This is a genomic window from Brevibacterium epidermidis NBRC 14811, assembly GCF_001570805.1.
Taxonomy (GTDB): Bacteria; Actinomycetota; Actinomycetes; order Actinomycetales; family Brevibacteriaceae; genus Brevibacterium; species Brevibacterium epidermidis.
Genome location: NZ_BCSJ01000013.1, coordinates 171,841 through 287,183, shown reverse-complemented (window position 1 = coordinate 287,183; position 115,343 = coordinate 171,841). Strand labels below are relative to the sequence as shown.

99 protein-coding genes and 5 tRNA genes are annotated in these 115,343 nt (G+C 65.4%); 90 read left to right on the top strand and 14 right to left on the bottom strand.

Features of this window, described 5'->3' with window-relative positions; all coding sequences use genetic code 11:
• Positions 1–57: 57 nt before the first annotated feature.
• Positions 58–693 (top strand): DedA family protein, encoded by a 636-nt coding sequence (locus BEP01S_RS10430; RefSeq protein WP_083532658.1) that lies wholly within the window; start codon positions 58–60, stop codon positions 691–693.
• A 23-nt stretch (positions 694–716) separates the two neighbouring features.
• On the opposite strand, the gene BEP01S_RS10425 is transcribed toward BEP01S_RS10430, so the two are convergent.
• On the bottom strand, positions 717–1,760 hold the full coding sequence (locus tag BEP01S_RS10425; RefSeq protein ID WP_062242875.1) for a glutathione S-transferase C-terminal domain-containing protein: 1,044 nt from the start codon (positions 1,758–1,760) through the stop codon (positions 717–719).
• 234 nt (positions 1,761–1,994) lie between these two features.
• Positions 1,995–3,803 carry an AMP-dependent synthetase/ligase gene (locus BEP01S_RS10420; protein ID WP_152609626.1) on the bottom strand — a complete coding sequence of 603 codons (1,809 nt, stop codon included), beginning with the start codon at positions 3,801–3,803 and terminating at the stop codon, positions 1,995–1,997.
• Positions 3,804–3,992: 189 nt separating this feature from the next.
• On the opposite strand from BEP01S_RS10420, the gene leuS reads away from it, so the two are divergent.
• Both leuS and nadE read left to right on the top strand, forming a co-directional pair.
• Positions 3,993–6,908: a leucine--tRNA ligase gene (leuS, locus tag BEP01S_RS10415; RefSeq protein WP_062242872.1), complete on the top strand. Its 2,916-nt coding sequence runs from the start codon at positions 3,993–3,995 to the stop codon at positions 6,906–6,908.
• Between the two features lie 101 nt (positions 6,909–7,009).
• Positions 7,010–7,843 carry an NAD(+) synthase gene (nadE, locus tag BEP01S_RS10410; RefSeq protein WP_062242869.1) on the top strand — a complete coding sequence of 278 codons (834 nt, stop codon included), beginning with the start codon at positions 7,010–7,012 and terminating at the stop codon, positions 7,841–7,843.
• A 115-nt stretch (positions 7,844–7,958) separates the two neighbouring features.
• Here nadE and BEP01S_RS10405 read toward each other — a convergent pair whose 3' ends face one another.
• Positions 7,959–8,675 (bottom strand): hypothetical protein, encoded by a 717-nt coding sequence (locus tag BEP01S_RS10405; RefSeq protein ID WP_039208939.1) that lies wholly within the window; start codon positions 8,673–8,675, stop codon positions 7,959–7,961.
• Between the two features lie 95 nt (positions 8,676–8,770).
• On the opposite strand from BEP01S_RS10405, the gene BEP01S_RS10400 reads away from it, so the two are divergent.
• The 5 genes from BEP01S_RS10400 to holA all read left to right on the top strand — a co-directional run bounded on the left by BEP01S_RS10400 (position 8,771) and on the right by holA (position 15,311).
• A complete protein-coding gene (locus BEP01S_RS10400) occupies positions 8,771–10,078 on the top strand; it encodes a UDP-glucose dehydrogenase family protein (RefSeq protein ID WP_062242866.1) in 1,308 nt (435 codons plus the stop codon).
• The gene (locus tag BEP01S_RS10395; RefSeq protein ID WP_062242863.1) at positions 10,075–10,950 is read left to right on the top strand and encodes a DegV family protein; all 876 of its coding nucleotides are present in this window, start codon (positions 10,075–10,077) and stop codon (positions 10,948–10,950) included. The genes BEP01S_RS10400 and BEP01S_RS10395 overlap by 4 nt, the downstream gene beginning before the upstream one ends.
• A gap of 127 nt (positions 10,951–11,077) precedes the next feature.
• Positions 11,078–12,007, top strand: coding sequence for a ComEA family DNA-binding protein (locus BEP01S_RS10390; protein WP_062242860.1), 930 nt, complete (start codon positions 11,078–11,080; stop codon positions 12,005–12,007).
• A 247-nt stretch (positions 12,008–12,254) separates the two neighbouring features.
• Entirely contained in the window at positions 12,255–14,330 is a 2,076-nt protein-coding gene (locus tag BEP01S_RS10385) for a ComEC/Rec2 family competence protein (protein WP_244882186.1), read from the top strand.
• A gap of 69 nt (positions 14,331–14,399) precedes the next feature.
• Positions 14,400–15,311 (top strand): DNA polymerase III subunit delta, encoded by a 912-nt coding sequence (gene holA, locus BEP01S_RS10380; RefSeq protein ID WP_244882185.1) that lies wholly within the window; start codon positions 14,400–14,402, stop codon positions 15,309–15,311.
• 71 nt (positions 15,312–15,382) lie between these two features.
• Here holA and rpsT read toward each other — a convergent pair whose 3' ends face one another.
• From rpsT to BEP01S_RS10365, 3 genes are all read right to left on the bottom strand, one after another.
• Positions 15,383–15,643 carry a 30S ribosomal protein S20 gene (gene rpsT / locus BEP01S_RS10375; protein WP_039207353.1) on the bottom strand — a complete coding sequence of 87 codons (261 nt, stop codon included), beginning with the start codon at positions 15,641–15,643 and terminating at the stop codon, positions 15,383–15,385.
• A gap of 257 nt (positions 15,644–15,900) precedes the next feature.
• Entirely contained in the window at positions 15,901–16,530 is a 630-nt protein-coding gene (locus BEP01S_RS10370; protein WP_062242854.1) for a type II toxin-antitoxin system PemK/MazF family toxin, read from the bottom strand.
• Positions 16,531–16,630: 100 nt separating this feature from the next.
• Positions 16,631–17,395, bottom strand: a complete 765-nt coding sequence (locus tag BEP01S_RS10365; protein ID WP_062243045.1) for an endonuclease/exonuclease/phosphatase family protein — start codon at positions 17,393–17,395, stop codon at positions 16,631–16,633.
• 174 nt (positions 17,396–17,569) lie between these two features.
• On the opposite strand from BEP01S_RS10365, the gene lepA reads away from it, so the two are divergent.
• The 3 genes from lepA (at position 17,570) to BEP01S_RS10350 (ending at position 21,432) form a co-directional block, all read left to right on the top strand.
• On the top strand, positions 17,570–19,438 hold the full coding sequence (gene lepA, locus BEP01S_RS10360; RefSeq protein WP_062242851.1) for a translation elongation factor 4: 1,869 nt from the start codon (positions 17,570–17,572) through the stop codon (positions 19,436–19,438).
• Complete coding sequence (hemW, locus tag BEP01S_RS10355) at positions 19,439–20,668, top strand: radical SAM family heme chaperone HemW (protein ID WP_062242848.1); 1,230 nt, start codon at positions 19,439–19,441, stop codon at positions 20,666–20,668.
• A 314-nt stretch (positions 20,669–20,982) separates the two neighbouring features.
• A complete protein-coding gene (locus BEP01S_RS10350; RefSeq protein WP_167348271.1) occupies positions 20,983–21,432 on the top strand; it encodes a hypothetical protein in 450 nt (149 codons plus the stop codon).
• A 46-nt stretch (positions 21,433–21,478) separates the two neighbouring features.
• Here the strand turns inward: BEP01S_RS10350 and BEP01S_RS10345 are convergent, their stop codons facing one another.
• The 3 genes from BEP01S_RS10345 to BEP01S_RS10335 form a co-directional block, all read right to left on the bottom strand.
• Positions 21,479–22,252 (bottom strand): DUF4870 domain-containing protein, encoded by a 774-nt coding sequence (locus tag BEP01S_RS10345; RefSeq protein WP_062242842.1) that lies wholly within the window; start codon positions 22,250–22,252, stop codon positions 21,479–21,481.
• Positions 22,253–22,319: 67 nt separating this feature from the next.
• A complete protein-coding gene (locus BEP01S_RS10340; RefSeq protein ID WP_062242840.1) occupies positions 22,320–23,018 on the bottom strand; it encodes a magnetosome magnetite crystal formation protein family in 699 nt (232 codons plus the stop codon).
• A 124-nt stretch (positions 23,019–23,142) separates the two neighbouring features.
• Positions 23,143–24,006 carry a DUF3097 family protein gene (locus BEP01S_RS10335; protein WP_083532653.1) on the bottom strand — a complete coding sequence of 288 codons (864 nt, stop codon included), beginning with the start codon at positions 24,004–24,006 and terminating at the stop codon, positions 23,143–23,145.
• 180 nt (positions 24,007–24,186) lie between these two features.
• Here BEP01S_RS10335 and hrcA point away from each other — a divergent pair, with 180 nt between their 5' ends.
• The 8 genes from hrcA to zapE all read left to right on the top strand — a co-directional run bounded on the left by hrcA (position 24,187) and on the right by zapE (position 32,210).
• Positions 24,187–25,227: a heat-inducible transcriptional repressor HrcA gene (hrcA, locus tag BEP01S_RS10330; protein ID WP_062242833.1), complete on the top strand. Its 1,041-nt coding sequence runs from the start codon at positions 24,187–24,189 to the stop codon at positions 25,225–25,227.
• A gap of 126 nt (positions 25,228–25,353) precedes the next feature.
• Positions 25,354–26,469 (top strand): molecular chaperone DnaJ, encoded by a 1,116-nt coding sequence (gene dnaJ / locus BEP01S_RS10325; protein WP_062242830.1) that lies wholly within the window; start codon positions 25,354–25,356, stop codon positions 26,467–26,469.
• Positions 26,466–27,227, top strand: coding sequence for a 16S rRNA (uracil(1498)-N(3))-methyltransferase (locus BEP01S_RS10320; RefSeq protein ID WP_062242827.1), 762 nt, complete (start codon positions 26,466–26,468; stop codon positions 27,225–27,227). The genes dnaJ and BEP01S_RS10320 overlap by 4 nt, the downstream gene beginning before the upstream one ends.
• Before the next feature lie 100 nt (positions 27,228–27,327).
• Positions 27,328–28,362 carry a PhoH family protein gene (locus tag BEP01S_RS10315; protein ID WP_083532652.1) on the top strand — a complete coding sequence of 345 codons (1,035 nt, stop codon included), beginning with the start codon at positions 27,328–27,330 and terminating at the stop codon, positions 28,360–28,362.
• Positions 28,359–28,847, top strand: a complete 489-nt coding sequence (gene ybeY, locus BEP01S_RS10310) for an rRNA maturation RNase YbeY (RefSeq protein WP_062242825.1) — start codon at positions 28,359–28,361, stop codon at positions 28,845–28,847. Before BEP01S_RS10315 ends, ybeY begins: the two co-directional genes overlap by 4 nt.
• Before the next feature lie 8 nt (positions 28,848–28,855).
• Entirely contained in the window at positions 28,856–30,163 is a 1,308-nt protein-coding gene (locus tag BEP01S_RS10305) for a hemolysin family protein (RefSeq protein ID WP_082018814.1), read from the top strand.
• Position 30,164: 1 nt separating this feature from the next.
• Entirely contained in the window at positions 30,165–31,103 is a 939-nt protein-coding gene (gene era / locus BEP01S_RS10300) for a GTPase Era (protein ID WP_062242820.1), read from the top strand.
• A gap of 99 nt (positions 31,104–31,202) precedes the next feature.
• The gene (zapE, locus tag BEP01S_RS10295) at positions 31,203–32,210 is read left to right on the top strand and encodes a cell division protein ZapE (RefSeq protein ID WP_062242818.1); all 1,008 of its coding nucleotides are present in this window, start codon (positions 31,203–31,205) and stop codon (positions 32,208–32,210) included.
• 131 nt (positions 32,211–32,341) lie between these two features.
• On the opposite strand, the gene BEP01S_RS10290 is transcribed toward zapE, so the two are convergent.
• On the bottom strand, positions 32,342–32,818 hold the full coding sequence (locus tag BEP01S_RS10290; protein WP_244882184.1) for a TIGR02611 family protein: 477 nt from the start codon (positions 32,816–32,818) through the stop codon (positions 32,342–32,344).
• A gap of 136 nt (positions 32,819–32,954) precedes the next feature.
• Here BEP01S_RS10290 and BEP01S_RS10285 point away from each other — a divergent pair.
• The 17 genes from BEP01S_RS10285 to BEP01S_RS10205 all read left to right on the top strand — a co-directional run bounded on the left by BEP01S_RS10285 (position 32,955) and on the right by BEP01S_RS10205 (position 49,753).
• Positions 32,955–33,027, top strand: a tRNA-Gly gene (locus tag BEP01S_RS10285).
• A 26-nt stretch (positions 33,028–33,053) separates the two neighbouring features.
• A tRNA-Cys gene (locus tag BEP01S_RS10280) sits at positions 33,054–33,124 on the top strand.
• Positions 33,125–33,154: 30 nt separating this feature from the next.
• A tRNA-Val gene (locus BEP01S_RS10275) sits at positions 33,155–33,226 on the top strand.
• A gap of 37 nt (positions 33,227–33,263) precedes the next feature.
• A tRNA-Val gene (locus BEP01S_RS10270) sits at positions 33,264–33,335 on the top strand.
• Positions 33,336–33,621: 286 nt separating this feature from the next.
• On the top strand, positions 33,622–34,938 hold the full coding sequence (locus BEP01S_RS10265; protein ID WP_062242813.1) for a DUF4352 domain-containing protein: 1,317 nt from the start codon (positions 33,622–33,624) through the stop codon (positions 34,936–34,938).
• Between the two features lie 195 nt (positions 34,939–35,133).
• Positions 35,134–37,140: a threonine--tRNA ligase gene (thrS, locus tag BEP01S_RS10260; protein ID WP_062242810.1), complete on the top strand. Its 2,007-nt coding sequence runs from the start codon at positions 35,134–35,136 to the stop codon at positions 37,138–37,140.
• Positions 37,137–37,742 (top strand): HIT family protein, encoded by a 606-nt coding sequence (locus BEP01S_RS10255; RefSeq protein WP_062242807.1) that lies wholly within the window; start codon positions 37,137–37,139, stop codon positions 37,740–37,742. Before thrS ends, BEP01S_RS10255 begins: the two co-directional genes overlap by 4 nt.
• Positions 37,739–39,781 carry an alpha/beta hydrolase family protein gene (locus BEP01S_RS10250; protein WP_083532651.1) on the top strand — a complete coding sequence of 681 codons (2,043 nt, stop codon included), beginning with the start codon at positions 37,739–37,741 and terminating at the stop codon, positions 39,779–39,781. The genes BEP01S_RS10255 and BEP01S_RS10250 overlap by 4 nt, the downstream gene beginning before the upstream one ends.
• Positions 39,782–39,911: 130 nt before the next feature.
• The gene (locus BEP01S_RS10245) at positions 39,912–40,391 is read left to right on the top strand and encodes an NUDIX hydrolase (RefSeq protein ID WP_062242804.1); all 480 of its coding nucleotides are present in this window, start codon (positions 39,912–39,914) and stop codon (positions 40,389–40,391) included.
• A gap of 113 nt (positions 40,392–40,504) precedes the next feature.
• Positions 40,505–41,257: a YebC/PmpR family DNA-binding transcriptional regulator gene (locus BEP01S_RS10240; RefSeq protein WP_062242801.1), complete on the top strand. Its 753-nt coding sequence runs from the start codon at positions 40,505–40,507 to the stop codon at positions 41,255–41,257.
• Positions 41,257–41,853 (top strand): crossover junction endodeoxyribonuclease RuvC, encoded by a 597-nt coding sequence (gene ruvC, locus BEP01S_RS10235; RefSeq protein ID WP_062242799.1) that lies wholly within the window; start codon positions 41,257–41,259, stop codon positions 41,851–41,853. The genes BEP01S_RS10240 and ruvC overlap by 1 nt, the downstream gene beginning before the upstream one ends.
• A 65-nt stretch (positions 41,854–41,918) precedes the next feature.
• Positions 41,919–42,515 (top strand): Holliday junction branch migration protein RuvA, encoded by a 597-nt coding sequence (ruvA, locus tag BEP01S_RS10230; RefSeq protein WP_062242797.1) that lies wholly within the window; start codon positions 41,919–41,921, stop codon positions 42,513–42,515.
• Positions 42,512–43,609: a Holliday junction branch migration DNA helicase RuvB gene (gene ruvB, locus BEP01S_RS10225; protein WP_083532650.1), complete on the top strand. Its 1,098-nt coding sequence runs from the start codon at positions 42,512–42,514 to the stop codon at positions 43,607–43,609. Before ruvA ends, ruvB begins: the two co-directional genes overlap by 4 nt.
• Before the next feature lie 81 nt (positions 43,610–43,690).
• Positions 43,691–44,239: a preprotein translocase subunit YajC gene (gene yajC, locus BEP01S_RS10220; RefSeq protein ID WP_244882183.1), complete on the top strand. Its 549-nt coding sequence runs from the start codon at positions 43,691–43,693 to the stop codon at positions 44,237–44,239.
• A gap of 38 nt (positions 44,240–44,277) precedes the next feature.
• Positions 44,278–46,422 carry a protein translocase subunit SecD gene (gene secD / locus BEP01S_RS10215; protein WP_244882182.1) on the top strand — a complete coding sequence of 715 codons (2,145 nt, stop codon included), beginning with the start codon at positions 44,278–44,280 and terminating at the stop codon, positions 46,420–46,422.
• Positions 46,419–47,435, top strand: coding sequence for a protein translocase subunit SecF (gene secF, locus BEP01S_RS10210; RefSeq protein ID WP_062242792.1), 1,017 nt, complete (start codon positions 46,419–46,421; stop codon positions 47,433–47,435). The genes secD and secF overlap by 4 nt, the downstream gene beginning before the upstream one ends.
• A gap of 20 nt (positions 47,436–47,455) precedes the next feature.
• Entirely contained in the window at positions 47,456–49,753 is a 2,298-nt protein-coding gene (locus BEP01S_RS10205; RefSeq protein WP_062242789.1) for a RelA/SpoT family protein, read from the top strand.
• Here the strand turns inward: BEP01S_RS10205 and BEP01S_RS10200 are convergent.
• Together BEP01S_RS10200 and BEP01S_RS10195 are read right to left on the bottom strand one after the other, a co-directional pair.
• Positions 49,732–50,286 (bottom strand): hypothetical protein, encoded by a 555-nt coding sequence (locus tag BEP01S_RS10200; RefSeq protein ID WP_062242786.1) that lies wholly within the window; start codon positions 50,284–50,286, stop codon positions 49,732–49,734. The genes BEP01S_RS10205 and BEP01S_RS10200 overlap by 22 nt on opposite strands.
• A gap of 103 nt (positions 50,287–50,389) precedes the next feature.
• Positions 50,390–51,742 (bottom strand): DUF349 domain-containing protein, encoded by a 1,353-nt coding sequence (locus tag BEP01S_RS10195; RefSeq protein ID WP_062243032.1) that lies wholly within the window; start codon positions 51,740–51,742, stop codon positions 50,390–50,392.
• Positions 51,743–51,861: 119 nt separating this feature from the next.
• Between BEP01S_RS10195 and BEP01S_RS10190 the strand changes: the two genes are divergently transcribed.
• The 52 genes from BEP01S_RS10190 (at position 51,862) to BEP01S_RS09935 (ending at position 110,971) form a co-directional block, all read left to right on the top strand.
• The gene (locus BEP01S_RS10190) at positions 51,862–52,506 is read left to right on the top strand and encodes an MBL fold metallo-hydrolase (RefSeq protein ID WP_062242783.1); all 645 of its coding nucleotides are present in this window, start codon (positions 51,862–51,864) and stop codon (positions 52,504–52,506) included.
• A 136-nt stretch (positions 52,507–52,642) separates the two neighbouring features.
• Positions 52,643–53,977, top strand: coding sequence for a histidine--tRNA ligase (hisS, locus tag BEP01S_RS10185; protein WP_062242780.1), 1,335 nt, complete (start codon positions 52,643–52,645; stop codon positions 53,975–53,977).
• A 58-nt stretch (positions 53,978–54,035) separates the two neighbouring features.
• Positions 54,036–55,820 (top strand): aspartate--tRNA ligase, encoded by a 1,785-nt coding sequence (gene aspS / locus BEP01S_RS10180; RefSeq protein WP_062242777.1) that lies wholly within the window; start codon positions 54,036–54,038, stop codon positions 55,818–55,820.
• Positions 55,820–57,223 carry a replication-associated recombination protein A gene (locus BEP01S_RS10175; RefSeq protein ID WP_062242774.1) on the top strand — a complete coding sequence of 468 codons (1,404 nt, stop codon included), beginning with the start codon at positions 55,820–55,822 and terminating at the stop codon, positions 57,221–57,223. The genes aspS and BEP01S_RS10175 overlap by 1 nt, the downstream gene beginning before the upstream one ends.
• A 66-nt stretch (positions 57,224–57,289) precedes the next feature.
• Positions 57,290–58,879 (top strand): cation:proton antiporter domain-containing protein, encoded by a 1,590-nt coding sequence (locus tag BEP01S_RS10170; protein WP_083532649.1) that lies wholly within the window; start codon positions 57,290–57,292, stop codon positions 58,877–58,879.
• Positions 58,880–59,133: 254 nt separating this feature from the next.
• Entirely contained in the window at positions 59,134–59,775 is a 642-nt protein-coding gene (gene rpsD, locus BEP01S_RS10165; protein ID WP_052239785.1) for a 30S ribosomal protein S4, read from the top strand.
• Between the two features lie 206 nt (positions 59,776–59,981).
• Positions 59,982–62,636, top strand: a complete 2,655-nt coding sequence (gene alaS, locus BEP01S_RS10160) for an alanine--tRNA ligase (RefSeq protein WP_062242772.1) — start codon at positions 59,982–59,984, stop codon at positions 62,634–62,636.
• Positions 62,633–63,109, top strand: coding sequence for a Holliday junction resolvase RuvX (ruvX, locus tag BEP01S_RS10155; protein ID WP_062242769.1), 477 nt, complete (start codon positions 62,633–62,635; stop codon positions 63,107–63,109). The genes alaS and ruvX overlap by 4 nt, the downstream gene beginning before the upstream one ends.
• Positions 63,106–64,242, top strand: a complete 1,137-nt coding sequence (gene mltG / locus BEP01S_RS10150) for an endolytic transglycosylase MltG (protein ID WP_062242767.1) — start codon at positions 63,106–63,108, stop codon at positions 64,240–64,242. The genes ruvX and mltG overlap by 4 nt, the downstream gene beginning before the upstream one ends.
• 3 nt (positions 64,243–64,245) lie before the next feature.
• Entirely contained in the window at positions 64,246–65,148 is a 903-nt protein-coding gene (locus BEP01S_RS10145; RefSeq protein ID WP_062242764.1) for a shikimate dehydrogenase family protein, read from the top strand.
• Positions 65,149–65,161: 13 nt separating this feature from the next.
• A complete protein-coding gene (locus tag BEP01S_RS10140; protein ID WP_062242761.1) occupies positions 65,162–65,941 on the top strand; it encodes a prepilin peptidase in 780 nt (259 codons plus the stop codon).
• A gap of 10 nt (positions 65,942–65,951) precedes the next feature.
• Positions 65,952–67,151, top strand: coding sequence for a chorismate synthase (gene aroC, locus BEP01S_RS10135; protein WP_062242758.1), 1,200 nt, complete (start codon positions 65,952–65,954; stop codon positions 67,149–67,151).
• On the top strand, positions 67,148–67,786 hold the full coding sequence (locus BEP01S_RS10130; protein ID WP_062242755.1) for a shikimate kinase: 639 nt from the start codon (positions 67,148–67,150) through the stop codon (positions 67,784–67,786). The genes aroC and BEP01S_RS10130 overlap by 4 nt, the downstream gene beginning before the upstream one ends.
• A gap of 198 nt (positions 67,787–67,984) precedes the next feature.
• Positions 67,985–69,106, top strand: coding sequence for a 3-dehydroquinate synthase (gene aroB, locus BEP01S_RS10125; protein ID WP_039207741.1), 1,122 nt, complete (start codon positions 67,985–67,987; stop codon positions 69,104–69,106).
• A 147-nt stretch (positions 69,107–69,253) separates the two neighbouring features.
• Positions 69,254–69,814 carry an elongation factor P gene (gene efp / locus BEP01S_RS10120; RefSeq protein WP_062243029.1) on the top strand — a complete coding sequence of 187 codons (561 nt, stop codon included), beginning with the start codon at positions 69,254–69,256 and terminating at the stop codon, positions 69,812–69,814.
• Positions 69,815–70,225 carry a transcription antitermination factor NusB gene (gene nusB, locus BEP01S_RS10115; protein ID WP_062242751.1) on the top strand — a complete coding sequence of 137 codons (411 nt, stop codon included), beginning with the start codon at positions 69,815–69,817 and terminating at the stop codon, positions 70,223–70,225.
• A 110-nt stretch (positions 70,226–70,335) separates the two neighbouring features.
• Complete coding sequence (gene pyrR / locus BEP01S_RS10110) at positions 70,336–70,887, top strand: bifunctional pyr operon transcriptional regulator/uracil phosphoribosyltransferase PyrR (RefSeq protein ID WP_039207419.1); 552 nt, start codon at positions 70,336–70,338, stop codon at positions 70,885–70,887.
• Positions 70,884–71,864, top strand: a complete 981-nt coding sequence (locus BEP01S_RS10105; RefSeq protein ID WP_062242749.1) for an aspartate carbamoyltransferase catalytic subunit — start codon at positions 70,884–70,886, stop codon at positions 71,862–71,864. Before pyrR ends, BEP01S_RS10105 begins: the two co-directional genes overlap by 4 nt.
• Positions 71,857–73,170 (top strand): dihydroorotase, encoded by a 1,314-nt coding sequence (locus BEP01S_RS10100; RefSeq protein ID WP_062242746.1) that lies wholly within the window; start codon positions 71,857–71,859, stop codon positions 73,168–73,170. Before BEP01S_RS10105 ends, BEP01S_RS10100 begins: the two co-directional genes overlap by 8 nt.
• Positions 73,155–73,649, top strand: a complete 495-nt coding sequence (locus BEP01S_RS10095) for a PH-like domain-containing protein (protein ID WP_062242743.1) — start codon at positions 73,155–73,157, stop codon at positions 73,647–73,649. Before BEP01S_RS10100 ends, BEP01S_RS10095 begins: the two co-directional genes overlap by 16 nt.
• Positions 73,646–74,806: a glutamine-hydrolyzing carbamoyl-phosphate synthase small subunit gene (gene carA, locus BEP01S_RS10090; RefSeq protein ID WP_062242740.1), complete on the top strand. Its 1,161-nt coding sequence runs from the start codon at positions 73,646–73,648 to the stop codon at positions 74,804–74,806. The genes BEP01S_RS10095 and carA overlap by 4 nt, the downstream gene beginning before the upstream one ends.
• A gap of 12 nt (positions 74,807–74,818) precedes the next feature.
• Positions 74,819–78,094, top strand: a complete 3,276-nt coding sequence (gene carB / locus BEP01S_RS10085; RefSeq protein ID WP_062242737.1) for a carbamoyl-phosphate synthase large subunit — start codon at positions 74,819–74,821, stop codon at positions 78,092–78,094.
• Positions 78,094–78,939, top strand: coding sequence for an orotidine-5'-phosphate decarboxylase (gene pyrF / locus BEP01S_RS10080; RefSeq protein ID WP_062242735.1), 846 nt, complete (start codon positions 78,094–78,096; stop codon positions 78,937–78,939). The genes carB and pyrF overlap by 1 nt, the downstream gene beginning before the upstream one ends.
• A 173-nt stretch (positions 78,940–79,112) precedes the next feature.
• Complete coding sequence (mihF, locus tag BEP01S_RS10075) at positions 79,113–79,424, top strand: integration host factor, actinobacterial type (RefSeq protein WP_039207429.1); 312 nt, start codon at positions 79,113–79,115, stop codon at positions 79,422–79,424.
• A 19-nt stretch (positions 79,425–79,443) separates the two neighbouring features.
• The gene (gmk, locus tag BEP01S_RS10070) at positions 79,444–80,007 is read left to right on the top strand and encodes a guanylate kinase (protein WP_062242732.1); all 564 of its coding nucleotides are present in this window, start codon (positions 79,444–79,446) and stop codon (positions 80,005–80,007) included.
• Positions 80,008–80,355, top strand: coding sequence for a DNA-directed RNA polymerase subunit omega (gene rpoZ / locus BEP01S_RS10065; RefSeq protein ID WP_025777823.1), 348 nt, complete (start codon positions 80,008–80,010; stop codon positions 80,353–80,355).
• Positions 80,352–81,632, top strand: a complete 1,281-nt coding sequence (gene coaBC, locus BEP01S_RS10060; protein ID WP_062242729.1) for a bifunctional phosphopantothenoylcysteine decarboxylase/phosphopantothenate--cysteine ligase CoaBC — start codon at positions 80,352–80,354, stop codon at positions 81,630–81,632. The genes rpoZ and coaBC overlap by 4 nt, the downstream gene beginning before the upstream one ends.
• Complete coding sequence (gene metK / locus BEP01S_RS10055) at positions 81,629–82,834, top strand: methionine adenosyltransferase (protein WP_062242725.1); 1,206 nt, start codon at positions 81,629–81,631, stop codon at positions 82,832–82,834. The genes coaBC and metK overlap by 4 nt, the downstream gene beginning before the upstream one ends.
• Before the next feature lie 12 nt (positions 82,835–82,846).
• A complete protein-coding gene (locus BEP01S_RS10050) occupies positions 82,847–84,901 on the top strand; it encodes a primosomal protein N' family DNA-binding protein (RefSeq protein ID WP_062242722.1) in 2,055 nt (684 codons plus the stop codon).
• Between the two features lie 29 nt (positions 84,902–84,930).
• Complete coding sequence (gene fmt, locus BEP01S_RS10045) at positions 84,931–85,863, top strand: methionyl-tRNA formyltransferase (protein ID WP_062242719.1); 933 nt, start codon at positions 84,931–84,933, stop codon at positions 85,861–85,863.
• A 5-nt stretch (positions 85,864–85,868) separates the two neighbouring features.
• On the top strand, positions 85,869–87,383 hold the full coding sequence (locus BEP01S_RS10040) for an RsmB/NOP family class I SAM-dependent RNA methyltransferase (RefSeq protein WP_083532648.1): 1,515 nt from the start codon (positions 85,869–85,871) through the stop codon (positions 87,381–87,383).
• A 3-nt stretch (positions 87,384–87,386) separates the two neighbouring features.
• Positions 87,387–88,049, top strand: a complete 663-nt coding sequence (gene rpe / locus BEP01S_RS10035) for a ribulose-phosphate 3-epimerase (RefSeq protein ID WP_039207440.1) — start codon at positions 87,387–87,389, stop codon at positions 88,047–88,049.
• Positions 88,050–88,099: 50 nt separating this feature from the next.
• Positions 88,100–88,765: a nicotinamide mononucleotide transporter family protein gene (locus BEP01S_RS10030; protein ID WP_062242716.1), complete on the top strand. Its 666-nt coding sequence runs from the start codon at positions 88,100–88,102 to the stop codon at positions 88,763–88,765.
• 121 nt (positions 88,766–88,886) lie between these two features.
• On the top strand, positions 88,887–89,150 hold the full coding sequence (locus BEP01S_RS10025) for a phosphoribosyl-ATP diphosphatase (RefSeq protein ID WP_039207444.1): 264 nt from the start codon (positions 88,887–88,889) through the stop codon (positions 89,148–89,150).
• Between the two features lie 53 nt (positions 89,151–89,203).
• A complete protein-coding gene (hisG, locus tag BEP01S_RS10020; protein WP_039207446.1) occupies positions 89,204–90,043 on the top strand; it encodes an ATP phosphoribosyltransferase in 840 nt (279 codons plus the stop codon).
• A 25-nt stretch (positions 90,044–90,068) separates the two neighbouring features.
• Positions 90,069–90,485, top strand: coding sequence for a PH domain-containing protein (locus BEP01S_RS10015; RefSeq protein ID WP_235354931.1), 417 nt, complete (start codon positions 90,069–90,071; stop codon positions 90,483–90,485).
• Between the two features lie 2 nt (positions 90,486–90,487).
• Complete coding sequence (locus BEP01S_RS10010; RefSeq protein WP_062242712.1) at positions 90,488–91,693, top strand: CaiB/BaiF CoA transferase family protein; 1,206 nt, start codon at positions 90,488–90,490, stop codon at positions 91,691–91,693.
• 11 nt (positions 91,694–91,704) lie between these two features.
• The gene (locus BEP01S_RS10005) at positions 91,705–93,207 is read left to right on the top strand and encodes a carboxyl transferase domain-containing protein (RefSeq protein WP_039207745.1); all 1,503 of its coding nucleotides are present in this window, start codon (positions 91,705–91,707) and stop codon (positions 93,205–93,207) included.
• A gap of 9 nt (positions 93,208–93,216) precedes the next feature.
• Positions 93,217–93,981 (top strand): imidazole glycerol phosphate synthase subunit HisF, encoded by a 765-nt coding sequence (gene hisF / locus BEP01S_RS10000; protein WP_039207450.1) that lies wholly within the window; start codon positions 93,217–93,219, stop codon positions 93,979–93,981.
• Complete coding sequence (hisI, locus tag BEP01S_RS09995) at positions 93,978–94,334, top strand: phosphoribosyl-AMP cyclohydrolase (RefSeq protein WP_052239788.1); 357 nt, start codon at positions 93,978–93,980, stop codon at positions 94,332–94,334. Before hisF ends, hisI begins: the two co-directional genes overlap by 4 nt.
• Complete coding sequence (trpE, locus tag BEP01S_RS09990) at positions 94,324–95,877, top strand: anthranilate synthase component I (RefSeq protein ID WP_235354932.1); 1,554 nt, start codon at positions 94,324–94,326, stop codon at positions 95,875–95,877. The genes hisI and trpE overlap by 11 nt, the downstream gene beginning before the upstream one ends.
• Before the next feature lie 4 nt (positions 95,878–95,881).
• Positions 95,882–96,430 (top strand): Trp biosynthesis-associated membrane protein, encoded by a 549-nt coding sequence (locus BEP01S_RS09985; protein WP_039207451.1) that lies wholly within the window; start codon positions 95,882–95,884, stop codon positions 96,428–96,430.
• A gap of 96 nt (positions 96,431–96,526) precedes the next feature.
• Positions 96,527–96,796 carry an HGxxPAAW family protein gene (locus BEP01S_RS09980; RefSeq protein ID WP_052239789.1) on the top strand — a complete coding sequence of 90 codons (270 nt, stop codon included), beginning with the start codon at positions 96,527–96,529 and terminating at the stop codon, positions 96,794–96,796.
• Entirely contained in the window at positions 96,793–97,590 is a 798-nt protein-coding gene (trpC, locus tag BEP01S_RS09975; RefSeq protein ID WP_039207452.1) for an indole-3-glycerol phosphate synthase TrpC, read from the top strand. The genes BEP01S_RS09980 and trpC overlap by 4 nt, the downstream gene beginning before the upstream one ends.
• A 127-nt stretch (positions 97,591–97,717) precedes the next feature.
• On the top strand, positions 97,718–98,932 hold the full coding sequence (gene trpB, locus BEP01S_RS09970) for a tryptophan synthase subunit beta (RefSeq protein WP_062242708.1): 1,215 nt from the start codon (positions 97,718–97,720) through the stop codon (positions 98,930–98,932).
• Positions 98,929–99,720 (top strand): tryptophan synthase subunit alpha, encoded by a 792-nt coding sequence (trpA, locus tag BEP01S_RS09965; RefSeq protein WP_062242706.1) that lies wholly within the window; start codon positions 98,929–98,931, stop codon positions 99,718–99,720. The genes trpB and trpA overlap by 4 nt, the downstream gene beginning before the upstream one ends.
• Entirely contained in the window at positions 99,717–100,826 is a 1,110-nt protein-coding gene (locus BEP01S_RS09960; protein ID WP_062242703.1) for a prolipoprotein diacylglyceryl transferase, read from the top strand. The genes trpA and BEP01S_RS09960 overlap by 4 nt, the downstream gene beginning before the upstream one ends.
• Positions 100,827–101,011: 185 nt before the next feature.
• Complete coding sequence (gltB, locus tag BEP01S_RS09955) at positions 101,012–105,706, top strand: glutamate synthase large subunit (protein WP_062242700.1); 4,695 nt, start codon at positions 101,012–101,014, stop codon at positions 105,704–105,706.
• A complete protein-coding gene (locus BEP01S_RS09950) occupies positions 105,699–107,156 on the top strand; it encodes a glutamate synthase subunit beta (protein ID WP_062242698.1) in 1,458 nt (485 codons plus the stop codon). The genes gltB and BEP01S_RS09950 overlap by 8 nt, the downstream gene beginning before the upstream one ends.
• Before the next feature lie 126 nt (positions 107,157–107,282).
• Positions 107,283–108,830, top strand: coding sequence for a pyruvate kinase (pyk, locus tag BEP01S_RS09945; RefSeq protein WP_062242695.1), 1,548 nt, complete (start codon positions 107,283–107,285; stop codon positions 108,828–108,830).
• Positions 108,831–109,086: 256 nt separating this feature from the next.
• Positions 109,087–110,460, top strand: a complete 1,374-nt coding sequence (locus tag BEP01S_RS09940) for a dicarboxylate/amino acid:cation symporter (RefSeq protein WP_062242692.1) — start codon at positions 109,087–109,089, stop codon at positions 110,458–110,460.
• On the top strand, positions 110,441–110,971 hold the full coding sequence (locus tag BEP01S_RS09935) for a GNAT family N-acetyltransferase (RefSeq protein WP_082819357.1): 531 nt from the start codon (positions 110,441–110,443) through the stop codon (positions 110,969–110,971). The genes BEP01S_RS09940 and BEP01S_RS09935 overlap by 20 nt, the downstream gene beginning before the upstream one ends.
• 165 nt (positions 110,972–111,136) lie before the next feature.
• Here the strand turns inward: BEP01S_RS09935 and BEP01S_RS09930 are convergent.
• Positions 111,137–111,218, bottom strand: a tRNA-Leu gene (locus tag BEP01S_RS09930).
• 178 nt (positions 111,219–111,396) lie between these two features.
• Here BEP01S_RS09930 and BEP01S_RS09925 point away from each other — a divergent pair.
• Complete coding sequence (locus tag BEP01S_RS09925) at positions 111,397–112,017, top strand: ANTAR domain-containing response regulator (RefSeq protein ID WP_035320143.1); 621 nt, start codon at positions 111,397–111,399, stop codon at positions 112,015–112,017.
• 120 nt (positions 112,018–112,137) lie between these two features.
• Here the strand turns inward: BEP01S_RS09925 and BEP01S_RS09920 are convergent, their stop codons facing one another.
• Entirely contained in the window at positions 112,138–112,599 is a 462-nt protein-coding gene (locus BEP01S_RS09920) for a PaaI family thioesterase (protein WP_062242686.1), read from the bottom strand.
• A gap of 42 nt (positions 112,600–112,641) precedes the next feature.
• Between BEP01S_RS09920 and polA the strand changes: the two genes are divergently transcribed.
• A complete protein-coding gene (polA, locus tag BEP01S_RS09915; RefSeq protein ID WP_062242681.1) occupies positions 112,642–115,305 on the top strand; it encodes a DNA polymerase I in 2,664 nt (887 codons plus the stop codon).
• Positions 115,306–115,343 lie beyond the last annotated feature (38 nt).

The following is a 115,343-nucleotide window of genomic DNA, read 5'->3' as shown; positions in this document are numbered from 1 at the left end:
GCCGGCGGCAGTGCGGCTGACAGCCTCAGCGGATTCTCGGCCTGGACCGTGACGATCATGGAGACCCTGGGGCCGGCCGGTGTCGGATTCATGGTCTTCCTCGACAACATCTTCCCGCCGATCCCCAGCGAACTCGTCCTGCCACTGGCCGGATTCACCTCGAGCCAAGGGCAGATGAACATCGTGGTTGCGATCGTCTTCGCCACGATCGGATCAGTCGTCGGCGCAGTCCTGCTGTGGGCTCTGGGCAAGTGGATCGGCATCGAACGCATCGCCCGCATCGCGGTGAAGATGCCGCTGGTCGACGTCGATGATGTGCACAATACCGTCGCCTGGTTCGACAAGCACGGGGACAAAGCCGTGTTCTTCGGGCGGATGATCCCGATTTTCCGGTCCCTCATCTCCATCCCCGCGGGCATGCGGGATATGCGACTGGTCAAATTCCTGCTGCTGACGACGTCCGGCAGCGCGATCTGGAACACGATCCTCATCGTCGCGGGCTTCACCCTCGGTGAGAACTGGTCGGTCGTCGAGACGTACGCCGGTTACTTCCAGAACCTCGTCATCGTCGCCGTGGTCATCTTCGTCATCGTGTGGATCGTTCTCAAGGTCCGCAAACAGCGACGGAAGAAAGCCGCCGGGCTCGACACGACCGAAGACGATCACATCAAGCCCGGACAGTTCGACTCCTGACGCTGAGGCGGCTCAGCCTCGCATCAGCTCACCCAAGCGGATGCCGTGTGGGCGGGTGCGACCTCTTCGCCGGGCTTGACCGGTCCGGGTGCCGTCCCGTCGCCGAAAGGCGATCCGCCGAACTTGCTGTCGCGACCGTGATCGCTCAGCCAGCCCGATAGATCCGGGCCCTTGGGCACGATCTGCGTCGGGTTCACGTCCTGGTGGACGATGTAGTAGTGCTGTTTGATCTGCTCGAAGTCGACCGTGTCTCCGAAACCCGGCGTCTGGTACAGGTCGCGGGCGTAGCCCCACAGGTTCTCGAAGGCCGTGAGCGGCTGACGGTTGCACTTGAAGTGGCCGAAGTAGACAGGATCGAACCGAACGAGGGTCGTGAACAGTCTCACATCCGCCTCGGTGATGGTCTCACCCATGAGGAAGCGCGAATGGCTGAGCCGGTCCTCGATGATGTCGAGTGCGTTGAAGAGGCGGTCGAAGGCCTTTTCGTAGGAGTCCTGGGAGCCGGCGAAACCACAGCGGTAGACCCCGTTGTTGATCTCGGTGTAGATATGGCGCATTACCTTCTCCATCTCCTCCCGTGATTCCTCGGGCCAGAGATTCGGGGCACCCTCACGGTGGAATTCGGTCCACTGGGTGGAGAAGTCCTCGGTGATCTGTGGGAAGTCGTTGGTCACTACGACGCCGGTGGGCACGTCGACGACGGCCGGCACGGTGATTCCGCGCGGATAGTCCGGGTACCGGGCGAAGAATGCCTGCTGCAGCCGTTCGATGCCGAGCACCGGATCCACTCCGCCCGGGTCGAGATCGAATGTCCACGACCGCGCATCATGGGTGGGACCGGGCAGACCGATGGAGATGACGTCCTCGAGTCCGAGGAGGCGACGGACGATGATCGTCCGGTTCGCCCACGGGCAGGCGCGGGCGGCGACGAGGCGATACCTGCCCGGTTCGACGGGCCACTGCGCGTTCGGATCGTTGAGGATGCGATCGTCGATGTAGTTCGTATCGCGGTTGAATTCCGCACCTTCGGTCACGTAGCTGGGCGTGTGATCAGTGGACTCGGACATGACGCTGCCTCCAATGAGATCGGTGAGTGCGACTACTGTCCTCAGCTTACGACGCTGAGGCAAGCCCTCACCGAGGCGGGACGACGTCACCGACGCACCGTCCTCCTCGGTGACAGAAGTCCACCGTCGCCGAGGCGGGACGACGACGGCCCGGGACGGACCGTTCGAGTCCGTGCCCGGGCCGTGCCCGCGAGCTGTGACCGGCGGCTGTCCGTCGCCGACAGCGGCTGTGCCTCAGCTGGCGTAGAGCGCGTCGATATCGGCGGCGAAATCCTTGTTGATGAGGTGACGCTTGACCGACTGCTTGGCCGAGAGGTAGCCGTTCTCCTCGGTGAGTTCGATCGGCAGGATCTTGAACTTCTTGACCCCTTCGGCGCGCGAGACGGTCTTATTCATCTGCTCGACGGCCTTGGCCACTTCGGCCTGGATCGCATCATCGTCGGCGGCTTCGCGCAGATCCATCTGCGGCAGATCATGGTTCTTCAGCCAGCCCGGCAGCATCTCCGAATCGAGGAAGATCAGAGCGGAGACGAACTTGCGGTTCTCACCGACGAGAACCGGCTGACCGATGATCGGGTGACGACGCAGGACATCCTCGAGCGGAGCCGGGGCGATGTTCTTGCCGCTGGAGGTCACGATGATCTCCTTCTTGCGGCCGTTGATCGTCAGGTAACCGTCCTCGTCGAGGGAGCCGAGGTCGCCGGTGCCGAACCAACCGTCGTGGAACTCCTTGGCCGTGGCCTCCGGGTTGTTCCAGTACTCGCGGAAGACCGGCACACCCTTGGCCAGGATCTCACCGTCGGGAGCGATCGCCACGGAGACTCCGGGCAGAGGCACGCCGACGGTTCCGATCTTCGACTTCTCAGGCACATTGACGGTGATCGGGGCCGTGGTCTCGGTGAGTCCGTAGCCTTCGAGGACGATGATGCCCAGTCCGCGGAAGAAATGACCGAGGTGAGCGCCGAGTGCGCCACCGCCGGAGACCGCGTGGGTGACCTTGTTGCCCATGACCGCACGCAGCTTCGAATAGACGAGCTTGTCGAACAGGGCGTGCTGGAGCTTGAGGCTGGTCGGCACCTTGCCGGCGTCCAAAGCCTTTGAATACGCGACGGCGACCTGCTCGGCGCGGCGGAAGATCTTCTCCTTGCCACCTGACTGAGCATTGGCCAGTGCGGCGTTGAAGACCTTCTCGAAGACGCGCGGAACACCGAGGATGAACGTCGGGCGGAAGCTGCCCATGGCGTCGGTGAGCTTCGTCAGATCCGACTGATGGGCGAGCAGCGCGCCGTTGCTGATGGCCAGGACCTCGATGAACCGGGCGAAGACGTGAGCCTGCGGCAGGAACAGCAGGCAGCGCATCTCCGTACCCAGAACACTGGGGATCTGCTGGCGGGCGGCCTGGGCGGTCTGGACGAAGTTCGCGTGTGTGAGTACGCAACCCTTGGGCTTGCCGGTGGTGCCGGAGGTGTAGATGATCGTGGCCACGGATTCGGAACCGACCTGTGAGCGGACTGCTTCGAGCTCCTCATCGCTGATGTCCTTGCCGGCTTCGGCGAGATCGGCGAAGGCGCCTTCATCCCAGACCCGAAGGGCCGGCTCTTCGCGTCCGGCGGCCTTAGCCGCTGCCCGCACCCGGTCGGCATGCTCGGCGCTGGCGACGAGCCCACGCGTGACATCGGCGTCGGTGAGCATCCAGTTGAGCTGGCTCTCCGAGGAGGTGTCGTAGAAGGGAACGGAGATTCCGCCGGCGTACCAGACGGCGTAGTCGCTGAGCGTCCACTCATACGAGGTGGGTCCGAAGATCGCGATCCGGTCGCCGACTCCGACACCCAAGGCGATGAGTCCCTTTGCGGCCGCCTTGACCTCTGCGAGGAATTCGGCCGCGGTCAAGTCCAACCAGCCGTCTCCGTCCGGCTTGGCGACCAGAGGGCGGCTGGGGTCCTCGGCTACTGTGCCGAGGAAGATGTCGGTCGTCGACGAGGTGGTATCGACCTCGAAACCTACGACGGGTGTTGACGACTGCGGCATGGTCGTTGGGCTCATGAGTCTCCTTCGAGGACGTAAGTTACTGCTCGGTTATCTTACAGTTCGGCCGGGTCTCAGTGAAATCGATCACGTTTGCCGTGATAACCGGCGTCCGCTGCCCTGCGAGCAGTCTATCCAAGTCGAATCAAGGGACGTTCAGAGTACGATGGTCGGAACCCGCTCACGTCTGTTCAGCGAAGGAAGGTAATGACGACGAACCCTGAGGAGACCGGTTTCCGCTATGACGCGGCGCTGGCCGAAAAGATCGAGAAGTCTTGGCAGCGCACTTGGGAGGAATCGGGCACGTTCCACACCCCGAACCCCACCGGAGACCTCGGCGAGCTTGACTCCCAGGATGTCTCGTCGCCCTACGCTCCGCCGGCCGACCTGAGCCAGCGCGAGTCCCTGTACATCATGGACATGTTCCCGTACCCCTCCGGCGTGGGACTGCACGTCGGCCACCCGCTGGGCTACCTCGGTACCGACGTCTACGGCCGTTACCAGCGCATGCGCGGACACAATGTCATGCACGCTCTGTCCTATGACGCCTTCGGACTGCCCGCCGATCTCTACGCGGTGCAGACCGGTCAGCACCCGCGCATCACCACCGATGCCAATATCGCGAACATGACCGAGCAGCTGCGTCGCCTGGGCCTGGCCCACGACGTGCGCCGCCGCTTCGCCACGACCGACGACGAATTTGTCAAATGGACGCAGTGGATCTTCCTGCAGATCTTCAACTCCTGGTACGACCCCGAGGCGACCACCCCCGACGGTGAGGCCAAGGGTGCGGCTCGTCCGATCGACACGCTCATCGAGCAGTTCGCCTCCGGCGCACGCCCCACCCCCGACGGTCGCGCCTGGTCGGATCTGAACCCGGCCGAGCGGGAGAACGTCCTGCAGGACTTCCGTCTGGCCTACGTCTCCGAATCCCCGGTCAACTGGTGCCCCGGACTGGGCACCGTGCTGGCCAATGAGGAGGTCACCGCCGAAGGTCTGTCCGAACGCGGAAACTACCCGGTCTTCACCCGCCGTCTGCGTCAGTGGAACATGCGCATCACCGCCTACGCCGACCGCCTCATCGACGACCTCGACGGTCTGGACTGGCCGCATGCGATCCACGCGATGCAGGTCAACTGGATCGGCCGGTCGAAGGGCGCCCTGCTGCGCCTGCCCGTCGCCGGTGACGAGACCTCTGAAATCGAGGTCTACACCACCCGCCCGGATACCCTGTTCGGCGCCACCTACCTGGTCCTCAGCCCCGAACACCCGCAGGTCGCCTCACTGACAGCGCAGACCTGGGATGCGTCCACGCCCGAGTCCTGGCGTGGGGGAGAGGCCACCCCCGCCGAGGCGATCGCCGCCTACCAGCGCGCCGCCGCGGCCAAGACCGACGCCGACCGGCAGCAGAGCCGGGAGAAGACCGGCATCTTCACCGGCTCGTATGCGCTCAACCCGGCCACCGGGGTGCAGGTTCCGATCTTCATCGCCGACTACGTCCTCATGGGCTACGGCACCGGAGCGATCATGGCTGTGCCCGCCGAAGACGCGCGTGACTGGGACTTCGCGAAGGCCTTCGGACTGCCCTATATCCGCACCGTGCAGCCTCCGGCCGACCACGATGAGGACGCTCCGTTCACCGGCACCGGTGTGATGATCAACTCTGCCAACGCCGAGATCGACATCAACGGTCTCGAAATCGATGCAGCGAAGGCCAAGGTCACCGAATGGCTGGCCGGCAAGGGCCTGGCCACCGAATCCACTCAGTACCGTCTGCGCGACTGGCTGTTCTCCCGCCAGCGCTACTGGGGCGAACCGTTCCCGATCGTCTACGACGAGAACGGCACTCCCATCGCTCTGCCCGATGAGATGCTGCCCGTCCAGCTGCCCGAGGTCGACGACTTCGCACCGCGCACCTATGCGCCCGACGATGCCGACAGTCGTCCCGAGCCGGCGCTGAGCCGGAACCAGGAATGGACGAGCGTCGAACTCGACCTCGGTGACGGCCCGAAGATCTACCAGCGTGAGACGAACACGATGCCCAACTGGGCGGGATCGTCGTGGTACCAGCTGCGCTACGCGGACCCGCACAACGCCGACCGCCTCGTCGACCCCGCCAACGAGAAGTACTGGCTGGGACCGCGGCCTTCGAAGCCGCGCGGCGGCGCCGACCTCTACGTCGGCGGGCAGGAGCACGCTGTGCTCCACCTGCTCTACGCCCGGTTCTGGCACAAGATCCTCTTCGACCTCGGACATATCTCCTCGTCCGAGCCGTTCCACCGTCTGGTCAACCAGGGGTACATCCAGGCTTACGCATACACCGATTCCCGTGGTGTCTACGTCCCCGCCGCTGAGGTGGAGGAGAAGACCGAATCGAACGGTGAGCTGACCTTCTGGTTCAACGGCGAGCAGGTCAACCGTGAGTACGGAAAGATCGGCAAGTCGCTGAAGAACTCCGTCATGCCCGACGAGATGTACGACGCTTTCGGTGCCGACACCTTCCGCGTCTACGAGATGTCGATGGGTCCTCTGGAACAGGACCGTCCCTGGGACACTCGCGCGGTCGTCGGTGCCCAACGTTTCCTGCAGCGCGTGTGGCGACTCTTCGTCGACGAGACCACCGGCGAGTCCGTGGTCGCCGACGGTGAGGCCGACGCCGAATCGCTCAAGGTCCTCCACCAGGTCATCGACGGCGTGCGTGAGGACATGGACAATCTGCGGTTCAACACCGCGATCTCGAAGCTCATCGTGCTCACCAACCACGCCACCAAGCAGGGCGGCGCGACCCGGGAGGTCCTCGAACCGCTGACGATCATGCTCGCGCCCTTTGCCCCGCACCTGGCCGAAGAGCTGTGGTCGCGCCTCGGACACAAGTCGACGGTCACCTATGCGGCGTTCCCCGAGGCGGATCCGAACCACCTCGTCGCCGAGACCGTGACCTGCGTGGTCCAGGTCAAGGGCAAGGTGCGTGCACGGCTCGAGGTCGCTCCGGACATCTCCGCCGACGAGCTGGAGAAGCTGGCTCTCGAATCGCCGAACGCCGTCAAGGCCCTCGGCGGAGCCGGAGTGCGCAAGGTGATCGTGCGCGCGCCGAAGCTCGTCAACATCGTTCCCGACGCCTGAGGACACGGCGATACATCGCCGTAACACAGCTTCTGGGAGACTGCATGGGTACGGGCGCCGGACAGCGGCGCATCGCCCCCTCGACTACGACTGGTGAGTGCATGACGAACGACAGAGTTCAGGACGAGATCCGACACGCCCTCGGCGTGCGGCCACAGATCGACCCCGCCACCGAGGTGGTCCGACGGGTCGAATTCCTCGTCGACTATGTGCTCACCACCGGTGTCAAAGGCCTCGTGCTCGGCATCAGCGGCGGACAGGACTCCACTCTGGCCGGCAGGCTCTGCCAGCTGGCCGTTGAGGATCTGCGCCGCCGCGGTGCCGAGGCCGAGTTCTGGGCCGTGCGCCTGCCCCATCATGTGCAGACCGATGAGTCGGACGCCCAGGACGCGCTGTCCTTCATCGGCGCCGATCATGAGCTGGCGATCAACATCGGTGCCGCCACGGATGCGGCGGCCGACGAGTACGAGAAGGCCGCTGGAAGCCCGATCACCGACTTCGGCAAGGGCAACGTCAAGGCCCGGATGCGGATGATCGCCCAGTTCGAACTCGCGGGGGAGAAGAAAGCTCTCGTCGTCGGCACCGATCATGCCGCCGAGGCGGTCACCGGGTTCTTCACGAAGTTCGGTGACGGTGCGGCCGACGTCGTTCCCCTGGCGGGTCTGAACAAAAGGCAGGGACGGGAACTGCTGCGCCACCTCGGTGCTCCCGAACATCTCATCGTCAAGGTTCCGACCGCGGACCTGCTCGATGACGAACCCGGCCAGACGGACGAATCGTCGCTGGGTCTGACCTACGACCAGATCGATGACTTCCTCGAGGGGAAGGAGATCGAGCCCGCAGCCGCCTCGGCGCTCATCGAGAAGTACCGCCGGTCGGAACACAAACGTCGCACCCCTGTGGCTCCGACGGACACCTGGTGGATCCGGCACTGACCAGGATCCTGTCCTCCCCGCACAGGGACTGTCATTTCGGGTTCAGCCGCTGATGAAGAAGCGCCCCGGTCGTCGAACGACCGGGGCGCTTCTTGAATTCTCAGGGTGATTCGACTCAGTCGTTGAACGGCGGGGTGCCCGTGACGAGTCCGAGTTCGAGTGCCGTCTGATTGAACTCCCACCGGGAGGAGACGAAGTCGTCGCTGAGGCGTTCGCCGCGGCTCTGGGCTTCGGTGTAGCCGCGCCAGCCGTCCTTGCGGGCATCGCCGGGACGGATTTCACGGACACCGGAATCGTCGGGGGAGGTCCGAGTCTCCTCCTTCACCCAGATCGACAGTCCCTCAGCGGCCCGATAGAGGTTCATGAACGCCGTGTGCGAGCGCGGGTTGTCGAAGCTGGCCTTCTTGAACTCGGCACAGAAGGTGGTGAGCGGTTCGAGCTCGTCGACGGCGACGGTGGCGAAGGTAGCGTCGAGACGCAGCGACTGGATGAGGCCCGACGAGTCCGGGATGAGTTCGAGGATGCGGCGGGCGCGACGCTCATCGGGAAGCAGCTCGACCGTGTCCTCCACCGGGGTGAGTCCGACAGTGTCCATCCGGCCGCGTTCGACGCTGAGCTGCTGTCGCAGTGCGTCGATCTGCTGCTGGGCACGTCGCCATTCGCCGTGGAACATCAGCAGTGCGGCGATCACGCCGAGGCACAGCACGAGCCCGATGATCCAGGCTGCGGAGTGCAGCCCGGGGATGGCGAAGGCCACGATGCCGAGCACGGTGAGCACGGCAAACGTCACGGCGGCCGGTGAGTTGGTGAGGAAATCAAGGAAACGCTTCACAATTCCAAGCCTACTGTTTCAACCTCCACATATCGTGCAACCGGGTGGCATATAGTGTGGTCGAAAACGCATGCCTATTCCCAGGAGAGCTCGGTTTGAAGATTTCAGTCATCGGTTGCGGATATCTGGGCGCGGTTCATGCGGCGGCCATGGCGTCACTGGGCCATGAGGTCACGGGAGTAGACGTCGATACCGAGAAGGTCGAGGCACTGACTTCGGGCCGACCGCCCTTCTTCGAACCGGGACTGAGTGAACTCCTCGTGAAGGCTCAGGAGCGCGGAAAGCTCGAATTCACCACCGACGTCTCCCGCGCCGCTGACGCCACAGTGCACTTCGTGTGCGTGGGCACTCCGCAGAAGCCCGGGGAGTTCGCCGCCGATGTCACCTATGTCGATGCGGCCGTGGAATCGCTGCACCCGCACCTGACTGCGGCGTCAGTGGTTGTGGGAAAGTCGACCGTTCCGGTGGGCACCGCCGAGCGTCTGGCCGGAGTCATCGCCGACACCGGGGCCGCAATGATGTGGAACCCGGAGTTCCTGCGTGAAGGCCATGCGGTCGAAGACACTCTCCACCCGAATCGTCTGGTCTACGGTGTCGCCGATGGCGAACCCGGGCAGGCGGCGGCTGCGACCCTCGACGAGGTGTACGCCTCGATCCTCGCCGAAGACACTCCGCGGATGATCACGGACTTCGCGACTGCCGAGCTGGTCAAGACGGCGGCGAATTCGTTCCTGGCCACGAAGATCTCGTTCATCAATGCCATGGCCGAACTCTGCGAGGCCTCGGGCGCCGATGTCACCCAGCTCGCCGATGCCATCGGCATGGATGACCGGATCGGCCGCAAATTCCTCAACGCCGGACTCGGCTTCGGCGGCGGCTGCCTGCCCAAGGACATCCGTGCGTTCATGGCCCGGGCCGGAGAGCTCGGCGCCGATCAGGCAGTGGCCTTCCTCAAGGAGATCGACTCGATCAACATGCGTCGGCGAGTGCGCATGGTCGACATCGCGCGCGACGCCCTGGGCGGATCGTTCATCGGCAAGAAGATCACCGTCCTCGGTGCCGCATTCAAACCCGACAGCGACGACGTCCGTGACTCCCCGGCTCTGGCCGTGGCTCGGCTCATCGCCACGCAGGGCGGTCTGGTCACCGTCACCGATCCGCAGGCGATCGACAACGCAAAGAAGTCGTTCCCCGAGCTCAACTACGTCGCCGACACCGCCGAGGCGATCAGCGGGGCCGAAGCCGTGCTGCTGCTGACAGAATGGCGCGAATACCGCGATCTCGACCCGGCAGCCACCGCTGAACTCGTGCGCGGGAAGGTGCTCGTCGACGGCCGCAATGTGCTCACTCCCGAATTGTGGCGGGCAGCGGGCTGGACCTACCGAGCTCTGGGCCGTCCATGAGAATCGGGCTGGTCACCGACTCCACGGCACAGCTCTCCGCTGACGAACGCGAAGAGCTGAAAGGGGCCACCGGCGGCCTCTTCGCTGTGGTGCCGCTGACAGTGCTCATCGGCGGAGTCGCCTTCGCCGACGGTGAAGTCGATGCCGAGCACCTGTGCGCGAAGATGACCGACGGCACCGAGGTTACCACTTCTATGGCCACCCCGGCCCAGTTCTCCGAAGCCTATGCCAGGTTGCGCGAGGACGGAGCCGAAGCCATCATCGTCGTGACGATGTCCGGCGAACTCTCCGGCACCCGCGATTCCGCGGTCACCGCTGCCGAAGCCGAGGACATCCTCGTCGATGTCGTCGACTCGAGGACCACCTCGGCGGGATTGGCCGGGGCACTGTCTGTGGCCGTGGCCGGGATCCAGCAGGGACTCGACACCGAATCGATCGCCGGAACCATCGCTGACTGGTGCGCGGCAGAGACCCGTTCCGTATTCGCCCCGGGAAGCCTCGAATACCTGCGCCGAGGCGGCCGGATCGGTGCCGCATCATCGTTGCTGGGCCGGGCCCTGCAGATCGTTCCCGTGCTCGGCCTCAACGCCGGAATCGTCGTTCCGCTCGCCCGGGTGCGCACCCGGACCAAAGCGTTGGAGAAGATCGTCACTCTTGTCACTCAGGCCGCCGCCGAGGTGGCCGAGCCCGAGGACACCGTGCACGTCGAGCTGCAGAACGCCGAAGGGGAGATGGACACAGCCGATGCCGAACTGCTGAGCACACGGCTGCGCGAACTCGGATATGAGCCCTCATTCAGGACGCTGTCGACGATCATCACCGCCCATGTGGGTCCCGGCACGGTCGGTGTGACCGTGCAGACGAAACCCTGACTCACCCACTCCAGCCTGGGGACACTCAAGTGACTTGAGCTCCTCAGCCCTGTGGACGCAGACGTCCTTTCCACAGGCCCAGTCTCTGCTCTGGCAGCCAACTGTTTGCGGTGCCTAACGTCGGACCATGGCTGTGTCTCCGGATGATCGATTCGCCGGCCTCCTGGGCGCCAGTGCCGAGCGCGGCGGTTGGGTGCCCGGCGATGTCTATACCGCCGATACCGCCGGTGACGAGGAACCCGTCGAGCCCCGTCGTGTGCGGCTGCCCGTTCTGGTAGCTGTCGGCATCGCCACGGTCGGAATCCTCGTGCTCGCCTTCTTCCTCTTCCGACCCGCGCCGCAGCAATCACCGGACGGCGGCGATCCCGTGGCCGAGCAGGGCGCAGGCGCCGGTCAGTCGCCGGCTGGGACTGAAAGCGGGGCAGAAACGGGCGACGGCGCGGCGGGAACAGCCGACGGAAAGGAGGGAGCCGCCTCGGCGAAGGCAGCGAATTCGAACGGGACAGTGATCGTCCACATCACCGGAGCTGTGAAAGAACCCTCCGTGGTCACACTGAAAGCGGGCGCGCGGGTCCAAGACGCCGTCGAAGCCGCAGGCGGACTGAGCGCGGGAGCTGACAGCGAGGCCGTGAATCTGGCGCGTGTGCTCGCCGATGGTGAGCAGATCCACATCCCGAAGGAGGGAGAAGAACCAGCAGGAGATGTCGCTGGAGCTGGGACGGACGGGACCGGTCAGAACGGGACCGGGTCTGATGGTTCTGGGGCGGGCGGAGCTGGGGGAGCAGCGGCAGGAGGGGCCGGTGGCAGTTCTGCGGGAACCGCCGACGCATCAGCCGGGGCAAACGGTGCGGAACCCGGGTCGGCCGGAAAAGTCGATCTCAACACCGCCGATGCCACCACCTTGGAGACCCTGCCCGGAGTCGGACCTGTCACCGCCGAGGCGATCATCAGCCACCGCAGCCAACAGCCGTTCGCCAGCGTCGAAGATCTGCTGCTCGTCAAAGGCATCGGACCGAAGACCTTCGAAAGCCTCAAAGACCTTGTCACCGTCGGCTGACCCGGACCGCTCATCACCGCACTCGCGGTCGCGAAAGCGACGGTCCGCGCAGCAGTCGTGGGAGCAGAGGGGCACCGTCCTGCGACGGAAGTGCAGTTCCGCGGTCGTTTGGGTGCGGGAACGGGCGGCGCTGTGGCCGGGCTCCGTGCGTCTCCTGTGCTGTGCGGCAGGCCTTTGGACAAGTGCACTCCTGTCACCGGAGCCGTGGACGCTGTTCGGCATTCCCGTACTCGGACTCGTCGGGATCGTGGTCCTGAGACGGCACCACCACCTCGGTGTCGGTGTCCTCGTCTTCACCTGTCTGCTGACGATCCAGATCACCGCCCTCGCCGCCGCCCACGGACCGGAGGCAGAAGCCGAAACCACAGGGCTCGTCGTCGGCCACAGCGAACCCGGAGCGTCCGGCTGGACGCGACTGACGCTGCTCACACCAACCGGGTTCATCCACGTGCTCAGCCCCGAAACCGTTGCGGACGGAACGAAAGTGCGGATGCGCACGAAGCGCCTCGACGACATCCGCTCCACCAAGGCAGAACCCGACGTGCTCGAACAGCCGAACGGACTGTGGCAGTGGCGAGAGACGCTGCGCACCGAACTGCGCGTTGACTCACTCGCTGCCGGCAATGACGGCGGCCGACTTCTGCCCGGTCTCGTCGTCGGCGACACCTCACCACAGGATGACCGGATGGTCGACGACATGCGAGTCGTCTCCCTCACACACGTCTCGGCCGTGTCGGGCAGCAACGTCACGATCGTCAGCCTCGGAGCCGGACTGCTCGCCGGTGCCTGCCGAGCCGGACCACGACTGCGCGTGAGCATCGGCGTGCTCACCTGCCTCGGCTACGTCTTCATCGTCGGATTCGAACCCAGCGCCATCCGAGCCGCCGGAATGGCGATCGCAGCGGCAATCGTGTTCCTGCGCGGCGGCGGAATCTCTCCGGTCGCGGTCATGTGCTCGACGGCGAGCCTGCTTCTCGCGTTCGTGCCAGTGCTGGCCACCTCGGTGGGGTTCGTCCTGTCCGTGGTTTCCACGGCCGCGATCATGTTCGTCGTCCCGATCCTTCTGCGCCGTCTCGCCGTGCACCTGCCGCTGGCGCCCACGGTACTCGTCACCGCACTCATCGTGCCCTTCGTCGCCCAACTCGCGTGTACTCCGGTGCTTGTGGCGATCGATCCGCGGATCGGCTTGTGGTCGGTGGCGGCCAACGCCTTGGCCGCACCTGCCGTCATGCCGGCGACGGTGGCAGGCTTCCTCAGCCTCGTGTTCACCGGCATCGCGACGACCGGACTGCCCGGAGCCGACTTCGCCTCGGCCCTGCTGTCCTGGTGCGGGTCGTTCCCGGCTTGGTGGATCGTCATCGTCGCCCGAGTCTGCGCCGCACTGCCCGGGGCGGCCCTCGACTGGCCGGTGCCGCCGGTCGGAACGCTGCTGGCACTCGGGCTTCTCTTACTGGCCGTGGTCGGAACATGGATGCTCGTGCGTCGGCGGCTCTGGGGTCTGCCTGTCCTTGTCCTGTGCTGTCTGCTCACTGCCGCCGTCATCGTCACGGTCAGGGCGAAGCCGCCGGCCGCGGACTGGCTCGTACTCGTCTGCGATGTCGGTCAGGGGTCGGGCGCAGTGATCAACCTCGGTGACGGTCGGGGTCTCGTCGTCGATACGGGACGTGAGCCGAAACCCATCGACACCTGCCTCGACGAATCCGGGATCGAGGAATTCGACCTGTTCATCTCGCATTTCGACGCCGACCACTTCGCCGGATATGCGGGCACCACGTGGGGGCGGAAGATCGACCGTCTGTTCGTCTCCGCGAATGTCGCGGACTCGCCGGAAGCACGGCGCGTGATCGCTGATACCGGCGTCGAGGCGGTCCCCACCCACCGCGGGCAGACGCTCAACTTCGAGTCGGCCAGCGTGGAGGTGCTGTGGCCGCCGCTGCGTTCGGTCCTTGCCGCCGAGGACGAAGAACTGCGCAACGAAGACTCCCTTGTGGCGCGGGTCGACCAGAAGGGGTTGAGCACTCTGCTGCCTGGCGACGTCGGAGCCGAGGAGCAGTATCTGCTCGCACAGCAGGTGCAACCGGTCGATGTCCTCGTCGCACCGCACCACGGTTCCTCAGACCTGGCTCCCGAGTTCTTCGCCGCCGCGGCGCCTGGCCTCGGCGTCATCTCGGTGGGGGAGAACAACTACGGGCATCCGAGTGAGAAATCGCTGCGGTCCTTCGGCCCAGTGCCCGTGCTGCGCACCGACCACTGCGGTTCGGTCGCGCTCTACGCGGGCAACCGCTTCAGCACCGGCCACAGCTGTCCCGAAGACAAAGGGTGAACTCGCAGGTGCCGAGCGGCAGTGCCGGCCGTGACTGTCGTGTCGGGCGTCCACGATAAGCTGGGGTCCATGGCAGTGAAGAAGACCCTGATCCCGTGGAGCTCGGCGAAACCCGCCCCTGTCGTCATGATCTCCGGTGGTGAATCGGTGCTCGTGCGCATGGCCAAGGACCGCATCGTCTCGGCCGCACGGAAGCAGGACCCCGAAGAGATCGAATTCGACGCTGCCGGATACCAGGGCGGTGAACTGGCCATGGCGGCTTCACCGTCCCTGTTCTCCTCATCAAAGCTCATCGTCGTCGACGCCGTCGAAAAATGCTCGGAGGACTTCCTCAACGACGCTCTTGCCTACCTGGACGCACCGAACGATGACGCCGTGGTGGTGCTGCTGCACGCCGGAGGCAATCGGGGAGCGAAGCTCATCAAGAAGCTCGACGCCGCCGGCTTCCCGCGCATCGATGCGGCGGTGCTGAAGAACGAAAGCGATCGGGCGAAGTTCGCACAAACTCGCTTCAAGACCGCGAAGCGGCGGATCGACGAAGCGGGAATGGCCGCACTCATGTCGGCGCTGGGCTCGGACCTCGCGGAACTCAATGCCGGGGTCGACCAACTCATCGAAGACACCGAAGGCACGATCACCGCCGAGGTCGTCGACCAGTACTACGGCGGCCGGGTCGAGGCCACCGGCTTCAAGGTCGCCGATGCGGCAGTGGCCGGAGACGCGAAGAACGCGCTCAGTCTGCTCAGGCATGCGCTGTCGACCGGATCCGATCCGGTCCCGCTCGTGGCGGCAGTGGCGATGAAGCTGCGCGGAATGGCGAAGGTGCAGGGCTTCTCCGGCACCAGCGGTGAGCTCGCCTCTGAGCTGAAGATGGCACCGTGGCAGGTCGACCGAGCCCGCCGGGAAGTGCGGCGGTGGAACGAGGTGGCGTTGGGCCAGTCACTCATCGCCGCGGCTGAAGCCGACGCCGCCGTCAGGTAGCAATAAGGGAAAAGTACGGGGCCCGATCCTTTCGGATCGAGCCCCGTGAAGCTATAGCCTCAGTCGTCTGCTCAGAGAGCGTTGATCTGCGTGGCCAGGCGCGACTTGCGGTTCGCAGCGTTGTTCTTGTGCAGAACACCCTTCGAAACAGCCTTGTCGAGCTTGCGGGCGGCCACAGCATAAGCCTGCTGTGCCTCGTCCTTGTTGCCGGCAGCAATGTTCTCGCGAACGACGCGGACGTAGGACCGAACCTCGGACCGGACAGCCTTGTTGCGCTGACGAGCCTTCTCGTTGGTCTTGTTCCGCTTGATCTGGGACTTGATATTAGCCAATTTCAACACTCTTTCGTGTTAGTGGTACATGGTCGTGAGGGCGCATCGAACCGACATGATCATCTCCGCGGGGAAACACATCGACGACATCGAATCCGACGGCATCTTCACCCGACCTCGGCGAGACACACGCCTTGATGAAGACACAATCACCTATGATACAGCCTCGAGTCACGGGCTGGAAATCCCTGCGCGGCCCTGTGACGCAGTGCGCACAAGGGCTCGGCCCGGCCGGTCAGGGGAGAACCAGTAACGTCTCAGCCGGAGATGTGCTTCGCCACTCGATCGAACACGTCACGCGGCATGATCGCACCTTCCCTGCGGATCGAATCGGGATCGAGGCGAATGATCCGATCGAGGCGGAGCTCAGACGGTCGTCCTTGCGAATCCCAGTCCCCGCTGCCGATGTTCATCCACTTGGCGTGCCGGTCCTCCCGGACCTCGCCGACGCCGCCGGGAATGTGATCCTTGCTGGTGAGCATGAGCGCGAGCACCCACTTGCCGTCACGGCCGACGACGAGGGACGGCCGGTCCTTGCCCTGCGAGTAGTCCTCCTCGAACGGCACCCATCCCCAGACGACTTCGCCGGGATCGGCATCACCGTCGAGATCGGGGGAGTAGCTGACCTTGAGCGACCCCGTGAAATCACCGGGATACAACCCCGATCCGCTCTGACTGCCTGAGCCGCCCTGGCCGCCTGTGGCACGATCAGCAGAACCCGCCGAGGCGGTGCCCCCACCGCCCGACCGTGCAGAATCCTGCCGGCGGGCATCCGTGGGCTGCGATGAGCCCCCGGAGTTCTTCTTCGACTGCGACTGACGCAGGTAGCGCAGCCCCTCACGGACTCCGATTCTCGCGGCCCGATTGACCAGTGATTTCCAATTCATACGTCCAGCCTAAACGAGTCGACCGCCACAGACCGCGAAGAACAGCGCACCGTTCGCACAGTGCACCCGATGGGCCGCTGCCGATGTCGAACCGACACGGTCAGGTGAAGTCGAGGACCGCCTCGATGGGGAAATGGTCGGACGGGTACTTTCCGTCGACCTCGAACGTGTCGATGCGGGTAGACACCGTGCGCAGGCCCGGGGTGGTGAGGATCCAGTCGATCCGCGGCTCACCCTCCTTCGGTCCTTTGTACCGGTGGAAAGTGCCGATGTTCTCTCCGGGAACTTCGGCTCCGGTGTCGGTGAGTCCGAGCTCGGTGCAGAAGAAGTCGTAGACCGGGGATCCGGTGGCGACATTGAAATCACCGGTGACTACGCAGGGATGGGCCGCCTCGGCGATGGTGTCTGCCATGATCTGACCCGATTCGAGACGAGCACGCTCGGATTTGTGATCGAGGTGGGTGTTGAGCACGCGCAACTGTCGATCGGAGGTGAGGTCGCGGACATCGACCGTCGTCAGGGTGCGTGCGTGGGAGACTCCCCACGATTCCGAGGCCACGGTGTCGGGCTGTTCGGACAGCCAACTGATGTCCACGGCTTCGACCTCGAAGCGCGTCGAATCGAGGATCACGGCAGTGAACTCGCCCGAATTGCCGCCGGAGTGCCCCTCGCCGAGCCAGATGTACTCCTCGGGCAGCAGACTGATGAGCGTCTCGAGCTGGTCGAGCTCGCCCTCCTGGGTGCCGATGAGGTGGGGATGGGCACGCCGGATGAGCTCGGCGGCGATCGGCAGCCGCTCGGCCACCGGGTGACCGTCCATGGCGGGATAGCGGAGGTTGAAGCTCATGACCCGGAATTCGCTCATGACTCCATCTTCTCCGATATCTTCCCCGATTCGCACGGTTCGGCGCGGACGAATCGCGACGGACACACAGGATCGAGGCGCCCACGCCCGTGGATTCCAAGTCCGCGCGCAAGTCATGAAACAATGGGAGATCCGGTCTGTCTGGGGACCTGGTCTGTCAAAGGAAGGGCGTTCATGTCACCTCAGGTGAATAAGGAAGCTGCAAAGCGGATCTCACCGTCTGCCACCTCACCCGAGCTGATTCGCAATTTCTGCATCATCGCTCATATCGACCACGGCAAATCGACCCTTGCCGACCGCATGCTCCAGATGACCGGCGTCGTCGAGAACCGCGATATGCGGGCCCAGTACCTCGACCGGATGGACATCGAACGCGAACGCGGAATCACCATCAAATCCCAGGCCGTGCGCATGCCATGGGAACACGAAGAGACGCCGTACGCGCTCAACATGATCGATACCCCGGGCCACGTCGACTTCAGCTATGAGGTCTCGCGGTCGCTGGCCGCCTGTGAGGGCGCTCTGCTGCTCGTCGACTCCGCTCAGGGCATCGAAGCCCAGACGCTCGCCAACTTGTACCTGGCCATGGAGAACGATCTGACGATCATTCCCGTGCTCAACAAGATCGACCTGCCGGCCGCACAGCCGGAGAAGTACGCGGAAGAGCTCGCGAACCTCATCGGCTGCGAACCCGAGGATTGCCTGCTCGTGTCCGGCAAGACCGGAGAAGGCGTCGAAGAGGTCCTTGACCGGATCATCACCGATATCCCCGCACCCGTCGGCGACGCCGACGCACCGGCACGCGCGATGATCTTCGACTCCGTCTACGACACCTACCGCGGTGTGGTCACCTATGTCCGCGTCATCGACGGTTCGCTCTCGCCGCGCGAGAAGATCGAGATGATGTCGACCGGCACCACTCATGAGCTGCTGGAGATCGGCGCCTCAATGCCCGAACCCAAGGCGACGAAGGGCCTGGGCGTCGGCGAGGTCGGCTACCTCATCACCGGTGTCAAGGATGTGCGCCTGTCGAAGGTCGGCGACACCGTCACTGCCGCAGCCAAACCGGCCGACGAGGCACTCGGCGGCTACCGCGAACCGAAACCGATGGTCTTCTCCGGGCTATTCCCGATCGACGGCTCCGACTACCCGGTGCTGCGCGACGCCCTCGACAAACTCAAACTCAACGACGCCTCCCTGGCCTACGAACCGGAGACCTCGACGGCTCTGGGCTTCGGCTTCCGCTGCGGATTCCTCGGACTCCTCCACCTCGAGGTCCTGCGCGACCGGTTAGAACGCGAATTCGACCTCCACCTCATCTCCACCGCTCCGTCCGTGATCTACGACGTGACCATGGAAGACGGTTCGGAGTCCGTGGTGACGAACCCGAGCGAGTACCCGACGGGCAAGATCAAGGAAGTCCGCGAACCGATGGTTCAGGCGACCATCCTCACACCGAGCGATTACATCGGTGCGGTCATGGAACTGTGCCAGGATCGCCGCGGCAAACTCCAGGGCATGGATTACCTGTCCTCGGACCGTGTGGAGATCCGTTACCGACTCCCGCTGGCCGAGATCGTCTTCGACTTCTTCGACCAGCTGAAGTCCCGGACCAAGGGCTACGCCTCCCTCGACTACTCCGATGACGGCCAGGACGCCTCCGACCTCGTCAAGGTCGACATCCTGCTGCACGGCGACCAGGTCGATGCGTTCTCCGCGATCGTCCACCGCGACAACGCCTACTCCTATGGTGTGGCCATGGCCGGGAAGCTGCGCAAGCTCATCCCACGCCAGCAGTTCGAGGTGCCCATCCAGGCGGCCATCGGCTCGCGCATCATCGCCCGTGAGACCATCCGCGCCATCCGCAAGGACGTCCTGTCGAAGTGCTACGGCGGCGACATCAGCCGTAAGCGCAAACTGCTCGAGAAGCAGAAGGAAGGCAAGAAGCGGATGAAGATGGTCGGCAGCGTCGAAGTTCCGCAGGAAGCGTTCATCGCGGCCCTGTCCTCCGACGAGCCGGAGTCGAAGGACAGCAAGAAGTAAGTGCCCGCACAACCGACCGGCGAGGTCCCTCCACGCGACGGTTCCCTGCCGACATCGGCAGGAATCGGCGCCGCCGAGCGGGGGCTGAGCCTTTACGTCCACGTCCCGTACTGCCGGGTCCGCTGCGGCTACTGCGACTTCAACACCTACACCGCCGACGACCTCGGCCCGGGCGCGTCCCGCGAGGACTACCGCGGCAATCTCGCTCGTGAGCTCGATCTGTCCGTGTCCACCCTCGCCGAGGCGGGAGCGGGCGATCGTGAGGTCTCGACGATCTTCTTCGGCGGAGGAACCCCGACACTGCTTGCCGCGGACGTGCTTGCCGGGGTGATGGACGATATCCGTGCACGATTCCCTTTGGCCGAGAACGTCGAAGTCACCACCGAAGCCAACCCCGACACCTTGGACCCTGAGTACATCGCGACTCTCGCCGGTGCCGGTTTCAACCGCATCTCCATGGGCATGCAGTCGGCTGTGCCGCATGTGCTGGCGACCTTGGATCGCACCCACGATCCGGAGAAGATCCCCGAGGTGGCTCGCTGGGTTAAGGACGCCGGCCTCGAGCTCAGCCTCGACCTCATCTATGGCACCCCGGGTGAGTCGATCGACGACTGGCGACGTTCCCTCGACGTGGCCCTGTCCAACGAGGTCGACCATATCTCGGCGTATTCCCTCATCGTCGAGCCGGGAACGAAGATGGGCGCCATGGTTCGCCGCGGCGAACTGCCGATGCCCGATGAGGACGACCTGGCTGACAAGTACGAGATCGCCGATGCAGCGATCTCCGCTGCGGGAATGCACTGGTACGAAGTGAGCAACTGGTCGACCAGCCCCGAAACGCGTTGTGAGCACAATATGGCCTATTGGCGCAATGCCGACTGGTGGGGCTTCGGACCCGGCGCCCATTCTCACGTCGGGGGAGTGCGTTTCTGGAACGCCAAACACCCGCGCGCCTGGGCCGACCGTCTGCTGGCAGGGGAGTCCCCGTCGATCGGCCGCGAGGTCCTCGACGACCAGACCCGGGAGATCGAACGGATCATGCTCGCGGCCAGGATCGACAGGGAGCTGCGTCTGGACTCTCTGGCTCCGGGCAGCCAGCAGGCGATCAAGACGTTCATCAAGCAGGGACTGCTCGACGCCGATGGTGCGGAGGCCGGCTGGTTCCAGCCGACCCTGCCGGGACGCCTTATGGCCGACTATATGGTGCGCATCCTCACCGAATTCGTCTGAGCAGACTTTCAGCACGGGTCTTCCCCACGCGGCACCACACCGATAGTGTCAAGGTGAGTGGTGCTGTTGGTGCAGATGCGGAAGGGGCGACGTCGATGACTTCCCCAGATCGTGATGGGTACCGAGAGCACTGGCAACAAGTCTCACGGTATGGATCTCAGCCGGGTTATCGTGCGCCGAATGAGCAGAGATTCGCTGCCGCGGCCGCTGCACGTGAGGCGATGATCGCCGGGAGAGCACCAGTGCTGCCCGCCGCTGAACCGTCTGTTTCGCGTCGTCCGTGGAAAGTCGTCGTAGCGGCTGTTCTCGGCGCCGTGGCGCCGCTCTTCGTTCTGCTCGCTCTCACCATTGCGGCATTCACCGGTGGACGTGTCCTGCGGGTGCTCGGAAGGGCCCTGCACGGGATCGGCGACTCGACCGAGGCAGCAGGTGTCTCGGCTGCCGGCGACGTCACCGCGTTCCTCGCAAATGTCATCCTCTTCGTCGGTGTGGTGGCCGGAGTGGTCGTGATGATCGGTTTTTCCACATATGCCTGGAGGATGCTCGTCGGCACGGGGCGCGCACGGTGGGTGGCGCTCGTGTGTCTGGCACTGGGATTCCTCGTCATCACACCGCTGAGCCCGCTGCTCATCGGCGGATTCCTCCTGCTGGGCACTCTGAGCGTGGTGTTCGCGTTCCTCCCAGACTCTTCGGCATGGTTCGCACAGCAGAGACGAAACCGGGCCGCTCCCGAAATGCGGGAGCGGCCCGGCGGCGCTGACTGATTCTGAGGTGGTGACACCGGCCGCAGCCGAGATCACTCCTGCCGAATCACTTGATGAACTGGATGCTCATGGGAACCTTGTACACCTCGCCCTTATTGGCAGCGACTGCGGCCATGATCATGAACACGAGAGCAACGACCCAGATGACCAAGAAGAGGATGCCGCCGATGCCGAAGGTGATGAGAGCGAGGATGTCGGCGACGATATAGGCGATGATGAGGGTGAGCTGGAAGTTCAGCGACTGACGAGCCTGTTCGCGGACGAAGGGCGACTCATCCTTCTTCACAAGGAAGATGATGAGCGGAACGATCCACGCGGTGAAGATCGCACCGACCTGTGTCCACGTCGAAGTGGAGCGATCTGACGGCGACGGCTGCCAGAACCCGGCCGAACCGGGACCATAAGCCTGAGGAGGCAGTGCCTGGGAATTGAATGATCCGGGATTACCGGACGAATTCATTCCATATCCCTGCGGACCGCCGTAAGGCTGCTGAGAACCATAACCGGGCTGACTTCCATAGGCCTGCTGCGAGCCATGTCCGGGCTGGGAACCATGCTGAGGGTTCTGCTGTTGAGACCCGTAGGCTGGATTCTGCTGCTGCGAACCATAGCCGGGCTGTTGCTGAGAGCCGTATCCCGGCTGCGAACCCTGCTGAGGGTTCTGCGGCTGAGAGCCGTACTGGGGCTGGCTGCCCTGCTGGGGCTGTGAACCCTGCGGAGGCTGCTGAGTGTACGGCTGCTGTGAGCCCGACTGCGGTGAATAGTTCGGGGGCATCGGCTGCGACTGTCCGTTGTTCGGCTGCTGCGGGTTGTCCGACATGAGAGTCCCTTCAGAGTTTGCGATCACTCCACACTAACTCAGAGTGCGCGGGGGTGACGGGGAAAGTTCACTTCACGAAGTTGATGGTGAGCGGGAATTTGTAGCCCTCGCCCCTGTTGGCTGCGACGGCCGCGATGATGTAGATGACGACGTAGACGAGCGGGACGATCAGAGCGGCATACATGAGGAACATGCCGAGGCCGAAGGTCACCAATGCCAGCATGAAACCGAGGATGCCGAAGACGAAGAAGGCCGCAAACGTGACGATCGTGTTCGTGATCATCGCATTGAGCCCCTGACGGGAATGCTCGCGGACGAAGGGCGACTCGTCCTTCTTCACAAGGAACATGATGAGAGGCATGAAGCCGAAGATGATCGCGCCGAGGTGGGTCCACAGGGCCGTGGTCCGGTCTGGTTCGTGCGCCATCCAGAACTGCTCGGAGCCGGGTCCGTAGGCGTGCTCGGGCAGGGACTGGGAGTCGAACATCGCAGGGTTGTGCATCTGCGGCATACCGAAACCTGGCTGACCGCCAAATCCCGGCTGACCACCAAAGCCGGGCTGCCCGCCGTAACCGGAGTTCGGCTGGGCGCCATAGGCCTGCTGAGAGCCGTACCCCGGCTGGGCACCGTACCCGGGCTGACCGGTATGCGTCTGCGGCTGAGAGTACTGCTGATTCTGTGGCGCGTAGGGCTGTTGCGAGCCGGAGGCCTGAGAATAGTTCGGCGGCATCGGTCGACTGCCGGGCTGTTCGGGGTTGAACGACATGGGGATCCTTTCGAATACTCTTGCCATTCACCCTAGCCGAGCGACGTGTCCCGGCGATGTCGGGAAAGCCTCACTCCTGTGACAGTTTCGGCACACGCGGGCCGCTCATATCCATCGGAGGACCTCAGCCGACGGTGACGAAGTCGATGAGCTCCTCGACCCGACCCGACAGCGTCGGTTCGACATCGGCGATGGTGCTGACCTTCCCGAGGATGCGCACCCACCCGCGAGCGACATCCCGATGGTCGGCATGCGGCCACCCGATGCGACGGAGGATTCCCGTCTTCCAGTCCTCACCGCGGGGGACGACCGGCCACTCGCGGATGCCGACGACGTGGGGTTTCACGGCCTGCCAGATATCGACGTAGGGGTGACCGATGATGTGGACAACGTCGCGGTAGCGCGGATCGGCGCGGACCGCCTCGGCGATCTTCGATTCCTTCGTCCCATTCACCAGATGGTCGGCGAGGACACCGACTCGATGCTCCCGATCCGGACCGAAGGCCTCGAGCTTGTCGGCGACATCATCGAGACCGCCCAGGGGTTCGACGACGACGCCTTCGATGCGCAGATCATCGCCCCAGATCTTCTCGACGAGTTCGGCATCGTGTTTGCCCTCGACCCAGATCCGCGACCCGCGCGCCACCCGGGCTTTCGCACCGACCACGGCGCGAGAGCCCGAAGCCGTCCGTCCGGGCTGCTGAGGCTTCTTCTTCGGCAGCTGCACATCGACGGGCTGTCCCTCGAGGAGGAAACCCGGCCCCAGTGGAAAGACGCGCACCTTGCCGACGCGGTCCTCGAGCTTGACGACGACACCGGCCGTGGTCTTCTCCGCGCCGACGACGGCACCGACATAGCCGCTCATCGCATCCTCGAGAACCATGCCCAGGCCGAGCTCGACCTGGCGGGACTTCTTCGGACGGTGCGACGACGGTGAGGAACCGGAGAGCACATCGGGGCCATAACGATCAAAAGCATTCACGGGCACCCACCATAATCAAGGACTGACCCACAAACGCGCAGACCCGCAGACCACCCCAGAAATGAATTCCGGGATCGAGAAGCGTAGAATTGGCACTCAGACTCAAAGAGTGCCAAACGCAGGCACGGTGACCACGGCCGGACCAGCGAGACGGACCGGCCCCGGCAGACGGAGAGGAGACCCGCGATGAACGACAGCAGACGAGCACAGGTGCTGCGCGCCATCGTCGAGGACTTCGTCGCCACCAACGAACCCGTGGGATCGAAGGCGATCGTCCAGCGCCACACCCTCGGAGTCTCTCCGGCCACGATCCGCAACGATATGGCCCAGCTGGAACAAGAGGGCTACATCGCCCAACCCCACACCTCGGCCGGCCGGATCCCCACCGACCTCGGCTACCGGATGTTCGTCGACCGCATCGACGAGTTCAAACCGCTGACCACCGCCGAGCGACGCGCGATCTTCCAACTCATCGACGGCGGCGTCGAACTCGACGAGATGCTCGACCGCACCGTCCGCGTCCTCTCCGGCCTCACCCGGCAGGTCGCACTCATCCAGTACCCGACGGTGTCCCGAGCGCGCATCAAACACATCGAGGTTGTCGGCCTCGGCCCCGGCCGGATCCTCGTCGTCCTCATCACAGACGCCGGTCAGGTCGAACAGAAGTCCGTCATCACCCCGACCCCGCTCGACGAGGACTCCGTCCGCGGACTGCGCGACCAGATCAACGCCGAATTCGCAGGGCGCACCCTCGCACAGATCTTCGGATCGAGTCCCACCACCGAGGCGGCCGCCACCGAACCCAGCGAGCCGGCGGTGCGTGACGACTCCGGTCTGACACAGGTGAGAGCCGCCGTCGTCGACCTCGTCGCCGCCACACGCGAAGAGCGCATCATCATGGCCGGGACCGCGAACCTCGCCCGCTCCGGCAGCGAATTCGGAGAGAAGATGGCCCCGATCCTCGAAGCCTTCGAGGAACAGGTGGTTCTGCTCAAGCTGCTCACCTCGATGGCCGAAGACCATGAGGGGATCAGCGTGCGCATCGGGCGTGAGAATACTCACGAATCATTCAGTTCGACTTCCGTCGTCGCCGCCGAATATGGTCATGACACGGGTTCGTCGGCCAGACTGGCAGTGCTCGGCCCGACCCGCATGGACTATCCGACGACGATTTCGGCAGTCCGCGCCGTCGCCAAATACGTGTCCTCGATCCTCGACCGAGGGTAGGGCGGCTCAGTGAAGACGACCGGGGCCACCCGCAACCGGACACTGCACCACCGGTGAACACCGCGCAGCAGCGCAGCTACCACCACGAACAGAGAAGACCACTACGTCAGGGAGAGAGAAGTTTCTGTGGCCGATCACTATGAAACACTCGGAGTGTCCAAAGATGCTTCCGCGGCTGAGATCAAGTCGTCGTACCGGAAGCTGGCACGCAAGTACCACCCGGACGTCAATCCCGGTCACGAAGACGAATTCAAAGCCATCTCACTGGCCTACGATGTGCTCTCCGATCCGGAGAAACGCCGCAACTACGACATGGGCGGCGGCGAGAACGGCCAGGGCTTCCCGGCCGGCGGCGGCTTCGGCGGATTCGGCGACATCTTCGAGACCTTCTTCGGCGGTGGCGGCGGCCAGGCCGGCGGCCCGATCCCGCGCACACAGCGCGGCAAGGACGCCCTCGTCGGCGTCAACATCGACCTGAAGACCGCTGCCTTCGGCGGCACCGTCGACCTCGACGTGACCACGGCGGTCGTCTGCGACACCTGCTCCGGTGCAGGTACGCAGGAGGGCACCAAGATCGAGACCTGCTCGCTGTGCCACGGAGCCGGCAGCGTCCAGCGCATGACACGGACCCTGCTGGGCCAGATGGTCACGAACCAGACCTGCAACTCCTGCCACGGCTTCGGCACCGTCATCCCGAACCCCTGCCTCAACTGCCAGGGCGACGGACGCGTGCGCAAACAGCGGACCATGAAGATCCGCATCCCCGCCGGTGTCTCCGACGGCACTCGCATCCAGCTGAGCAGCCAGGGTGAGGTCGGCCCCGGTGGCGGACCCGCCGGTGACCTCTTCGTCGAGGTCATGGTCGCCCGCCACGAAGTCTTCCAGCGCGACGGCGACAACCTCCGAGCAGCGGTCTCCGTGCCGATGACCGCCGCAACCCTGGGCGCGACTATCCCGTTCGAGACCTTCGACGGCACCCAGGACCTCAACATCGCCGCCGGCACCCAGTCCGGCACCGTGGTCAAGCTCTCCGGACTCGGCGCCACCCGCCTGCGCTCGGAGACCCGCGGCGACCTGCTCATCACCGTCGACGTCCTCACCCCGGACAAACTCGACGACGAGCAGCGCGAACTGCTCGAGAAGCTCGCCGAACTGCGCGGAGAAGAGACACCGCGCGCCCAGATCTCGACCGAGAACCGCGGAATGTTCTCCCGCATGCGTGAGAGGTTCGCCGGTCGGTGAGTCTTCCCGTCTTCCGCTCCGCCACCGCCGCCGAGGCGGTCGTCGGGTCCGCCCTCACCCTCGGTGAGGACGTGGCCGGGCACGCGGTGCGGGTGCGTCGGATCGGGCCCGGTGAGGAGATCGAGATCGTCGACGGCGACGGCACGCGTGTGCGCGGAACCGTCACGGCCGCCTCGGCGACCGAACTGACGATCGACGTCACTGCGGTGACGAACGAGGAGCACACAGGCCCACGCCTTGTGCTCGTCCAAGCCCTTGCCAAGGGCGACCGGGACCTGCAGGCCATCGAAACGGCCACGGAGATCGGCGTCGACGAAGTCATTCCCTGGGCCGCCGAACGCTCGATCGCCGACTGGCCGGCGAAGAAGCGGGAGAAGATGGCTGCGAAATGGGAGAACCTCCTCGGTGCGGCCTCCCTCCAAGCCCGGCGCTCACGGGTTCCGGTGCTGCATGAACTCGTCCGCGGGGTTGCTTTAGCCAAATCATTCGACGAGACGGATGCGGTCTTCGTCCTCCACGAGACCGCCGAGCGCAGACTTTCCGAAGCACTGGCCGACCTGACCGCGGACGGATCCTCGCGGCTTCCGGAACGCATCGTCTTCGTCGTCGGACCCGAAGGCGGCATCAGCGACGGCGAACTCGACGCGCTGACCGGCCGCGGGGCGACTCCCGTGCTGCTGGGACCGACGATCCTGCGCTCGTCATCGGCCGGATCGGCAGGCCTCGTCATGGCCCAGAATTCATTGGGCCGTTGGTGAGGCATCGGACTAGGATGGAAGCACACTCAGGCGCTGCCGGAGACGGTGCGCTCACTTGCAAAGGAACATTCTGGACATCACCCCACCGAACACGAACCCCATGAACCCCACAGACTCGGACACCGCCGCAGCCGGTGACGGTGCCGCAGGCAACGATGCCGTGACGGACCCGCGCGGTGCCGAACGCGACACCGTGCGACTGGTCATCCCCGACTCCATCGACCTCGTCGCCTTCTTCGGCCCCGGAGAGTCGAACCTGCGCGCTCTGGAGAAGACCTTCGACGACCTCGACATCCACGTCCGGGCGAACCAGGTCCAGGTCACCGGCGATCCCAAGCGCGTTGAATCGTTCGTCAGCGTCATCGGGGAACTCAAGAAGCTCCACACGGCCGGCCATCGGATCAACGAAGAGACGATCGACCGGGTCACGACGTTCTCCTCCGAAGGAGCGGCCGCCTCGGCGGTGCTGGGTACGAACATCCTCTCCACCAGGGGAAAGTCGATCCGTCCGAAGACGATGGGCCAGCACGACTACGTCAAGGCCATCCGCAACCACACGATCACCTTCGGCATCGGCCCGGCCGGAACCGGCAAGACGTACCTGGCGATGGCCATGGCCGTCAATGCGCTGCAGCACAAAGAGGTCTCGCGGATCATCCTCACCCGGCCGGCCGTCGAAGCCGGAGAATCCCTGGGCTACCTGCCGGGCACGCTGAACGACAAGATCGACCCGTATGTGCGCCCGCTGTACGACGCGCTTCACGATATGGTCGACCCCGAGTCGATCCCGCTGCTCATCGAGACCGGCACGATCGAGGTCGCTCCGTTGGCGTATATGCGCGGGCGGACCCTCAACGATGCCTTCATCATCCTCGACGAAGCCCAGAACACGACTGCCGAGCAGATGAAGATGTTCCTCACCCGCCTCGGCTTCGGATCGCGCATGGTCGTCACGGGCGACATCTCCCAGGTCGACCTGCCGGGCAAGACCCGCAGCGGGCTCAAGGTCGTCCGCGACATCCTCGACGGAATCGATGACCTGCAGTTCTGCGAACTGGGCAGCAAGGACGTCGTCCGGCATTCGCTGGTGACGAAGATCGTCGAAGCCTACGACCTGTGGGGGAGTGCCGAATGAACACTGAGATCCTCAACGAGACCGACGCCGAGGTGGACCTCGACGAAGTCGTGGCCCTGACCGAATACTTAGGCGAAGCCCTCCATATGCACCCCGGTGCGGAGCTGGCCGTGACCATGGTCGATTCAGCGGCCATGTCCGAACTCCACGTCACCTGGATGGACCTCGAAGGTCCGACCGACGTCATGTCCTTTCCCATGGATCAGCTCCACCAAGGGGAGCCGGACAGCCCGACCGAAGGCCAGATGGGCGATATCATCATCTGCCCCGAAGTCGCCGAAGCCCAGGCCGGAGCGGCCGGCCATTCGACGATGGACGAGATCCTGCTGCTCACCGTCCACGGATTCCTCCACCTGCTCGGCTACGACCACGGTGAGCCCGAAGAGCGCGAAGAGATGTTCGCCCTCCAACGGCACCTGCTGCTGACCTTCTTCGCGGCCCGCTACGACGGTCGCACCGACATTCCCACACCCACCGAGGACTGATCGTGTTCATGTTCTTCCTCGGTGCGGCACTGTGCCTCATCATCGCGGCCACTCTCTCTGCTGTGGATGCCGCGCTGCTCAACGTCTCCCACCATGCGGTCGAGGAGGCGAAGGAGGACGGCAAGCGGGCGGCAGTGCGCGTGGAGAGGATCCTCGCGGACCTGCCGACGAACATCAACGTCATCATCTTCGTCCGCAACTTCCTCGAAGCACTCGCCACGGTCTTCATCGCCCTGGCCTACGACTCCTACTACTCCGTGGGCCCGCTCATGGTGTTCCTCACGGTGCTCACCGCCTCGGTGGCGGTATTCATCATCGCCGGCGTCTCCCCGCGCACGATCGGCAAACGCCGTTCCCTGGCCGTGAGCCTCAACCTCAGCTGGGTCGTGCGCATCGTGCTCGTCGCGCTCAAACCGCTGACGCGCATCCTCGTCGTGCTCGGCAATCTGCTCACGCCGGACAAGGTGTACAAGGATGGTCCGTTCGTGACCTCCGAGCAGCTGCGCGACCTCGTCGAACGCGCCAGCGAATCCGACATCATCGAAGACGGCGAACGCGAGATGATCCAGTCGGTGTTCAACCTCTCGGACACCTCGGCGAACGAAGTCATGGTGCCGCGCACCGACCTCGTGACCGTCGACGCGGAGGTCAGCCTGCAGAAGGCGATGAGCCTGTTCTTCCGTTCCGGCTTCTCCCGCATCCCCGTCTGCGGGGAGGATCTCGACGACGTCCGCGGCGTTGCTTACCTCAAGGACGTCGCACGCCGCCTCTACCTCCACCCCGAGGAGGGCGACCGCCCCGTCGGCAACCTGGCCCGTTCCGTCCTGTTCGTCCCGGAGACGAAGCCGGCCGACGATCTGCTGCGGCAGATGCAGCTGGACTCGACGCATCTGGCGATCCTCGTCGACGAATACGGAGGCACCGCCGGGCTTGTGACCATCGAGGACATCGTCGAAGAGATCGTCGGCGAGATCGAAGACGAATACGACAACGGCGATGACGAACTCGTCGCCGCCGACGACGGATCGTTCATCATCAGCACCCGCATGTCGATCTCCGACTTCGCCGAATACTTCGATGTCAGAATCGACGAAGACGACGTCAACAGCGTCGGCGGACTGCTCTCGAAACTCATCGATCGGGTGCCCATCGACGGTTCGCACGCTGAGATCGAAGGCCTCGAGATCGAAGCCATGGAGGGGCAGGGCCGCCGCCACAGGATCACCCACGTGCGGGTCACCCGCACCCACGAGGACAACAGAGACGAAGCGCAGACCGTCGCAGCCGATGGCTCGGGGACGAAGGAAGAGGACTGAGATGGAATTTCGCACAGACTACCCCGAGGACTATCGGGCCGGCTTCGCCTGCTTCGTAGGTCGACCCAATACGGGCAAATCGACGCTGACGAACGCCCTCGTGGGGGAGAAGGTCGCGATCACCTCGGCCAAGCCACAGACGACGCGGCACACGATCCGCGGAATCGTCCACAAGGACGACCACCAGCTCATCCTCATCGACACCCCCGGGCTGCACAAACCGCGCACCCTGCTCGGGTCACGGCTCAACGATCTAGTGGCCTCCACCCTCGGGGAAGTCGACGTCATCGGCTTCTGCCTGCCCGCCGATGAGCCGATCGGCCCTGGAGACAGGTACATCGCCTCCCAGCTGTCGCTGCTGGACGGACGCACCCCGATCGTGGCTCTCGTGACGAAGGTCGACCGAGTACCCAAGGCTAAAGTCGCCGAAGCGCTGATGGCCGTCGGCGAACTCGCCGACTTCGCCGATGTCGTCCCTGTCTCCGCAGTCGAGGACTTCCAAGTCGACACCGTCGATTCCGTACTTGCGGCGCATCTGCCGAAATCACCCCCGCTCTACCCCGACGGCGACCTCACGGATGAGCCGGAAGAGAAGATGATCGCCGAGCTCGTCCGTGAAGCCGCCCTCGAAGGAGTGCGAGACGAACTGCCCCACTCGCTGGCCGTGCAGGTCGAGGAGATGTACCCGCGTGAAGGACGCAGCGAGGACAACCCGCTGTGGAACGTCCACGTCAATCTCTACGTCGAACGTCCCAGCCAGAAGGCCATCATCATCGGCAAGGGCGGCAGCCGCCTCAAGGCCATCGGCTCGGAATCCCGGCAGGGCATCGAACGACTCCTCGGCACGAAGGTTTACCTCGACCTGCACGTGAAGGTGGCCAAGGACTGGCAGCGCGATCCGAAGCAGCTCGGCCGCCTCGGCTTCGATTTCAACAACTGAGCGTCAGCGTTCTGCGCCCCTGCTGGCGCTGCGTGACCGGTATCACCCTGCGGGGCTCGAGTTGAACCCGGCACTCGAGCCTGCCTTAGACTAGGCCGAGTGAATGCCGAGCAGACTCTGGTCGCACTGAGCGACCGATCCCCACAGGTTGCCCCCGAAGAGCTCATCGAAGGTCTCGTGCCGCCGCCGCAGTTCGAGGACGTGTCCTTCGACAGCTACCGCACCGACCCTGCCGAACCCTCGCAGGAAGAGGCACGGAACAAGCTGCGGGAATTCACCCAACGCTCCACGAGCCAAGGATTCCTCGGCAAGCTGTTCTCGAAGGGCAAGTCCAGCGCCAAAGGCGTCTACCTCGACGGCGGGTACGGTGTCGGCAAGACCCACCTGCTGGCCTCAGCCTGGCATGCCAATGAGAAGCCGGCGACCTTCGGCACCTTCGTCGAATACACGAACCTCGTCGGAGCCCTGGGTTTCGCTCGAGCGCGGGATGACCTGTCGAAGATGAAGCTCGTCTGCGTCGACGAGTTCGAACTCGACGATCCCGGCGACACCGTGCTCATGTCCCGGCTGATGCGTGAACTCACCGATGCCGGAGTGAAGATCATCGCGACGTCGAACACTCTGCCCGGGTCTCTGGGGGAGGGGCGTTTCGCCGCACAGGACTTCCTGCGCGAGATTCAGGCACTGGCCGACCAGTTCGAGGTCTACCGCATCGACGGCAAGGACTACCGTGCCCGTGAGATCACAGCTCCGGCGGATCCGCTGCCGGAATCCGAACTCGACGCCGCCGCGAGTCAGCTCGAGGGGGTCGTCGCCCGTGACGACTTCTCCGAGCTGCTGCACCATCTGTCCACCGTCCACCCCTCACGCTATGGGCGGATGGTCGACGGCGTCGATGCGGCAGTGTGGGAGAACGTGCGCACCATCGACAACGAGAGTGTGGCACTGCGATTCGTCGCTCTCGTCGACCGGCTCTACGACCGCAACGTGCATATCATCAACTCCGGCGCGGCCCTCGACAAGGTCTTCACGGAGGAGTCCCTGGCCGGCGGTTACAAGAAGAAGTACATGCGTTGCCTGTCACGCCTGACCGCTCTGTCGTCCTGAACCGGGTCGGGGTTCGGCAGAATCCCGCCTGCAGTGTCTGGACACCGTCGGCACTCCACGTGTAGCCGGCTGAACTCTTCATGACGACGCCCGTTGCACTTCCGATCGAAGTGCAACGGGCGTCGGTCGTCTCAGCGCAGACCGATCAGGTCGAGGACGCGCAGATCCGGAACCCAGTCCGGCAGACCGGTGAGCCTGAGGGTGCACCAGACGACGATGCCGACGAAGGCCGCAGTAGCCGCTCCGACGGTCCACCGGACCCATAGGCGCTGCGCCATGATCCAATGCGTCCAGCGTTCGACATTCACCCGCACGAAGTGCAGAAGGCGCTGGGCCCAGCGGAACTCGCTGGAGATGATGAACAGGCCGATGATGACGATGAGCCATCCGGGTCCGGGCAGCGGAACGAGGGCGAGGCCGACGAGCACGATGATCGTGCCGAGGCCGCCGACGATGCTGCGATAGATGGCTGCCGTGTGCGCATTGGCCAGCACTGTGCGTCGCCACCGGAGGAAGCCCAGACGCAGCTTCCGCCACGGTCGGGGACCTTGTCGGTGGTGGCGTGACAACCAGCCTTTGGGGCGGGTCTGCGGGCTCTCTGCGTTCACCCAACCACTATAAGATGGTGACCCTGAAAGCTTGATCGGTACGTGTGACCACGATCACCCGATTCTGATTTTGCGTATGCCGCCACCTGCGTATAGAGTTATATCTCGTTGCCAGGGAAACCGGGCAGCGAGAAATGCGGATGTGGCTCAGTTGGTAGAGCATCACCTTGCCAAGGTGAGGGTCGCGGGTTCGAGTCCCGTCATCCGCTCGGAGGCGTCATGGCACTGCCTTGGCGGTGGCGTGGCCGAGAGGCGAGGCAGCGGCCTGCAAAGCCGTATACACGGGTTCGAATCCCGTCGCCACCTCGGATGACCGGCAGAAATGTCGGTTGACCAGCGCGATTGGCGCAGCGGTAGCGCGCTTCCTTCACACGGAAGAGGTCACTGGTTCGATCCCAGTATCGCGCACAGGGACCCTTGGGTTCCGGTGCAACAAATGAATAGAGCGCGATTGGCGCAGCGGTAGCGCGCTTCCCTGACACGGAAGAGGTCACTGGTTCGATCCCAGTATCGCGCACAGAAGAAGCCCCGAGTGATCCACTCGGGGCTTCGTGCATTCACATTCGAGCGGACACGCTCAGTGCCCGGTCTTTCACGGCGGCCCACTTTTGGGTGAATAGCCCCTGTTTGAAACAGGGCTGCTCGCCTCAAACTGGGCTGAACCCGAGCCGCTTGGTGCTGAAGTGGATTGAGTACATTTCGTTCACCATGTTGCAGGTCTGAAACGCGGTCAACATGCGGTATCACACAGGTTTGCTAGTACGCTAGGTGTTGTACAGAACGACGATGACTTCGGAGCACCTATGTCTACTCCTCAGAACCCGTACGGATCGGGTGACGGTTCGCCCAACAACCCCAACGGGCAGAACTCGAACAACCAGCCGCCGAACGCCCCCAACTACGGCAACGATCAGAACGCCGGTCAGCAGCCTGGCCAGTACGGTTCGGAGCAGTCCGGTCAGCAGTACGGCTCCTCGGGCAACCAGCCCTACGGTTCGCAGCCGAACTACGGCCAGGGCGGCAACGACGGTTCGCAGCAGTACGGGCAGCAGGCTCCCCAGTACGGTTCGCAGCCGAACTACAGTGCTTCGAACGACCAGAACCAGTATGGCCAGAATCAGTACGGTCAGGACCCGAACAATCAGAACCAGTACGGTCAGGGTCAGCCTGACCAGAATCAGTACGGGGACAACCAGTACGGGCAGAACCCCTACGACGCCAACGCGCAGGGATACGACGCCAACCAGTATGGTCAGCAGCCGGCCTACGCAGGTGCGGACGGATCCTCCGACCAGTTCATCCCGGCCAACCCGAACGCCTCCTACGGCCAGTACCCCTCGGGCAGCGGCGGCAACACCTCGAAGAACATCTGGGGCATCCTCGCCCTTATCGGCGGCATCGTCGGTGTTCTCGGTGCCTTCGTGTTCGGCGGCGGCGCACTCTTCGGCATCGCTGCGGTGATCTTCGGCTTCATCGGACTTTCCGCCGTCAAGAAGGGGCTCGCCAGCAACAAGGGCCTCAACATCACCGGCATTATCCTCGGTTTCTTGTCGGTCCTCATCTCGATCGCCGTCGTGATCTTCACCATCCTCGGGATCGGGATGCTCGGCAAAGCAATCGACGAAGCCGCCAGCTCCTCCGCTCCTGCAGACCCCAGCCAGGGTGCGGGCCAGGATCCCAGCCAGGACTCCGGCGGCTCTGACGGCGGAGACGCCGCACCTGCTCAGGCCGGCGAGGTCGAGATCGGCACCGACGTCACCGCGGCGATCAACGTCCGCCCGGGCACTGCATCATCAACAGCGTCCGGCGCCGCGTCGACGAATGGTGAGATCGCCATCGTGACGATGACCGTCAAGAACAACTCGAGCTCCGAAGTGACGATGACTCTCACGGATCTGACTGCCAACAATGGCGGCAGCACAGAGTACGACGATGTCTTCGACTCCGGAAACGGCTATAAGGGTTCGCTGAGCTTCACCGATCCGGTTCCTGCCGGTGGCGAGACGACCTACAAGCTCGCCTACGCAGTTCCCAACGCCGAAATCGATGGGATGCACCTCAAGCTCGAACTCCCCGACGACCTCGGCAAGGGCCAGGACTTCGAGTTCTACAAGCAGTGATGACCTGAAGCCCGTGGTCACAGTGCTCTAAGGAGCCTGACACCGCGAGCAAAAGGCTCGACAACCACAGTTGGGTGGCAGTCTTCGGACTGCCACCCAACTTATCTGTCACAAGCGAATTGGTACTAGAATCGTCTGGTGGGCAGACCACTGGACGGACTGCTCAGCAGAAGACGCAACGAATGGAGAAGATCAGTGGCAGACAGCATTGACTGCGCGGGCGAAAGCATCCCTTTCACAGAGGGGCTGACCGGAACGGAGATCTTCTCCACCGACCGCACGGTCGTTGCCATGTGGCTGAACGGCGAACCCGCTGACCTCAGTCGCGTACTGCAGGCAGGGGACCGGATCGCACCGATCACCATCGACTCCGATGCCGGCCTCGATATTCTGCGCCACTCCACCGGCCACGTCACCGCACAGGCCGTCCAGGAGCTCTTCCCCGGAACCAAACTCGGCATCGGGCCCTACATCACCGACGGTTACTACTTCGACTTCGACGTCGCCGAACCCTTCACCCCTGAGGACCTCAAGGCGATTCAGAAGAAGGCCGCCCAGATCGTCAAGTCCGGTCAGACCTTCAACCGCGTCGTCGTCACCGAGGACGAAGCCCGCGCCCGGATGGCGAACGAGCCCTATAAGCTCGAACTCATCGACGACAAGGGCAAGGGCGGCGACGAAGAGACCTCCGTCGAGGTCGGCGGCGGCGAACTCACCGTCTACGAGAACGTCGACCGCAAGGGCGAAGTCGTGTGGCAGGACCTGTGCCGCGGCCCCCACCTGCCCAACACCAAACTCATCGGCAACGGCTTCGCCATCACCCGATCCTCGGCCGCCTACTGGCGCGGCGACCAGGCGAATGCGAGTCTGCAGCGCGTCTACGGAACCGCCTGGGCCTCGAAGGACGACCTCAAGGCCTACCAGGACCGCATCGCCGAGGCCGAACGTCGCGATCACCGCAAGCTCGGCGCCGAAATGGACCTGTTCTCCTTCCCCGAGGAGCTCGGCTCCGGTCTGCCCGTATTCCACCCCAAGGGCGGCGTCATCAAACGGGAGATGGAGGACTACGTCCGCGCCCGTCACATCGACGAGGGCTTCGAGTACGTCGGTACCCCGCACATCTCGAAAGAGACCCTGTACTACACCTCGGGACACCTGCCCTACTACGGCGAGAACATGTTCCCCTCGATCGCCGTGGACGAGGTCCGCAACGAGTCCGGCGAGGTAGTCAAGGAGGGCACTCCCTACCGGCTCAAGGCCATGAATTGCCCGATGCACAACCTCATCTACCGCTCCCGTGGCCGTTCCTACCGCGATCTGCCGCTGCGCCTGTTCGAGTTCGGTACCGTCTACCGTGACGAAGCCTCGGGAGTCATCCACGGCCTCACCCGCGTCCGCGCACTGACCCAGGACGACTCGCACTCCTATGTCGCCCAGGAAGACGCCGCGGCAGAGATCCGGCACCTGCTGAACTTCGTGCTCAGCCTGCTGCGCGACTTCGGCCTCGACGACTTCTACCTCGAACTCTCCACCCGTGACGAGGACGGGAAGAAGGCCGACAAATTCATCGGCTCCGACGAGCAGTGGGCCGAAGCGACCAGCGTGCTCGAGGAAGTCGCCCAGGAGACCGGACTCGAACTCGTCCCCGACCCGGGCGGTGCGGCCTTCTACGGTCCGAAGATCTCCGTCCAGGCCCGCGACGCCATCGGCCGCACCTGGCAGATGTCGACAGTCCAGCTCGACTTCAACCAGCCCGAGCGCTTCGGACTCGAATACGTCGCCGCCGACGGCTCCCGCAAACAGCCGGTGATGATCCACTCCGCGAAGTTCGGCTCCATCGAACGCTTCCTCGGCGTGCTCACCGAGCATTACGCCGGCGCGTTCCCCGTGTGGCTGGCACCCGTGCAGGTGACCTGCATCCCCGTGGCCGACGAGTTCAACGACTACCTCGCCGAGGTGGCCGACCAGCTGCGCAAGGCCGGAGTCCGCGTCGAGATCGACGACAGCGACGATCGGTTCCCGAAGAAGATCCGCAATGCGTCGAAGTCGAAGGTGCCCTTCACCCTCATCGCCGGAGGCGAGGACCGCGACGCCGGAGCCGTGTCCTTCCGCTTCCGCAGCGGCGAACAGGAGAACGGCGTTCCCGTCGCCGAGGCGGTGCGACGGATCCTCGACTCGATCGAAACCAAGGCTCAGGTATGAGCGGAGGCGACGACGACCGATCCGCTCAGGAGAACCCGGACGGCCGCCTCGGCGAGGGGATTCCCCACCCCGAGGCTGCCGCTGGGTTCCCCGGGGAACCCGACGGATTCCAACGTCTGTGGACCCCGCACCGGATGGTCTACATCGACGGTCAGGACAAACCGAAGGACGATCGAGCCGAGGAGTGCCCGTTCTGCACGGCACCGTCGAAGACGGATGAGGACGGACTCATCGTCGCTCGCGGCGAGACCGTGTACGCGGTGCTCAACCTCTACCCGTACAACCCGGGCCACCTGCTCATCTGCCCCTATCGCCACGTCGCCGACTACACGGATCTGACGGGGGACGAGACCGTCGAACTCGCCGAGTTCACGCAGAAGGCGATGCGCGTCATCCGGGCAGTGTCCGGACCCCACGGATTCAACCTGGGCATGAACCAGGGACCGGTGGCCGGCGCAGGAATCGCCGCTCACCTGCACCAGCACGTTGTCCCGCGCTGGGGCGGAGACGCGAACTTCCTGCCAGTGATCGCCCAGACCAAGGCCCTGCCGCAAGTGCACGCCGATGTGCAGGCACGCCTGTCAAAGGAATGGAACAGATGAATCCTGAAGACCTCGGCACCCTTGCCGAGTACTCCTCACCCGTGCTGCGCGGACATGACACCGTCATCACGATCCGACGACCCGACCTCGAATCCAACTGCTACCTCTCACAGCTGTTCTCGCTGACCGAGGACAGCTCCAGACGGCTGACCCATTCGTGGTCGGACTCGACCCCGCAGTGCGGCCCGAACTGGTCGGGATACCTCAGCGGAGAGAAGAAGGCCGCACCGCAGCTCTTCGTCGGTGACAGTCTGGAGACGGCACATCAGATCACGGACAACCACCTCGGCGTGGCCGAATTCGCCCTCGACGACTCCCGCTCCAGGGCCCTCTACGTCGCCCGCGTCGCCGAACCCGGACGCTACGGACTCGACGACTCCATCCCGGCGGCTGAAGAGGCCCCACGCCGGATCACCACAGCGTCCTACCTGGCCAACGGCCTCGGTTATACGAATGACCGACCGGCACGGGCCTTCCTCGTCGACCTCGCCGAACCCGGTCTCGGCACCGTGGGCCTGCGCGGGGCCTCCGAAGTGCCGCTGTCGACCCTGCTGACCACGCCGGACACCGACGTCCACGACCCGCAGTTCTCACCGAACGGCACGCGCGTGTCCGTGATCTCCGCCCTTCACCCCGACCGGGGACAACCCGATCTGCGCTCGACGGTCTGGCTGCTCGGGGGCGATGACCCGACACCGCTCGACCTGCCCTCCATGGACGTCGGCCTGCATTGGTGGCTCGACGAGGACACCGTTCTGCTGGTCGGCAATGCCCTGACCCGAGACGAACTCGACTTCGTCGGGCAGATGCCCGGACTCTTCATCCACGACGTCACCACCGGCTCTACGAGGCGGCTGACCGATCCCGAGACCGTGGCCCTGGCGGGGGTCCCACCACGGATCCATGGGGGAGCGGTCGTGGCTGCCGTCGACGCCGACGGAGCCACCCGGATCGTCCGCGTCGCCCTCGACGCCGCTGAGATCAGCTTCGACGAACTCGAATTCCTCACCGACGACACCACCGTCGTCAACGGCTTCGACATCGACGACGACACCCTCGTCTTCACCGGATCGACTCCGCAGTCTCCGGCCGTCCTCGGCCGCATCGCCCTTCGCGGTCGCGCGGAGTCCGGGACCGCCTCGGCGATGGGTGCCTCTGTCATCGTCAAGGAGCATCCGGCACCGGCGAACTCCGTCGTGCCCGAGGTGCTGCGTGTGCCAGGCGTTTCCGGGACGATCACCGGCTGGCTGGCCAAACCGCAGGGGGACGGGCCGTTCCCCGTCATCCTCAACATCCACGGTGGACCCTTCGCCCAGTACACGCATTCGTGGTTCGACGAGACCCAGGTGCTCACCTCCGCAGGCTACGCCGTCGTGTTCTCGAACCCGCGCGGCTCCGGCGGACGCACCCGCAGCTGGGGGACCGCCGTCCAGGGCGATATGGCGGCACCGGCGATGGCCGATGTGCTCGCCGTCCTCGACCATGCCCTCGACACCGACCCCTCGCTGGACCGCAGCCGTCTGGGCATCCAGGGCGGATCGTACGGGGGATATCTCACAGCCATGACGATCGCCGCGGACCATCGCTTCCGCGCAGCCATCGTCGAACGCGGCTACCTCGATCCCGACAGCTTCGTCGGAACCTCCGATATCGGCCGCTTCTTCACCGAGGAGTACACGAGCCGCAGCCGTGAGGCGATCGTGCGCCAGTCACCCCTGGCCCATGCCCCACAGGTCGGCACACCGACCCTCGTGATGCACTCGGAACTCGACCTTCGCTGCCCGCTGGAACAGGCCCAGCAGTACTACGCGGCCCTGCAGAGAGCCGGAGTCGACACCGAGATGCTCATCTTCCCCGGCGAGAACCACGAACTCTCCCGGGCCGGGCAGCCCCGCCACCGCAGGCAGCGCTTCGAAGCCATCCTCGACTGGTGGGACCGCCGCCTGAGCGGCGGGAATCGGACACAGTCGGAAGGCGAGCGACACCTTCCGGACGCGGCCGATCCCGAGGCCGCCTCTGCCTCCGACTCCGCGTCATGAGCGTCGAGTTGGTCGGTAATGCGCAGACCCGATATCGTTCTCTGGACCGCTGTCGCGCTCTTGCCGAAATCCCCCAGCGTCATTATTCTGCAAACACTTGCCTCCCTTCGCCGCCGACCACTGGAGAAACATGAAACCTCGTAAAGCCTCACGGGTCGTTTTACTCAATGAGCGCGACGAGGTTCTCCTGATCCGAGCCCAAGATCTGCTGACCCCCAGCCACCAATGGTGGATGACCTGCGGTGGCGGTTCCGAACTCGGTGAGTCGGCCGCGCAGACGGCAGCGCGGGAACTGGCAGAGGAGACCGGGATCGAATGCGAACCGCATGAGCTCATCGGCCCCTTGGCCACTCGTGACGAGGTCTTCGAATTCACGGAGAAGTCGCTGCGTCAGGTCGAAACCTACTTCGCGTTCCGCACCAGCGAGGACATCGAACTCGAAGACGCGGTCTGGACGGACATCGAGAAGCGCAGCCTGCTCGAATTCCGCTGGTGGACCCGGGAGGAGCTCCTGGCCACGACGGAGACGATCTATCCGAAGAATCTGCTCGGCCTCATCGACCTGGCCACCGCCGGGTCCGTTCCCGACGTGCCGCTGGTCATCGACTGAACTCGCGATTGCGGTTCAGCGGGAGTATGCACGGAATCGCGAACGGACGTCTGCACGAGTCCGGACGGTCAGCGTATAGACTTGAGGGGCTGTAACTACAGGAAGGAACACCAGTGGCAGGTCATTCCAAATGGGCAACGACTAAACACAAGAAGGCGGCCATCGATGCCAAGCGCGGCAAGCTCTTCGCCAAGCTGATCAAGAACATCGAGGTTGCTGCTCGCAACGGTGGACCTGACCCCGATGGCAATCCGACGCTCTTCGATGCGATCCAGAAGGCAAAGAAGAACTCGGTTCCCGCCGACAACATCACCCGTGCGGTCAAGCGCGGCGGCGGCCTCGACGGCGCCGGAGTCAACTACGAGACGATCATGTACGAAGGCTACGCCGACGGCGGAGTGGCACTGCTCATCGAGTGCCTCACTGACAACCGCAATCGTGCAGCCTCCGAGGTGCGCGTGGCCGTGACCCGCAACGGCGGATCGATGGCCGACCCCGGATCGGTGACGTACAACTTCAATCGCAAGGGCGTCATCATCGTCAACGCTGCGGAGACCGACGAAGAGGCCATCCTGCTGGCGACCATGGACGCCGGTGCCGAAGAGGTCAAGGATGAGGGCGAGAAGTTCGAGATCATCTGCGAGGCCACCGACCTCGTGGATGTGCGTACCGCACTCGTCGACGCCGGCATCGACTACGATTCGGCCGAGGCCTCCTTCGTGCCCGAGCTCGAGGTCAGCCTCGACGCGGAGACCGCGCAGAAGGTCTTCACCCTCATCGACGCGCTCGAAGACTGCGACGACGTGCAGAACGTGTACTCGAACGCCGATGTCAGCGATGAGGTCCTCGCCGAACTCGATGCCTGATGCGCATCCTCGGCGTTGATCCCGGACTGACCCGGTGCGGGCTCGGTGTCATCGACACCCTGCCCGCCCGGAAGGCGAAGATGGTCGCCGTCGACGTCCTGCGGACTCCCTCCGCCGACTCCGTCGACCTGCGCCTCGGTGCCATCGCCGAGGCGTTCGACACATGGTTGGACACGTACCGACCCGATGTCGTGGCCATCGAACGCGTCTTCGCCCGCAATGACGTGTCCACGATCATGGGCACCGCCCAGGCCTCGGGGCTGACCATGGGGCTGGCGGCCCGCCGCGGACTGCCCGTGGCCATGCACACTCCGTCCGAGGTCAAGGCCGCGATCACCGGTTCGGGCCGTGCGGACAAGAAGCAGGTCACCTCGATGGTGACGCGGATCCTCGGTCTCGACGCACCGCCGAAGCCCGCTGATGCCGCCGACGCCCTGGCGATCGCGATCTGCCATTCCTGGCGTGGTGCGCTGTCGGCCCAATCGACGCCGGGGAAGAACAAAGACCTCACCGAACGCAAGGCCGGCGGCCGGCAGGGCAGCGGACTGACGAAGGCCCAACAGCAGTGGGCCGAGGCCATGCGGCGCGCCAAATGAGCATGGGGGAGTGGGCGCCTGCTAACCTGGATTCGTACACGTGTTCCCCTTAAGAAAGGCTGCTCGTGATCAGTTTCCTCAGCGGTACGGTGCATCGGATCGCAGCTGACCACCTCGTCGTCCTCACCTACGGTGTCGGCCGGAAGGTCCATGTCACCCCCGACACCTTGGCCGGAACTCGGCACGGAGCCGAGATCGAACTGGTCACCAGCCTCGTGGTGCGCGAAGACTCGATGACTCTCTACGGCTTCGGCACCGAGGACGAGAACCACACCTTCGAGGTGCTGCTGTCGATCTCCGGGATCGGTCCGCGCCTGGCGATGGCGGTCCTGTCGGTGATGGGACCCGACGAGCTCGCCGCAGCGATCACGAATCAGGACGCCAATGCGCTCACCCGTGTCCCCGGAATCGGGAAGAAGGGCGCCTCGCGCATCATCCTCGAACTCGAGAACAAGCTGCCGAAGCTCACCGCTGCCGCTCCCGGACCGACCCTGTCCTTCGGCGGCGGCAACCAACAGGTCGTCGACGCACTCGTGGGACTCGGATGGAAGGAAGCGCAGGCTGAGGACGTCGTCGCCGAGGTCGTCAAGGAGACCGGTGCTGGTGCCGGCACCTCCGTGGTCCTCAAGGCCGCGCTGAAGGTCCTGGGTGCGAAGAAATGACCGAATCGTTCGAACCTGGAACGGGCAGAGACGGGGTCGACTCCTATGAGCTGGAGTTCGGCGATCAGACGATGACCGGTGCCGAACGCGAACGGCTCGTCTCCGGCCGGGCCGAAACGGCCGAACGCGACGACGAGGCGGCCCTGCGCCCGAAAGGGCTTGCCGACTTCATCGGTCAGCCGAAAGTGCGCGAACAGCTTTCGCTCGTGCTCGATGCCGCGAAGGCCAGACAGAAGGCTCCCGACCATGTGCTGCTCTCCGGCCCTCCCGGGCTCGGCAAGACAACTCTGGCGATGATCGTCGCCCATGAGATGAACTCGAGCCTGCGGGTGACCTCCGGTCCGGCCGTTCAGCATGCCGGTGACCTCGCCGCGATCCTGTCCTCGTTGGAAGAAGGCGAAGTCCTCTTCATTGACGAGATCCACCGGATGGCCCGGGCCGCTGAAGAGATGCTGTACGTGGCGATGGAGGACTTCCGAGTCGACGTGATCGTCGGCAAGGGGCCCGGCGCCACGGCCATTCCGCTCGATCTGCCGCAGTTCACCCTCGTCGGAGCGACCACCCGGTCCGGTCTGCTGCCGGCACCGCTGCGCGACCGCTTCGGCTTCACCGCTCTGCTTGACTTCTACTCGAGTGCCGACCTGCTCACGGTGCTGCAGCGCTCGGCCCGGATGCTCGGCATCGACTCCGAACTCGCCGGACTCGAAGAAATCTCCACGCGGTCCCGGGGGACCCCGCGAATCGCGAACCGCCTGCTGCGCCGCGTCCGCGACTGGGCACAGGTGCGGGGGAGCGGAATCATCGACGAGGAGGCCGCCACCAATGCCCTGCGCGTCTACGAAGTCGACGAACTCGGACTCGATCGTCTCGACAGGTCTGTTCTGCAGGTGCTGTGCAAGCGCTTCGGCGGGGGACCGGTCGGTCTGGGAACCCTCGCCGTCTCCGTCGGCGAAGAAGCCGATACGGTCGAAACCGTGTCCGAACCCTACCTCGTGCGAGAGGGACTGATCAGCCGCACCCCACGTGGACGTGTGGCCACGACGGCGGCCTGGAATCACCTGAAAATGCAGATCCCAGCAAATTATGAGTTCTGAACCCCGCATTTGAGTTCGCTATGGGAGGTGAGGACGAACTAAGCTGGTTCACTGATTCATTCATATGAAAGGCTGATACCTGTGGATTTGCTGATCCCTCTTGCGCTTGCCGCGCTGCTGATCTTTTTCCTGTTCAATTCTCGGCGTAAGCAGAAGGCGCGTGCGGAGGAGATCAAGTCGGGTCTCGTGCCCGGTGCAAAGGTGATGACTACCTTCGGTGTCTTCGGAACCGTTCTCTCCATCGACGAAGAGAACAACCAGGTGACCATCGAGTCGGGCCCCGGAACGGTCCTGCGCGTCCACCGTCAGGCCATCGGCCAGATCGAGAACAACCAGGCCGCAGCGCCCGTCGACGCCCCTGGCGCCGCCGCTCCTGCCGCTGAGGCCGACGTCGATGCCGCCGCCGACGACGAGAAGCCGGCCATCACCGATGCCGAGCTTGACGCCATGAACGAGCGCAAGCGCGCCGAGAAGGACACCGCGGACGAGGACGCAGCCGGGGACGTCGTCGCTGACGAGTCGGCTGCGAAGACCGAGGACGTCGACGCCGAGGATGCCGCTGAGACCGATGCCGACTCCGCCACTGCGGACGAGGACTCCACGGACTCGGATACTGACAAGAAGAACTGATCCGTTCTCGCACTCTGCTCCCGACTGAAAGCTGAAACGTGTCCGATATCGAAGAAAAACCACGCCCTGGTTTGCGCTTCCTGTGGCTGACCATCATCACTGTGGTCCTCGCCGCAATCATCGCCGGAGGAGTCATCTGGTCCAACGCCACGACGACTCCGAAACTCGCTCTCGACCTTGAGGGCGGAACGTCGATCATTCTGGAACCGCAGGTGTCCGAGGGCACGGACATCAGCAAGGAGCAGCTCGATCAGGCCGTGGCGATCATCCGCCAGCGCGTCGACTCGACCGGTGTCTCCGAAGCCGAGATCACGACGCAGGGTGACCGCAACATCGTCGTGAACCTCCCGGGCAACCCCGACGAGGAGACGCGGAACCTCGTGCGTTCGTCGGCTCAGCTCGTGTTCCGTCGCGTGGCGCTGGTCGGTGACCCGCGTTCACAGGAGCAGATCCAGAAGGAGCAGGAGAAGAGCGGCGGCGAGGAGTCGGGCGGCGACGACGGGCTGAGCGACGAAGAGCGCAAACGCCTCGAGGACCTCACCGGCGCCGACTCGCAGGGCGACGCCCAGGGCGAGTCGCAGGCTCCCTCCGGCGGCGGCGATGTCGTCAAGGCCGGCGGAACGGCTGAGAAGAAGACCGATGAGTCGTCTGCGAAGACGAAGTCCTCGGAATCGGAGAGCAAGGACGCGGAGAAGTCCGGGAAGGGCAGCGGCTCGAGCGAGGGTTCGAAGGTCACCGACTCGACACCGCGGCCCCTCTTCGATCCCGAGAAGGATGCCGCCGAGTGGCAGACCGACAAGATCATCAAGGAATACTCGGAGCTCGACTGCACGAACAAGAAGAACCGGACGGGCGGCCAGCAGAAGCCCTCGGACGAACCGGTCGTCTCGTGCTCCGAAGACGGCCAGGCGAAGTACATCCTCGGGCCCGTCGAACTCTCCGGTGATCACCTCGCCGATGCCAACGCGGGCTATGCCGCGGGAGCCAACGGCGTGCAGACGAACAACCCTGCCGTCAACCTCTCCTTCGATGCGACCGGACGTGAGATCTTCAAGCAGATCACCTCGGACATCACCGGCAAGCAGCAGCCGTACAACCAGTTCGCGATCGAGCTCGACGGCCTCGTGCTCTCGGCTCCGTCATCGAACGCTGTCATCACCGACGGCAACGCCCAGATCACCGGCGACTTCTCCCTCGACGAGGCGCAGACTCTGGCCAATCAGCTCAAGAACGGTTCGCTGCCTCTGAGCTTCCAGGTCCAGAGCGAGGACCAGATCTCGCCGACCCTGGGATCGAACTACCTCAAGATCGGTCTGCTCACCGGACTCGTCGGGCTCCTCCTCGTCGTCGTCTACTCGCTGCTCCAGTATCGAGTCCTCGGCCTCGTCACCGTCTCGAGCCTCGTCGTCGCCGGTGTGCTCACGTATCTGCTGCTGTTGCTGGCATCGTGGAGATACGGCTACCGACTGTCCCTGGCAGGTGTCGCCGGTATCATCATCGGCATCGGCATGGCGGCGGACTCGTTCATCGTCTACTTCGAACGTGTGAGGGACGAACTGCGCAGCGGGCGCAATCTGCTCTCCGCCGTCGAGGTCGGCTGGGATCGAGCCAAGCGCACGATCTACGCCTCGAAGGCCGTGAACATGCTCGCCGCCGTCATCCTCTACATCCTGGCCGTCGGCTCGGTGCGAGGTTTCGCCTTCACCCTGGGTCTGACCGTGATCATCGACGTGCTCATCGTCTTCCTGTTCACCCACCCGATGCTGCAGCTCCTGTCCCGGACGAAGTTCTTCGGCGAAGGCCACCCGATGTCGGGCATGGATCCGCGCTTGCTCGGGGTCAAGCCCGCCGCCTATCGCGGAGCCCTCAACCTGTCCATCGATGACGAGGACAAGTCACCCGAGGCGAAGCGCCGTGAGAAGGCGCGGATGCGCAAGGCCGGAATGACACCCGAGGACGGCTCCGAGACGCCCAACGCGGCAACGACCGGATCCGAATCGGACGAGACCTCGACGACGAAGAAGACCAAGGCCGCGAAGTCGAAGAGCGCGAAAGCGGCGAAGACCGCGACTGCGGCGGGCGGAATGACCATCGCAGAGCGGAAGGCCGCCGCTCGGCGAGCCGAGGACGATGATGCCGCCGACGACTCGGCGACTGACGATGGCAAGGAGGCTGACAAGTGAAACGGTTCTTTGCCTGGGGCAACCGCCTGCACAGCGGCGAATCATCGATCCCCTTCGTCGGCAAGGCGAAGCTGTGGCTGGCCATCTCCGGAGTCCTCGTCCTCCTGTCCCTGCTCGTCCCGCTCATCTTCGGCTTCAACTTCGGCATCGCCTTCAAGGGCGGTTCGCAGTTCCAGGTCGACCACGTCACCGACACCTCGGCGGCGAAGGGCGAGGGCATCGTCAACGAGGTGGTCTCCGGTTCTGAGCCGCGCCTGACGCCGACCAGCGACACGGCCGTCCAGATCGAGACGAACCAGCTCACCGACCCGCAGATGCAGGACGTCCGCGACGCTCTCGTCTCCGGCTACGACGTGAAGGTCGAAGACGTCACCTCGACGTTCGTCGGACCCGAATGGGGTCAGGACGTGACGTCGAAGATGATCCGTGCGCTCGTCATCTTCGTGGCCATCGCCCTCGTCGTCATGGCGCTGTACTTCCGAACCTGGAAGATGTCGTTGGCAGCGATCGTCGGACTCTTCGTCGTGATGATCGTGACCATGGGCATCTACTCGGCCACCGGTTTCGAAGTCACTCCGGAGGCCATCATCGGCTTCCTCACCGTGCTCAGCTTCTCGCTCTATGACACGGTGGTGGTCTTCGACAAGATCCGAGAGAACACGACCAGGTTCGAGGAGAAGCGGAACCTCAAGTTCTCCGAACTCGTCAACCTGGGTGTGAATCAGACGACCGTGCGTTCGATCAACACCTCGGTGGTGTCCGTGCTCCCGATCGCCTCGATCCTCTTCATCGGTGTGTTCCTGCTCGGCGCGGGAACGCTCGTCGATATCTCGCTGTCTCTGTTCATCGGTACTATAGTGGCAGCCGCTTCGACGCTGTTCGTCGCGAGCCCCCTCTATGCTCTCCTCCGGGCGAATGAACCGGCGGTCAAGGCACAGGAGGAGGCCGTGCGTGAACTACGCTTGAAGAACGGGGGAGCAGACGTCCCACCGGTGACACACGCCGAAGTCTGATTCCCGAGAGAGGAGATGTTGTGGCTTCGTCCGCTGAATCGCGCCGTCCGCGAGGCATCTCCCGCTTAGCCTGGTGGGCGGCCAGGGCGCAGAACAACCCTGGCTACCCGCGAGTGCTCGGCCCGATGATCCGGGCCCTGCAGTCGAACCATCCGAAGGCGGACATAGACCTCGTCGTCCGGGCCTACAAGGTTGCCGAGGAGGCCCACCGAGGGCAGACCCGGAAATCCGGTGACGCCTATATCACCCATCCGATCGCAGTCGCGACGATCCTCGCCGAGATCGGCATGCTGCCGGTCACGCTCGCCGCCGCACTGCTGCACGACACCGTCGAAGACACCTCGTACTCACTCGAGGAGCTCACCGAGGAATTCGGATCCGAAGTCGCCGCGATGGTCGACGGGGTCACGAAGCTCGACAAGCTCACCTACGGGCAGGCCGCGCAGTCCGAGACCGTGCGCAAGATGATCGTGGCGATGGCCAAGGACATCCGCGTCCTCGTCATCAAGCTCGCCGACCGTCTCCACAACGCGCGCACCTGGCGATTCGTCCCGGCCTCGTCGAGTACGAAGAAGGCCCGCGAGACCCTCGACATCTTCGCCCCGCTGGCACACCGGCTGGGCATGAACACGATCAAATGGGAACTCGAAGACCTGTCCTTCCAGGTCCTCCATCCCAAGGTCTATGACGAAGTCGTCCGACTCGTCGCGGATCGGGCTCCCGAACGCGAGAAGTACCTGGCCACCGTCTCCGAAGAGCTCCAGGGCGAGCTCAAGGAATCCGGGATCGAAGCCTCCATCACCGGTCGCCCCAAGCACTACTACTCGATTTATCAGAAGATGGTCGTGCGCGGACACGAGTTCGCTGACATCTACGATCTCGTCGGAGTCCGCGTCCTCGTCGAATCCGTGCGCGAATGCTATGCCACCCTCGGCATCGTCCACGCCCGCTGGAACCCGGTTCCCGGACGGTTCAAGGACTATATCGCGATGCCGAAGTACAACATGTACCAGAGCCTGCACACCACGGTGATCGGGCCGGCCGGCAAACCCGTCGAGATCCAGATCCGGACCCACGAGATGGATCGGCGCGCAGAATTCGGCGTCGCCGCCCACTGGAAGTACAAGGACCTGGGCAAGTCCTCGAAGGCCGTGACCTCGAACACCGCACGGTCGGTCAAGGTCTCCGATGCCGGAGAAGTCGACGACGCCGCCTGGCTGCGTCAGCTGCTCGACTGGCAGCGTGAGGTCTCCGATCCCGACGAATTCCTCGACAGCCTCCGCTATGAGGTGAATTCGAAGGAGGTGTACGTCTTCACTCCCAAGGGCGAGGTGATGAGCCTGCCCTCCGGTGCCACCCCCATCGACTTCGCCTATGCCGTGCATACCGAGGTCGGACACAAGACCATGGGCGCCCGGGTCAACGGTCGTCTGGTCGCCTTGGACACGGAGCTGAAGAACGGCGATTCCGTCGAGGTCTTCACTTCGAAGGACGAGAACGCCGGACCAAGCCGCGACTGGCTCGGCTTCGTCAAGAGCCCGCGTGCGCGCAGCAAGATCCGCCAGTGGTTCTCGAAGGAGCGCCGCGAAGAGGCGATCGAGAACGGCCGCGAACAGCTCGCCCGAGCAATGCGCCGCCACTCGATCTCCGCGGCCTCACTGATGAGCCAGGAGGCTCTCCAAGTCGTCGCCACGGAGATGCGGCTGCCCGATGTCAGCGCCCTCTATGCCGCGATCGGCAACGGAGTGTCCTCGGCCCAGCACGTCGTCGACCTGCTGGCCAAGGAAGTCGGGGAGGACGACGATTCGGTCGTGCTGCCGCCGGAGCCGCGCAACCGCACCGGCCAGTCCTCGGGACACCATTCCTCGTCCGAAGGCGTCATCGTCAAAGGCGTCGACGATGTGCTCGTCAAGCTCGCCCGCTGCTGCACGCCGGTGCCGGGCGACGAGATCCTCGGCTTCGTCACCCGCGGCTCAGGTGTCTCCGTGCATCGAGTTGACTGCCCGAACGTGACCTCCCTCAAACGCGAACCCGAACGCATGGTCGAGGTGTCCTGGGGCGAGAAGACGAGCGGCATCTACCTCGTCCAGATCCAGGTCGAGGCTCTCGACCGGGCCGGTCTGCTCTCCGACATCACGAAGGTGCTCACCGAGACCCATGTGAACATCCTGTCCGCGTCGGTCGGCACCTCGCGGGCTCGTGTGGCGCAATCGAAGTTCGTCTTCGAGATGAGCGACGCCAGCCATCTGGACACGGTGCTCTCCGCCGTGCGCAAGGTCGAAGGGGTCTTCGACGTCTACCGCATCTCCGGCGGCTGATCCTCCCTGTCCAACACCGCACGCATCTGGGCGACGAACGGCCGTCGGGCCACCTCGGTGAGGTAGTCCCGGAGGCGATGGCGCAGACCGGTGGGGATCTCCGCGATGATTCCCCGCAGCGCGCGCGGCGACTCTGCGTTCCGGAAACGGAAGTGCGGGAAGAGCAGATCGTAGAGCGTGCGCTCCTCCGTGGTGATGGGCAGCCCGTCGATGAGGCACCAATCGTCGTCGGCCAGAGTCGTCTCATGGACGTCGAAACCGTCATCGGCGATCCATCGTCGTCGGGGCAGAGTGATGAAGTTCAGCGGAGCCGGAGCCCGGCCGAGACCGCGATGCACCCACCAGGCGCTGTCGTGCGAGAGTGCGAGGCCGGGCGGGATGAGCGAATGCAGGGCGGCCATGCGTTCCGCAGGGGAGAGGATCGCGCCTTTGCGCACCCAGGTCGATTCGGTCAGTCGGATGAGCAGGCCGTCGAGGGTGAGCTCGGTGAGCTGCTCGTACCCGAAGTCCCGCAGGTGAAACAACGCCTCCATACTCGAACTATCGTCGGGTACGGAGGCGTTGACAAGACTCCGGTGAGCGCCTGTGGACAGGCGCTGACTCGAACGTCAGAAGCTGTGGATGAGGACCGCGGCCTCAGTCGAGCTCTGCGGCGGTCTGTGCGAGCTGATCCCTCCAGGCGCGGCGGGCGTCAAGAGCCTCCTGCGCCTCGGCGACGGCTTTCTCATCGCCGCCGGACTTCGCGGTCTCGAGCTTCTTCTCGAGTTCGACGATCGATTCGTCGAGCTGGCTGAGAGCACCCGAGGTGCGGGCTTTCGTCTCCGGGTTGCTGCGCTGCCACGCGGCTTCCTCGGCATCGGCAAGTGCACGTTCGACATCGCGCAGTCCGTTCTCCATCCGGGACACATCGGCACGAGGAACCTTTCCGGCTTCCTCCCACTGGTCCTGGATGGTGCGCAGCTCGCGCTTTGCCGCCACCGGATCGGTGATCGGCAGCAGCGCCTGAGCCTTCTTCAGCAGCTCTTCCTTGACGACGAGGTTGCCCTTGAACTCCTCGTCCAAGGCGGCGTTCTCCGCGTCACGGGCGGAGAAGAACACGTCCTGTGCCGCACGGAACCGTGCCCACAGTGCGTCATCGTCCTTGCGGGACGCACGCGGGGCTCGCTTCCACTGGCTCATCAGGTCCTTGTACTTCTGGGACACGGTGCGGAAATCGGTCGAGGCCGACAGCGACTCCGCCTCGGCGACGATCTTCTCCTTGATCCGCTTGCCTTCGGCATTGACCTTGTCGAGCTCTGCGAAGAACTCCTTTCGCTTGTGCTCGAAGGTGTTCCGAGCCTGTGAGAACCGGCCCCACAGCTCCTGGTCGACGGCACGAGGCAGACGCGGACCGCTGCGCTGCATGTCCTTCCACTGGGCGAAGAGCTCACGCAGGCGCGCACCCGACTGCTTCCACTGGATCTTCGACGGGTCCTGCTTTGCCAGGGTCTCGGCTTCCACGACGAGAGTTTCACGGTCCTCCGCAGCGGCCAGCTTCGCGGCTTGAGCGCGAGCAGCCTGTCGGGACTCAGTGGCCTCGGCATCGGAGATGAGGGTGTCGAGCGTGGCGCTCAGACCCTTGAGATCGCCGACGACGTTGGCTTCCGGCAGCGTCTCCTGCAGCGACTTCGCCGCTGAGACGACCTCACGGCCGGGAGCGCCGGCGGACAGCCGGTTGCGCAGCAGGACCGCGCTCTCGGCGAGTTCGACGTACTTCTTCGCGAAGTACTCGAGAGCTTCCTCGGGAGTGGCGTCCGGGTACTGACCGACGGCTCGCTCACCGTCGGCGGTGGTGACGAACACATTGCCGTCCGCATCGGCACGACCATGCGTCACCGCGCGAGCCACCTCGGCCTCGTGGTCGATATGGCTGGCATTGACCACCTGTGCGGCCTGCGGACGCGGCAGCGACGACGGACGGGGGGTCGGCTTCGGTGTCGGGGTCGACATGGTTCTCACCTTGTTTCCATCGGTCGAACCGGCGGGGCATTCCACCCGCCGATCACTCGATTGTGGGATAGACGTTATCCCAGCATAACCATCGGCGCGCGTGTAGATAGACTTTGCACATGGATGTGTTCTCGACCAACGCCGAATTCCTCGACGTCAACTGCTACGCGGTACGCGCTGCAGGACGCAGCGACTGCATTCTCATCGACTCCGGATACGACTGTGCCCCGGGGCTTGAGAAGCTGCTGAGCGAGGAGGGACTGGAGCCGCGGGCGATCTTCCTCACCCACGGTCACCCCGACCATATTCTGGGCCTGACCAATGTGCTCGCACGTTGGAATGTGCCCGTGTACCTCGGCGCTCCCGACCGCTACCGTCTGGACTCGCCGGCGACGACGCTCAACCCGCAGTTCGCGGCGATGCTCGCTCCGCTCGTTCAGGACTGGAACGCTCCCGAAGCCGATGACGTCACCGACGGGCAGAGCTTCGAAATCGCCGGGCTGACCATCACCGCGGTCGCCGCACCCGGCCACACCGAAGGCTCCATCCTGCTGCGCGTCGTCGACGGCGAAGAAGAGGTCATCTTCACCGGCGACGTCGTCTTCGCCGGAGCCATCGGCCGCGTCGACCTGCCCGGGGGAGACCCGCAGGCGATGCAGGAGTCACTGCGGGCATTCGCCACGCTCCCGGACGTGCCGATCTATCCTGGACACGGCCCGGCCTCCCGCGTGAGCACGGAACTCGCAACGAATCCGTTCTTCTGAAGCCTCCGCCACCGAAAAGCCGGACCCACGCGTCCGGGCTCGTCCGCTGAGCTTCACCCGACACCACCCGAAACAGACACCACACGAACCAGCGGTGCCGCATGGCATCGCACCAGCACCGAAAGCAAGGAGCACCATGGCGAAGTCAGCCCGTCTGTCCGGATTCCCGGAACGACTCCCGGCCGAACGCGTGATCGAGAAGGCCATCATCGACACGCTCGAACACACCTTCGCCCTGCACGGGTTCTCCGCCCTCAACCACCGCGCCGTCGAGCCGATCAGCCAACTGGCCAAGGACGGAGAGATCGACAAGGAGATCTTCGCGGTCTCCCGACTCCACTCCGAAGGCGCCGAACGCAATCCGCTCGGCCTCCACTTCGACCTCACGGTGCCGCTGGCCCGTTATATCGCCGACAACGCGAACGACCTGAGCTTCCCGTTCAAGGCAGCCCGCGTCCAGCCCGTCTGGCGCGGCGAACGCCCACAGGCCGGCCGCTACCGTGAGTTCATCCAGGCCGATATCGACGTCATCGCCGATGGTGAGCTGCCCGGACACTTCGAGGTCGAGATCCCCCTGGCCGTGGCCGATGCGTTCTCCCGGCTCGCCCCGCTCGGCGTGCCCGGTATCAAGATCGTCGTCAACGACCGCAGGCTTCTGGAAGGCTTCGCACGGGGAATCGGACTGACGAACATCCAGGCCGTGCTGCGCTGCCTCGACAAGTACGACAAGATCGGTCCCGAAGAGGTCGGCAAGCTGCTTGCCTCCGAAGCCGGAGCCGATGAGGAGCAGCAGCAGCTGTGCCTCAAGCTCGCCGCCATCGAATCGGACTCTCCGGACTTCGCCGACGAGGTGCGTGCCCTCGGGGTCGAGCACCCGCTGCTCGACGCGGGACTCGAATCGCTGACGACCCTGCTGCGAGCCGCGGCCGAACGCGCTCCGGGCGTCGTCGTCGCCCAGCTCAAGATCGCCCGTGGTCTCGACTACTACACGGGAGCGGTCTATGAGACCCAGCTGATCGGCCACGAAGAGCTCGGCTCCGTGTCCTCCGGCGGTCGCTACGACTCGCTGGTGACCGTGGGGAAGAAGAACTATCCCGGGGTGGGCATGTCCATCGGCGTCTCCCGCCTCATGGCGTTCATCCTCGGCGAGGAATCACAGGTCCGCGCCACCCGCGGCACCCCCTCGGCGGTCGTCATCGCCGTCACCGAGGAGGCCCGACGCAGCGAGGCCGACGCCGTGGCCGCGACGCTCCGGTCCAGGGACATCCCCTGCGAGGTCTCGCCGAACGCGGCGAAATTCGGCAAGCAGATCCGCTACGCCGAACGCCGTGACATTCCGTTCGTCTGGTTCACCGACGGTGAATCCGGTCACGAGGTCAAGGACATCCGCTCGGGAGAGCAGACCACGGCTGATCCGGACACGTGGACTCCGGCAGAGGACGACCTCTGGCCCCGCGTGTACCGGAGCTGAGCGCAGGGCGACTATCATTGTTCACGCGCTAGACCACAACATCACAAAGGAGCCCTAGGTGCTGCGAAGCCACGAAGCCGGAAGCCTGCGAGCCGCGAACGCAGGAGAAACCGTCACCCTCACCGGGTGGGTCGATCGTCGTCGCGATCATGGAGGTGTCGCCTTCATCGATCTGCGTGACGCTTCGGGAATCGTGCAGGTCGTCGTCCGTGAGGACGATGCCCACCAGCTGCGCAACGAAACCGTTGTCAAGGCCACGGGCACCGTGTCGGTCCGCCCCGAGGGCAACACGAACGCGAACCTGCCCACCGGCGAGATCGAAGTCATCGACACCACTGTCGAGGTGCTCTCCGAGGCTGCGGCTCTGCCGTTCCAGGTCTCCGACCACGCCGAGGACTCCGGAGCCGTGGGCGAGGAGACCCGCCTGCGCTACCGGTACCTCGACCTGCGCCGTTCGGGCCCGGCTAAAACGATCCGTCTGCGCTCCGACGTCAACAAGGCCGCACGCTCCGTCCTCGACGCGCACAGCTTCGTCGAGGTCGAGACCCCGACCCTGACGAAGTCCACACCGGAAGGCGCCCGCGACTTCCTCGTCCCGGCTCGCCTCAAGCCGGGCTCCTGGTACGCCCTGCCGCAGTCGCCGCAGCTGTTCAAGCAGCTGCTCCAGGTTGCCGGCATGGAACGCTACTACCAGATCGCGCGCTGCTACCGCGATGAGGACTTCCGCGCCGACCGTCAGCCCGAGTTCACCCAGCTCGACATCGAAGCCTCCTTCGTCGAGCAGGAGGACATCATCGCTCTGGCCGAGGAGATCCTCACCGCGCTGTGGAAGCTCATCGGCTACGACATCACCACGCCGATCCCGCACATCACCTACCACGAGGCGATGGAGAAGTACGGTTCTGACAAGCCGGACCTGCGCTTCGGCCTCGAACTGCACAACCTCACCGAGTTCTTCCAGGACACCCCGTTCCGCGTATTCCAGTCGCCCTACGTCGGCTCCGTCGTCTACCCCGGCGGCGGATCGCTGCCGCGCCGTCAGCTCGACGGCTGGCAGGACTGGGCCAAGCAGCGCGGCGCCAAGGGACTGGCCTACGTGCTCATCGGCGAAGACGGAACCCTGGCCGGCCCTGTGGCCAAGAACATCTCCGATGAGGAGAAGGCAGGACTCGCCGAGGCGGCCGGTGCGCAGCCGGGCGACGCGATCTTCTTCGCCGCCGGTGAGGCGAACTCCTCCCGCGCCCTCCTCGGCGCCGCCCGCAACGAGATCGCTGAGCGCACCGGCCTGATCAAGGACGGCGACTGGGCATTCGTGTGGGTCGTCGACGCGCCCCTGTTCGAATCGGCCGCCGAAGCTCAGGCAGCCGGAGACGTCGCGGTCGGCGGCGGCCAGTGGACGGCCGTCCACCACGCCTTCACCGCACCGAAGCCCGAATTCCTCGACACCCTCGAACAGGACCCGGGTGCGGCTCTGGCCTACGCCTACGACATCGTGTGCAACGGCAACGAGATCGGCGGCGGTTCCATCCGCATCCACCGCAAGGATGTGCAGGAACGCGTCTTCAAGATCATGGGCATCTCCGCCGAAGAGGCCGAAGAGAAGTTCGGCTTCCTCCTCGAAGCCTTCAAGTTCGGTGCGCCCCCGCACGGCGGCATCGCCTTCGGCTGGGACCGCATCGTGTCCCTGCTGGCCGGGGTCGACTCGATCCGTGAGGTCATCGCCTTCCCGAAGTCCGGCGGCGGCTATGATCCGCTGACGCAGGCACCGGCCCCGATCACCGACGCCCAGCGCGCCGAGGCCGGAGTCGACTTCGAACCGGAAGACGACGACGCCGAGGCCTGATGAGCCAAGAACCCAATCTGTTCTCCGACGGCCCGGACCAGGATTCCCCTGGTCCGGGCTTCGCCGGTTCCTCCGGGTCCTCCTCGGGGCGCGCCCTTGACCCGCTCGCTGTGCGGATGCGTCCGCGGACCCTCGACGAGGTCGTCGGTCAGGAACACCTGACCTTCCCTGGATCCCCGCTCAACCAACTCGTCGAAGCCAGCGGGGGAGACCGGGCGGGAGCCTCCTCGGTGATCCTGTGGGGCCCGCCCGGAGTCGGAAAGACCACGCTGGCCCATGTCATCTCCCACGCCCCGGGCCGCACCTTCGTCGAACTCTCCGCCATCACCGCCGGCGTCAAGGACGTACGGCAGGTCATCGAGAACGCCCGCCGCGAACGGGAGATGTACGGCCGCACGACGGTGCTGTTCCTCGACGAGATCCACCGCTTCTCCAAGGCCCAGCAGGACGCCCTGCTGCCCGCAGTGGAGAACCGGCTCGTCGTGCTCGTGGCCGCGACCACGGAGAACCCGTCGTTCTCCGTCATCTCGCCCCTGCTGTCGCGGTCGCTCATGCTCACCCTGCGTCCGCTCGACGACGAGGCGGTCGGCAATCTGCTCGACCGTGCCGTCGAATCCGATCGCGGGCTGGCCGGGCAGTTCACCCTCACCGAGGATGCCCGGAACTTCATCGTCCGCATCGCCGGTGCCGACGCCCGCCGGTCGCTGACCGTCCTCGAAGCCGCCGCCGGAATCGCGGCCGCCCAAGCGGAGGAGACGGGCGACGAACCGATCTCGATCACCGAATCCGCATGCGCGGAAGCGAGCAGCGAGACCGTTCTGCGCTATGACCGCAACGGCGACCAGCACTACGACGTGGTCTCCGCGTTCATCAAATCCATTCGCGGCTCCGATGTCGACGCGGCCCTGCACTATCTGGCGCGGATGATCGTCGCGGGTGAGGACCCGCGCTTCATCGCCCGCCGCGTCGTCATCTCCGCGGCCGAGGACATCGGCATGGCCGACCCGCAGGCGCTGCCCATCGCGGTGGCCGCCTCGACGGCAGTGCAGAATATCGGCATGCCCGAAGGACGGATTCCGCTGGCCGAAGCGGTCACCTACTTGGCCCTGGCACCGAAGTCGAATGCGAGCTACCGAGCGCTCGACGCCGCGATCGCGGACGTGAAGAACGGACTCGCCGGACAGGTGCCCATGCATCTGCGCGACGCCCACTACCCGGGCGCGAAAGAGCTCGGACACGGTGAGGGGTACAAATACTCGCACGACTATCCGCACGGAGTCGCCGACCAGGAGTATCTGCCCGAGTCCCTGCGCGGAAAGAGCTATTACACGCCGAGCACGAACGGAATGGAACGCAGCATGGCCGAAAGGCTCGAAAACCTCAGGCGGCTGCTGCGGCCCTGATAACTTTGTAGTCAGACGCGGTGACGGACAGAACCGTCGCGGACGGCGCCGATCGAGGAGGACGGCATGGCAGACATCGTCATCACCATCGCCGCCGCGCTGGCGCTCGGACTCATCGCCCATGAGCTGCGCATCCCGCCGCTCGTCGGATTCCTCGCAGCCGGGTTTCTCCTCCACGTCTTCGGCTTCACCGCCTTCGCGGGACTCCAGCAGGTCTCGGACATCGGAGTCGTCCTGCTCCTATTCACGATCGGACTGAAATTCGATCTGCGCTCCCTGCTCCAACCCGAAGCCCACGGCACAGCTGCGCTGCACATGGTCACGGTGGTCCTCCTCGGTGCGGGGACGATCGGAGCGGCCGCGGCCATCGGCATGGTCGCCATCGGCGGGGGAGTGGGCACCTTGGCGCTGTTGGGTTTCGCCCTCTCGTTCTCCTCCACGGTGCTCGTCGTCAAAGTGCTCGAAGACCGCTCCGACGACGGGTCCTACTACGGTCAGATCGCCATCGCGATCCTCGTCCTCCAGGACCTCGCGGCCGTCGCCTTCATCACGATCGCCGGTGAAGAGCCCCTGAGTCCGTGGGCCTTCGCCCTCGTCCTGCTCGTCCCCGCAGTCTGGGTGCTGAGACGGATCCTCGACCGTGCCGGCCGCGGAGAGCTGCTCGTCCTCTTCGGCGTCGTCATGGCCCTGGGGCCCGGCTACGTCGCCTTCGAATCCGTCGGCATCCACGGCGACCTCGGAGCCTTGGTGCTCGGCCTGCTCTTCTCCACTCACTCACGAGCCGTCGAGATGTCGAAGGCCCTGTTCAGCGTCAAGGAGCTCTTTCTCGTCGGGTTCTTCGTCGTCATCGGACTCCAAGCGGTCCCCACCTGGTCGGACCTGTTCATGGCGCTGCTGCTGTGCGTCATCCTGCTGCCGTTCAACTTCGCGAGCTTCTACCTCATGGGGAGGCTCTTCGGTCTGCGCAACCGCACCAGCGTGCGCACGAGCCTGGCACTGAGCAACTTCTCCGAATTCGCACTCATCGTCGTCGCCGTCGGCGTCGACAACGGACTCTTCGAAGACAACTGGCTGACCATCATCGCCCTCGCCGTGGCCCTCGGCATGATCGGGTCCTCGCTGGCCAATGCCTACAGCCTCCAGATCGTCGCGAAGCTCGACGCGATCCTGCCGGACGAGAACGAGAGCCGACTGCGGGCAAAAGACCGACCGCTGGACACCGGAGACGCGGAAGTCGTCGTCCTCGGCATGGGCCGCATCGGCCGCGGCGCCTACGAACGCTTCGTCGAACGCGGCGACCGCAGCGTCATCGGCATCGACAACGACCTCACCGTCGTCGAAGCTCTGCGTGCCGACGAGTTCAACGTGCTCGAAGGCGACGCCACCGACCACGAATTCTGGCATCGCCTCGTCGTCGGCGGCAGCGCCCATACCGTGGTGCTGGCCATGGCGCTGCACGACTCGAACACCTTCGCCCTCGAACAGCTGCGCATCGCCGGCTTCCCCGGAACCATCGCCGCCGTCGTCCAACGTCCCGACCAGGCCGAGCATTTCGAATCCGAGGGCGTTCACGCCGTGATCAACATCTACAGCGGATCCGGAGCGGCCGTTGCCGATGCCGCCATCGACAGCCACGAAGACGGCTGCCGGCAGTGACTGAAGTGAGCGCAGATCAGCCGTTCGGCCGGCACGGGCCGTCGGAAACAGTCGGGAAGATCACATCCGCGGATGCGCCGATCCGCTTTGCCACGGTTCGCCTGCACCCGCTAAGATAGACAGCTGTTGTGCCTGCAAGCTAAAGGCGGTCGGTGCGAGCGGATCTCGACGCTCAATCCCTCTTTCCCATCCGGGGAAACAACAGTCGCGTTCGGGGCGAGAACCTCAGGGGCCCTTCGTGACAGAACACATTGATGAAAGGTAATACAGTGCCAGCACCAGCACGTAATCGCCGCATGACGCGCCTCTCGCGCGCCCTCGGCATTGCTCTGACACCCAAGGCCGAGAAGTACTTCGAGCGTCGCCCTTACCCTCCAGGTGAGCACGGCCGCGCCCGTCGTCGCAACGACAGCGACTACTCGGTCCGCCTCAAGGAGAAGCAGCGTCTGCGCGCGCAGTACGGCATCCGCGAGGCTCAGATGCTCAAGACCTACAAGGAAGCCAACCGCCTCCCCGGCCTGACCGGTGAGACCATGGTCGAGCTCCTCGAAATGCGCCTCGACGCCCTCGTCCTGCGTTCGGGCTTCGCCCGCACCATGGCCCAGGCCCGTCAGTTCGTCGTGCACCGTCACATCACGGTCGACGGACAGCGCGTTGACCGTCCCTCCTTCCGCGTGAAGGAAGGCCAGACCATCCAGGTGCACGAGCGCTCGGCTTCGATGGATCCGTTCCAGGTCGCCGCCGCCGGTGGTCACAAGGACGTCCTGCCCGCAACGCCGGGCTACCTCAACGTGAACCTCGAGGGCCTGCAGGCAACACTGCTGCGCGCCCCGAAGCGCGAAGAGGTGCCGATCACCTGTGACGTTCAGCTCGTCGTCGAGTTCTACTCGCGCTGATCTGCTGAACACAGCGCATCGCGCCACCACGACTGCCCGGGACCTCTTGGTTCCGGGCAGTCGTGCATTCACGGCACGCCGCGCCATCTCGCATATTGCGACTGACCCATTAAACTAGTCCCTGGTAAGTGCGGGTACGCACGAGTAGGTGTCGCGTCGGGCTCACCAGCCGGGCGACGCACAGGCAATATCTGAAAGGCCTTGGATTGAAGACGGCAGAGATCAAACAACGCTGGTTGGACTACTTCGAAGCGAACGGGCACACCGTGGTCCCCTCGGCGTCGGTGATCAGCTCCGATCCGTCCATCCTGTTCAACATCGCAGGAATGGTGCAGTTCATTCCCTACCTCACCGGTCGCGAACCGGCGCCGTTCAACCGCGCCACCAGCGTGCAGAAGTGCGTGCGCACCGGAGACATCGAAGAGGTCGGCAAGACGACCCGCCACGGCACCTTCTTCCAGATGAACGGCAACTTCTCCTTCGGCGACTACTTCAAGCGCGACGCCATCAAGTTCGCCTGGGGACTGCTGACGAACCCCGTCGCCGAGGGCGGACTGGGCTTCGATCCCGAACGTCTCTGGTCGACGGTGCATGAGGACGATGCCGAGACCATCGACATGTGGCTCGAAGAGACCTCCATTCCCCGTGAGCGCATCCAGCTGCGCGACAACGAAGACAACTTCTGGCACACCGGACAGCCCGGCCCCGGCGGCTACTGCTCCGAGATCTACTTCGACCGCGGCCCCGCCTACGGCGTCGAAGGCGGACCCGTGGCCGACGAAGACCGCTACATCGAGATCTGGAACCTCGTGTTCATGGAGTTCGAACTCTCCGAGGTCCGCTCGAAGGTCGACTTCGACATCGCCGGCGACCTGCCCGCGAAGAACATCGATACCGGTATGGGACTCGAACGTGTCGCCTTCCTGCTCCAGGGCGTGGAGAACATGTACGAGATCGACGAGGTCTTCCCCGTCATCGAAGCCGCCAGCCGCCTTGCCGGTCGGAACTACGGCGAGGACGAGCTCGCCGATGTGCAGCTGCGCGTTGTCGCCGACCACGTCCGTTCGGCCCTGATCATCATCGGCGACGGAGTCCGCCCCGGCAACGAAGGCCGCGGCTACATCCTCCGCCGCCTGCTTCGCCGCGCCGTGCGCGCCATGCGGCTTCTCGGCGTCAAGGAAGAAGTCCTGCCCGAGCTGCTGCCGGTATCCATGCAGGCCATGAAGCTGTCCTACCCGGAACTCGAAACCGATTTCGACCGGATCTCCCGGGTCGCCTTCGCCGAGGAGAAGGCGTTCCTGCGCACCCTCGAATCCGGCACCCAACTGTTCGCGAATGCCGCACAGTCGCTGAGCGGTGACAACAAGACCATCAGCGGAGACATCGCCTTCGCCCTCCATGACACGCACGGATTCCCCATCGATCTCACCCTCGAAATGGCGTCCGAAGCCGGACTGAACGTCGACGAGTCCGGGTTCCGTGAACTGATGAGCGAGCAGCGCACCCGCGCCAAGGCCGATGCCAAAGCGAAGAAAGGCGGCGGCCACGCCGACCTGTCGGCCTATTCGGCCCTGCTCGAAGACGGTGCCAGCGAATTCGTCGGCTACGACCGGCTCGAAGCCGATTCCCGAGTCCGCGGAATCGTCACCGACGGTGTCGCCGCCGAAGTGCTCACCACCGGCCAGAGCGGTGACGTCGTCCTCGACCTGACCCCGTTCTACGCCGAATCGGGCGGCCAGCGCGCCGATGTCGGACTCATCTCCGGCCACGGCTTCACCGCCCGCGTCACCGACGTGCAGAATCCGGTCAAGGGCCTGCCGGCCCACCGTGTCGAAGTCATCGACGGAGAGCTGCGCGTCGGCGACGAAGTGCTCGCCGCCGTCGACCACGACCACCGGTTCCAAGGCGCACAGGCCCATACCGCCACCCACCTCGTCCACGCCGCGCTGCGCGAGATCCTCGGCAGCCACGCTGTGCAGGCCGGCTCGCTCAACCAGCCCGGATACATGCGCTTCGACTACTCGTTCCCCGAAGCCCCGAGCACCCAGATGCGGTCCGAGATCGAAGAGGTGGCGAACCTCGCGGTGCGCTCGAACTACGAAGTCGGCACCGAATACATGTCCTTCGACGATGCGAAGAAGTCCGGCGCCATGGCGCTCTTCGGCGAGAAGTACCCGAACGTCGTACGCGTCGTCGACATCGGCGGCCCCTTCTCCCGCGAACTCTGCGGCGGCACCCACGTCGGAGCCTCCGCCGAAGTCGGCCCGATCTCCGTGCTCTCCGAAGCCTCCGTCGGCTCCGGAGTCCGGCGCATCGAAGCCGCGGTCGGAATGGACGCCTTCCGGTCCCTGGCCGCCGAACGGACCATCGTGTCCTCGCTCTCGGAGATGCTCAAGGTCCCCGGCACCGATGTCACATCACGCGTGTCCGACCTGATGAGCCGTCTCAAGGATGCAGAGAAGGAGATCGCCCGCCTCAACGCCCAGCAGCTGCTGGCCTCGGCCGGGAAGTTCCTCGACGAAGCACAGACCGTGGGCCAGACCCTCTTCGTGCAGGCCGAACTCGGCGACATCGCCAACGCCGGAGACATCCGCACCCTGGTCACCGACCTGCGCAATCGGGTCTCCGACCGCCAGGCCGTGATCGTCGGCATCGGAGTCAGCAACGGCAAACCCGTCGTCGTCATCGCCACCACCGAGGCGGCCCGGACCGCCGGACTCCAGGCCGGCAAGCTCGTATCGCTGGCCTGCGGCGAACTCGGCGGCGGAGGCGGCGGCAAGCCCGATCTCGCACAGGGCGGGGGAAGCAACCCCGCGGCGATCCCGTCTGCCATCGCGGCGGTCAAGGCAGCCATCCAGTGAGTTTCCGCCGAGGTCGTCGGCTGGGTCTCGACATCGGTTCCGTGCGGATCGGTGTCGCCTCCAGCGACCCCGACGGGATTCTGGCCACCCCGCTCACCGTCGTCCGTCGTAAAGACGAACCGGCGGCGCTGCGACAGCTGCGCGACATCGTCGACGAATACCAACCCATCGAACTCCTCGTGGGGGACCCGAAGTCCCTCGACGGAGCAGCCCGGGCCGCAGCCACCTCGGCGTTGGAATTCGCCCGCCGGATCGCAGCGGCCACCGGCACCCCCGTCCGGCTCGTCGACGAACGCTTCACCACGGTCGAGGCCCACCACGCTCTCGCTGCGGCCGGCAAATCATCACGCCAGCGACGCGAGATCGTCGATGCCCAAGCCGCCGTGATCATCCTCCAGAACGCCCTCGAGTACGAACACAACACCGGTGTCCCCGCCGGCCGTGAGATGCCCGACGAGGAGAATGACGAATGAGTCCCATCACCGAAGAGTTCTCGTCCGACGAAGGACTGACCCGCGCAGAAGTGCGCGCGAAGAAACGGCGCAGAATGATGCGCCGGCGCCGGACGACGACGATCGTGATCATCTGCATCCTCGTCTTCGGCATCGGGGGATTCTTCGGTGTGCGTGCAGCTGGGGGAGTCTTCGACGACCTATTCGGACCGAAAGGCGACTACGAGGGCCAGGGCACGAACGAGGTCTCGATCGAGATCGCGCCCGGCTCCTCGGCCCGCACCGTCGCCAACCAGCTCGTCGAAGCTGGAGTGATCATGAACTCCGAACCCTTCCTCGACGAGATCGAACGCCGTGACGCGACCATCCAGGCCGGAACCTGGACGATGCGGGAGAAGATGAGTTCGAAGGCCGCGGTCGAAGCGCTCATCAATCCCATCGCCCCGCCGAAGATCACTGTCGCCGAAGGCAAGCAGGTCGAAGAGATCAAGTCGATCATGATCGAATCGGGAATGAACGCCGACGAGGTCGACAAGGCCCTCGACGACAAGACCCCGAAGGACTACGGCCTCGAGATCGACTCTCCGAGTCTCGAAGGCTACCTGTACCCGGCGACGTACGACCTGAACAAGCAGAAGACCGCCGAGGACATCGTCCAGGAGATGGTCGACAAGACCGAGACCGAACTCGACGAACTGGGAATCGAGAACAAGGACGCCAACCGCATCCTCACCCTGGCCAGCCTCGTGGAGAAGGAATCCCCGGGCGACCCCGAAGTGCGCTCGAAGGTGGCCAGGGTCTTCCTCAACCGCATCTCCGAGAAGTCGCAGACCGGTGGACTGCTCCAATCGGATGCGACCGTGGCCTATATCCACGGCGCCCGCTCCGATCTGACGACGACGAAGAAGGAACGCCAGTCCGACTCGCCGTACAACACGTACAAGAAGAAGGGCCTGCCTCCCGGACCCATCAACTCGCCGAGCCAGGGCGCCGTCGAGGCAGCGCTCGAACCCGCCGACGGTGATTGGCAGTTCTTCGTCGCAACGAACCCGGACACGGGGGAGACGAAGTTCGCCGACAACTTCGAGGACCACAAGAAGAACGTCGAGATCTACCGCAAGTGGCTGCGTGAGCACAACAAGGACAACGGTTAACAGGTGAGGATCTGCGCCGCAGTGCTCGGTTCGCCGATCGCACATTCGAAGTCCCCGCTGCTCCACCGCGCCGCCTTCGCGGAACTCGGCATGGAGTCCAGTGAGTACGACCGGTTCGAACTCCGAGCCGATGAACTCGAAGGATTCCTCGACTCCCATCCCGACCACATCGGGTTCTCGCTGACGATGCCGCTGAAGGACCGACTCGTCACCCTCGCCGTTGAACGCGGCTGGAACGTCGATGACACCGCGGCACTGACGGCAGCCGGAAACACACTCGTCCGCCGCAGCGGTCAGGTGGAGGTGGCGAACACCGATGTGCGCGGCATCGTGCGCGCCATTGCGCCGCGCATGGAAGCGAGCCCTGACGCGAACAGTGGTGCGGGAGCCGGTCGGGCGACGATCCTCGGTGCCGGAGCCACGGCCGCCTCGGCGCTCGTGGCCTGCCGCGATCTCGGGATCGCCCATGTCGACTTCCGCGTTCGCAACCCCGACCGTGCACGCCGGGTCATCGACCTTGCCGAGCGGATCGGACTGACCGCCTCGGTGGGGGACCTGACCCGGATCGAACCGTCGGCGATCGTTATCTCCACCCTCCCCGCCGAGGCGGCCCCCGACCCGGTCTGGGACGATTCCCTCACCCCCGGTGGGGTCGCCCTCGATGTCGCGTACTCCGCCGAGTCGGCCTTCCTCGCCGCAGCTGCCGCACGCGGACTGCACCCCGTCGACGGCACGGCGATGCTCGTCGAACAGGCCGTCGCCCAATTCGAGATGTTCCTCGACGCAGCCAGGGCCGAGGACCCGTCGACGGCGGAGAACCTGCCGGCAGCAGATGATCTGAGCGCACGGGTCGCTGCGGCCATGTACGCGGCACTCGCGGGCCCACCCGCCCGCGCTCAGGACTGAACCGGGGATCACGATGGACACCGGAGTGCTGCACGGGATGACCATCGGTGTCACTGTTCTGGCCGCTCTGGCGTGCGGACTCATCCTCACCGCAACCCCGCAGGTCTGGATCAACGACTCCGCACACCTGCAGCGATGGCAGGGCTCCAGATGGGCTCGAGGGCCGGGGCCGATGCTGGGCGGGCTCGTCATCGCCGCAGTCGCCGCGCTCGTCTTCACTCTCACCGTGCTTGCACCACTGGAGACCGGGTGGAGCGCCCATGCGCCGCTGAGCGGGGAGACGTTCGCCCCAGATCAGCCGAACTCGGCCGATCGCATCATCTCCGCGCTGCTGCTCGGCCTCGCCTCCGGAGCCACACCATTCCTCATCACCGCGGACGTCAGCCTACGCAGACTGCCCGATCGGATCAACATCCCGCTGTCGCTGCTCGCCCTGGGACTCATCATTACAGGTTCAGTGCTCGGAGAGCTGCCCATGTGGTTCACGGCATTCTTCGCCGGACTCGTCGCTCTCGTCTTCTTCATCGCACTGCACCTGTTGGGTCGATTGCTGCGGGCGCGGACGATGGGGCTCGGGGACGTCAAACTCGCGTTCATCGTCTTCGCCGTCGCCGGTCTCTTCGACTTGTGGGCACCGGCCCTCGTGCTCGTGGTGATGATGCTCCTCGCGGGCGTCTGGGCGCTCGTCGGAGCGGTGCGAGCCCGGCGGATCCGCGGGGTGACCATCGCCTTCGGACCTGCCATGCTTTCCGGCATGTGGCTCGGGTGCCTGTTCGCCCCAATACTTTTGTAGAATCGGTGGAATGTTGAGATGGCTGACTGCAGGCGAATCCCACGGCGAAGCGCTGACCGGGATCATTGAGGGGCTTCCCGCCCATGTACCGATCACCAGGGACGATATTCGTGCGAGCCTGGCTCGCCGCCGACTCGGCTATGGCCGCGGCGCCCGAATGAAGTTCGAAGCCGACGAGGTGCGACTCCTCGGCGGCGTCCGCCACGGGGAGACCCTGGGATCACCGGTGGCGATCGAGGTCGGCAACACCGAATGGCCGAAATGGGAATCCGTGATGAGTCCGGACCCCGTCGACGCTGCCGAACTCGAAGGATTGGCCCGCAACGCCCCACTGACCCGGCCGCGCCCGGGACATGCCGATATCGTCGGCATGCAGAAGTACGGCTTCGACGAAGCGCGCCCCGTGTTGGAGCGCGCCTCGGCACGTGAGACCGCGATGCGCGTGGCACTGGGCACGGTGGCCGCGAAGTTCCTCGGCGAACTGGGCATCACCCTCGTCTCCCACACCGTGGCCATCGGCGGAGCCGAACACTCTGCCGACGCCCTGCCCGCACTGCCGACAGCAGCCGATGTCGAGGCTCTGGACGCCGATCCGGTCCGCTGCTTCGACGCGGACCTCTCGGCGGCGATGGTCACCGAGATCGATGCGGCGAAGAAGGCCGGGGACACCCTCGGCGGAGTCGTCGAAGTCCTTGCTTACGACCTGCCCCCGGGGCTGGGCTCACATGTGCATTGGGATCGTCGTCTCGACTCCCGCCTGGCCGGTGCCCTCATGGGCATCCAGGCGATCAAGGGCGTCGAGGTCGGAGACGGATTCCTCACCACGAAGCGTCCCGGATCCCGGGCCCATGACGAACTGGAAGTCGGATCCGACGGATTCCGCCGCACGAGCAACCGTGCAGGCGGCACCGAAGGCGGAATGTCGACCGGCGGTCCGCTGCGTGTACGTGCGGGAATGAAGCCGATCGCCACGGTTCCGCGGGCCCTGGCGACGGTCGACGTCGAAACCGGTGAGGCTGCGAAGGCGAACCACCAGCGCTCCGATGTGTGCGCGGTGCCCGCCTCGGGTGTCGTCGCCGAAGCCATGGTGGCACTCGTGCTCGCCGAGGCGGTCGTCGAGAAGTTCGGCGGAGACTCCGTTGCCGAGACGAAGCGGAACCTGGACGCCTATGTCGCGGCCATTCCGGAGAACCTCCGCATCGGCCGATGAACCACACCCCGCTGCCCAAACCGGTTCCGCCCCTGGAACCGGTTCCCGCCGCGCTCTCGCGCATCGTGCTCTCCGGTCCGCCGGCGGCAGGGAAGTCGACGATCGGTCGGCTGCTCGCCGACCGGCTGGGCCTGCCGCTGACGGACACGGATGCGAACATCGTCGACAAGTACGGGGTCATCTCGGAGATCTTCGTCGAACGCGGCGAAGATCACTTCCGACGCATCGAACGCGAGGTCGTGCGCAGGGCTCTGCGTCGTCTCCTCGATCGGCCGGGCATCGTCTCTCTTGGCGGAGGCGCGATCCTCAACCCGGGCACCCGAGCACAGCTGAAGCACCCGGCGATCAAGGTCGTGCACATCGATATCGATGTCGACACCGTCGCACAGCGGCTGACGGCCCCGCACCGGCCGCTGCTGCGCGGCGCGGGAACCGCGGTGGAGAACTGGCTGGCGCTGGTCAATGAACGCGAACCGCTCTACGAGCAGGTCGCGACCTTCCGCGTCCAGGCATCGAACTCACCGCCGTCGACGGTGGTCAATCGGGTCGTCGATGTGCTCACCGGTCTGCAGCGTGCCGAAGAGTACGCGAAATACGCCCACGCCGAGGACGACGGCTCCCATCACGAGAGCTGAGCACAGAGCCTGCGGCTGCAGAGCTGAGCACAGGCCCGGCGGTGAGACGACTGCGTTCAAACCGGTCAGGCGTTTCGCCGCCGAGCACCTGTGAGGGCTAGGCTGGATCCGGCCCACGGAACAGGTGACTCGACTTCGAGCACCTACCCGGCGGCCGACCCTTGAGAGAAGACGATGAACGATCAGGAAGACGGACGAATGAGCCTCACACGCATCAATGTGGACGCCGGCGGGAACTACCCCGTCCTCGTCGGCCAGGGACTGCTCGGCGAACTGCCCGAGCTGCTCGGAAACCGCGTCGAGAAGGTCCTCGTCATCCACCCCCGCGCCCTGCGCACCACCGGTGAGACCGTCCGCGACGACCTCGCGGCCGCCGGCCTCGAGGCCGTGGCTGCGGAGATCCCCGACGCCGAAGAGGCCAAGCACGTCCAGGTCGCCGCATTCTGCTGGCAGGTCCTCGGCCAATCCGATTTCACCCGCACCGACGCCATCGTGACCGTCGGCGGGGGAGCGGTGAGCGACCTCGGCGGATTCGTCGCCGCCACTTGGCTGCGCGGGATCAAGGTCATCCACATCCCCACCACCGTCCTCGGCATGGTCGATGCCGCAGTCGGCGGCAAGACCGGAATCAACACAGCCGAGGGCAAGAACCTCGTCGGCTCCTTCCATGCTCCCGCCGGAGTCCTCGTCGACCTCGACACGCTCGGGACCCTGCCGGAGAACGAACTGTTCACCGGACTCGCCGAGGTGGTCAAGACCGGTTTCATCGCCGACCCCGCGATCCTCGATCTGGTGGCGAACCACGCGAAGGACGAGATCGCCGACGTGCACGGCCCCGTTCTGCGTGAACTCATCGAACGCTCCATCCGCGTCAAAGCCGAAGTCGTCTCCGGTGACTTCAAGGAGTCCGGACGGCGGGAGATACTGAACTACGGCCACACTCTCGGCCATGCGATCGAGCACAAGGAGCGCTACCAGTGGCGCCACGGTGCCGCCGTGTCGGTGGGCATGGTCTTCGCCGCCGAGGTGGCGTCGATGATCAAGAGTCTGCCCTACGAGGTCGTCGACCTCCACCGTGAGCTGCTCGGCAAGCTCGGACTGCCCGTGGGCTACCGCTCGGACGTCTGGCCGCAGCTTCTCGACACGATGAAGCGGGACAAGAAGGCCCGCGGAGCGATGCTGCGGATGGTTCTGCTCAGCGACATCGGCGAACCCAGCACCGTCGAGATCCCCGATGCCTCCATCCTTTTCACCGCCTACCAGGAGATCGGCGAGGACTCGCCGACGGTGTCCCTCGGCATCGGCCTCGGCCTCAACTGACCCCGCCCAGATGGAAGGCTCCCGCTGGGCTTGCTAGACTTGCCCAGTGGCGCATTCGTCGACCCCGCACCCCGGGGATGTGAAGTGCGCCTTGCCGACTGCGATCACCATTCGGTGATCATGACTGAACCGAAGAAGGACGAATTAGTGGCGACAACGAACGACCTGAAGAACGGCCTTGTGCTCAACCTCGACAACCAGCTGTGGCAGGTGCTCGAATTCCAGCACGTCAAGCCCGGAAAAGGACCGGCCTTCGTCCGCACCAAGCTGAAGAACGTCATCTCCGGCAAGATCATCGACAAGACCTTCAACGCCGGCACCAAGGTCGAGACCGCGAACGTCGACCGCCGCGATATGCAGTACCTCTACCATGACGGCACCGACTACGTGTTCATGGACGCCAAGGACTACGACCAGGTCAACATCTCCGCAGAGCTCGTCGGCGACGCCGTGAACTACATGCTCGAGAACCAGGATCTGCAGATCTCCTTCCACGAAGGCACCCCGCTGTCGGTGGAGCTGCCGCCCTCGGTGGAGCTGACCATCACCCACACCGAACCCGGACTCCAGGGTGACCGTTCGACCGGCGGTTCGAAGCCGGCGACCCTTGAGACCGGCTACGAGATCCAGGTGCCCCTGTTCCTCGAAGAGGGCGTCAAGGTCAAGGTCGACACCCGCAGCGGCGACTACCTCGGTCGCGTCAAGTAAGTGGCATCGGCACGTACCCGAGCCCGTCGCCGGGCTCTTGAGCTGCTCTTCGAAGCCGGGCAGCGTCGGCTGGCCATGGACGAACTCGTCACCATGCGGTCGAACGATCCCGACTACCCGATGAAGGAATACGCGGTCGAGATCGTCAAGGGCATCACTGAGAAGCAGGCGGAGATCGACGAGATCATCTCCACCTACTCCGAAAGCTGGACCCTGGACCGGATGCCGGCCGTCGACCGGTCGCTGCTGGAGATCGGAACCTGGGAGATGCTGTTCAACGACGAGGTCCCCGACAAGGTGGCCATCGACGAAGCAGTGTCCCTGGCCCGACAGTTCTCCACGGATGATTCTCCCGGCTTCGTCTCGGGGCTGCTCTCCCGCATCCTCGACGTCAAACCGACACTCATCTGAGCCGGCGGGTCCGCACTCCGGACCCGCCCGCCGGTGGGCATCCCACCGGGTCTACAATCGAATCGAACCACTCCTTTAACCACCGTCCAGAGAGGCGGAGAAGGGGAAATATGACACAGCGAACAGTGCTGGACGCCCCCGATATCTCGCGGGCGATCACCCGCATCGCGCACGAGATCATCGAATCCAACAAGGGCAGCGATGACCTCGTCCTCCTCGGCATTCCACGCCGCGGAGTCCCGCTCGCCCACCGACTCGCCGAGGCGATCGCCTCGATCTCCGGGCGGCCCGAGGCAGCGGAAGAACTCGCCGGCAGCCTCGACATCACGATGTACCGCGATGATCTGCGCGGCGGCTCCTACCGGGCACCCGAACCCACCTCCATCCCGAACGCGGGAATCGATGCGAAGACCGTCGTCCTCGTCGACGATGTCCTCTTCTCCGGACGCACCATCCGCGCCGCCCTCGACGCTCTCGCCGATGTCGGCCGCCCCTCAAAGGTCCGTCTCGCCGTCCTCGTCGACCGCGGCCATCGCGACCTTCCCATCCGCGCCGACCATGTCGGGAAGAACCTGCCGACGTCGAGCAGCGAACGCGTCAACGTCTCCCTGACCGAAATCGACGGAGACGACTCCGTGAGCATCTCGGGAGGCCGCGAATGAAGCATCTGCTCGACACCGCCTCTCTCAGCCGCGAAGACGCCATCGGCATCCTCGACATCGCCGAGGAGATGACTCTCGTCTCCGAACGCGAAGTCAAGAAGCTGCCCGTGTTGCGCGGACGCACCGTGGTCAACCTCTTCTTCGAGGACTCCACCCGGACCCGACTGTCCTTCGAAGCCGCAGCCAAACGACTCTCGGCCGATGTCCTCAACTTCTCCGCGAAGGGCTCGTCCGTGTCGAAGGGCGAAAGCCTCCAGGACACCATCCAGACGATCTCGGCCATGGGCGCCGATGCCATCGTCGTCCGCCACTCGGGAGCCGGCACCGCCCACCGCCTCGCCCACACCGGATGGATCGACGTCCCCGTCGTCAACGCCGGCGACGGCACCCACGAACACCCCACCCAGGCTCTGCTCGACGCATTCACCCTGCGCCGGGCACTGGCCGGAGTCCCCGCCTCGGGGCCGGTGACCGGGGGACCGCGCGGTCAGGGACTGGACGGCGCGAAGGTCGCCATCGTCGGAGACATCCTGCACTCACGTGTGGCCCGGTCGAACGTCCACCTGCTCGCCCGCCTCGGTGCGGACGTCCACCTCATCGCCCCACCCACTCTGCTGCCGTGGGGAGTGGAGGACTGGCCGGTGACCGTTCACTATGACTTCGATTCGGCCCTGAACTCCGAGGACTTCGCAGCCGTGATGATGTTGCGGGTCCAGCACGAGAGGATGCACGAATCCTTCTTCCCCAACGAACGCGAATACGCGCGTCTGTGGGGACTGAGCGCGTCCCGGCTGGCCAAACTGCCGGAGTCGACCTTCATCATGCACCCGGGCCCCATGAACCGCGGTTTCGAGATCTCCGCTGCCGCAGCGGATTCACCCCGCGCCCTCGTCCTCGACCAAGTCGAGAACGGAGTGAGCGTGCGCATGGCGGTCCTCTACCGTCTGCTGACCGGTCAGGAGGAGACCAATGACTGATTTTCTCATTCGCGGAGCCGACGTCCTCGGACGCGGAGTCGCCGATATCGCGATCCAGGACGGACGCATCGTCGATCCCGAGCTCCTGGCCACAGGCGATCACGAGACCGTCGAGGCGGCAGGCCTTGTGGCACTGCCCGGCCTCGTCGACATGCACACCCACCTGCGCGAACCGGGCAAGGAGGACGCCGAGACAGTGCTCACCGGATCACGGTCGGCAGCCTCGGGCGGATATACCTGCGTCCACGCCATGGCCAACACCGCACCCGTGGCCGACACCGCAGGAGTCGTCGAACAGGTCCACCGCCTCGGCCGCGCCGCCGGATTTGCCGAAGTCGTGCCCGTCGGCGCCGTGACCACCGGTCTCGAAGGCAAACAGCTCGCCGAGCTCGGAGCCATGGCACGATCCGAAGCGCGCGTGCGGATGTTCTCCGACGACGGCATCTGCGTCTCCGATCCGCTGCTCATGCGCCGCGCCCTCGAATACGTCAAGACCTTCGACGGGATCATCGCCCAGCATGCACAGGAACCGCGCCTGACCGAAGGCGCACAGATGAACGAGGGAACGGTCTCGGCCGAACTCGGACTGCCCGGCTGGCCCGCCGTCGCCGAGGAGTCGATCATCGCCCGCGATGTGCTCCTGGCCGAACACGTCGGATCACGGCTGCACATCTGCCACGTCTCCACGGCAGGCAGCGTCGATCTCATCCGCTGGGCCAAGGCCCGAGGGATCGCCGTGACCGCCGAGGTGACGCCGCACCATCTCATGCTCACCGACGAACTCGTGCGCACCTTCGACCCCGTGTTCAAGGTCAACCCGCCGCTGCGCACCGATAAGGACGTGCAGGCCCTGCGCGAGGCCCTGGCCGACGGCACGATCGACGTCGTCGGCACCGACCACGCCCCGCACACCGCCGAACACAAATGCAGCGAATGGACCGCCGCGGCCATGGGCATGGTCGGAATGGAATCCGCACTGTCAATCGTCGTCGCCGCCATGGCGGACCACGACTTCGATTTCGGCGATGTGGCCCGTGTGATGTCTTCGGCACCGGCACGGATCACCGGCGCCTCCGGACACGGCAGCCTCGAGATCGGGGCAAGTGCGAACATCGTCCTGGTCGACCCGGCCGCGCCGCACCGCATCGAGCCCGCCGACCACGCCACGAAGGGACGCAACAACCCCTTCGCGGGCGTCGAAGTGACCGCAAAGGTCACCGACACCTTCTTCTACGGCCACCGGGTATTGGCCGCAGGGGCACTCACAACACCCCACCCGGCAGGAGCAACATGGACACAACAGTAGGCACACTCATCGTCGCCGCAGTCATCCTCGCAGCGATCGTCGCGATCGCCTGGGGATGGAGCCGACGCAAACAGGCCCAGTCAGAGGTCGTATCTCCGCCGAAGCCCCATATGGGCATCAAGGCCGTGTCCGATCCCGTCGAAGGCTCCTACGTGTCGACGACGAAGGCCGGCCATCCGCTCGAACGCGTCGCCGTCCACGGTCTGGGCATCCGCACCACCGGCGAACTCGTCGTCACCGACGGGGGAGTGATCATGGACCTGGCCGGACGTGAGGACTTCCTCATCCCTCGCCGCGACATCGTCTCCGTGGACACCACGAACGGCATGATCGGAAAATTCGTCGAACGCGGAGGCATCATCCGCATCACTTGGCACCTCGGCGACGACCTCGTCGACACGGGCTTCCGCACCCGCTACTCCGCATCCACCACCCCCACCGTCGACCGCATCCGCGAAATGATCGAAGAGGCACAATGAGCTTTTCAACCACACCCGCCGTCCTCGTCCTCGAAGACGGCCGGACCTTCCACGGATCCGCCTATGGCAGCATCGGCGAGACCACCGGTGAGGCCGTTTTCGTCACCGCCATGTCCGGATACCAGGAGACGCTGACCGACCCGTCGTACCACCGACAGATCATCATCCAGGCCGCTCCGCACATCGGCAACACCGGGATCAACCGCACCGATGACGAATCCGCTCAGATCTGGGCCGCCGGCTACGTAGTCCGCGACGCCTCACGGATGTCCTCGAACTGGCGGTCCGAGGGCGACCTCGTCGACTGGCTGAAGGAGTCGGGAATCGTCGGCATCTCCGACGTCGATACCCGAGCCCTGACCCGACACCTGCGCGACAAGGGCGCCATGCGTGTGGGCATCTTCTCCGGACCCGCCGCCGAGGCGTCCGAGTCCGAACTCCTCGCCCGTGTCCAGGCCTCCCCGCAGATGGCCGGAGCCAACCTCGTCGACGAAGTCTCGATCACCGAACCCACCCTCGTCCCCGCCACCGGGGAGAAGAAGTTCAGCGTCGCCGCCGTCGACCTCGGCATCAAATCGATGACCCCGGAACGACTGGCCGAACGCGGGATCGACGTGCACCTGCTGCCGTCGACCATCAGCTTCGCCGAGATCCAGGCGCTGGGCGTCGACGGAGTCTTCTTCTCCAACGGTCCCGGCGACCCCGCCACCGCAGACGACCAGGTCGAACTGCTGCGTGCCGTCCTCGACGCAGGCATTCCGTTCTTCGGCATCTGCTTCGGCAACCAGCTGCTCGGTCGGGCACTGGGCTTCGGCACCTATAAGCTGCCCTTCGGCCACCGCGGGATCAACGTGCCCGTGATGGACCGAACGACCGGCAAGGTCGAGATCACCTCGCAGAACCACGGCTTCGCCGTCGACGCTCCTCTGGAGGGCGAGACCGTTGCCCCGCACAAGGCCGACTACGGCCGGGTGACTGTCTCCCACGTGTGCCTCAACGACGATGTCGTCGAGGGACTCGCCTGCCTCGACATTCCCGCCTTCTCCGTCCAATTCCACCCCGAGGCTGCGGCCGGCCCGCACGATTCGAGCTATCTGTTCGATCGCTTCGTCGACCTCATGTCCGCTTCCCAGGCCGATTCGGCTGCCCAGGCCTAAGGAGAACACCCCATGCCACTGAGACAAGACCTCAAATCCGTCCTCGTCATCGGCTCCGGCCCCATCGTCATCGGCCAGGCCTGCGAATTCGACTATTCGGGCACCCAGGCGTGCCGCGTGCTGCGCTCCGAGGGCCTGCGCGTCATCCTCATCAACTCGAACCCGGCGACGATCATGACCGACCCGGACATCGCCGATGCGACCTACGTCGAACCGATCGACCCCGAGGTCATCGAGACGATCATCGAGAAGGAACGCCCCGATGCGCTCCTGCCCACCCTCGGCGGACAGACCGCGCTCAACGCGGCTATCGCCCTGCACGATGCCGGAGTGCTCGAGAAGTACGGCGTCGAACTCATCGGCGCCGACGTCGATGCCATCCAGCGTGGTGAGGACCGGCAGAAGTTCAAAGACATCGCCGAAGCCTGCGGCGCCGAGGTGGCCAAATCGGCCATCTGCCACACTCTCGACGAAGCGCTGGCCGCGGCCGAGGAGCTCAACTACCCGGTCGTCGTCCGCCCCTCGTTCACGATGGGCGGCCTCGGCTCGGGCATGGCGTACGACGAAGCCGATCTGCGCCGCATCGCCGGTGCCGGCCTTTCAGATTCCATCACCCACGAGGTGCTGCTCGAGGAATCGATCCTCGGGTGGAAGGAATACGAACTCGAGCTCATGCGCGACAACAAAGACAACGTCGTCGTCGTGTGCTCGATCGAGAACGTCGACCCCGTCGGCGTGCACACCGGTGACTCGATCACCGTGGCCCCGGCACTGACCCTGACCGACCGGGAATACCAGTCGATGCGCGATATCGGCATCGCCATCATCCGCGCCGTCGGTGTGGACACCGGCGGCTGCAACATCCAGTTCGCCGTCGACCCGAAGACCGGACGCATCATCACCATCGAGATGAACCCGCGCGTGTCCCGGTCCTCGGCGCTGGCGTCGAAGGCCACGGGCTTCCCGATCGCCAAGATGGCCGCGAAGCTCGCCGTCGGCTACTCGCTCGACGAGATCCCGAACGACATCACGAAGGTCACCCCGGCCAGCTTCGAACCGACCCTGGACTATGTGGTCGTGAAGATCCCGCGCTTCACCTTCGAGAAGTTCCCGGCTGCGGACCCGACCCTGACGACGACGATGAAATCCGTCGGCGAAGTCATGGCGCTGGGCCGCAACTTCACGACTGCTCTGCAGAAGGCGATGCGCTCACTCGAGCAGAAGGACGCCTCCTTCAGCTGGGCCGACCTGCCCGACGTCTCAGACGACGACGTCCGCGAATCCGTCCTCGAAGCCATCTCGCACGCCACCGCTGACCGCATCCATTCGGTCCAGCGGGGACTCGCCGCCGGACTGAGCGCGGAAGAGGTCTTCGACGCCTGCGAGATCGACCCCTGGTACCTCGACCAGATCCAGCTCATCAATGAGGTGGCCGCCTATATCCGCGACGCCGACGAACTCGATGAGCAGGTCCTGCGGGTCGCGAAGAACCACGGCTTCTCCGATGAGCAGATCGCGGCCCTGCGCGTCCTCGACACCGGTGTCGTCACCGGCATCCGCCACGCCCTGCGCGTGCGCCCGGTGTTCAAGACCGTCGACACCTGCGCCGGCGAATTCGAAGCCAAGACCCCGTACCACTACTCGTCCTACGACTCCGAGACCGAGGTCATGCCGCGCGACCGCCCGGCCGTGATCATCCTCGGCTCCGGACCGAACCGGATCGGTCAGGGCATCGAGTTCGACTACTCGTGCGTCCACGCCACCATGGCGATCGGCTCGGCTGGATTCGAGACGATCATGGTCAACTGCAACCCGGAGACCGTGTCAACCGACTACGACACCGCCGATCGCCTCTACTTCGAACCGCTGACGTTCGAAGACGTCATGGAGGTCTACCACGCCGAGCTCGCCGCCGGCGAAGTCCTCGGCGTCGTGTGCACCCTCGGCGGACAGACCCCGCTGGGCCTGGCCGACAAACTCAAGGCCGCGGGCGTGCCGGTGCTCGGCACCCAGCCCGAAGCCATCGACCTCGCCGAGGATCGCGGAGAGTTCGGCACCGTCCTCGAACGGGCCGGACTCACCGCGCCCAAGCACGGCACCGCGGTGACCGCGTCGGAAGCCGCAGCGATCGCCGAGAACATCGGCTACCCGGTGCTCGTGCGCCCCTCCTACGTCCTCGGCGGCCGCGGAATGCAGATCGTCTACGACCGCACCCAGCTGCTCGACTACATGGCCAGCGCCACGGAGATCTCGTCGGACCGTCCGGTCCTCGTCGACAGGTTCCTCGAAGACGCCATCGAGATCGACGTCGACGCGCTCTTCGACGGCAACGAGGTCTACATCGGCGGAATCATGGAGCACATCGAGGAAGCCGGAATCCATTCCGGTGATTCCGCCTGCGTGCTGCCTTCGCTGACCCTGGGAGAAGACGTGCTCGAGCGCGTCCGCCAGGGCACGAAGGCCATCGCCGAGGGTGTGGGTGTGCGCGGACTGCTCAACATCCAGTTCGCGATCGCCGCCGATGTCCTCCACGTCATCGAAGCCAACCCGCGCGCCTCACGGACCGTGCCCTTCGTCTCGAAGGCGACGTCGACCCAGCTGGCCAAGGCGGCAGCACTCATCGCCGTGGGCCGCACGATCGATGATCTGCGCGGTGACCTGCTGGCGGCAGAGGGCGATGGCTCCACCCTGCCGCTCGACCATCCGATCGCCGTCAAGGAGGCGGTCCTGCCGTTCCGTCGGTTCACCACCGTCGAAGGCAAGATCGTCGACTCGATTCTCGGACCCGAGATGCGCTCGACCGGTGAGGTCATGGGCATCGACCACAACTTCCCGACCGCCTTCGCGAAGGGACTGCTCGGGGCGTCTGTGAAGCTGCCGACCTCGGGCACCGTGTTCGTCTCGGTAGCCGACCGGGACAAGCGCGCCATGGTGCTGCCGGTCAAGGAACTCGTCGACATGGGCTTCGACGTCGTTGCGACCACCGGCACCGCGGGGGTGCTCTCCCGCTACGGGATCAAGACCACGCAGGTGCACAAGCACTTCGAGGCCGACGCCGAAGACCGCACGGTCATCGACTACCTCACCGCCGGCACCATCGACATGGTCATCAACGTGCCCTCGGGCCGACAGGAACGCGCCGACGGCTATGAGATCCGTGCCGCCGCGACCGCGAACTCCGTGCCGCTGATCACGACGCTCGCTGAATTCGCGGCCGCCGTGACCTCCCTCGAGGTCATCCGGGACTCGAAGTTCGACGTGCGCAGCCTGCAGGACTGGAGCGCCTGATGTTCGGCCCCCGACTGGCGGCCGCCATGGACGAGCACGGACCGCTGTGCGTGGGCATCGACCCGCACGAGCATCTGCTGGCCTCCTGGGGGCTGCCGGCCAGTGCCGCAGGCGTACGGGAGTTCGCCCTCCGAGCGGTCTCCGAACTCAAGGGTTCGGTGGCTGCGATCAAGCCGCAGTCCGCGTTCTTCGAGCAGTACGGCTCCGCCGGAGTCGCCGCTCTCGAGGAGACCCTGGCTGCGGCCAGGGACGCCGGGCTGCTCACCGTCCTCGACGTCAAACGCGGTGATATCGGGTCGACCATGGGCGCCTACGCGAAGGCCTACCTCGACCCCGCCTCGGCGCTGGCCGCGGATTCGATCACGGTTTCGCCCTACCTCGGGTTCGGGACCCTGGAACCGGCGTTCGAACTCGCAGCCGCTCACGACAAGGGCGTATTCGTCCTCGCGCTGACCTCGAATCCGGAAGGTGCCGAGGTTCAGCACGCTGAAAGCGACGGTGAGTCGGTGGCGGGATCGATCGTGTCCCGTGTGCGGCAGCGCAATGCTCAGACGCTGGGGTCGGCCGAGGGCCCCGGTCCGTTCGGACTCGTCGTCGGAGCGACCATCGGCACGGCAGCTGCAGACCTGGGATTCGATCCCAGCGACTGCGGGGGACCGATCCTCGCCCCGGGCGTCGGCGCACAAGGCGCCGGCCGGGACGAGCTGCGGGCGGTCTTCGGCGACAGAGCACTGGCTTCGGGGCAGGTGCTCGCCACCGCGTCCCGGGCAGTGCTCAGTGCCGGGCCCGACGGTCTCGCCGACTCAACCGTCGCACTCAACCGTGCGCTGACGGCAGCGGACTGAACACCGGTGTCCGGATCGCGGGTCGGTCCGGACACCGGATTCGGTGTCCCGTCGGCGGATGAATTCCGGCTCGCCGCGCCATTAATTCTGCTCATATCGCCTCTCGGCAGGGATTTTGTCTTAGACTGAGACAACTTCCCTACCTGCCCGTTCATGGTGACAGAGGAGACAAAGTGGCACTCGAACCGTTGACCCCGCAACAGCGTTCCGCTGCGCTGGACAAAGCGTTCAAGGCGCGTCAGGCACGAGCCGAAGTGAAGTCGGCGCTGAAGACCGGCGATACCGATCTCGCCGCCGTGCTCAAGAAGGCGGCAGACGACGAAGCACTCGCGAAGATGCGTGTGCTCGATCTGCTCAGGGCTCTGCCCGGAGTCGGCGACCGGCGAGCCGAGGCCGCCATGGAAGAGGTCGGCATCGCCACCTCCCGGCGGATCAAAGGCCTGGGCGTGCACCAGAAGACCGCCCTGTTGGAGAAATATTCCTGAGTGTGACAACCTCAGATCTGTGAACAATCGACTCACCGTCCTCGCGGGACCGACCGCCGTCGGCAAAGGCACCATCAGCACCTATATTCGGCAGAACCACCCCGAAGTCTGGTTCTCCGTGTCGGCCACGACAAGACCGCGGCGCCCCGGTGAGATCGATGGTGTCCATTATCACTTCCTGACCGACGACGCCTTCGACGCCCTCATCGCCGAGGGTCGGCTGCTCGAATACGCTGTCGTCCACGGACGCCACCGCTACGGCACACCTGCGGCACCGGTGGAGGAGAAACTCGAACAGGGGATCCCAGCGCTGCTCGAGATCGACCTGCAGGGCGCCCGCCAGGTCAAAGAGAAGATGCCCGACGCACGCTTCGTCTTCCTCGCCCCGCCCACCTGGGAGGAACTCGTCTCCCGACTGACCGGTCGCGGCACCGAATCGGAGGAGGAGCAGGAGCGACGACTGGCCACCGCCAAACGCGAATTGGCCGCCGAATCGGAGTTCGACGTGACCATCGTGAACGACCACGTTCGCACTGCGGCCGAAGAACTCCTATCATTGATGGGTATATCCACTTCCGATTAGATGGGAATCTCCTTGCCCGCACAGCCTGAAGGCATCACTAATCCTCCGATCGACGATCTGCTCAACGTCACCGGTTCGAAGTACGAACTGGTCTCGATCGCGGCAAAGCGCGCCCGTCAGATCAATTCGTACTACGCCCAGCTGCAGGAGGGACTGCTCGAGAACGTCGGTCCGCTCGTCACGCCCGGCACCAATGAGAAGCCTCTGTCGATCGCTCTGCGTGAGGTCAATGAGTCGAAGATCGTCGCCCGCGAGGTCTCCGAAGCCGACTTCATCCAGGCCGCACCCGAGGCCGAAGCCACCGCTCCCGTGAGCAACGACGGCGCGATCGACTTCAGCGACCAGTGAGAATCGTACTCGGCGTCGCCGGTGGGATCGCCGCCTATAAGGCGGCACACATCATCCGGCGACTCCGGGAGCTCGACCACAGCGTCAAGGTCGTCCCGACGGCCAACGCGCTGAAATTCATCGGTGCCCCCACCCTCGAGGCCCTGTCCGGCCAGACGGTGACCACCGACGTCTTCGACGAGATCGACACGGTCAACCATGTCCGGATCGGGCAGGAGGCCGAACTCGTCATCATCGCCCCGGCGACCGCCGATCTCATCGCGAAGATCGCCGCCGGACGGGCCGATGATCTGCTCACCGCCTCCGTGCTCACCACCACCGCCCAGGTGGTCGTGGCCCCGGCCATGCACACGGAGATGTGGCTCAACCCCGCCACGGTCGCCAACATCGCGACTCTGCGCTCCCGCGGCGTCCACGTCCTCGACCCCGCAGTCGGTCGCCTCACCGGCCCCGACTCCGGTCCCGGACGCCTGCCCGAGCCAGAAGACATCGTCGCCTATGCACTCTCGGTCAAGGACGCCGACGCCGGTGATCCGGCGGCTGCGGCCTCCGATGCGCGCGGTGTACTGACCGGTCGCCGCATCGTCATCAGTGCCGGCGGCACCCGCGAACCGCTCGACCCCGTCCGGTTCCTCGGCAACCGATCCTCGGGCAAACAGGGCATCGCCCTGGCCAAGGCCGCACACGCTGCAGGCGCAGACGTCGAACTCGTCGCCGCGAACATCGACTCCGGACTGCTGACGGGACTGCCCGACGACATCACGATCACCCCAGTGGAATCCACTCTGGAGCTCCAGTACGCGATGCAATCGGCGCAGACCCGCGCCGATGCGATCATCATGGCCGCAGCCGTTGCCGACTATCGGCCCGCCGAGACGACGGACTCGAAGATGAAGAAGTCCGGAGACGAAGGGCTGACCCTGCGCCTCGTGCAGAACCCGGACATCCTCCGGGGCCTCGTCGACGAGCGCAGCCGACAGACCCGCCTCGGCGATCAGATCATCGTCGGATTCGCCGCCGAGACCGGAGACGCCGAGACCACCGCACTCGACTACGCGCGGGCCAAATTCCGGCGCAAGGGCGTCGACCTGCTCGTGTTCAACGACGTCTCCGACGACCAAGCCTTCGGCCACGACGACACCATGGTCCAGATCATCACCTCCGACGCCGGCGACATCAACGTCGGCGAGGAATTCCACGGTTCGAAGGACCATGTTTCACAAAAGGTCATTGCGGCCCTGTCCGACCAGTTCACCCACGTAGAATCGACAACGTGACACACACAAATCTGCGTTTCTTCTCATCCGAGTCCGTCACCGAGGGACATCCCGACAAGATCTGCGACCAGATCAGCGATGCGGTGCTCGACGACCTGCTCCGTCAGGATCCCAGCGCCAAAGTGGCTGTGGAGACCATGGTCACCACCGGCCTCGTCCACGTCGCCGGTGAGGTGAATACGGCCGCTTATGCCGATGTCGCCGGAATCGTGCGCAACCTCATCACCGGAATCGGCTACGACTCCTCGGACACCGGATTCGACGGACACTCCTGCGGAGTCTCCGTGTCCATCGGCAGCCAGTCCACGGACATCCACTCAGGTGTGACGAACCCGCTGGACTTCCGCGAAGCCGTCGAATCCTCCGACCACGGCACCAGCCTCGGCGCCGGAGACCAGGGACTGATGTTCGGCTATGCCGACAACTCCACCGATGTGCTCATGCCGTTGCCCATCCACCTGGCCTCCCGGATGGCCGAACAGCTCTCAGAGGTGCGCAAGTCCGGTCGCCTCGACTACCTGCGCCCCGACGGGAAGACGCAGCTGACGTTGGGCTATGACGGCAATGAGGCCGTGTCGATCGAGAACGTCGTCGTCTCCACGCAGCATTCGGCGGAGACCAGCCAGTCTCAGCTGCACACGGAGATCAAGGAACTCGTCATCGACCCGGTGATCGCGAATTCCGGTCTCGACACCTCGGGTGCGAATATCCACATCAACCCCGCTGGCCCCTTCGTGACGGGCGGGCCGATGGGCGATGCCGGTCTGACCGGGCGGAAGATCATCGTCGACACCTACGGCGGCTTCTCCCGCCACGGTGGCGGTGCGTTCTCCGGCAAGGATCCCTCGAAGGTCGACCGTTCCGCGGCCTACGCGATGCGCTGGGTGGCGAAGAACGTCGTCGCCGCGGGTCTCGCCGACCGTGCCGAAGTGCAGGTGTCCTATGCGATCGGCCGTGTCGATCCGATGGGTCTGTACGTCGAGACCTTCGGGACGGAGAAGGTCGACCCGAATGCGATCTCCCGGGCCATCCGCGAGGTCTTCGATCTCCGCCCGGCGATGATCATCCAGGAACTCGACCTGCTGCGCCCGATCTACTCGCAGACCTCGACCTACGGCCACTTCGGTCGCGAACTGCCCGACTTCACCTGGGAGGTCACGGACCGCGCCGAGGATCTGCTGCGCGCCGTGTCCGCCAACTGATCTGCCGTCGGCGTGGACGAACCTCTCCCGATCGACACCGGAACCTCGGCCGAGGGCCAGGTGCCTCTGGCTCCGACCGATCCGGTCGCCCGAGTCCTCATCGACCACCCCGTCCCGCACTTGGCGCGGACCTTCGACTACGCGGTCCCGGAGAAGCTCGCCGAGGCGGCTCTGCCCGGTGTGCGTGTGCGAGTGAAGTTCGCAGGGAAGCTGCGTGACGGGTATCTGCTCGAACGCGTCGAATCCTCGGACCATATAGGGCCGTTGGCGACGATCCAACGCATCAGCGGACCAGTCCAGGTGCTCAGTGAGGATCTGCTCGCACTGTGCGAGGCAGTCGCCCGCCGCTACGGAGGCACTCTCGTCGATGTGCTGCGTCTGGCCATCCCACCGCGTCATGCCCGCGGGGAGAAAGCCGTGCTCAAGGCGGAAAAGGCCGGGAAATCGGCCGACCCGGCCGCTGCGGAGACCGAGAATCCCGTGACCGGTCCGGACGACGGACCGGCGGATGATCCGCAGCTGTTGGGCCGCCTCGGCGAATGGGTTCTCACGGCGGGGGAGGAGCCGACGTCAGACGAACGCGCGGCACAGCCTCGGCGCAGGGCCCTGGCCTGCACACCCGGACCGACGCCGGGACTCAGCTGGATCCGAGCCGGACTCGACGCCGCACGGGCGACCCTCGAATCGGGACGATCTGTGCTCTGGCTCGTGCCCGATCATCGTGAACTCGCCGTGCTCCATTCGACTCTCACCCACGCCGGGATCGCTGAGGTCTCGGTGCTCAGCGCCGACCAGTCACCGGAACTGCGGTGGCAGGCCTGGCTGCGTGGGCTTCTCGGCCACACGAAGATCACCATCGGCACACGCGCGGCGGCCTTCGCACCCGTCGCCGACCTCGGGCTCATCATCTGCACGGATGATGCGAACCTCAACTTCCTCGATCAGCACGCCCCTTACCCGCACGCTCGGGAGGTCTGCCTGCTGCGATCGACGATCGAGGACACCGAACTGTTCTTCGTCTCCACCGACCGCAGCGCCGAAGTGCAACGTCTCGTCGAAATCGGGTGGCTGGCCGACGTCACACCTGTCGGACCGGCCAGGAGGCATGCCGCCCCGGTCGTCTTCGTCCCCGACGAAGAGCGGGACCCCTTCGCCTGGCAGCGCATCCCCAGCCGGGCCTGGCAGATCATGCGCACGGCACTGCGCCCGCGTCCCCGCGACGGGGGAGTGCCCGGTCCCGTGCTCGTGCAGGTGCCGCGGTCCGGCTACTATCCGGTCTTCGCCTGCGCCCGGTGCCAGGAAGTCGCCCGCTGCCCGCAATGCCAAGCGACGCTGACCACACAGTCAGAGGTCGGACCCTTCGCCTGCCGGTCCTGCGGTTATCACTCGGAGACATTCAGCTGCCAGCGGTGCCGCTCGAACCAAGTGCGATCGATCGTGCGCGGTCGGGCCCGCACCGTCGAAGAGCTCGCCCGAGCGCTGCCGGACATCGAGATCGTCGAATCCGGAGGCGACCACATCTCCACCGCCCTCGACGAGACCCCGCGACTCGTAGTCGCCACGACGGGCGCCGAACCCTATGTGCTCGGCGGCTATGCCGCAGCGATCCTCCTGGACTCACTCTGGCCGGGGCCGTGGATGCGGTCGATCGACGAAAGCGTGGCACGCCGACTGCGCGCGGCCTCCCTCGTCCGCTCACGCGATGACGGGGGAGCCGTCTACCTCGGCGACGAAGACGAACTCATCAGGCAGACCCTGACCGCCTTCGACCCCACGACCTTCATGTCACGGCAGCTCAGCGACCGAAAGGTCCTCGGGTTCCCGCCCTACCGACGGATCCTCGAACTCACTGGAGCCGGCGCCGACATCGACGAAGTGATCGGCGAGATCGGCCAAGTCGAGGAACTCCTGCGCGAGGACGCCGAAGACGGGCAGCGCAGCGTCAGCGCCTACCCCTTCTCCGCCGGAGACCGAGTCGGAACAAGAGTGGCCGAGATCATCGCCTCCCGCTCGGCGAAGAAGCAGCCGCAGGTGCGAGTGCGCATCGACGATCCCCGGTCGCTGTGACCGACGGGCGAACCAGTAGAATTCCCCGTGTGGATATCGTCTTCGCCGGCACCCCTGATGTCGCAGTTCCCGCCCTCGAGGCCCTAGCTGAATCGGATCACCGCATCCGTGCGGTGCTCACCCGACCCGATGCGCCCGTGGGACGGAAGAGAGTCCTCACCCCATCACCGGTGAAGACCCGCGCCCTCGAACTCGGACTGCCCGTCATCGAAGCCAGCAGGCTGCGCGGAGACGTCATCTCCCAACTGCGGCAACTCGACGTCGATGCCGTCGCGGTCGTCGCCTTCGGAGCCATCGCCGGACCCGCCGCACTGGGCACCGCCCGACTCGGGTGGTTCAACCTCCACTTCTCACTGCTGCCTGCTTACCGCGGGGCCGCCCCCATCCAACGCGCACTCATCGGCGGTGAGACCACCAGTGGAGTCAGCGTGTTCCGCATCGACGAAGGCATGGACACCGGTCCCGTGCTGCGCCGACTCGAACTGCCGCTCGACCACCCCGACGTCGCCACGGCACTCGAGGACTATGCGCGCCGAGGCGCTCCCGAACTCGTCGCCGCCTTCGACGAACTGGCCGCCGGCACAGCCGCCGAGACCCCGCAGACCGGAGAGCCCAGCCACGCTGAGAAGATCACCGTCACCGACGCCCACCTCGACCTGTCCGCACCCGCCGCCCAGGTCATCGACCGGGCCCGCGGAACCAGTCCCGCACCGGGACCGTGGGTGGAACTCGACGGCAAGAGGACGAAGCTCTTCGGACTCACACCCGCACCCGAAGTGACGGCCTCCGGCACAGTCGGGGAACTCACGACCTGGCAGCAGCAGCAGGTGCTGCGCTGCGGCGACGGCTGGGTCCTCGTCGACGAGGTCCAGCCCTTCGGCAAGCCCCGGATGAATGCGGCCGACTTCCTGCGCGGCCGCGGTGACGTGACCTTCGACCCCTATACCGATGAGGAATCATAAGAGCCATGGCTGAGTCAGCAGACAGAGACCGCCGAGGCGACAGCCGCGGCCGAGGCGGCCACCGAGGCACCGACCGACGCGGCGGCCACGGCCGCAGCAGAGGCGATCGGGACCGCACAGGTCAGGAACGCGGAACACCGCAGGGTGAACGAACGGGCAAGAACCTGCCGCGGCGCATCGCCTGGGAAGTCCTCCTCGACGTAGCGACGAAGGACGCGTACGCGAACCTCTTGCTGCCGGCCAAACTCTCCCGCACTCATATGGGCGCCCAGGACGCGGCCTTCACGACCGAGCTCACCTACGGAGCCCTGCGTCGGCAGAAGTTCTACGATGCAGTCATTGAAATCGCCTCCTCCCGCGCCATCGACAAGATCGACCCCGAGCCCCTGGCCGCAATGCGCCTCGGCGCCCACCAACTGCTGTCGATGCGAGTGCCCAACCATGCGGCACTGTCCGAAACCGTGGCCGTGGTCAAACGCTCGTCGCCGAAGACCGCCGGATTCGTCAATGCCGTGCTCCGCCGCATCTCGGAAGCCGAACCCGCGGAATGGCTCGACCGGGTCACCGCCGAGACCTCGGAGACCACCCGACTGGCGATCGAACACTCTCATCCCGAATGGGTCGTCCGGGCACTCACCCAAGCGCTCAAGGGACACGGACGCGACGCCGCCGAACTCGAAGCACTCCTCGCAGCCGACAACGCACCCGCGAAGGTCGGGGTCACCGCACTGCCCGGACTCATCGACCGCACCGAACTGCCGGGGGAGCCGACACCGCTCTCACCCATCGGCGTCACCCTGGACACAGCGGTGCCCCGGGACGTCGCAGCCGTGGCCGACGGACGCGCCCGTGTTCAGGACGAGGGATCTGCCCTCGTCGCCCTCGCCCTGGCCGAGGTCGACGCACCCGCCGGAACCTGGGCCGACCTGTGCGCCGGCCCCGGAGGAAAAGCCGCCGTCCTCGGCGCCGCAGCCGCCGGCGAATCGTTGACCCTCGAAGCCTTCGACTCCAGCGAGCACCGCGTCGACCTCGTCCGCGACTCCACGAAGGCACTGAGCAACGTCACCGCAGCACTGCGCGACGGACGCGACGCCCGCGGCCCGTACTCGAAGATCCTCGTCGACGTGCCCTGCTCCGGTCTCGGTGCCCTGCGCCGCCGTCCCGAAGCCCGCTACCGCAGACGACCCGAAGACATCACGGCGCTGTCCGGACTCCAGCGTGAACTGCTCTCTTCGGCGCTAGACGCCTGCGCACCCGGGGGAGTGATCGCCTACTCGACGTGCTCTCCGCACTATGCCGAAACCGTGCTCATCGTCGACGAAGTTCTGCGACTGCGCGCCAAGTCCGGGTCCGACGACATCGAAGTGCTCGACGCACCGGCCGTGCTGTCGTCGATCACCGGCACCGAGGCGGAATCGTTCGCCTCGGTGACCCGCGACGGCGGACGGTACGCTCAGCTCTGGCCGCACCTGCACAACAGCGACGGAATGTTCCTGGCCCTCCTGCGAAAGGCGAAATGACCCATGTCCATCGACATCAACCCCTCCATCCTGTCCTCGGACTTCTCCGATCTGCGCGGTGAGCTCGAGAAGATCAGCACTGCCGATATGGCTCATATCGACGTCATGGACAACCATTTCGTCCCGAACCTCACCTTCGGCCCGCCCGTCGTCGAACGCATCCAGGCGATCTCGCCCATCCCGCTCGATGCCCACCTGATGATCGCCGACGCCGATCGCAATGCTCCCGTGTACGCGGAGATCGGCTGCGCCTCCGTGACCTTCCACGCCGAGGCGGCCGCCGCCCCCGTCCGCCTGGCCCGGGAACTGCGCCGCCTCGGAGCGAAGGCGAGCCTCGCGCTCAAGCCGGCCACCCCGATCGAGCCCTTCATCGACCTCCTCGGCGAGTTCGACCAGATCCTCATCATGACCGTCGAGCCCGGATTCGGCGGTCAGAAGTTCCTCGACGTGTGCCTGCCGAAGATCAAGCGGACTCGTGAAGCGATCTCGGCCGCCGGACTCGAGATCAAGCTGCAGGTCGACGGGGGAGTCTCAGCGTCGACGATCGACCGGGTCGTCGACGCCGGCGCCGATGTCCTCGTGGCCGGCTCCGCCGTCTACGGCGCCGAGGATGCCGCAGCGGCCATCAGCGAACTGCGCACCCTCGCCGCCGCCCACACCCACTGACCGATCCGGGCCGGCTGATAACAGCTGCCCACACCTGAAGAGAGCCTGCGATGGACCTGTTCGCCTGGTTGAACACCCCGGCATTCGAACTGCTGGGCAAACCCGTGCCGTACTCCGACCTGTTCGGCAACATCTGTGCCCTGGCCACGGTCGTACTCGCGCTGCGCCGGAACATCCTCTCCTGGCCGGTGCAGATCCTCGGGTCCATCCTGCTCTTCTCCGCCAGCGTCTCTGCCGGCCTCGGCGGCAATGCCTCCCGGCAGGTCGTCATCATCGTCGCCGCGGTCTGGGGGTGGACGCAGTGGAAGAAGTCCAAGGCCGACTCCGGTGAGGTCCTCGTCCGCTGGGCCACCTGGAAGGAACGGGCGATCCTCCTGGCCGCTCTCGTCATCGGCACCGGAGTCTTCGGCTGGGTCCTCGCCTTGGGCGGATGGTCATGGAACCCGTACCCCGACGCGTATATCTTCATCGGCTCGATCGTGGCCATGTACGCCCAGGGGCGGGCCATCGTCGAATTCTGGTTCGTCTGGCTCGCCGTCGACCTCGTCGGCATCCCCCTGGCCGTCGCCGGCGGACTCGTCTTCTCCGGCGTCGTCTACCTGTTCTTCCTCGTCATGGTCATCCTCGGACTCATCGACTGGTCGAAGCGCTCACGCCAGACGATCTCGGCACCCCACCGTCCGGCCACCGACATCGGCCGCGACCCCGAGGACTGAACGGCGGCGACCGCGGGTTCGGTTGCTGACTGTCCGCGGTGCCGTGGGCTGTCCGTCCGCGGTGTTTTAGAACATGAGACCCCGCATGCTTCGGCCGAGGCGGATGCATTAGGCTGGAGCGGTGAAGACCTTTGAGACTCTCTATGCCGAACTCCAGCAGAAATCCCTCGATCGCCCGGACGGTTCGAAGACCGTGGCCGAACTCGACGCCGGAGTCCATGCGATCGGCAAGAAGGTCGTGGAAGAGGCCGCCGAAGTGTGGATGGCCGCTGAATACGAAACCAAGGAAGAGCTCGCCGAGGAGATCTCGCAGCTGCTCTACCACGTGCAGGTGATGATGATCGCCAAGGGACTGACCCTCGACGACGTCAACACCCACCTGTAAGACCCTCCCACGAACCTGACCGACCCGACGCCATCGAACTCCAAAGGGACCCCATGCTGCGTGTAGCCGTGCCCAACAAGGGCGCACTGTCCGAAGCCGCCTCCGACATGCTCAGCGAGGCCGGATACTCCACCCGACGCGGAACCAAGACACTGGTCCATCAGGACGAAGTCAACGGAGTCGAGTTCTTCTACCTGCGTCCCCGCGACATCGCGATCTACGTCGGCTCCGGCATCCTCGACGCCGGGATCACCGGACGTGACCTGCTGCTCGAGTCGCAGGCCGAAGCCCAAGAGGTGCTCGGACTCGGATTCGGCGCCTCCCGCTTCTTCTACGCCGGCACCGTCGGCTCCTTCACCTCGCCCGACCAGTTGGCCGGCGCCCGCATCGCCACGAGCTTCCCGAACCTCGTTGACGCCGACCTGCAGCGACGCGGAATCTCCGCGACGACCGTGCAGCTCGACGGAGCGATCGAGGTCTCCATCCAGCTCGGAGTCGCCGACGCCATCGCCGATGTCGTCGAAACCGGCTCCACTCTCCGCGCCGCGGGACTCGAGACCTTCGGCGAGCCGCTGCTCGAATCCGAAGGCGTGCTCGTCCAGCGCGCCGGAGCCGAATCCCGCATCGGCGTGCTCAAGCGCCGCCTCGAATCGGTCATGGTCGCCCGCCAGTACGTGCTCGTCGACTACAACATCGAACAGCGGCTGGTGCCCGAAGCTATCTCGCTGACCCCGGGACTCGAATCCCCGACCGTGTCGCCGCTGCAGGAGACCGGATGGGTCGCCGTGCGCGTCATGGTCGAAGCGAAGGAAGTCAACAACGTCATGGACCGTCTCTACGGAGTCGGTGCCCGTGCGATCCTGGTGACGAACATTGGCGCCTGCCGAATCTGATCTCGCGGTATTCCGACCCCGACAGGTGCGCATCATCAGCATCGTCGGTGCCATTGCCGTGACCGCAGGGTTCGCGGTCCTGTCCGTGGCACTGTTCGTCGTGGACTGGGAACCGTGGACGGTCCTCGACATGGTATGGATGAACCTGCTGGGCATTCTGTTCGGAGCCGCACTGCTGCGCATCTCGGATATCCAGGCCCGGCCCACCGAGGACGGTCTGGTGGTCAAGAACATGGTGCGCACCCGCCGGTTCGACTGGGGACAGATCCTCGGGGTGACGTTCTCACCCGAAGGCGATGACCCCTGGCCCCTGCTGGACCTCACCGACGGCACCACCTACGCGGTGATGGCCATCCAGCATGCAGACGGTCGCCGCGCCCATGCGGAGGTCGCACGATTGCGTATGCTCGTCAGCAGACGCACCCACTTCAAGGAGGATTAGGAATGGCGAACGAGACACCCGAGGTCGCAACAGGACCCCTGACCGGATATACGGTCGTCGACCTCTCGCGTGCCCTGGCCGGCCCTCATGCAGGAATGATGTTCGGCGACCTCGGCGCGCGAGTGATCAAGGTCGAGAACCCCGGCAAGGGCGACGACTCACGTTCCTGGGGTCCTCCCTTCGTCGGTCCTGAGGACAACCCTCAGGCCACCTACTTCTTCTCGTGCAACCGCAACAAGGAGTCCATCGCCCTCGATCTCAAATCCGAGACCGGCAAGGATACTCTGACCGGACTCATCGCACGCGCCGATGTGCTCATCGAGAACTTCCGCTCCGGAGTCCTCGACCGGCTCGGCTTCTCCACCGCTCGGTGCATGGAGATCAACCCGCGCCTCGTCATCCTCTCCATCACCGGCTTCGGGCATGACGGACCCGAAGCCTCCCGCGCCGGCTATGACCAGATCGCCCAGGGCGAAGCGGGACTCATGTCGCTGACCGGTTCCGGCCCCGACGACATGCAGCGAGTGGGTGTGCCGATCGCCGATCTGCTCGCCGGGATCTACGGCTCCTACGGAGTCCTGGCCGCACTGCTCGAACGCGAACGCACCGGCAAGGGCAAGGTCGTGCGCACCTCGCTCATCGCGGGAATGGTCGGCGTCCACGCCTTCCAGGGGACCAGGGCCACCGTGGCCGGACAGGAACCTCAGCCCGGAGGCAACCACCACCCGTCGCTGTCGCCGTACGGACTCTTCAACTGCCGCGACGGTGCCGTGCAGATCTCCGTGGGCAACGAGAACCTGTGGCAGAAGTTCTGTGCCGCCTTCGACATCGATCCCGCCACCGAGGGCATGGCCGTCAACTCAGAGCGCGTGGAGAACCGCCCGGCGGTCATCGAACTCATCGAAGACCGCTTCTCCGCCTTCGACGCCGCCGATCTGCTGGCCAAGCTCACCGAGGCGGGCATCCCGTCCGGCACCGTCCGCACCCTGCCCGAGGTCTACCAGTGGGAGCAGGCGCTCAGCCAGGGACTCAAGGTCTCAGTCGACCACCCGGTGCTCGGCGACATCGACCTGCCCGGACCGCCCCTGCGCTTCTTCGACGCCGGAGCCTCCGGTGAAATCGAGACCACTCGCACCGCTCACGATGCCCCGCCGCTGCTCGACGAAGACGCGGACTCCATCGTGGCGTGGCTCGCCGACGGAAACTGAACGGGACCATCATGCCGCGTCTGAACGCACACGAACTCGTCGACATCGTCCTCGACGAAGGATCGTTCCTGTCCTGGGACACCACTCCCGTCCAGCCTGCCGGTGGGATCTCGGACGCCTACGCCGCTGAGCTCGAAGCTGCAGCGGAGAAATCCGGCGTCGACGAATCCATCATCACCGGCGAAGGCACCATCGCCGGCCGTCGTGTGGCCGTGATCGCCGGCGAGTTCCGCTTCCTCGCCGGCTCGATCGGCGTGGCCGCGGCCGAACGACTCGTCGACGCCATCGAACGGGCGACTCTCGAAGGGCTGCCGCTGCTTGCCGGACCCGCCTCGGGAGGCACCCGTATGCAGGAGGGCACCATCGCCTTCCTGTCGATGGTGAAGATCACGAACGCCGTCGTCGCCCACCGCAAGGCCGGACTGCCCTACCTCGTCTACCTGCGCCATCCCACCACCGGAGGCGTCTTCGCCTCCTGGGGATCGCTGGGACACGTCACCGTGGCCGAACCCGGATCCCTCATCGGATTCCTCGGCCCCCGGGTGTTCGAAGCCATCTACGGGGAGAAGTTCCCGGAGAACGTGCAGACCGGAGAGAACCTGCACAAGATGGGCATCGTCGACGCCGTCATCGGCCCCGAGCGCATCGCCGGCACCGTCTCCCGCGTCCTCGACGTTCTCATGGGTGCCCAGGAGGTCCCCAGCCGGGTACCGAATCCGGACACGGCTCCGGACACCGTCGACCCGAACTCCGATGCCTGGGCCGCGATCACCAGCTCGCGTCGCCCCGAACGCCCGGGAGTCCGCGATCTGCTGCGGACCGCGGCGAACACCGTGCTGCCGCTCAACGGCACCGGCGAAGGGGAGAAGGACCCGGGACTGCTGCTGGCCCTGGCGAAGTTCGGCTCAGCTCCGTGCATCGTCCTCGGCCAGGACCGGTTCCGACAGGACTCCCGTGCTCCCTTGGGGCCGGCGGCTCTGCGTGAGGCCAGACGCGGAATGCGCTTGGCCGCAGAGCTGCATCTGCCGCTCGTGACCGTCATCGACACTCCGGGTGCGGCTCTGTCGAAGGAAGCAGAAGAAGGCGGAATCGCCGGCGAGATCGCCCGCAGCCTCGCCGACCTCGCGAACCTCGACGCACCGTCCGTCTCGGTCATCCTCGGCGAGGGATCCGGGGGAGGGGCACTGGCACTGATCCCCACCGACCGGGTACTCAGCGCCGAACACGGCTGGCTCTCGCCGCTGCCGCCAGAAGGCGCCTCGGCGATCGTGCACCGCACCACCGACCGGGCCGCCGAGATGGCACAGAGCCAGGGGGTGCACGCTCCCATGCTGCAGGCCAACGGAGTCGTCGACCGGATCATCGCCGAACACCCCGATGCCAGCGACGAACCTTTGGACTTCGTCGCCCGAGTCGGGGCGACACTCGAATTCGAACTCATCTCGCTCATGCGCGAACCATCGGCCAGGCGCCTGGCCCGCCGAATGGATCGCTACCGGGGCCTGGGAATCTAGGAGGACTGCGTGGTAGCTGTCAGAGTCATCCCCTGTCTGGACGTCGACGGCGGACGCGTCGTCAAGGGAGTGAAGTTCGCCGACCTCAAGGACGCCGGCGACCCCGTCGAACTCGCCCGCCGCTACGGCGAGTCCGGCGCCGACGAACTCACCTTCCTCGACGTCACTGCCAGCAGCGGTGACCGCGAGACCGTCCACGACGTCGTCCGCGCCTGCGCCGAAGAGGTCTTCATCCCGCTCACCGTCGGCGGCGGGATCCGCAGCGTCGCCGACGTCGACCGTCTGCTGCGCGACGGGGCCGACAAGGTCTCGGTCAACACCTCAGCGGTGAAGAACCCGGAGCTCATCAGCGAGATCTCCCGACACTTCGGCAACCAGGTCCTCGTCCTGTCCCTCGACGCGCGCAGGGCCCAGGGGACGAGCACGGAATCCGGATTCGAAGTCACCACCCGCGGCGGCCGCGAAGGCACGGGCCGCTGCGCCATCGACTGGATCCGCGAAGCCGCCGACCGCGGGGTCGGCGAAGTCCTGCTCAACTCCATCGACGCCGACGGCACACGCGAGGGATTCGACCTCGAACTCATCAGGGCCGCCCGCGCCGCCGTGGACGTGCCGCTCATCGCCTCGGGCGGAGCCGGCAAGGTCGAACACTTCGCCCCGGCGGTGGAAGCCGGAGCCGACGCGCTGCTGGCCGCCAGCGTCTTCCACTTCGGCACACTGAGCATCGCCGAGGTCAAGGACGCACTGCGGAAGGACGGAATCGAGGTCCGATGAGCAGCGATATCGACGCCACCCCGGAGAACTGGCGGGAGATCATCAGGCTCAACGACGACGGGCTCATCCCCGTCATCGTCCAAGAGGCCACAAGCCGCGACGTGCTCATGCTCGCTTGGATGGACGTCGAAGCCGTCTCCCGCACACTGGAGACGAAGCGAGCCACGTACTGGTCACGGTCGCGTCGGGAATACTGGGTGAAGGGGGAGACCTCGGGCCATGTCCAGCATGTCCGCTCACTCGCCCTCGACTGCGATGCCGACGCCCTGCTCATGCTCGTCGACCAGACCGGGCCCGCCTGCCATACGAACACCCCGACCTGCTTCACCGGAAGGACCATCAGTGTCGACTGAACCAGCGGCGAACCCGACCGACCTGCCGATCCGACCCAGCCTCGACCAGTTCCGGGCGCTGGGCGCCGAACATCGACTGGTGCCGGTCCACACTCAGGTACTCGCGGACTCCGAGACCCCGCTGAGCCTCTACCGCAAACTCACCGACGGCGGACCGGGAAGCTTCCTCTTCGAATCCGCCGTCGCCGGTTCCTGGGCCCGGTACTCCTTCATCGGATCCGCACCGGTGGCGACCCTCATCTCCACCGACGACGGATTCCACTGGACCGGCACCCCACCGGTCGGCATCCCCACCGACGGCGACGTTCTCGATGCAGTCACCGCGGCCCTCGAACTCCTCGCCGTGGGCGAAGCCGAATCAGAGCTGCCACCCATGGTCTCGAGCTTCGTCGGCTACTTCGGGTGGGACATCGTCCGCCGCTTCGAGAAGCTCGGCCCGCCGCGGCCCAACGAACACCACCTGCCCACGGTCCAGCTGATGATCCCCGGCGACATCGCCGTCTTCGACCACTATTCGGGAATGGTCACCCTCGTGGCCAACGTATTCAACGTCAACGGCACCGATACCGGAATCGAAGATGCCCACGCCTCCGGAGTCGAGCGCATCGACGCAATGCTCGAGCGCCTCCAGCAGCCCAGTGCGGCCGATATCCTGCACCCCCGGAAAGCCGACCCCGAGGTGGCCACTCGCACCCAGCCGCAGGTGTACCTCGACGGTGTGGAGACGGCGAAGCAGAAGATCGTCGACGGAGACATCTTCCAGGTCGTCATCGGCCAGCGCTTCGACACTCCCTGCGATGCCGATGCGCTGAGCGTGTACAGGATGCTGCGGCATGCGAACCCGAGCCCGTTCATGTACCTGCTCAACCTCCACGACGACGGAGGGGAACCGGTGAGCATCATCGGCTCCTCGCCCGAAGCGCTCGTCACCGTCCGGTCCGGAGAGGTGCTCACCCACCCGATCGCCGGTTCCCGCCCCCGCGGCACCACTCCGGAAGCCGATGACGCCCTGGCTCGGGAACTCCTGGCCGATGAGAAGGAACGGGCAGAGCACCTCATGCTCGTCGACCTCGCCCGCAACGACCTGGCGAAGGTCTGCGGAGCCGGAACCATCGACGTCAGCGAATTCATGGACATCGTCCGCTACAGCCACATCATGCACATCAGCTCGACCGTGCGCGGCGAACTCGAACCGGGAACCACTGCGATCGACGTGCTTCGGGCGACCTTCCCCGCCGGAACTCTGTCCGGAGCCCCCAAACCCCGAGCGCTGCAGATCATCGACGAGCTCGAACCCGTCGGACGCGGAATCTACGGGGGAGTGGTCGGCTACATGTCCTTCACCGGTGACCTCGACCTCGCCATCGCCATCCGCACCGGAGTGCTCCGGGATGGCACGATGAGCGTCTATGCCGGCGGCGGACTCGTCGCCGACTCCGTGCCCGAGACCGAATACCAGGAATCCGAGAACAAGGCCGCGGCAGTGCTGCGCGCCGCCGCCGCGGCCGACGCCCTGCATACGACCGCAGGAAGCCAGAGGTGAGGCCATGACGAAATCCCGCGGAGTCCTCATCATGCTCGTCATCGCCGCCGCACTGTGGGCGCTGACGATCTCCGCCTGGCAGGTCGGCGCCGCCGGCGACACCCTCGGACCCAGCGGTGTGGCGAAGGTCACCGAGGATGCGAGTTCGCAGGCCTCACCCGTGGCCACCGCCTGTGTGGCGATCATCGCGGTCTCAGGACTTCTGGCCGCGATGCTCGGACGGATCGGACGCTTCGTCGTCTTCGGTCTGGCCGGGATCGCAGGAATCGGATACGGGATCACGGCACTGAGTGCCGCCTCGGCGCCGGGAGCCACCTCGTGGGCGATCATCGCGGCAGTGGCCGCGGGAATCGGCGTCATCGGAATCGTCTGGGTCGCCGTCGCCTCGAACGGGTGGACGAACTCCAACCGCTACGCCCGCACCGCCGAAGCCGCCGGCGGCGAATTCGACTCGGCCGCGACCTGGGATGCCCTGTCCCGCGGAGAAGACGTCGAAGACGCCCCCGACGACGAGGAGCCGAACGATCCGGATACCGAGCCGGATTCGAAATGACCTTGTGACCGGGTCGGTGTCCGGTCAGCCGCAGAAGCGTGACACAATAGAGGAAAGATTCCATACGCGTGTCACGCACTCACACAAAGGAGCGCCATGTCGCAGTCCATCGCCCGCAACGGGGCCGCAGATCTCGACAAATCCACGATCGACTACGCAGCGATCGCCGATCCCGGTCACGGCAACTCGGTGGCGGGATGGACCGGAGTCATCATCATGCTCCTCGGCATCAGCGTCGGCTGTGTGGGCTTCACGATCCACAACCCCACGATCACCTACATCGGCGTCGGCATCGTCGCCCTCGGCGTCGTCGTCGGCCTGATCCTGCGTGCCGTGGGACTGGGCAACAAGCCGAAGAAGAAATGACGGTACTAGGCGACATCGTCTCCGGAGTGCGGGAAGACCTGCAGGCACGCCGGAGCGAAGTTCCGCTGAGCGAGATCACGGCTCGAGCCGCTGCGGCCGAGCCGGCCCGCCCCTTCGACCTGTCCGCCGACTTCGGCGTCATCGCCGAGGTCAAGCGGAAGTCACCGTCGCGCGGTGACCTCGCTCAGATTCCCGACCCAGGCACCCTCGCTGGCCTGTATGCCGCAGGCGGAGCCCGGGCCATCAGTGTGCTCACGGAGGCCCGCCGTTTCAACGGCAGCCTCGCCGACCTCGACTCGGTGCGCGCCGCCGTGGACATCCCGGTCCTGCGCAAGGACTTCATGGTGGACGAATACCAGTTCCACGAGGCCCGTGCACACGGTGCCGACATCGTTCTGCTCATCGTCGCAGCACTCGATCCCGCGCAGCTGCGCGACTTCCATGCACTCGCCACGGAGCTGGGCATGGCCGCGCTCGTCGAGACGCACAATCGCGAAGAGCTCGAGATCGCTGCCGACCTCGGCGCAGAACTCATCGGCGTCAATACCCGCAACCTCAAGGACCTCAGCGTCGACAGCGACCGGTTCGCGCCTTTGGCCGAACTCGCCCCCGCAGGATGCACCCTCGTGGCCGAGTCCGGTGTCGCCGGAGGAGCCGAGGTGTCGAAGTACGCGGATGCCGGCGCCGATCTCGTGCTCGTGGGCGAAGCCCTCGTCACCGGCGGCCGTCCTCAGGCCGCTGTCGAGGAGTACACGGCCCTCGGTCGAGAACGCCGCTCGCTGTCCGCATCCTGAACCCCGCCGCCATCGGCCGCTGCACGTGGCCGACGATGGCCCATACCGCACCCATTCCGACGTCCGGCACGGCGGAGGCTCAACGCCTGCGTCTGCCGACGCCACGAGGAGATCGAGAAGGACCGCAATGACCGATGTGAGCCAGGAGACCGGACCGTACTTCGGCGAGTTCGGAGGCAGGTTCATCCCCGAAGCACTGATCCCGGCACTCGACGAGATCGAAGAGACCTGGCGCAAGTCCCAGGTGGATCCGGCCTTCACCGACGAACTCCTCACTCTGCAGCGCAACTACATCGGCCGGCCGTCTCTGCTCACCGAGGCCACGCGCTTCGCCGAGCACTGCGGCGGTGCGCGCGTGTTCCTCAAACGCGAAGACCTCAACCACACGGGCAGCCACAAGATCAACAACGCCTTGGCCCAGGCTCTGCTGGCCAAGCGGATGGGCAAGACCCGTGTCATCGCCGAGACCGGAGCCGGGCAGCACGGAGTCGCCACGGCGACCGCCGCCGCGCTGCTCGACATGTCCTGCGTGGTCTACATGGGTGAGGAGGACACCCAGCGGCAGGCCCTCAACGTCGCGCGCATGCGTCTGCTCGGAGCCACGGTCAACGCCGTGACCAACGGCACCCGCACCCTCAAGGACGCGATGAATGAAGCCATGCGCGACTGGGTGGCCAATGTCGACGACACCCACTACGTCATCGGCACGGTCGCCGGACCCCACCCGTTCCCCGCGATGGTGCGCTCCTTCCAGAACGTCATCGGCGTCGAAGCCCGCGAACAGATCCAGGACATGGTCGGCCGCCTGCCCGACGCCGTCTGCGCCTGCGTCGGCGGAGGATCGAACGCCATGGGCCTCTTCGCCGCCTTCCTCGGTGATGCCGACGTGAAGATCTTCGGCTTCGAAGCCGGCGGCGAAGGAGTCGACTCCGGCCACCACGCCGCCCGGTTCTCCGGCGGACGCCCCGGCGTCCTCCACGGTTCGGCCACCTACATCCTCCAGGACTCCGACGGACAGACTCAGGCCTCCCATTCGGTCTCGGCCGGACTCGACTATCCTTCGGTCGGTCCCGAACACTCCCACCTCCACGACATCGGCCGGGTGACGTACGAACCCGTCGTCGACGAAGAGGCGATGGAGGCCATGCGGCTGCTCTCCCGCACCGAAGGCATCATCCCCGCGATCGAATCCGCTCATGCCCTGGCCGGAGCCATGCGCGTGGGTCGTGAGCTCGGACCCGACGCGGTCCTGCTCGTCAATCTCTCCGGCCGCGGCGACAAGGACATGACGACCGCCGCGAAATGGTTCGACTACATCGACGAAGGAGCGGTTCAGGTATGACGCACTCGGGCCCACGCACAGGAACCACCCTCGACGCCGTCGCCGAGGCGGGCCGCAAGGCCGCTCTCATCGCCTACCTGCCGGTCGGCTTCCCCACGGTGGCGGGATCGACCGCAGCAATGGTCGAACTCGTCCGCAACGGCGTCGACATCATCGAGGTCGGCATGCCGTACTCCGATCCCGGAATGGACGGACCCGTCATCCAGCGTGCCGGTGAGACGGCGCTGGAGAACGGGGTGCGGACCAAGGACATCTTCACCGCAGTCGAAGCCATCTCTGCAGCCGGCGGCACCGCCGTCGTCATGAGCTACTGGAACCTCGTGCTCCAGTACGGCATCGACAGCTTCGCCCGCGACCTCGCCTCGGCCGGAGGCGGCGGCATCGTCACCCCCGACCTCATCCCCGATGAGGCAGGACCGTGGTTGGCTGCCTCGGAGAAGCACGAACTCGACCGCATCTTCCTCGCCGCACCGTCGTCGACACCCGAACGGCTGGCCCGAATCGTCGAGCACAGCTCCGGCTTCGTCTACGCCGCCTCGACCATGGGTGTCACCGGTGTCCGCTCCGAAGTCGACAACCATGCCCGCGAACTCGTCTCCCGGCTGAAGGAAGCCGGAGCCGAACGCGCCTGCGTCGGCCTCGGTGTCTCGAACCGCGAACAGGCGGCCGAGGTCGCCGAATACGCCGACGGAGTCATCGTCGGCTCCGCCCTCGTCCGGGCGCTGGACTCCGAAGGAGTGGCCGGAGTCGGTCGACTCGCCGCCGAGCTCGCAGAAGGGTGTGCATGAGCTTCAGCCCGGCATGGGTCATCTTCACCATCCTCGGCATCGGACTCGCTCTGTGGATGACGAGCATCCAATGGCGCGCCCGCGGCGGCCATAAGGGAGATCTGTGGGCCATCGCGGTCGTCGGTCTTCCGGCCGCCGTCATCGGCGGACGCCTCGGACACCTGCTCTCGGCGTCGGACACCTACTTCGGCCCCGACGGCAGCCCAATCCGGGCGCTGGCCCTCTGGGACGGCGGATTCAGTTTCTGGGGAGCGACCATCCTCGGCTTCCTCTCCGTCTGGCTGCTCACCCGCTTCCAGGGCATCAGGTTCCGACCGCTGCTCGACTCGGTCGCACCGGGGCTCATCCTCGGCCACGTCGCCGGCGCCTTCAGCGACTGGTTCGACGGTCGCCTCGAACGCGTCACGGTCCTCACCGAATCGGTGTGGAACCTCATCGCCTGCGTCGTGCTCATCATCGTGTCCAAACGCCTCCGGCTCGGCTACGGTCAGGTCTTCGCTCTCTACCTGTGCCTGTTCGGGCTCGGCCGCATCCTGCTCGAAGCCCTGCGGGTCGGCACCCCGGCAGCCGAGAATGCACGCCTCCTCCTCGGACTGCCGTTCAATGTATGGACGGCCATCCTCGCGCTGCTTCTCGGCCTCGGCTGGCTCACCGTCTCGCGACTGCGTCACCGCACCTATGAGACCGGCGTCTACGTGCACGGCTCCCGCACCCTGCTGCGCCGCCACCGCCGCGGGAAGCACACATTCGAGATCAATGCGCCCAATATCGCCGAGGCGGCCGAGGACTCCGGAGCCCCACTGCCGTCCGTTGCGCGGGTGGCCGATCCCGACGATCGGAACGGTCGCCGCGGCGCCCCCACGCCGCCGCCCCCTGCCTCGAGCGCCGACGCCTCCCCGAACAAGGCACCGAACGGCGATTTGGCGGCGGCCGGAGACAACGCTGACGACTCGGAATTCGACGACGAGCCAGGCATCGACCTCAGCGGACGCCACAGCTTCGGCTTCTTCGGAGCAGTCACCTCGGCGATCTCGATCGTGCCCGATGTGCGCGGCAAGACGGCTCCCGCTCCCCGCGACGAGAATCCTCACACGTCCGACTCTTAAGACGAATAGGTTCACAGTTCGTTCCTTTTTCTGCTTCTTATGAAATTGCACATGGTGTAAGTTATGAATCCGGCTGTGAGAGCGATCTCACAGCCGGGTTCGGAAAACACACTTTCCGGGCTCGTCCATACCGCAGAGGACAGCGCCGTCTTTTCGGGAAACACTCAACACCGAGAAGGCAGAACATGAACCACAGCGCTCAGCCAACCCACAAGAACCCGGCCCCGCCTGGCCGCATCGGGCTCTACGATCCGGCGCTCGAACACGACAACTGCGGCCTGGCCCTCATCGCCCGCTACAAGGGCGGCGCCGACCACACGGTCATCACCCAGGCGCTCGACGCGCTGCGTCGGCTCGAACACCGCGGCGGAGTCGGCTCCGACGACGGCACGGGCGACGGCGCCGGACTGACCATCCAGATCCCGCACGACTACTTCGCCGCCCGCCTCGGCGAATCCGGAATCTCACTTCCGGCTCCGGGCGACTATGCCATGGGCATCGGCTTCTTCTCCCAGGACTACGCCACCGACCTCAACGCTGTCACGGCGCCTCTGACCGCGGAGACGCAGCCCGACTTCAGTGCTGAATCCGCCGGCGTCGACCAGGACGCACTCGTATCGCGGATCGCCGCAGAAGAGGGACTCCAAGTCATCCACGTGGAATCCGTGGCCGTCGACCCCGGAGTGCTCGGCCGGATCGCCGTCGAGACCATGCCGTCCATGCGCTATGTGTTCTTCGGCCTCGACGCCGACCACCCAGCCCGCGATGACAACGACCTCGCCCGACGAGCCTTCATCGTGCGGAAGCGGCTCGACAACGCCGGACTCTACTTCCCGTCCCTGTCGCCGACGACGCTGACGTTCAAGGGCATGCTCTCGACCGCTCAGCTCGACCGCTTCTTCACGGAACTCGGCGACGAACGCCTCACCTCGGCGATCGCTCTCGTCCACTCGCGGTTCTCGACGAACACCTTTCCCTCCTGGCAGCTTGCGCAGCCGTTCGGCACGATCGCGCACAACGGTGAGATCAACACGGTGCGCGGCAACCGCAACTGGATGCAGGCCCGCGAATCGGCATTGGCCAGCGACCTGCTTCAGTCCCCGGTCGCGGACACGACCGCGGGACTCGAACGGATCTTTCCGATCATCTCCGCCGGAGCCTCGGACTCCGCCTCATTCAACTCGGTCCTCGAGCTCATGGTCGCCTCCGGCCGGTCGCTGCCGCAAGCCATGCTGATGATGATCCCCGAAGCCTGGGAGAACAACCCGGCCATGTCCGAGGAGCGGCGGGCCTTCTACGAATACCACTCGCTGCTCATGGAACCCTGGGACGGACCGGCCTGCGTCGCCTTCACCGACGGCCGCCTCGCCGGAGCCGTGCTCGACCGCAACGGACTGCGTCCGGCCCGGTACGTCATGACCGAGGACACCGTCGTCCTCGCCAGCGAATCCGGAGTCGTCGACCTGCCGGAAGCCGAGGTCTCTGCCCGCGGACGACTGACTCCGGGCCGGATGTTCCTCGTCGATGTCGAGGCCGGACGCATCATCTCCGATACGGAGATCAAGAACAGCCTCGCCACCGAGCACCCCTACCGCGAATGGGTCGAGGCCTCGGCCACGCGCTTGGCCGAACTGCCCACCCGCGTCCATGTCAGCCACCCCAGTTCATCGGTCCGGAGACGACAGCGGACCTTCGGGTACACGGAGGAAGAGCTGCGCGTGCTCATCGCTCCGATGGCCGAGACCGGGGCCGAACCCCTGGGCGCGATGGGCAGCGACACCGCGATCGCGGCGCTGAGCACCCGCCCGCGGCTGCTCTTCGACCACTTCCACCAGAACTTCGCCCAAGTGACGAACCCGCCATTGGACTCCATCCGCGAGGACATCGTCACGAGCATGGCGGCGGGAATCGGCCGCGAAGGCAATCTGCTGTGCTCGACTCAGCCGGACTCCGCCCATATCCTGCTCGAGCGGCCGGTGATCGACAACGACGAACTCACGGCGATCGCGCACCTGGCCGGCAGCCACCTCGGCGAGGGAATCACGCGCCCGTCGGTGACGCTGTCGGGGCTGTACCCGATCGGCGCCGGTGAGGACGCGATGGCCCGTCGCCTCGCGGAACTGTGCGCGGAGGCGAGCGCCGCGGTCGCCGACGGAGCGGTGTTCCTCATCCTCACGGATCGCGAGTCGAACTCGGAATATGCGCCGATCCCGTCCCTGCTCCTGACCTCCGCGCTGCACCACCACCTCGTGCGGGAACGCAGCCGCACCCAAGTGAGCATCATCGTCGAGGCCGGAGACGTCCGCGAGGTCCACCATGCGGCCACGCTCGTGTCCTTCGGTGCCTCCGCGGTCAACCCGTACCTGCTCATGGAATCGGCCGAGGACCTCGTGAAGTCCGAACGGATCCGGGGCATCAGCGCCGAGGCGGCCGTGGCCAATGTGCTCACAGCACTGAACAAGGGCCTGCTGAAGATCATGTCGAAGATGGGGATCTCGACCGTCCAGTCCTACCACGGGGCGCAGACCTTCGAAGCCCTCGGCCTGGCGGATTCGGTCATCGACGAACACTTCACTTCGACCCCGCACCAGCTCGGCGGCAAGACGCTCGACGATATCGCGGCCGAGACCACCGCCCGGCACGCCGATGCCTACCGCGAGGACCATCCGCGGCCGGCACACCGGAACCTGCTCGTCGGCGGCGAATTTCAGTGGCGCAGGGAAGGGCCGGGGCATCTGTTCAACCCGGAGACGATCTTCAAACTGCAGCACTCGACGGCGACCGGTCGTTTCGACATCTTCCGTCAGTACACGCGGGCCGTGGACGAACAGTCCGCCGAGCTGATGACCCTGCGCGGACTCTTCGATCTCGTCCCCACCGAATCGGGACCGATCGACATCTCCGAGGTCGAACCCGCCGAGGCGATCATGCGCCGCTTCTCCACCGGGGCCATGAGCTACGGCTCCCTGTCGGCCGAAGCGCACGAGACGCTGGCGATAGCGATGAACCGGATCGGCGGGAAGTCGAATACGGGTGAGGGGGGCGAGGACACCGAACGCCTGCTCGACCCGGAGCGTCGGTCGGCGATCAAGCAGATCGCCTCCGGTCGGTTCGGCGTCACCAGCCACTACCTCACCGCCGCCGATGATCTGCAGATCAAGATGGCTCAGGGTGCCAAGCCCGGCGAAGGAGGTCAGCTGCCGGGGGAGAAGGTGTACCCGTGGATCGCGAAGACCCGCCACGCCACTCCCGGAGTCGGACTCATCTCACCGCCTCCGCACCATGACATCTACTCCATCGAAGACCTCGCTCAGCTCATCCACGACCTGGGTCGGGCCAATGCGGCCGCCCGCGTCCACGTCAAACTCGTCTCCGGAATCGGAGTCGGGACGGTGGCCGCCGGAGTGGCGAAGGCCGGAGCCGATGTCGTGCTCATCTCCGGCCACGACGGGGGCACGGGCGCCAGCCCCCTCAACTCGCTCAAGCACGCGGGCACCCCGTGGGAGCTGGGACTGGCCGAAGCTCAGCAGACCCTCGTGCTCAACGGACTGCGCGAACGCATCAGCGTCCAGGTCGACGGGCAGCTGAAGACCGGCCGCGATGTCATCATCGCCGCTCTGCTCGGGGCCGAGGAGTTCGGCTTCGCGACCACCGCCCTCGTCGTCTCCGGATGCATCATGATGCGGGTGTGCCATCAGGACACCTGCCCGGTCGGCGTGGCCACGCAGAACCCGAAGCTGCGCGAACGCTTCCACGGTCAGGCCGACCATGTCGTGAACTTCTTCACCTTCATCGCCGAGGAGGTCCGCGGTTACCTCGCCCAGCTGGGACTGCGCAGCCTCGATGAGGCGATCGGCGCGGTCGAACGACTGCGCATCGACGCTGACCGGGCGGCCGCCTCGGGGCTGGACCTCGATCTCACCCCGATCCTCACGGTTCCGACCGACCTCGACGGCAGCCCCGCCTCGGCGAGGGTGAGCCGGACGCGCACCCCACGTGACTTCACGGGCGAACTCGACTATCGACTGCTGGAACAGGCCGGAGAGGAGATCACCGCGGGAACGCCCGTGCACCTGAACGCCGAGGTCGCGAACACGGACCGGTCGGTCGGCACCCTGCTCGGCCACCGCGTGACCCAGGCTCACGGCGGTGACGGACTGCCGTCCGGGACCGTGCGTGTGTCCCTCAACGGAACCGCCGGACAGTCCCTGGGCGCCTTCCTTCCACGCGGGGTGAGCATCGATCTGCGCGGCGACGCGAACGACTACGTCGGGAAGGGACTGTCGGGAGGAACGATCAGCATCGCGCCCCGACCGGAGAACCCCACCCGCCCCGAACACAACGTCATCGCCGGCAACGTCATCGGCTACGGGGCGACCGCCGGGTCGATGTTCCTGTCCGGAATGGTCGGCGAGAGATTCCTCGTGCGCAACTCCGGGGTCGAAGCCGTCGTCGAAGGCATCGGCGACCACGGACTGGAGTACATGACCGGGGGAGTGGCGGTCATCCTCGGACCCACCGGACGCAACTTCGCGGCCGGAATGTCCGGAGGAACGGCATTCGTCCTCGACTTCAACCCCAGCCGACTCAACCCGAAGGAACGGGCCGCAGGCGTCTTCAGGTTCGGCGGCACCGGAGATTCCGACGCTCCGGTCCTGCAGAGGCTGCTGAGCGACCACGTCGCGGCCACCGGGTCCCCGCTGGCCGGCGAACTGCTGGCCGGACTCGACCGCGGCCAGGACATCCTGTCCCGCTTCACCAAGATCATTCCCGTCGCCTATGCACGGGTCAAAGACATCCAGGACGAGATCGCGAACAGCGGTGACACCGCCGATTCCGAGAACGCCTGGCAGACCATTCTGGAGGCCGCCCATGGCTGATCCGCGAGGATTCCTCACCACCACCGAACGCGAACTCCCCGCCCGCAGGCCCGTGCCGATCCGACTCATGGACTACTCGGAGGTCTACGAGAAGGGCGATCCCGCGCAGCTGCGCCGACAGGCCTCACGCTGCATGGACTGCGGAGTGCCGTTCTGCCATCAGGGATGCCCCCTGGGCAATCTCATTCCGGAGTTCAACGACGCCATGTACCGCGGGGAGCTGCCGCGTGCCGTGGAGCTGCTCCACGCGACGAACAACTTCCCCGAATTCACCGGTCGGGCCTGCCCTGCCCCCTGTGAGAACGCCTGCGTCCTCGGCATCAACCAACCTGCCGTGACGATCAAACAGGTCGAGGTCTCCATCGTCGACGACGGATTCGCCGCCGGACTCATCACCCCGGTCGTCCCCGACCGGATCACCGGGCACACCGTCGCCGTCGTCGGTTCCGGGCCGGCGGGACTCGCCGCGGCACAGCAGCTGACCCGGGCCGGGCACACCGTCGTCGTCTTCGAACGCGAGGACCGCCTCGGCGGGCTGCTGCGCTACGGGATCCCGGACTTCAAACTCGAGAAGCACCATATCGACCGCCGGCTGACGCAGATGCGTGCCGAGGGGACTCGGTTCGAAACCGGCGTGGAAATCGGCCGCGATATCGACTTCGCGGCTCTGCAGACCCGGTTCGACGCGGTGCTGGTGGCCACCGGTGCCACCGTGCCCCGCGATATGGAGCTGCCGGGACGCGGACTCGACGGAGTCGAATTCGCCATGGACTACCTCGTGCCGTCGAACAGAGCTCAGGCGGCCGAGGCGACCTCGGCGGCGGACCCGAGCGAGCTCATCGATGCGGCCGGCAAGCACGTCGTCATCATCGGCGGCGGAGACACCGGAGCCGACTGTCTGGGCACCGCTCTGCGCCAGGGAGCCGCCTCGGTGACGACCCTGGCCATCGGCCGCCAACCGCCGGTCGAGCGTGATGCGGACTCACCGTGGCCGACGGTCCCGCGGATCTTCGAGGTCCAATCCTCACACGAAGAAGGCGGAACCAGACGCTACCTGGCGTCGACGACACGGTTCGTCGGTGACGATTCGGGCAGAGTCAGCGGAATCGAAGTCGCTCAGACGCAGTTCGCCGACGGCCGCCGGATCCCGACACCGGGCACCGAGCACATCATCCCCGCGGACCTCGTGCTGCTCGCGCTGGGATTCAGCGGACCGGAGACCGCAGCCATCGATCTCGAAGCCGGCGGCAGAGGAGCATTCTCACGGGGTGAGGACTATGCGGCTGCGCCCGGAGTCTTCGTCGCCGGTGACGCCGGACGCGGACAGTCGCTCATCGTCTGGGCGATCGCGGAGGGACGCGCCGCGGCCGCCGAAGTCGACCGGTTCCTCACCGGGTCGACGAGGCTGCCGGCACCCGTTCGACCCACCGACGAAGGGTTCAAATGCTAAGATGATGCATGTCAGACAATGAGAAGCGGCGGTGGTGCGGCACAGCGAAGTGCCGCACTCACACCGCTCGTGACCAGTGGAGAGCGGTGGTGACCGCCCGCTGAGACTTTAGGTAGGGTGGAGCGTATGAGGCGTGCAAAGATAGTCGCAACTTTAGGTCCGAACCAGAACTCCTATGAAGAGATCCGCGAGCTCGTCGATGAAGGCGTCGATGTCGCCCGATTCAACCTCAGCCACGGAAAACGAGAAGAACACGAAGAGAAGTTCGCCTGGGTCCGCCAGGCCGCCCTCGACACCGGACGCCCCGTCGCCGTCCTGCTGGACCTCCAAGGTCCGAAGATCCGCGTCGGCACCTTCGCCAACGGCAAGGAAGAACTCGTCGAAGGCGCCACCTTCACCATCACGAGCCGTGACGTCGCCGGTACCGCAGAACTCGTATCCACGACCCTGCCGACCCTGGCAGAAGACGTGTCCGTGGGCGATCCGCTGCTCATCGACGACGGTCGACTGCGCCTTCGCGCCACCGAGGTGACCGCCACCGATGTGGTCACCGAGGTCGAGATCGGCGGAACCATCTCCAACCACAAGGGCATCAACCTGCCCGGAGTCCCGGTCTCCGTCCCCGCACTGTCGGAGAAGGACGTCGACGACCTCAAATGGGGTCTGCAGCTCGGCTTCGACTGGGTCGCCCTGTCGTTCGTCCGCAGCCCGGAGGACATGAACGACGTCCGTGCGGTCATGGACGAGGTCGGAATCACCGCACCGGTCATCGCCAAGCTCGAGAAGCCGCAGGCCGTCGACCAGCTCGATGAGGTCATCGATGCCTTCGACGGAATCATGGTCGCCCGCGGCGACCTCGGCGTCGAACTGCCCCTCGAGCAGGTGCCGATCGTGCAGAAGCGGGCCGTCGAGATCGCTCGCCAGCAGGCCAAGCCCGTCATCGTCGCCACGCAGATGCTCGAGACGATGATCGATGCACCGCGACCCACCCGCGCCGAAGCCAGCGACTGCGCGAACGCCGTCCTCGACGGCGCCGATGCGCTCATGCTCTCCGGGGAGACCTCGGTGGGTGCTCACTGGGTCGAGGCGATCCGCACAATGAGCCGGATCATCGGCTCCACCGAGGAACACGGCCTCGAACGGATTCCGGAGCTCGGCACCGTCCCGCACACGAAGGGCGGAGCCGTCACCGCAGCAGCCGTGCAGATTGCTGAGCAACTCGATATCGATCTGCTGTGCACCTTCTCGCAGACCGGCGACTCCGTGCGACGCATGTCGCGCCTGCGTCCGGCCTGGCCGATCCTCGGCTTCACACCCGACCCACAGGTGCGTCACCAGCTGGCGCTGACCTGGGGCGTCCGCCCGTACCTCGTGAAGACCGTGCGCCACACCGACCAGATGGCACGCCAGGTCGATGCCGTCCTCCTCGCAGACGGCACGGCCCGCGAAGGCGATCAGAGCATCCTCGTGGCCGGTTCGCCTCCCGGAATCCCGGGCTCGACGAACGCCCTGCGCATCCACACCATCGGTGATGCCGCCAAGGGCGTGACGGCCGCCTACCAGGACGCCTCGGACTCCGAGGAGGATCCGCTGGCCGGGTACGGAGTCGTGGCCGAAGCGCCCAACACCCGAGAGGTGCCGATCGTGCGCGAGGACCGCGCACCCCGTCACTGACCGACTCCAGGCCGAAACGCCGACGGCGTCCACCCCATCAACACGGGGCGGGCGCCGCCGGCTTTTCTGTGTCCCGGTGCGATGCGGCGTCCGGTGCGGTGCGGCGGAGTCAGCGGCCGTGGCGTGGATGATTCGGAACTGCGAGGCAGATCACAGCGATTCATGGAATTTCGCAGATTGCTCAACAGTTGTGCTCTCTGTTGCCTAATCCTCCCTGCGGATCTCAGAGGGGAGGACCCGCTAGGAGAGGAATTCAATGAGACTGCCCGCGTGGAGCAAGTCCTTCGGAGTGCAGGTGACCATCGCACTCATCGCCGGTGTCATCCTCGGGCTCATCGCCCGCTCATGGGGACCGGTCAGCGACAGTGCTGACAACTGGCTCGGCCAGACCCTCGACACCATCGGCTCGTCGTACGTCACCCTGCTCAAGGCCGCCGTCGTCCCGCTGGTGATCACCGCGATCATCGCGAGCATCGGCAACCTGCGCAAGGTCACCAACGCCGCCAGGCTCGCGGTGTCGACCCTGCTGTGGTTCGCACTCACCGCCCTCATCGCCGTCGTCCTCGGACTCATCATCGGCATCGTCATGCAGCCCGGCGCCCACGCCGACGCCGCATCGCTCAACGCCGGTGCACCCGATTCACAGGGCAGCTGGCTCGGCTTCCTCACCGGACTGATCCCAGTGAACTTCCTCGGACTCGAAGTCGCCACCGCACCGGATGAATCCGGAGCCCTGACCTCCGACGTCAACTTCAACATCCTCCAGCTCATCATCGTCTCCGGCGCCATCGGCATCGCCGCGGTCAAGGTCGGCAAGGCCGCAGAGCCGTTCCTCGAGTTCACCGAGGCGGCCCTGGCCGTCGTGCAGAAGGTCGTCTGGTGGATCGTGCGCATCGCTCCCATCGGCACCCTCGGCCTCATCGGCAACGCCGTGAACTCCTACGGCTGGTCGACGATGGGATCGCTGCTGTGGTTCGTCGTCGCCGTCTACATCGGACTCGCGATCGTGTTCTTCATCGTCTACCCGGCCCTGGCCCGCGCCAACGGACTGTCCGTGCGCCAGTACTTCTCCGGAGTCTGGCCGGCCACGCAGATGGGCTTCGTCTCCCGGTCCTCGATCGGCACCATGCCCGTGACGCAGAAGGTCGCCACCGACAACTTCGGAGTGCCCCACTCCTACGCGGCCTTCGCCGTGCCCTTCGGCGCAACGACGAAGATGGACGGCTGCGCTGCGATCTACCCGGCCATCGCCGCGGTGTTCGTCGCCCAGTTCTTCGGCATCGATCTCTCCCTCATCCAGTACCTGCTCATCATCTTCGTCGCCGTCATCGGTTCGGCCGCCACGGCCGGTACGACGGGTGCGACAGTGATGCTCACGCTGACCCTGTCGACCCTGGGCCTGCCGCTCGAGGGCGTCGGACTGCTGCTGGCCATCGAACCGATCGTCGACATGGGTCGTACCGCCCTCAACGTCTCCGGTCAGGCACTCGTCCCCGCCATCGTGGCCAAGCGCCATGAGATCCTGGACGTCGAACGCTACGATGCCCCGCGCATCAACGGCTACGTTCCGACCCAGGAGGACGCAGATGTCGACGAGGCCCGCACCGAGGATGCCCGCATCCAGAGTTGATCTCCTCTCCTACGAGGGACTGGCCGAGCACGATGTCCAACAGGTGACATCGCTGCTCGGCCGCCTCGTTGATGGGGGAGCGGCACTCGGTTGGGTCGCGGCTCCTACGACCGCGGAGATCGGCGAACTCGTCGAACGTCTGGCCGCAGGGATCGAATCAGGAGAAACCGCAGTGGCCATTGCTCGTCGCGGAGACGAGATCACCGGATTCGCCTTTTGGGCCCGGTACACCCGACCCACCTTCCGACCTCATGTCGACATCGAAAAGGTCGCGGTCGCTCCCGAGGCACAGGGCCGAGGCGTGGGGAAGGGGCTGATGGAGGCACTCATCCATGCAGCCCGTCATCACGGAACGGAAGTCGTCACCCTCGATCTGCGCGGTGACAATAAGGCGGCCATCGGCCTCTACGAATCGCTGGGCTTCACCAGATACGGCAGGCTCCCGGACTTCGTGGCGGTCGGTCAGGAGCGTTTCGACACGCTCCTGTACTCCCTCGACCTGCGGCGCTGAATCCGCCGAATGGTGTGTATGAGCGGGTTTGAAGTTCATATGTGGTGATCTTGATCAGTGCGTATGAATTTGGAAGCCGCGGGTGCTGACACGCGTGATTCGCCATCAATCCTCGGGGATGCAAGAAGGCACTGACGACCAAGTGGTCGACAGTGCCTTCGTCTGTACCGGATGCGGGACTCGAACCCGCACGTCTTTCGACAATGCATTTTGAGTGCACCGCGTCTACCGATTCCGCCAATCCGGCTCGTCGCGAGCTGTCCCGATGGACTGCCTGCGCAACGGGGACGATTCTACTGTGCGCGCGAACCGATTGCACAATCGTTCCCCGTCGGTGGCCGCCGTCACCGCCCGTGGGGACCCTCACAGAAGAATCTTCCGGGTCCGCTGGCCACGACGCTGAGCGCCTGGTCTAGACTGGTGACGTGCTTTCAAACAGCGAAGAATCAACTTCAGATGAGTCCGTGCCGGTCCGCCGCGTAGTCGTGGCCGAAGACGAGGCCGTGATTCGTCTCGATATCGTAGAAATGCTCCGCGAGGTCGGCTACGACGTCGTCGGTGAGGCTGCGGACGGCGAATCCGCCATCCGCCTGGCTGAGGAGCTGCGCCCGGACCTCGTCGTCATGGACATCAAGATGCCCATCCTCGACGGAATCTCCGCGGCCGAGCGCATTGCCCGCGCCCGCATCGCACCCGTCGTGCTGCTCACCGCCTTCTCGCAGAAGGAGCTCGTCGAGCGTGCCCGCGACGCCGGTGCCATGGCCTATGTCGTCAAGCCGTTCACTTCGGCCGACCTCATCCCGGCCCTGGAGATCGCGCTCTCACGTCACGCCGAGATCAGCTCGCTCGAATCGGAGATCTCAGATCTCACCGAACGCTTCGAGACCCGCAAGCTCGTCGAGCGCGCCAAGAGCCTGCTGCAGACCTCCATGGGACTCAGCGAGCCCGAGGCCTTCCGCTGGATCCAGAAGACCTCGATGGATCGTCGCCTGACGATGCGCGAGGTCGCCGAGACCGTGCTCAAGCAGATCGGCTCGAAGAAGTAACCACCTTTCGGACCACGCAGGTCCGAACCCGAAACCTGAAAGGGCCGGCGAATCCGAGATGGATTCGCCGGCCCTCTGCTCTGCTTGGGGGTGGAGGGCTCCGTTGTGGAAGCCTTCGCCTCAGCCCTTCGATTCGGTCTTCAGGATCATGTTCGTGATCCGCACGATCGAGAGCAGCTTTCCCGCCTCGTCGGTCATCTTCACCTCATGGGAGACGATCGTGCGTCCCTGATGGAGCACCTCGGCGCGTCCGGTGACCACACCCTCACGAGCGGCACGCAGATGAGTTGCATTGAGATCGACCCCGACGACGTTCTTGCCGCCGGAGAGCAGATACGAGTGCATCGAGGCCAGCGATTCGGCGAGAACGACATGGCCGCCGCCGTGGAAGAGACCCATCGGCTGCCGATTGCCGACGACCGGAGCCGTGGCCGTGACATGGTCGTGGGCGAGTTCGACGAACTCGATCCCCATCCTCTCGGCCAGCTCACCCCCGGAACCCGGCGCACGCAGCTGCTCGAGCAGCGTGTCGATCTCCTCAGGTGTGGTGTGAGCGTTCAGGGACACGTCGGGACGCAGCATCGGTTCTCCTTCAAGTCAGCTTCGAACGCTAGGCTATGCCATGTGAGTCACTCAAACGAATCCCTCCTGCTCATCGACGGACACTCCCTGGCCTACCGGGCCTTCCACGCCCTGCCGGTCGAGAACTTCTCGACCAGCACCGGTCAGACGACGAACGCCATCTACGGCTTCATCTCCATGCTCATCAACGTCCTCCGCGACGAAGAGCCCAGCCATGTGGCCGTGGCCTTCGACCTCGGACGCCAGACCTTCCGACTCGAGGAATACCCCGAGTACAAGGCCGGCCGGGCGAAGACTCCGCCCGAGTTCCACCCGCAGATCGACCTCATCAAGGACATCGTCACGGCGATGGGCATCCGGGTCGTGACGAAGGAGGGCTTCGAGGCCGATGACGCCCTGGCGACGATGGCGAGGATGGGCACCGAGGCCGGTGCGGTCGTCGAGGTGATGAGCGGTGACAAGGATTCGTTCCAGCTCGCCACCGACAAGGTGACGATCCTCTACCCGAAGCGCGGAGTCAGCGATCTCAACCGGATGACTCCGGCCGCGGTCGAGGAGAAGTACGGGGTCAGTCCCGCGAACTACCGAGGACTGGCCGCTCTCGTCGGTGAGAAGGCCGACAATCTGCCCGGCGTGCCCGGAGTCGGTGACAAGACCGCCGCCAAATGGCTCACCGCCCATGGCGACCTGCCCGGAGTGCTGGAGAACGCAGAGTCGATCGGCGGCAAGGTCGGGGAGAAGCTGCGCGACCACATCACCGAGGTGGAGCGGAACTATCGACTCAACCGCCTCCTCGACGACGTCGACCTGGGGCTGGAATTCGATGACCTGGCGTGGGGCGCAGGCGACCCGACCGAGCTGTCGAGCCTGTTCGATCAGCTCGAGTTCCAAGCCCTCGGCAAACGTCTGGCCGCGATCTTCCCCGAAGCCGGCACCGAATCCGAGCCGGCACCGACACGGGAGACGAGCATCGAGACCGTCGACATCGACGCACTGCTGACGAAGATCTCCGACCACGATGTGCTGGCGCTCGATTCGGATGCCACCTTCGAACTCGGCCATGGTCAGGCACGGACCCTCGCGGTCTCCGCCGAACCCGGGCAGGCGTGGGTCGTCGACCTCGCCGAGGCGGGGCAGAAGGACATCGGCAAGCTCGGTTCCGCATTGGGCGGGCATTCGCTCATCCTCCACAGCTCGAAGCTGCAGATCAAAGCCTGGGAGTCGATGGGGCTGTCCGTGGCCGATATCGCCGGGGACACGGCTCTGGCCGCCTACCTCCTCGTTCCCGATGCCCGTTCCTACGAGCTCGGGCAGATCGCCGCCGACCGCGCCGGAATCGACCTCAGCGAACCCGAATCGGATTCCGGGCAGCTCGCCCTCGATCTCGACTCGGATGCCGCGGTGACCACGCACGGCCAACGTGCCGCCGCCCTGCTCGAAGTCCACGAGGTGCTCGCGAAGGCTGTCGACGACGCGAACATGACGCAGGTGTACCGAGACATCGAACTGCCGCTCGTGCCCGTGCTCGCGCGCATGGAATCGACCGGTATCGCCGTCGACGAGGCCGGACTGACGAACCTCATCGACGAATTCACGAAACAAGCCGAAGCCAGCGCTCAAGAGGCCTATGACGCGATCGGCCACGAGGTGAACCTTGGTTCTCCCAAGCAGCTGCAGACCGTGCTGTTCGACGAGCTCGATATGCCCAAGACCAAACGGACGAAGACCGGGTATACGACGGATGCCGAAGCCCTGGCCGAACTGTTCGTCAAGACAGAGCACCCCTTCCTCCAGTACCTGCTGGCCTACCGGGATTCGACGAAGCTCAAGCAGACCGTCGTCGGACTGCTCAAGACCGTCGCCGACGACGGCCGCATCCACACCACGTACCAGCAGACCGTCGCCGCCACGGGTCGGCTGTCGTCCTTGGATCCAAACCTGCAGAACATTCCGGTGCGGACCGAATCGGGCCGCCGCATCCGCGATATTTTCATCGCCGACCCCGAGGTGACGGACGGGACTCTGCTCACCGCCGACTACTCGCAGATCGAAATGCGGATCATGGCTCACTTGTCCGGAGACGCCGCACTCATCCAGGCGTTCAAGGACGGCGAGGACCTCCACTCCTATGTCGGCTCGAAGGTCTTCGGCGTCGGCATCGACGAGGTGGACTCCGAGATGCGGTCGAAGGTCAAGGCCATGTCCTATGGGCTGGTCTACGGACTCTCCGCCTACGGACTCTCACGGCAGCTGGCGATCGGCGTCGACGAAGCCAAGGGACTGATGGACCAGTACTTCGAGCGCTTCGGTGCCGTCAAGGACTACCTCGACGACATCGTCGAGCAGGCTCGCGCGAACGGGTTCACCGAGACCATCATGGGCCGTCGCCGTTATCTGCCGGCGCTGCACAGCGACCGTCGGCAGCTGCGGGACATGGCCGAACGTGCCGCCCTCAACGCACCGATCCAGGGCTCGGCCGCCGACATCATGAAGATCGCCATGCTCAAGGTCGCCGACCGGCTGAAAGACCTGCACTCGCCGATGCTGCTGCAGGTCCATGACGAGATCATCGTCGACGTCCGTCCCGACGAGATCAATGAGGTGAAAGCGATTGTCACAGAGGAGATGGGTTCGGCATTCGAACTCGATGTGCCCCTGGACGTCAACGTCGGCACCGGCCGCTCCTGGCACGCCGCCGCTCACTGACCTGCTGAGCTGGCTTGCACGCTGATAGGCGCAAGGCA

Bases quoted from the DNA above. Each gene is read 5' to 3' on its own strand.
- BEP01S_RS10430 (WP_083532658.1), top strand. From the start codon at position 58: ATGGAGACCCTGGGGCCGGCCGGTGTCGGATTCATGGTCTTCCTCGAC.
- BEP01S_RS10425 (WP_062242875.1), bottom strand. From the start codon at position 1,760: ATGTCCGAGTCCACTGATCACACGCCCAGCTACGTGACCGAAGGTGCG.
- BEP01S_RS10420 (WP_152609626.1), bottom strand. From the start codon at position 3,803: ATGAGCCCAACGACCATGCCGCAGTCGTCAACACCCGTCGTAGGTTTC.
- leuS (WP_062242872.1), top strand. From the start codon at position 3,993: ATGACGACGAACCCTGAGGAGACCGGTTTCCGCTATGACGCGGCGCTG.
- nadE (WP_062242869.1), top strand. From the start codon at position 7,010: ATGACGAACGACAGAGTTCAGGACGAGATCCGACACGCCCTCGGCGTG.
- BEP01S_RS10395 (WP_062242863.1), top strand. From the start codon at position 10,075: ATGAGAATCGGGCTGGTCACCGACTCCACGGCACAGCTCTCCGCTGAC.
- BEP01S_RS10390 (WP_062242860.1), top strand. From the start codon at position 11,078: ATGGCTGTGTCTCCGGATGATCGATTCGCCGGCCTCCTGGGCGCCAGT.
- holA (WP_244882185.1), top strand. From the start codon at position 14,400: ATGGCAGTGAAGAAGACCCTGATCCCGTGGAGCTCGGCGAAACCCGCC.
- BEP01S_RS10370 (WP_062242854.1), bottom strand. From the start codon at position 16,530: ATGAATTGGAAATCACTGGTCAATCGGGCCGCGAGAATCGGAGTCCGT.
- BEP01S_RS10365 (WP_062243045.1), bottom strand. From the start codon at position 17,395: ATGAGCGAATTCCGGGTCATGAGCTTCAACCTCCGCTATCCCGCCATG.
- lepA (WP_062242851.1), top strand. From the start codon at position 17,570: ATGTCACCTCAGGTGAATAAGGAAGCTGCAAAGCGGATCTCACCGTCT.
- BEP01S_RS10345 (WP_062242842.1), bottom strand. From the start codon at position 22,252: ATGTCGGACAACCCGCAGCAGCCGAACAACGGACAGTCGCAGCCGATG.
- BEP01S_RS10340 (WP_062242840.1), bottom strand. From the start codon at position 23,018: ATGTCGTTCAACCCCGAACAGCCCGGCAGTCGACCGATGCCGCCGAAC.
- hrcA (WP_062242833.1), top strand. From the start codon at position 24,187: ATGAACGACAGCAGACGAGCACAGGTGCTGCGCGCCATCGTCGAGGAC.
- BEP01S_RS10315 (WP_083532652.1), top strand. From the start codon at position 27,328: ATGAACCCCACAGACTCGGACACCGCCGCAGCCGGTGACGGTGCCGCA.
- ybeY (WP_062242825.1), top strand. From the start codon at position 28,359: ATGAACACTGAGATCCTCAACGAGACCGACGCCGAGGTGGACCTCGAC.
- BEP01S_RS10305 (WP_082018814.1), top strand. From the start codon at position 28,856: ATGTTCTTCCTCGGTGCGGCACTGTGCCTCATCATCGCGGCCACTCTC.
- era (WP_062242820.1), top strand. From the start codon at position 30,165: ATGGAATTTCGCACAGACTACCCCGAGGACTATCGGGCCGGCTTCGCC.
- BEP01S_RS10265 (WP_062242813.1), top strand. From the start codon at position 33,622: ATGTCTACTCCTCAGAACCCGTACGGATCGGGTGACGGTTCGCCCAAC.
- BEP01S_RS10255 (WP_062242807.1), top strand. From the start codon at position 37,137: ATGAGCGGAGGCGACGACGACCGATCCGCTCAGGAGAACCCGGACGGC.
- BEP01S_RS10250 (WP_083532651.1), top strand. From the start codon at position 37,739: ATGAATCCTGAAGACCTCGGCACCCTTGCCGAGTACTCCTCACCCGTG.
- BEP01S_RS10245 (WP_062242804.1), top strand. From the start codon at position 39,912: ATGAAACCTCGTAAAGCCTCACGGGTCGTTTTACTCAATGAGCGCGAC.
- ruvC (WP_062242799.1), top strand. From the start codon at position 41,257: ATGCGCATCCTCGGCGTTGATCCCGGACTGACCCGGTGCGGGCTCGGT.
- ruvB (WP_083532650.1), top strand. From the start codon at position 42,512: ATGACCGAATCGTTCGAACCTGGAACGGGCAGAGACGGGGTCGACTCC.
- BEP01S_RS10200 (WP_062242786.1), bottom strand. From the start codon at position 50,286: ATGGAGGCGTTGTTTCACCTGCGGGACTTCGGGTACGAGCAGCTCACC.
- BEP01S_RS10195 (WP_062243032.1), bottom strand. From the start codon at position 51,742: ATGTCGACCCCGACACCGAAGCCGACCCCCCGTCCGTCGTCGCTGCCG.
- BEP01S_RS10190 (WP_062242783.1), top strand. From the start codon at position 51,862: ATGGATGTGTTCTCGACCAACGCCGAATTCCTCGACGTCAACTGCTAC.
- hisS (WP_062242780.1), top strand. From the start codon at position 52,643: ATGGCGAAGTCAGCCCGTCTGTCCGGATTCCCGGAACGACTCCCGGCC.
- BEP01S_RS10175 (WP_062242774.1), top strand. From the start codon at position 55,820: ATGAGCCAAGAACCCAATCTGTTCTCCGACGGCCCGGACCAGGATTCC.
- BEP01S_RS10170 (WP_083532649.1), top strand. From the start codon at position 57,290: ATGGCAGACATCGTCATCACCATCGCCGCCGCGCTGGCGCTCGGACTC.
- rpsD (WP_052239785.1), top strand. From the start codon at position 59,134: ATGAAAGGTAATACAGTGCCAGCACCAGCACGTAATCGCCGCATGACG.
- mltG (WP_062242767.1), top strand. From the start codon at position 63,106: ATGAGTCCCATCACCGAAGAGTTCTCGTCCGACGAAGGACTGACCCGC.
- BEP01S_RS10140 (WP_062242761.1), top strand. From the start codon at position 65,162: ATGGACACCGGAGTGCTGCACGGGATGACCATCGGTGTCACTGTTCTG.
- aroC (WP_062242758.1), top strand. From the start codon at position 65,952: ATGTTGAGATGGCTGACTGCAGGCGAATCCCACGGCGAAGCGCTGACC.
- BEP01S_RS10130 (WP_062242755.1), top strand. From the start codon at position 67,148: ATGAACCACACCCCGCTGCCCAAACCGGTTCCGCCCCTGGAACCGGTT.
- aroB (WP_039207741.1), top strand. From the start codon at position 67,985: ATGAGCCTCACACGCATCAATGTGGACGCCGGCGGGAACTACCCCGTC.
- pyrR (WP_039207419.1), top strand. From the start codon at position 70,336: ATGACACAGCGAACAGTGCTGGACGCCCCCGATATCTCGCGGGCGATC.
- BEP01S_RS10105 (WP_062242749.1), top strand. From the start codon at position 70,884: ATGAAGCATCTGCTCGACACCGCCTCTCTCAGCCGCGAAGACGCCATC.
- BEP01S_RS10100 (WP_062242746.1), top strand. From the start codon at position 71,857: ATGACTGATTTTCTCATTCGCGGAGCCGACGTCCTCGGACGCGGAGTC.
- BEP01S_RS10095 (WP_062242743.1), top strand. From the start codon at position 73,155: ATGGACACAACAGTAGGCACACTCATCGTCGCCGCAGTCATCCTCGCA.
- carA (WP_062242740.1), top strand. From the start codon at position 73,646: ATGAGCTTTTCAACCACACCCGCCGTCCTCGTCCTCGAAGACGGCCGG.
- carB (WP_062242737.1), top strand. From the start codon at position 74,819: ATGCCACTGAGACAAGACCTCAAATCCGTCCTCGTCATCGGCTCCGGC.
- pyrF (WP_062242735.1), top strand. From the start codon at position 78,094: ATGTTCGGCCCCCGACTGGCGGCCGCCATGGACGAGCACGGACCGCTG.
- rpoZ (WP_025777823.1), top strand. From the start codon at position 80,008: ATGGGAATCTCCTTGCCCGCACAGCCTGAAGGCATCACTAATCCTCCG.
- BEP01S_RS10040 (WP_083532648.1), top strand. From the start codon at position 85,869: ATGGCTGAGTCAGCAGACAGAGACCGCCGAGGCGACAGCCGCGGCCGA.
- rpe (WP_039207440.1), top strand. From the start codon at position 87,387: ATGTCCATCGACATCAACCCCTCCATCCTGTCCTCGGACTTCTCCGAT.
- BEP01S_RS10030 (WP_062242716.1), top strand. From the start codon at position 88,100: ATGGACCTGTTCGCCTGGTTGAACACCCCGGCATTCGAACTGCTGGGC.
- hisG (WP_039207446.1), top strand. From the start codon at position 89,204: ATGCTGCGTGTAGCCGTGCCCAACAAGGGCGCACTGTCCGAAGCCGCC.
- BEP01S_RS10010 (WP_062242712.1), top strand. From the start codon at position 90,488: ATGGCGAACGAGACACCCGAGGTCGCAACAGGACCCCTGACCGGATAT.
- BEP01S_RS10005 (WP_039207745.1), top strand. From the start codon at position 91,705: ATGCCGCGTCTGAACGCACACGAACTCGTCGACATCGTCCTCGACGAA.
- hisI (WP_052239788.1), top strand. From the start codon at position 93,978: ATGAGCAGCGATATCGACGCCACCCCGGAGAACTGGCGGGAGATCATC.
- BEP01S_RS09985 (WP_039207451.1), top strand. From the start codon at position 95,882: ATGACGAAATCCCGCGGAGTCCTCATCATGCTCGTCATCGCCGCCGCA.
- BEP01S_RS09980 (WP_052239789.1), top strand. From the start codon at position 96,527: ATGTCGCAGTCCATCGCCCGCAACGGGGCCGCAGATCTCGACAAATCC.
- trpC (WP_039207452.1), top strand. From the start codon at position 96,793: ATGACGGTACTAGGCGACATCGTCTCCGGAGTGCGGGAAGACCTGCAG.
- trpB (WP_062242708.1), top strand. From the start codon at position 97,718: ATGACCGATGTGAGCCAGGAGACCGGACCGTACTTCGGCGAGTTCGGA.
- trpA (WP_062242706.1), top strand. From the start codon at position 98,929: ATGACGCACTCGGGCCCACGCACAGGAACCACCCTCGACGCCGTCGCC.
- BEP01S_RS09960 (WP_062242703.1), top strand. From the start codon at position 99,717: ATGAGCTTCAGCCCGGCATGGGTCATCTTCACCATCCTCGGCATCGGA.
- gltB (WP_062242700.1), top strand. From the start codon at position 101,012: ATGAACCACAGCGCTCAGCCAACCCACAAGAACCCGGCCCCGCCTGGC.
- BEP01S_RS09950 (WP_062242698.1), top strand. From the start codon at position 105,699: ATGGCTGATCCGCGAGGATTCCTCACCACCACCGAACGCGAACTCCCC.
- pyk (WP_062242695.1), top strand. From the start codon at position 107,283: ATGAGGCGTGCAAAGATAGTCGCAACTTTAGGTCCGAACCAGAACTCC.
- BEP01S_RS09940 (WP_062242692.1), top strand. From the start codon at position 109,087: ATGAGACTGCCCGCGTGGAGCAAGTCCTTCGGAGTGCAGGTGACCATC.
- BEP01S_RS09935 (WP_082819357.1), top strand. From the start codon at position 110,441: ATGCCCGCATCCAGAGTTGATCTCCTCTCCTACGAGGGACTGGCCGAG.
- BEP01S_RS09920 (WP_062242686.1), bottom strand. From the start codon at position 112,599: ATGCTGCGTCCCGACGTGTCCCTGAACGCTCACACCACACCTGAGGAG.